This window comes from Bradyrhizobium sp. AZCC 2289 (genome assembly GCF_036924615.1).
Classification (GTDB): domain Bacteria; phylum Pseudomonadota; class Alphaproteobacteria; order Rhizobiales; family Xanthobacteraceae; genus Bradyrhizobium.
Genome location: NZ_JAZHRY010000001.1, coordinates 395,489 through 508,087, shown reverse-complemented (window position 1 = coordinate 508,087; position 112,599 = coordinate 395,489). Strand labels below are relative to the sequence as shown.

At 60.6% G+C, this 112,599-nt stretch carries 111 protein-coding genes and 11 pseudogenes (2 of these 122 only partly in view); 79 read left to right on the top strand and 43 right to left on the bottom strand.

Annotated features, from left to right (window positions below; all coding sequences use genetic code 11):
• The 3 genes from V1289_RS02680 to V1289_RS02670 all read right to left on the bottom strand — a co-directional run.
• Positions 1-80: the 5' end (the start) of a hypothetical protein gene (locus V1289_RS02680; protein ID WP_334395514.1), read on the bottom strand. 190 nt of this gene lie to the left of the window's left edge; 80 of the gene's 270 nt are visible here — the first part of the coding sequence; it begins with the start codon at positions 78-80; its stop codon lies off the left edge, out of view.
• A 240-nt stretch (positions 81-320) separates the two neighbouring features.
• Positions 321-608, bottom strand: coding sequence for a hypothetical protein (locus V1289_RS02675; protein ID WP_334395513.1), 288 nt, complete (start codon positions 606-608; stop codon positions 321-323).
• Positions 609-675: 67 nt separating this feature from the next.
• A complete protein-coding gene (locus V1289_RS02670; RefSeq protein ID WP_334395512.1) occupies positions 676-1,338 on the bottom strand; it encodes a glutathione S-transferase family protein in 663 nt (220 codons plus the stop codon).
• Between the two features lie 169 nt (positions 1,339-1,507).
• Between V1289_RS02670 and V1289_RS02665 the strand changes: the two genes are divergently transcribed.
• Entirely contained in the window at positions 1,508-1,636 is a 129-nt protein-coding gene (locus V1289_RS02665; RefSeq protein ID WP_334395511.1) for a hypothetical protein, read from the top strand.
• Positions 1,637-1,726: 90 nt separating this feature from the next.
• Here V1289_RS02665 and V1289_RS02660 read toward each other — a convergent pair whose 3' ends face one another.
• Both V1289_RS02660 and V1289_RS02655 read right to left on the bottom strand, forming a co-directional pair.
• On the bottom strand, positions 1,727-2,230 hold the full coding sequence (locus V1289_RS02660) for a YkgB family protein (protein WP_334395510.1): 504 nt from the start codon (positions 2,228-2,230) through the stop codon (positions 1,727-1,729).
• A gap of 43 nt (positions 2,231-2,273) precedes the next feature.
• Positions 2,274-2,810, bottom strand: a complete 537-nt coding sequence (locus V1289_RS02655; RefSeq protein WP_334395509.1) for a carboxymuconolactone decarboxylase family protein — start codon at positions 2,808-2,810, stop codon at positions 2,274-2,276.
• A 132-nt stretch (positions 2,811-2,942) separates the two neighbouring features.
• Between V1289_RS02655 and V1289_RS02650 the strand changes: the two genes are divergently transcribed.
• Positions 2,943-3,962 carry an AraC family transcriptional regulator gene (locus V1289_RS02650; protein ID WP_334395508.1) on the top strand — a complete coding sequence of 340 codons (1,020 nt, stop codon included), beginning with the start codon at positions 2,943-2,945 and terminating at the stop codon, positions 3,960-3,962.
• A 268-nt stretch (positions 3,963-4,230) separates the two neighbouring features.
• Here the strand turns inward: V1289_RS02650 and V1289_RS02645 are convergent, their stop codons facing one another.
• Positions 4,231-5,133, bottom strand: coding sequence for a LysR substrate-binding domain-containing protein (locus V1289_RS02645; RefSeq protein WP_334395507.1), 903 nt, complete (start codon positions 5,131-5,133; stop codon positions 4,231-4,233).
• 139 nt (positions 5,134-5,272) lie between these two features.
• Between V1289_RS02645 and V1289_RS02640 the strand changes: the two genes are divergently transcribed.
• Genes V1289_RS02640 through V1289_RS02610 form a run of 7 tightly spaced genes read left to right on the top strand, consistent with a single transcriptional unit; the run spans position 5,273 to position 14,947 of the window.
• Positions 5,273-6,190 carry a haloalkane dehalogenase gene (locus tag V1289_RS02640; RefSeq protein ID WP_334395506.1) on the top strand — a complete coding sequence of 306 codons (918 nt, stop codon included), beginning with the start codon at positions 5,273-5,275 and terminating at the stop codon, positions 6,188-6,190.
• Positions 6,187-9,147, top strand: coding sequence for an FAD-binding and (Fe-S)-binding domain-containing protein (locus V1289_RS02635; protein ID WP_334395505.1), 2,961 nt, complete (start codon positions 6,187-6,189; stop codon positions 9,145-9,147). Before V1289_RS02640 ends, V1289_RS02635 begins: the two co-directional genes overlap by 4 nt.
• Positions 9,148-9,165: 18 nt before the next feature.
• Entirely contained in the window at positions 9,166-10,101 is a 936-nt protein-coding gene (locus V1289_RS02630) for a dihydrodipicolinate synthase family protein (protein ID WP_334395504.1), read from the top strand.
• 39 nt (positions 10,102-10,140) lie between these two features.
• Entirely contained in the window at positions 10,141-11,376 is a 1,236-nt protein-coding gene (locus V1289_RS02625; protein WP_334395503.1) for an MFS transporter, read from the top strand.
• A gap of 12 nt (positions 11,377-11,388) precedes the next feature.
• Positions 11,389-12,630 carry an FAD binding domain-containing protein gene (locus V1289_RS02620; RefSeq protein WP_334395502.1) on the top strand — a complete coding sequence of 414 codons (1,242 nt, stop codon included), beginning with the start codon at positions 11,389-11,391 and terminating at the stop codon, positions 12,628-12,630.
• A 17-nt stretch (positions 12,631-12,647) separates the two neighbouring features.
• Positions 12,648-13,907 carry an LVIVD repeat-containing protein gene (locus V1289_RS02615; protein WP_334395501.1) on the top strand — a complete coding sequence of 420 codons (1,260 nt, stop codon included), beginning with the start codon at positions 12,648-12,650 and terminating at the stop codon, positions 13,905-13,907.
• Positions 13,904-14,947 carry a Gfo/Idh/MocA family protein gene (locus tag V1289_RS02610; protein ID WP_334395500.1) on the top strand — a complete coding sequence of 348 codons (1,044 nt, stop codon included), beginning with the start codon at positions 13,904-13,906 and terminating at the stop codon, positions 14,945-14,947. The genes V1289_RS02615 and V1289_RS02610 overlap by 4 nt, the downstream gene beginning before the upstream one ends.
• Positions 14,948-15,163: 216 nt before the next feature.
• Here V1289_RS02610 and V1289_RS02605 read toward each other — a convergent pair whose 3' ends face one another.
• The 5 genes from V1289_RS02605 to V1289_RS02585 form a co-directional block, all read right to left on the bottom strand.
• Positions 15,164-16,264 (bottom strand): alkene reductase, encoded by a 1,101-nt coding sequence (locus V1289_RS02605; protein WP_334395499.1) that lies wholly within the window; start codon positions 16,262-16,264, stop codon positions 15,164-15,166.
• A 79-nt stretch (positions 16,265-16,343) separates the two neighbouring features.
• Entirely contained in the window at positions 16,344-17,018 is a 675-nt protein-coding gene (locus V1289_RS02600) for a peroxiredoxin-like family protein (protein ID WP_334407238.1), read from the bottom strand.
• 146 nt (positions 17,019-17,164) lie between these two features.
• Positions 17,165-17,482 carry a hypothetical protein gene (locus tag V1289_RS02595; protein ID WP_334395498.1) on the bottom strand — a complete coding sequence of 106 codons (318 nt, stop codon included), beginning with the start codon at positions 17,480-17,482 and terminating at the stop codon, positions 17,165-17,167.
• Between the two features lie 164 nt (positions 17,483-17,646).
• A complete protein-coding gene (locus tag V1289_RS02590) occupies positions 17,647-18,201 on the bottom strand; it encodes a substrate binding domain-containing protein (RefSeq protein WP_334395497.1) in 555 nt (184 codons plus the stop codon).
• Positions 18,159-18,527, bottom strand: a complete 369-nt coding sequence (locus V1289_RS02585; protein ID WP_334395496.1) for a LysR family transcriptional regulator — start codon at positions 18,525-18,527, stop codon at positions 18,159-18,161. The genes V1289_RS02590 and V1289_RS02585 overlap by 43 nt, the downstream gene beginning before the upstream one ends.
• Before the next feature lie 103 nt (positions 18,528-18,630).
• On the opposite strand from V1289_RS02585, the gene V1289_RS02580 reads away from it, so the two are divergent.
• Entirely contained in the window at positions 18,631-18,864 is a 234-nt protein-coding gene (locus V1289_RS02580) for a hypothetical protein (RefSeq protein WP_334395495.1), read from the top strand.
• A gap of 337 nt (positions 18,865-19,201) precedes the next feature.
• On the top strand, positions 19,202-20,170 hold the full coding sequence (locus tag V1289_RS02570; protein WP_442895938.1) for an ABC transporter substrate binding protein: 969 nt from the start codon (positions 19,202-19,204) through the stop codon (positions 20,168-20,170).
• Positions 20,171-20,482: 312 nt separating this feature from the next.
• Here the strand turns inward: V1289_RS02570 and V1289_RS02565 are convergent.
• Both V1289_RS02565 and V1289_RS02560 read right to left on the bottom strand, forming a co-directional pair.
• Positions 20,483-21,931: pseudogene (locus tag V1289_RS02565) on the bottom strand (short-chain fatty acid transporter).
• Positions 21,932-22,704: 773 nt separating this feature from the next.
• Positions 22,705-22,998: a GYD domain-containing protein gene (locus V1289_RS02560; protein WP_168213098.1), complete on the bottom strand. Its 294-nt coding sequence runs from the start codon at positions 22,996-22,998 to the stop codon at positions 22,705-22,707.
• 831 nt (positions 22,999-23,829) lie between these two features.
• Here V1289_RS02560 and V1289_RS02555 point away from each other — a divergent pair.
• Complete coding sequence (locus V1289_RS02555) at positions 23,830-24,648, top strand: integrase core domain-containing protein (protein WP_334395494.1); 819 nt, start codon at positions 23,830-23,832, stop codon at positions 24,646-24,648.
• A 274-nt stretch (positions 24,649-24,922) separates the two neighbouring features.
• Here V1289_RS02555 and V1289_RS49475 read toward each other — a convergent pair whose 3' ends face one another.
• Both V1289_RS49475 and V1289_RS02540 read right to left on the bottom strand, forming a co-directional pair.
• Positions 24,923-25,153, bottom strand: a complete 231-nt coding sequence (locus tag V1289_RS49475) for a hypothetical protein (protein WP_442896162.1) — start codon at positions 25,151-25,153, stop codon at positions 24,923-24,925.
• A 261-nt stretch (positions 25,154-25,414) separates the two neighbouring features.
• Positions 25,415-25,660 (bottom strand): hypothetical protein, encoded by a 246-nt coding sequence (locus tag V1289_RS02540; RefSeq protein ID WP_334395492.1) that lies wholly within the window; start codon positions 25,658-25,660, stop codon positions 25,415-25,417.
• Between the two features lie 774 nt (positions 25,661-26,434).
• Between V1289_RS02540 and V1289_RS02535 the strand changes: the two genes are divergently transcribed.
• Both V1289_RS02535 and V1289_RS02530 read left to right on the top strand, forming a co-directional pair.
• On the top strand, positions 26,435-26,968 hold the full coding sequence (locus V1289_RS02535) for a hypothetical protein (protein WP_334407235.1): 534 nt from the start codon (positions 26,435-26,437) through the stop codon (positions 26,966-26,968).
• A gap of 388 nt (positions 26,969-27,356) precedes the next feature.
• Positions 27,357-28,442, top strand: a complete 1,086-nt coding sequence (locus tag V1289_RS02530) for a patatin-like phospholipase family protein (RefSeq protein ID WP_334395491.1) — start codon at positions 27,357-27,359, stop codon at positions 28,440-28,442.
• A gap of 1,167 nt (positions 28,443-29,609) precedes the next feature.
• On the opposite strand, the gene V1289_RS02525 is transcribed toward V1289_RS02530, so the two are convergent.
• Complete coding sequence (locus V1289_RS02525; RefSeq protein ID WP_334395490.1) at positions 29,610-31,340, bottom strand: adenylate/guanylate cyclase domain-containing protein; 1,731 nt, start codon at positions 31,338-31,340, stop codon at positions 29,610-29,612.
• Positions 31,341-31,365: 25 nt separating this feature from the next.
• On the opposite strand from V1289_RS02525, the gene V1289_RS02520 reads away from it, so the two are divergent.
• Entirely contained in the window at positions 31,366-31,506 is a 141-nt protein-coding gene (locus V1289_RS02520; protein ID WP_334395489.1) for a hypothetical protein, read from the top strand.
• 31 nt (positions 31,507-31,537) lie between these two features.
• On the opposite strand, the pseudogene V1289_RS02515 reads toward V1289_RS02520, so the two are convergent.
• A pseudogene (locus V1289_RS02515) lies at positions 31,538-31,780 on the bottom strand (hypothetical protein); the annotation flags it as partial.
• Between the two features lie 70 nt (positions 31,781-31,850).
• On the opposite strand from V1289_RS02515, the pseudogene tnpB reads away from it, so the two are divergent.
• The 4 genes and pseudogenes from tnpB to V1289_RS02495 form a co-directional block, all read left to right on the top strand.
• Positions 31,851-32,015: pseudogene (gene tnpB / locus V1289_RS02510) on the top strand (IS66 family insertion sequence element accessory protein TnpB); the annotation flags it as partial.
• On the top strand, positions 31,990-32,196 hold the full coding sequence (locus V1289_RS02505) for a zinc-binding dehydrogenase (RefSeq protein ID WP_334395488.1): 207 nt from the start codon (positions 31,990-31,992) through the stop codon (positions 32,194-32,196). The pseudogene tnpB and the gene V1289_RS02505, both read left to right, overlap by 26 nt.
• A 241-nt stretch (positions 32,197-32,437) precedes the next feature.
• A complete protein-coding gene (locus V1289_RS02500; RefSeq protein ID WP_334395487.1) occupies positions 32,438-32,896 on the top strand; it encodes a nuclear transport factor 2 family protein in 459 nt (152 codons plus the stop codon).
• 14 nt (positions 32,897-32,910) lie between these two features.
• A complete protein-coding gene (locus V1289_RS02495) occupies positions 32,911-33,912 on the top strand; it encodes an NADP-dependent oxidoreductase (protein WP_334395486.1) in 1,002 nt (333 codons plus the stop codon).
• A gap of 44 nt (positions 33,913-33,956) precedes the next feature.
• Here V1289_RS02495 and V1289_RS02490 read toward each other — a convergent pair whose 3' ends face one another.
• Entirely contained in the window at positions 33,957-34,718 is a 762-nt protein-coding gene (locus tag V1289_RS02490; RefSeq protein WP_334395485.1) for a GntR family transcriptional regulator, read from the bottom strand.
• A 131-nt stretch (positions 34,719-34,849) separates the two neighbouring features.
• On the opposite strand from V1289_RS02490, the gene V1289_RS02485 reads away from it, so the two are divergent.
• From V1289_RS02485 to V1289_RS02465, 5 genes are all read left to right on the top strand, one after another.
• Positions 34,850-35,728, top strand: coding sequence for a fumarylacetoacetate hydrolase family protein (locus tag V1289_RS02485; protein ID WP_334395484.1), 879 nt, complete (start codon positions 34,850-34,852; stop codon positions 35,726-35,728).
• Positions 35,729-35,933: 205 nt separating this feature from the next.
• Positions 35,934-37,556, top strand: a complete 1,623-nt coding sequence (locus V1289_RS02480; protein WP_334395483.1) for an FAD-dependent monooxygenase — start codon at positions 35,934-35,936, stop codon at positions 37,554-37,556.
• Positions 37,553-38,755 carry an FAD-dependent monooxygenase gene (locus V1289_RS02475; protein ID WP_442896161.1) on the top strand — a complete coding sequence of 401 codons (1,203 nt, stop codon included), beginning with the start codon at positions 37,553-37,555 and terminating at the stop codon, positions 38,753-38,755. Before V1289_RS02480 ends, V1289_RS02475 begins: the two co-directional genes overlap by 4 nt.
• Complete coding sequence (locus tag V1289_RS02470; RefSeq protein ID WP_334395481.1) at positions 38,752-39,627, top strand: VOC family protein; 876 nt, start codon at positions 38,752-38,754, stop codon at positions 39,625-39,627. The genes V1289_RS02475 and V1289_RS02470 overlap by 4 nt, the downstream gene beginning before the upstream one ends.
• 45 nt (positions 39,628-39,672) lie before the next feature.
• The gene (locus V1289_RS02465; protein ID WP_442895937.1) at positions 39,673-40,920 is read left to right on the top strand and encodes an ABC transporter substrate-binding protein; all 1,248 of its coding nucleotides are present in this window, start codon (positions 39,673-39,675) and stop codon (positions 40,918-40,920) included.
• Between the two features lie 475 nt (positions 40,921-41,395).
• Here V1289_RS02465 and V1289_RS02460 read toward each other — a convergent pair whose 3' ends face one another.
• The gene (locus tag V1289_RS02460; RefSeq protein WP_334395479.1) at positions 41,396-41,641 is read right to left on the bottom strand and encodes a tripartite tricarboxylate transporter substrate-binding protein; all 246 of its coding nucleotides are present in this window, start codon (positions 41,639-41,641) and stop codon (positions 41,396-41,398) included.
• A gap of 142 nt (positions 41,642-41,783) precedes the next feature.
• Positions 41,784-42,809, bottom strand: a complete 1,026-nt coding sequence (locus V1289_RS02455) for a GlxA family transcriptional regulator (RefSeq protein WP_334407232.1) — start codon at positions 42,807-42,809, stop codon at positions 41,784-41,786.
• A 117-nt stretch (positions 42,810-42,926) separates the two neighbouring features.
• Here V1289_RS02455 and V1289_RS02450 point away from each other — a divergent pair, with 117 nt between their 5' ends.
• On the top strand, positions 42,927-44,645 hold the full coding sequence (locus V1289_RS02450; protein WP_334395478.1) for a GMC family oxidoreductase: 1,719 nt from the start codon (positions 42,927-42,929) through the stop codon (positions 44,643-44,645).
• Between the two features lie 124 nt (positions 44,646-44,769).
• A complete protein-coding gene (locus tag V1289_RS02445; RefSeq protein ID WP_334395477.1) occupies positions 44,770-46,182 on the top strand; it encodes an aldehyde dehydrogenase family protein in 1,413 nt (470 codons plus the stop codon).
• Here V1289_RS02445 and V1289_RS49470 read toward each other — a convergent pair.
• Positions 46,143-46,712, bottom strand: coding sequence for a glutathione S-transferase N-terminal domain-containing protein (locus tag V1289_RS49470; protein WP_442895936.1), 570 nt, complete (start codon positions 46,710-46,712; stop codon positions 46,143-46,145). The genes V1289_RS02445 and V1289_RS49470 overlap by 40 nt on opposite strands.
• On the opposite strand from V1289_RS49470, the gene V1289_RS02440 reads away from it, so the two are divergent.
• The 13 genes and pseudogenes from V1289_RS02440 to V1289_RS02385 all read left to right on the top strand — a co-directional run bounded on the left by V1289_RS02440 (position 46,608) and on the right by V1289_RS02385 (position 58,388).
• The gene (locus V1289_RS02440) at positions 46,608-47,564 is read left to right on the top strand and encodes a LysR substrate-binding domain-containing protein (RefSeq protein WP_334395476.1); all 957 of its coding nucleotides are present in this window, start codon (positions 46,608-46,610) and stop codon (positions 47,562-47,564) included. The genes V1289_RS49470 and V1289_RS02440 overlap by 105 nt on opposite strands.
• A 137-nt stretch (positions 47,565-47,701) precedes the next feature.
• Positions 47,702-48,868: a VOC family protein gene (locus V1289_RS02435; RefSeq protein WP_334395475.1), complete on the top strand. Its 1,167-nt coding sequence runs from the start codon at positions 47,702-47,704 to the stop codon at positions 48,866-48,868.
• 13 nt (positions 48,869-48,881) lie between these two features.
• Positions 48,882-50,036 carry an iron-containing alcohol dehydrogenase gene (locus V1289_RS02430; RefSeq protein ID WP_334395474.1) on the top strand — a complete coding sequence of 385 codons (1,155 nt, stop codon included), beginning with the start codon at positions 48,882-48,884 and terminating at the stop codon, positions 50,034-50,036.
• 6 nt (positions 50,037-50,042) lie between these two features.
• Complete coding sequence (locus V1289_RS02425; protein WP_334395473.1) at positions 50,043-50,495, top strand: hypothetical protein; 453 nt, start codon at positions 50,043-50,045, stop codon at positions 50,493-50,495.
• Entirely contained in the window at positions 50,455-51,303 is an 849-nt protein-coding gene (locus V1289_RS02420; RefSeq protein ID WP_334395472.1) for a tryptophan 2,3-dioxygenase, read from the top strand. The genes V1289_RS02425 and V1289_RS02420 overlap by 41 nt, the downstream gene beginning before the upstream one ends.
• Before the next feature lie 161 nt (positions 51,304-51,464).
• Entirely contained in the window at positions 51,465-52,715 is a 1,251-nt protein-coding gene (locus V1289_RS02415; RefSeq protein ID WP_334395471.1) for an alpha/beta fold hydrolase, read from the top strand.
• A gap of 114 nt (positions 52,716-52,829) precedes the next feature.
• Positions 52,830-53,105, top strand: a pseudogene (locus tag V1289_RS49465) (tryptophan 2,3-dioxygenase family protein); the annotation flags it as partial.
• A gap of 231 nt (positions 53,106-53,336) precedes the next feature.
• Positions 53,337-53,954: an FMN-dependent NADH-azoreductase gene (locus tag V1289_RS49460; RefSeq protein ID WP_442896160.1), complete on the top strand. Its 618-nt coding sequence runs from the start codon at positions 53,337-53,339 to the stop codon at positions 53,952-53,954.
• Positions 53,955-54,239: 285 nt separating this feature from the next.
• Complete coding sequence (locus V1289_RS02405; RefSeq protein WP_334407230.1) at positions 54,240-54,644, top strand: cupin domain-containing protein; 405 nt, start codon at positions 54,240-54,242, stop codon at positions 54,642-54,644.
• A gap of 12 nt (positions 54,645-54,656) precedes the next feature.
• Positions 54,657-55,124, top strand: coding sequence for a carboxymuconolactone decarboxylase family protein (locus V1289_RS02400; protein WP_334395469.1), 468 nt, complete (start codon positions 54,657-54,659; stop codon positions 55,122-55,124).
• A gap of 390 nt (positions 55,125-55,514) precedes the next feature.
• Positions 55,515-56,186 carry a hydrolase gene (locus V1289_RS02395; RefSeq protein ID WP_334395468.1) on the top strand — a complete coding sequence of 224 codons (672 nt, stop codon included), beginning with the start codon at positions 55,515-55,517 and terminating at the stop codon, positions 56,184-56,186.
• Positions 56,187-56,738: 552 nt separating this feature from the next.
• On the top strand, positions 56,739-57,611 hold the full coding sequence (locus V1289_RS02390) for an alpha/beta hydrolase (protein ID WP_334395467.1): 873 nt from the start codon (positions 56,739-56,741) through the stop codon (positions 57,609-57,611).
• Between the two features lie 321 nt (positions 57,612-57,932).
• Positions 57,933-58,388, top strand: coding sequence for a hypothetical protein (locus tag V1289_RS02385; RefSeq protein WP_334395466.1), 456 nt, complete (start codon positions 57,933-57,935; stop codon positions 58,386-58,388).
• A gap of 19 nt (positions 58,389-58,407) precedes the next feature.
• Here the strand turns inward: V1289_RS02385 and V1289_RS02380 are convergent, their stop codons facing one another.
• Positions 58,408-59,622 carry an FAD-dependent monooxygenase gene (locus V1289_RS02380; protein WP_334395465.1) on the bottom strand — a complete coding sequence of 405 codons (1,215 nt, stop codon included), beginning with the start codon at positions 59,620-59,622 and terminating at the stop codon, positions 58,408-58,410.
• Between the two features lie 7 nt (positions 59,623-59,629).
• On the bottom strand, positions 59,630-59,875 hold the full coding sequence (locus tag V1289_RS02375) for a zinc-finger domain-containing protein (protein ID WP_074275340.1): 246 nt from the start codon (positions 59,873-59,875) through the stop codon (positions 59,630-59,632).
• A gap of 235 nt (positions 59,876-60,110) precedes the next feature.
• Between V1289_RS02375 and V1289_RS02370 the strand changes: the two genes are divergently transcribed.
• Positions 60,111-61,262, top strand: coding sequence for a hypothetical protein (locus tag V1289_RS02370; RefSeq protein ID WP_334395464.1), 1,152 nt, complete (start codon positions 60,111-60,113; stop codon positions 61,260-61,262).
• Positions 61,263-61,320: 58 nt separating this feature from the next.
• Entirely contained in the window at positions 61,321-62,073 is a 753-nt protein-coding gene (locus V1289_RS02365; RefSeq protein ID WP_309177787.1) for an alpha/beta fold hydrolase, read from the top strand.
• Here the strand turns inward: V1289_RS02365 and V1289_RS02360 are convergent.
• A complete protein-coding gene (locus V1289_RS02360) occupies positions 62,059-63,426 on the bottom strand; it encodes a hypothetical protein (protein WP_334407228.1) in 1,368 nt (455 codons plus the stop codon). The two genes, V1289_RS02365 and V1289_RS02360, sit on opposite strands and share 15 nt — an antisense overlap.
• Positions 63,427-63,649: 223 nt before the next feature.
• Between V1289_RS02360 and cysE the strand changes: the two genes are divergently transcribed.
• Together cysE and V1289_RS02350 are read left to right on the top strand one after the other, a co-directional pair.
• Entirely contained in the window at positions 63,650-64,477 is an 828-nt protein-coding gene (cysE, locus tag V1289_RS02355) for a serine O-acetyltransferase (protein WP_309177786.1), read from the top strand.
• 128 nt (positions 64,478-64,605) lie between these two features.
• Complete coding sequence (locus V1289_RS02350; RefSeq protein WP_334395463.1) at positions 64,606-64,824, top strand: DUF3126 family protein; 219 nt, start codon at positions 64,606-64,608, stop codon at positions 64,822-64,824.
• An 18-nt stretch (positions 64,825-64,842) separates the two neighbouring features.
• On the opposite strand, the gene V1289_RS02345 is transcribed toward V1289_RS02350, so the two are convergent.
• Positions 64,843-65,556: a hypothetical protein gene (locus tag V1289_RS02345; protein WP_334395462.1), complete on the bottom strand. Its 714-nt coding sequence runs from the start codon at positions 65,554-65,556 to the stop codon at positions 64,843-64,845.
• 218 nt (positions 65,557-65,774) lie between these two features.
• On the opposite strand from V1289_RS02345, the gene V1289_RS02340 reads away from it, so the two are divergent.
• On the top strand, positions 65,775-66,104 hold the full coding sequence (locus V1289_RS02340) for a DUF6949 family protein (RefSeq protein WP_074275345.1): 330 nt from the start codon (positions 65,775-65,777) through the stop codon (positions 66,102-66,104).
• A 106-nt stretch (positions 66,105-66,210) separates the two neighbouring features.
• Entirely contained in the window at positions 66,211-66,741 is a 531-nt protein-coding gene (locus V1289_RS02335) for a gamma carbonic anhydrase family protein (RefSeq protein ID WP_334395461.1), read from the top strand.
• A gap of 57 nt (positions 66,742-66,798) precedes the next feature.
• On the opposite strand, the gene V1289_RS02330 is transcribed toward V1289_RS02335, so the two are convergent.
• Entirely contained in the window at positions 66,799-67,029 is a 231-nt protein-coding gene (locus V1289_RS02330) for a hypothetical protein (RefSeq protein ID WP_334395460.1), read from the bottom strand.
• Between the two features lie 115 nt (positions 67,030-67,144).
• Between V1289_RS02330 and V1289_RS02325 the strand changes: the two genes are divergently transcribed.
• From V1289_RS02325 to V1289_RS02315, 3 genes are all read left to right on the top strand, one after another.
• Positions 67,145-67,564, top strand: coding sequence for a hypothetical protein (locus V1289_RS02325; RefSeq protein ID WP_334395459.1), 420 nt, complete (start codon positions 67,145-67,147; stop codon positions 67,562-67,564).
• A gap of 144 nt (positions 67,565-67,708) precedes the next feature.
• Positions 67,709-68,218, top strand: coding sequence for a hypothetical protein (locus V1289_RS02320; protein ID WP_334395458.1), 510 nt, complete (start codon positions 67,709-67,711; stop codon positions 68,216-68,218).
• 109 nt (positions 68,219-68,327) lie between these two features.
• Positions 68,328-68,477, top strand: coding sequence for a hypothetical protein (locus V1289_RS02315; RefSeq protein ID WP_171985529.1), 150 nt, complete (start codon positions 68,328-68,330; stop codon positions 68,475-68,477).
• A gap of 74 nt (positions 68,478-68,551) precedes the next feature.
• On the opposite strand, the gene V1289_RS02310 is transcribed toward V1289_RS02315, so the two are convergent.
• The 4 genes from V1289_RS02310 to V1289_RS02295 all read right to left on the bottom strand — a co-directional run bounded on the left by V1289_RS02310 (position 68,552) and on the right by V1289_RS02295 (position 72,551).
• Positions 68,552-69,439, bottom strand: a complete 888-nt coding sequence (locus V1289_RS02310; RefSeq protein WP_334395457.1) for a dienelactone hydrolase family protein — start codon at positions 69,437-69,439, stop codon at positions 68,552-68,554.
• Positions 69,440-69,853: 414 nt separating this feature from the next.
• Positions 69,854-70,357 carry a hypothetical protein gene (locus V1289_RS02305; protein WP_334395456.1) on the bottom strand — a complete coding sequence of 168 codons (504 nt, stop codon included), beginning with the start codon at positions 70,355-70,357 and terminating at the stop codon, positions 69,854-69,856.
• A gap of 1,010 nt (positions 70,358-71,367) precedes the next feature.
• Positions 71,368-71,649 (bottom strand): hypothetical protein, encoded by a 282-nt coding sequence (locus tag V1289_RS02300; protein ID WP_334395455.1) that lies wholly within the window; start codon positions 71,647-71,649, stop codon positions 71,368-71,370.
• Between the two features lie 305 nt (positions 71,650-71,954).
• Positions 71,955-72,551, bottom strand: a complete 597-nt coding sequence (locus tag V1289_RS02295; protein ID WP_334395454.1) for a hypothetical protein — start codon at positions 72,549-72,551, stop codon at positions 71,955-71,957.
• Positions 72,552-73,507: 956 nt separating this feature from the next.
• Between V1289_RS02295 and V1289_RS02290 the strand changes: the two are divergent.
• From V1289_RS02290 to V1289_RS02265, 6 genes and pseudogenes are all read left to right on the top strand, one after another.
• Positions 73,508-73,867, top strand: a pseudogene (locus V1289_RS02290) (DUF4347 domain-containing protein); the annotation flags it as partial.
• Positions 73,868-76,238: 2,371 nt separating this feature from the next.
• Entirely contained in the window at positions 76,239-80,216 is a 3,978-nt protein-coding gene (locus V1289_RS02285) for a beta strand repeat-containing protein (protein WP_334395453.1), read from the top strand.
• Positions 80,104-80,706, top strand: a complete 603-nt coding sequence (locus V1289_RS02280) for a M10 family metallopeptidase C-terminal domain-containing protein (RefSeq protein WP_334395452.1) — start codon at positions 80,104-80,106, stop codon at positions 80,704-80,706. The genes V1289_RS02285 and V1289_RS02280 overlap by 113 nt, the downstream gene beginning before the upstream one ends.
• Positions 80,700-81,098 (top strand): annotated as a pseudogene (locus tag V1289_RS02275) (cupin domain-containing protein); the annotation flags it as partial. The gene V1289_RS02280 and the pseudogene V1289_RS02275, both read left to right, overlap by 7 nt.
• A complete protein-coding gene (locus V1289_RS02270) occupies positions 81,095-81,442 on the top strand; it encodes a DUF3147 family protein (protein WP_334395451.1) in 348 nt (115 codons plus the stop codon). The pseudogene V1289_RS02275 and the gene V1289_RS02270, both read left to right, overlap by 4 nt.
• Entirely contained in the window at positions 81,439-81,927 is a 489-nt protein-coding gene (locus tag V1289_RS02265) for a DUF3147 family protein (protein ID WP_334395450.1), read from the top strand. The genes V1289_RS02270 and V1289_RS02265 overlap by 4 nt, the downstream gene beginning before the upstream one ends.
• Before the next feature lie 14 nt (positions 81,928-81,941).
• On the opposite strand, the gene V1289_RS02260 is transcribed toward V1289_RS02265, so the two are convergent.
• A complete protein-coding gene (locus V1289_RS02260; RefSeq protein ID WP_334395449.1) occupies positions 81,942-82,457 on the bottom strand; it encodes a YciE/YciF ferroxidase family protein in 516 nt (171 codons plus the stop codon).
• Between the two features lie 90 nt (positions 82,458-82,547).
• Here V1289_RS02260 and V1289_RS02255 point away from each other — a divergent pair, with 90 nt between their 5' ends.
• The 6 genes and pseudogenes from V1289_RS02255 (at position 82,548) to V1289_RS02225 (ending at position 86,352) form a co-directional block, all read left to right on the top strand.
• Positions 82,548-82,739 carry a hypothetical protein gene (locus V1289_RS02255; RefSeq protein WP_334395448.1) on the top strand — a complete coding sequence of 64 codons (192 nt, stop codon included), beginning with the start codon at positions 82,548-82,550 and terminating at the stop codon, positions 82,737-82,739.
• Positions 82,740-82,815: 76 nt separating this feature from the next.
• Positions 82,816-83,080: pseudogene (locus V1289_RS02250) on the top strand (ROK family protein); the annotation flags it as partial.
• Positions 83,081-83,640: 560 nt separating this feature from the next.
• Positions 83,641-83,985, top strand: a complete 345-nt coding sequence (locus V1289_RS02240; RefSeq protein ID WP_334395447.1) for a DUF1236 domain-containing protein — start codon at positions 83,641-83,643, stop codon at positions 83,983-83,985.
• A 253-nt stretch (positions 83,986-84,238) separates the two neighbouring features.
• A complete protein-coding gene (locus V1289_RS02235) occupies positions 84,239-84,706 on the top strand; it encodes a carbohydrate porin (protein ID WP_334407226.1) in 468 nt (155 codons plus the stop codon).
• Positions 84,707-85,020: 314 nt separating this feature from the next.
• Entirely contained in the window at positions 85,021-85,206 is a 186-nt protein-coding gene (locus V1289_RS02230; RefSeq protein ID WP_334395446.1) for a hypothetical protein, read from the top strand.
• Positions 85,207-85,221: 15 nt separating this feature from the next.
• On the top strand, positions 85,222-86,352 hold the full coding sequence (locus V1289_RS02225; protein ID WP_334395445.1) for a glycosyltransferase family 4 protein: 1,131 nt from the start codon (positions 85,222-85,224) through the stop codon (positions 86,350-86,352).
• Between the two features lie 1,149 nt (positions 86,353-87,501).
• Here V1289_RS02225 and V1289_RS02220 read toward each other — a convergent pair.
• Positions 87,502-87,940: pseudogene (locus V1289_RS02220) on the bottom strand (DNA polymerase/3'-5' exonuclease PolX); the annotation flags it as partial.
• Positions 87,941-88,309: 369 nt separating this feature from the next.
• Here V1289_RS02220 and V1289_RS02215 point away from each other — a divergent pair.
• The 11 genes from V1289_RS02215 to V1289_RS02165 all read left to right on the top strand — a co-directional run bounded on the left by V1289_RS02215 (position 88,310) and on the right by V1289_RS02165 (position 96,456).
• A complete protein-coding gene (locus V1289_RS02215; protein ID WP_334407208.1) occupies positions 88,310-89,431 on the top strand; it encodes an IS630 family transposase in 1,122 nt (373 codons plus the stop codon).
• A gap of 42 nt (positions 89,432-89,473) precedes the next feature.
• Positions 89,474-89,866: a PRC-barrel domain-containing protein gene (locus V1289_RS02210; protein ID WP_334395444.1), complete on the top strand. Its 393-nt coding sequence runs from the start codon at positions 89,474-89,476 to the stop codon at positions 89,864-89,866.
• A gap of 108 nt (positions 89,867-89,974) precedes the next feature.
• Complete coding sequence (locus V1289_RS02205) at positions 89,975-90,478, top strand: MOSC domain-containing protein (RefSeq protein ID WP_334407224.1); 504 nt, start codon at positions 89,975-89,977, stop codon at positions 90,476-90,478.
• A gap of 477 nt (positions 90,479-90,955) precedes the next feature.
• Entirely contained in the window at positions 90,956-91,129 is a 174-nt protein-coding gene (locus V1289_RS02200; RefSeq protein ID WP_334395443.1) for a DUF3606 domain-containing protein, read from the top strand.
• Positions 91,130-91,395: 266 nt separating this feature from the next.
• Positions 91,396-91,569: a hypothetical protein gene (locus V1289_RS02195; RefSeq protein WP_334395442.1), complete on the top strand. Its 174-nt coding sequence runs from the start codon at positions 91,396-91,398 to the stop codon at positions 91,567-91,569.
• Positions 91,570-91,736: 167 nt separating this feature from the next.
• The gene (locus tag V1289_RS02190) at positions 91,737-93,632 is read left to right on the top strand and encodes a YhjD/YihY/BrkB family envelope integrity protein (protein ID WP_334395441.1); all 1,896 of its coding nucleotides are present in this window, start codon (positions 91,737-91,739) and stop codon (positions 93,630-93,632) included.
• Positions 93,629-94,171: a hypothetical protein gene (locus V1289_RS02185; protein ID WP_334395440.1), complete on the top strand. Its 543-nt coding sequence runs from the start codon at positions 93,629-93,631 to the stop codon at positions 94,169-94,171. The genes V1289_RS02190 and V1289_RS02185 overlap by 4 nt, the downstream gene beginning before the upstream one ends.
• The gene (locus V1289_RS02180) at positions 94,168-94,563 is read left to right on the top strand and encodes a phage holin family protein (protein WP_334395439.1); all 396 of its coding nucleotides are present in this window, start codon (positions 94,168-94,170) and stop codon (positions 94,561-94,563) included. The genes V1289_RS02185 and V1289_RS02180 overlap by 4 nt, the downstream gene beginning before the upstream one ends.
• Complete coding sequence (locus V1289_RS02175) at positions 94,560-95,285, top strand: hypothetical protein (protein ID WP_334395438.1); 726 nt, start codon at positions 94,560-94,562, stop codon at positions 95,283-95,285. Before V1289_RS02180 ends, V1289_RS02175 begins: the two co-directional genes overlap by 4 nt.
• A 98-nt stretch (positions 95,286-95,383) precedes the next feature.
• Positions 95,384-95,875 carry a YciE/YciF ferroxidase family protein gene (locus tag V1289_RS02170; protein ID WP_334395437.1) on the top strand — a complete coding sequence of 164 codons (492 nt, stop codon included), beginning with the start codon at positions 95,384-95,386 and terminating at the stop codon, positions 95,873-95,875.
• 362 nt (positions 95,876-96,237) lie between these two features.
• The gene (locus V1289_RS02165; protein ID WP_334395436.1) at positions 96,238-96,456 is read left to right on the top strand and encodes a hypothetical protein; all 219 of its coding nucleotides are present in this window, start codon (positions 96,238-96,240) and stop codon (positions 96,454-96,456) included.
• A 143-nt stretch (positions 96,457-96,599) separates the two neighbouring features.
• Here V1289_RS02165 and V1289_RS02160 read toward each other — a convergent pair whose 3' ends face one another.
• Positions 96,600-97,487, bottom strand: coding sequence for a transglutaminase-like domain-containing protein (locus V1289_RS02160; protein WP_334395435.1), 888 nt, complete (start codon positions 97,485-97,487; stop codon positions 96,600-96,602).
• A gap of 193 nt (positions 97,488-97,680) precedes the next feature.
• Between V1289_RS02160 and V1289_RS02155 the strand changes: the two genes are divergently transcribed.
• A complete protein-coding gene (locus V1289_RS02155) occupies positions 97,681-98,559 on the top strand; it encodes a transglutaminase family protein (RefSeq protein WP_334395434.1) in 879 nt (292 codons plus the stop codon).
• Between the two features lie 72 nt (positions 98,560-98,631).
• Here the strand turns inward: V1289_RS02155 and V1289_RS02150 are convergent.
• The 3 genes and pseudogenes from V1289_RS02150 to V1289_RS02140 form a co-directional block, all read right to left on the bottom strand.
• A pseudogene (locus V1289_RS02150) lies at positions 98,632-99,151 on the bottom strand (helix-hairpin-helix domain-containing protein); the annotation flags it as partial.
• 29 nt (positions 99,152-99,180) lie between these two features.
• On the bottom strand, positions 99,181-99,699 hold the full coding sequence (locus tag V1289_RS02145; protein ID WP_334395433.1) for an inorganic diphosphatase: 519 nt from the start codon (positions 99,697-99,699) through the stop codon (positions 99,181-99,183).
• Positions 99,700-100,043: 344 nt separating this feature from the next.
• Positions 100,044-100,409: a response regulator transcription factor gene (locus V1289_RS02140; protein ID WP_334395432.1), complete on the bottom strand. Its 366-nt coding sequence runs from the start codon at positions 100,407-100,409 to the stop codon at positions 100,044-100,046.
• A 103-nt stretch (positions 100,410-100,512) separates the two neighbouring features.
• Between V1289_RS02140 and V1289_RS02135 the strand changes: the two are divergent.
• A pseudogene (locus tag V1289_RS02135) lies at positions 100,513-100,741 on the top strand (cell envelope biogenesis protein TolA); the annotation flags it as partial.
• A gap of 376 nt (positions 100,742-101,117) precedes the next feature.
• Here V1289_RS02135 and V1289_RS02125 read toward each other — a convergent pair.
• The 3 genes and pseudogenes from V1289_RS02125 to V1289_RS02115 all read right to left on the bottom strand — a co-directional run.
• Positions 101,118-101,312: pseudogene (locus tag V1289_RS02125) on the bottom strand (IS5/IS1182 family transposase); the annotation flags it as partial.
• A gap of 773 nt (positions 101,313-102,085) precedes the next feature.
• Positions 102,086-102,415 (bottom strand): hypothetical protein, encoded by a 330-nt coding sequence (locus V1289_RS02120; RefSeq protein ID WP_334395431.1) that lies wholly within the window; start codon positions 102,413-102,415, stop codon positions 102,086-102,088.
• A 1,268-nt stretch (positions 102,416-103,683) separates the two neighbouring features.
• The gene (locus tag V1289_RS02115; RefSeq protein ID WP_334395430.1) at positions 103,684-103,899 is read right to left on the bottom strand and encodes a hypothetical protein; all 216 of its coding nucleotides are present in this window, start codon (positions 103,897-103,899) and stop codon (positions 103,684-103,686) included.
• Between the two features lie 337 nt (positions 103,900-104,236).
• On the opposite strand from V1289_RS02115, the gene V1289_RS02110 reads away from it, so the two are divergent.
• Positions 104,237-104,440, top strand: a complete 204-nt coding sequence (locus tag V1289_RS02110) for a cold-shock protein (protein WP_074278311.1) — start codon at positions 104,237-104,239, stop codon at positions 104,438-104,440.
• 762 nt (positions 104,441-105,202) lie between these two features.
• Here the strand turns inward: V1289_RS02110 and V1289_RS02105 are convergent.
• From V1289_RS02105 to V1289_RS02095, 3 genes are all read right to left on the bottom strand, one after another.
• Entirely contained in the window at positions 105,203-105,388 is a 186-nt protein-coding gene (locus V1289_RS02105; RefSeq protein WP_309177048.1) for a hypothetical protein, read from the bottom strand.
• Positions 105,389-106,399: 1,011 nt separating this feature from the next.
• Positions 106,400-106,954 (bottom strand): metallophosphoesterase, encoded by a 555-nt coding sequence (locus V1289_RS02100; protein ID WP_334395429.1) that lies wholly within the window; start codon positions 106,952-106,954, stop codon positions 106,400-106,402.
• Between the two features lie 258 nt (positions 106,955-107,212).
• Positions 107,213-107,836, bottom strand: coding sequence for a transglutaminase-like cysteine peptidase (locus V1289_RS02095; protein WP_334395428.1), 624 nt, complete (start codon positions 107,834-107,836; stop codon positions 107,213-107,215).
• A 140-nt stretch (positions 107,837-107,976) separates the two neighbouring features.
• On the opposite strand from V1289_RS02095, the gene V1289_RS02090 reads away from it, so the two are divergent.
• Positions 107,977-108,180, top strand: a complete 204-nt coding sequence (locus tag V1289_RS02090) for a hypothetical protein (RefSeq protein WP_334395427.1) — start codon at positions 107,977-107,979, stop codon at positions 108,178-108,180.
• Positions 108,181-108,274: 94 nt separating this feature from the next.
• Positions 108,275-108,907, top strand: coding sequence for a hypothetical protein (locus V1289_RS02085; RefSeq protein ID WP_334395426.1), 633 nt, complete (start codon positions 108,275-108,277; stop codon positions 108,905-108,907).
• A 111-nt stretch (positions 108,908-109,018) separates the two neighbouring features.
• On the opposite strand, the gene V1289_RS02080 is transcribed toward V1289_RS02085, so the two are convergent.
• Positions 109,019-109,633 (bottom strand): PilZ domain-containing protein, encoded by a 615-nt coding sequence (locus tag V1289_RS02080; protein WP_334395425.1) that lies wholly within the window; start codon positions 109,631-109,633, stop codon positions 109,019-109,021.
• Positions 109,634-109,919: 286 nt separating this feature from the next.
• Between V1289_RS02080 and V1289_RS02075 the strand changes: the two genes are divergently transcribed.
• The 3 genes from V1289_RS02075 to poxB all read left to right on the top strand — a co-directional run.
• The gene (locus V1289_RS02075; protein WP_334395424.1) at positions 109,920-110,900 is read left to right on the top strand and encodes an MBL fold metallo-hydrolase; all 981 of its coding nucleotides are present in this window, start codon (positions 109,920-109,922) and stop codon (positions 110,898-110,900) included.
• Positions 110,901-110,936: 36 nt separating this feature from the next.
• The gene (locus V1289_RS02070; RefSeq protein ID WP_334395423.1) at positions 110,937-111,710 is read left to right on the top strand and encodes an enoyl-CoA hydratase-related protein; all 774 of its coding nucleotides are present in this window, start codon (positions 110,937-110,939) and stop codon (positions 111,708-111,710) included.
• A gap of 168 nt (positions 111,711-111,878) precedes the next feature.
• Positions 111,879-112,599: the 5' portion of a ubiquinone-dependent pyruvate dehydrogenase gene (gene poxB, locus V1289_RS02065; RefSeq protein WP_334395422.1), read on the top strand. Its footprint extends 1,016 nt past the window's final position; 721 of the gene's 1,737 nt are visible here — the first part of the coding sequence; its start codon is at positions 111,879-111,881; its stop codon lies beyond the right edge, outside the window.

Genomic DNA, 112,599 nt, shown 5'->3' with positions numbered 1-112,599 from the left:
GCGCGAGCCTCCTGCAGCACGGAGATCGCCCAACCGCGCAGCGTGCGGATCGCCGGCCGCCGTTCCTTCGTCATCAGCATCGAGATGGCTCCTGCCCGGACGAATTCCTCCGGACCGTCGTTCGTTCCGGCTGCTAACACAGGACAGGGAATCACAATTGTGGGAGCTACCGCTTCCGCTGTCCGCTGCGGCCTTGCCGCCGAAGTGTGCGGGCGGGAAGCTCAACGCTGGTGGTCAAGAACGTGACGAGCGCGTCGGGAAAGGTTCCCATACCGGTCCGTTCAGCGCCGCGATCATCGGGACGTCGATGTCCAGCACATTCATGAGGATCTCGCGGCCTTCGCGGAAGATTTTTTGTCGTAGCCGTGAGGCGTGAAGAAATCGAAGCCTTCCGGATCGATCGCGTCGCTGAAAGCATCGCCGCTTCCCGTCAGTATCACGACGCTGTTGTCATAGTCTTCGCCGATCTGGTGAAACATGTCCGTGAACTGCTCGTGGGTATGGCCGTTGAAGACCAGCTTTCCTCCGTTGGTGTGGAAGGCCACTTCCAGGATCCCATCGGCGGATCGGGTCATCTTCGCATTCTTGTAGTTTTCGAAGGTAGCCATGATCGTCTCCGTGTCAGAATAGATGCTGCGATCTGGGCGGATCAAGCTGTTCAGAATTGAATGGCAGTCAAAGCTGGACCGCCGGCTCGGGCTGCGGTGCAGGTAGCAACGCCGTTACGCGCTCGATGGCCCGAATGACCGCGGGCCGAGCGGCGACGAGATCAAACCAGCGCTTCACGTTCGGGTAGTTTGTAAGGTCGATGGAGGCAAATTCACGGCGCCACAACCAACCGAAGTGGGCGATGTCGGCGATTGTGTATTCGTTTCCGGCCGTGTACTTCCGGCTCGCGAGAACCCCGTCCAGCACGGTCATGACGCGGGCGGATTCGGCCTTGAAGCGCTCAAGAGCCAGCGGAATTTGCTCCGGAGCCTGCTTCTGGAAGTAGCCGGCCTGTCCGAACGCCGGACCGATGCCGGTCACATGGAAGAAAATCTGCTCGAACACGCGCATTCGCTCTTCGCCATTGTAAGGCAGAAGGCGGCCGGACTTTTCGGCCAGATAGATGAGAATGGCTGCGGACTCCGAGAGTACGAATTGGCGTCCGCTTGGGCCGTCGGGGTCTACCAGGAGGGGAACCTTGCCGTTGGGATTGAGCTTGCGGAAGGCCAACTCCTTCTGTTCGCCCTTCCGGAGGTTCACCGGTTTGAGATTGTATTCAAGCCCGAGCTCTTCGAGAGCGATGGGGACGCGAACGCTGTTGGGTGTCGAAAACGCATAGACGTCGATCATGGCAGTACCCTCGGTTTGAGTTGAGTGTCTTCGGCTTCGACATTTGAAAGCGTCGAGTTTGGCTAGAAGCGACATCGGCGGTCCTCCTTTGGCTTTGCATGGAAGTCCGGCGTTGCGCCTGCTCGCGCGGGGTCGAAATTACGCGAAGAACCTAGAGGAGACCGCTCTGGTGGCTACCGAGCTTGATCGACTAGGTTTTATTCCGTTCGGGAATGATGATTTGGCCGCGCTGCTTCAGCAGGTTATGCAGATGGTCGCTTCACGTTTGATCAGCGCTAATCTGGGTGCTCGGGTGTGAAGGTCGAAATTCTGAAAGCTCACACAAGCTGATTCGCCGGCAAGCTTTGCGCTTCCCGGCGAGTCGCCGAGTTGTGTGCAGATCCGTGACCTACCGGACAAGGCGAACCAGGTCCTGCCTCAGGAGATAGAGCGAGACGGCGAGCAGAACGACGTCCTTCATCAAGAAGGGGACGTTGCCGGTCATAGCAGGGAAGCCTCCGGCGGCGACGTCCCAGCCTTCCGGCATGAACGGAATGATGGTGACCGTCGCGATGAAGGTCCCGGTCGAGCCGAGGGCACCGAGAACGCCGAGCCGCTTGTCCCAGAAGCCTGCGAGCAGCAGCGACCCGAAGGTCCACTCCGAGACGCCCAGGAAATAGCTGGCGCCGGCGTGGCCGAACACCGGATACAGCCACCAGATCAGCGGCCCGTTGTCGATGAACGGGACCAGTCTTTCGAACTCGTACGGAAACCACTTCTGGTAGCCGAAGAAGAAGAACATGATCACCATCGCGGTCCGGACGACGTGGTAGTCGAGATCCTCCGCGAGCAGGCCGGACCGGTGCAGCGCGCGGACAAGCGGGTTTTGCGTGATATTTGAGAGCGTGGTCATGGTCGTGATCCTTTCATTCAAGATCTGACGAGGCGCGGCGGCTTCACGCGACTGCGGGAAAGTCGATCTCGGTGTCGTTGATGCGGTTGAAGACGTTGGTGAAGACGGTGGTCGCGAAGGCCAGGCTGATCTCCACCAGCTGGGCGTCGCTGTAGCCCGCCAGCTTGATCGCGGCGAAATCCTCGTCGCTGACGGTGCCGCTGGACTGCGCGAGCTTGCGGACGAAGCCGACCAGCGCGTCACGCCTGGCGTCGCCGCTGGGCCGCCCCTCGCGGATCTGCTTGAGTTCTTCCGGCTTCACGCCGGCGAGCCTGGCCAGATGGTTGTGGGCGGCGACGCAGTAGTCGCAGCCACCGGCGGCGCTGATGACGAGCTTGATGACCTCCTGATCGCGGTTGGTCAGGGTTCCGGCGGCGAGTGTGGCGTCGGCGAACAGGACCGACTTGAGGGCGCCGGGGCCATGGGCGGCGATGGCCGCGAAGGTGTTCGGGACGCTGCCGATGGCCTTCTTGATCTGGGCATAAACCTGGCCCGAGGGACCGGTGTCGGATTCGAGGTTGGGAACTGAAAGACGAGACATGGTGGCACTCCTTCGTTGGGGTTGGTGAACGATTGCGGAGTGACAGTATGGTCGCGCCTTGATACTTTGAATGTCGTGTTGTCTCGATTATATGCTCCATCGTCTCGTTTGGATTGCTTTCTGGAGGTCACCATGGATTGGCTAAGCCGGCTGTTCGAAATGATGCCGGTGCGTGGGCGGCTCGACCTGCGCTGCAACTACGGCACCCCCTGGCGCATCGACCAGGGTCCGGGCGAGGCGAACGAAATCCCGTATCACGCCGTGCTCGCCGGCTCCGCGACGCTGGAGGATCCGGCGGGAGGCCGATCGCTGCAGCTGAGGGCCGGCGACATTCTTCTGCTTCCCGGCAACCCACGGCACGTCATGCACGACGGCAGCGGAGCGTCGCCCCTGCCGGCCCGCAACCGTGCGTCCCTCAACTTCACGATCAGCGAGAATCTCGGTTCGGACGAACGGCTCGATCTGTTGTGCGGACATTTTGCCATCGCGCCTCCGCACGACCGGCTGCTGCGCAGCTATCTGCCGCCGCGCCTCGTCGTGCATGCCGACACTCACACTGGACAGAAGGAAACCGTCGCGCAACTCGCTGGCCTCGTCTCCCTGATGCGCCGTGAGTCCGCAGACGATCATCTCGGCGGCCGCGCGATGCTGAACGCGCTGTCGACGGCGATGTTCGCGCTTGTGCTGCGGCTCGCAAGTGAGACCGACGACGCGCCACGCGGCATCCTTGCCTTGGCTGGTCATCCACGCCTCGCACCGGCAGTGGCCGCTCTCTTCAACGAACCTGCGCGCGCATGGTCGCTGCCCGAGCTTGCGCGCCTGTGCAACATGTCGCGGGCAACGCTTGCGCGCCAATTCCAGGAGAAGCTCGGGCGCTCGGCCAGCGATCTCCTGACCGACATCCGGATGACGCTCGCCGCGAACGAACTGAAAAAATCTTCTCTTTCCACCGGCGCCGTGGCGGAGGCGGTCGGGTATCAATCGGAAGCGGCGTTCCAACGCGCCTTCAAGGGCCACATGGGCGTCACTCCGGCGCAGTGGCGCAAGATGCAGCAGCCGTCCGGCCAGGACATCTTCGCAACGCCGACCGCGCCTCTTAGTACGAAGCATTCGGAGACAGCAGAGGCGGACCCTGCTGCCAAGTTCATCTGACCTTGCTCGATATCGGATTGATCGAAAGGCTCGGTCGGATTCAAGAAAACGGATTGCAAGTTGCAGATCGACCGAGTGCCGAACCGCGGCACCGACGATAGTCCATTTGTGACCGCGCAAAAGCGATCAGATTCACCCGACCGCAAAAAACGGCAGGGCTGTCGCGTGGCGCAATAAGACATATTCCGTTTTGGAATGGGCGCTGCTGAGCCTTTTGAGCTAACCTCTGGCCAGAAGGTTCGGCGAAAATGGATTCCGCTCCAGGATTTCAGGCAAGAACTTCGGTCCTTGCTTCCATGAGCCAAGACCTGAACGCAGAAATATGCGGCAGGTCCGCCTTCAGAGGAGGAACGAAGAGGTAATAGCCAAGGCCGGTTTGCAAGGGTGAGGCGATGGCGAGCTTCAAGGAACCGTCGCGCAATTCGTCTTCCACGAGACAACTCGGGACGAGTCCAACGCCAAGTCCGGCCGCCACAGCTTGAACCAGATGCGAGGTGAGCTCGAACTGCGGGCCAAGTCGCATCGCCGCATCCGGAAGTTCGTGCTTATGAAACCACTGTCGCCAGACCAACGGCCGGCCCGTCACAACGAGCAGCAGATGGCGCGCAAGGTCCGCCGGCGTGACGATCGGCTTGGATTCCGCGAGGGCCGGGCTGATGACCGGAAGAAGCTCTTCGCCCATCAAGAGATGAGATGTCAGCCCGTGCCAGTGTCCATCTCCGACGCCGATTACAGCGTCCATTCCGGCGAGCTCGAGATCGAAATGCCCGATCCGCGAATGGATGTGCACCAGAATGTCGGGATACTGTCGATAGAAATCCTTCAGGCGGGGCATAAGCCATTTGCTCGCGAACGTCGGCAGCGCGGCGAGATGCAGCGATCCTCGTCCCTCGCGGAATGCCATGACCTGCAACGATGCGCTGCGAATGCGCTGCAGTGCTCCGGAGAGTTCGCGCTGATATTTCGCGCCGACTTCCGTAAGCGTGATCTGCCGGCCTTCGCGGCGGAAGAGCGTGACTTCCAGCAGAGCTTCGAGCGCGGCCACCTGCCTGCTTATCGCGCTTTGAGTGAGCGCCAATTCATCCGCGGCGCGCGTGAAGCTGAGATGCCGGGCAGCCGCTTCGAAGGCCACCAGCAACGACATTGAAGGAGTGAGGCGGCGTGGATGCATTCATAAAGCTCATGCTCAGCCTGAAAACTTTGCGTTTGAGTCCGCAGCGAGTCAAGCCGACGTTGCGCCACACGCCGCTCCGTTGGTTTGAGAACGATGGAAACAAGGAACCGCGGTCACGATTTCAGGGAGGAGTGTGATGCTTGGCCAAGGCAGTGCAGTGCAGCATCGAGCGATAAGCCCCGCATTCCCATACGGAATGAAGCGACTGTCCGTGCTCGATGCCGAGATGGCCTACGTCGATGTCGGGCAGGGCGCTCCGATCGTGTTCCTTCACGGCAATCCTACCTCGTCCTACATGTGGCGGAACGTTATCCCATATGCAGTGCCGTTCGGACGCGTGCTCGCGCCGGATCTGATCGGCTTCGGCCAATCCGGCAAATCGCCGCGGAGCGCGTATCGTTTCTTCGACCATGTCGCCTATCTCGACGCCTGGTTCGAGAAGCTGGCCTTGACCAGGAACATCGTGCTCGTCGTGCAGGATTGGGGTGCCGCGCTCGGGTTCAATCGAACCTGTCGTTATCCCGATAGTATTTCCGGCACCGTCTACATGGAGGCGATGGTCCGCCCTCGCCGATGGACCGACATGCCTCCCGAGCGGCAGCAGACCTTCCGGCGTTTGCGTGGCCCCGAGGGAGAGAACCTTGTGCTGCGCGACAACTTCTTCGTCGAGAAGATGCTGTTCGAATACGGCGTCATCCGAAAATTGAGCGATGAGGAGAAGGCGGTCTATGCGGCTCCGTTCGATACGCCGGAATCGAGATTGCCGACGCTGGTGTTTCCTCGCGACATTCCCTTCGACGGAGAACCGGCCGACATGAGCGCGGCGGTCGAGCGCTACAGCGCCTGGATGGGATCGAGCACGCACCTTCCCAAGCTCTTCATCGACGCCTTGCAGGGCCACGGCACGGCCGGAGCGGCCCGTGAGCATTGTCTCGAGTGGCCGAACCAGACGGTGGTCAGGGTCGAAGCCAAGCATTACGTGCCGGAAGATTGTCCACACGAGATCGGCGAAGCGCTCGTCGAATTCCTGAGACGGGTTCGGGGCGGCGCATGAGCAAGAACTGGCGACCACTTCAGGTAGCGCTGCGGAACGCGCTCGGTTCGGCGGTTCGCTTCGATGCCGCGCACAAGTCCGTGTACGCGTCGGACGCCTCCAACTACCGGCAAGTGCCAATCGGCGTCGTCGTGCCGCGATCCTTGGATGAGTTCGCGAAGGGCGTCGCCATCTGTCACGAAAATCGGGTGCCGTTACTGGCTCGTGGCGCCGGCACGTCGATGAGCGGCCAGACCGTTAACGATGCCGTGGTTTTCGACCTGTCGGTGTCCTGCAACCGCATCGTCGAAATCAATCCCACGTCGAAGACAGCGCTCGTCGAGCCCGGCGTCGTCTGCGACTCGCTGCGCTCGGCGGCCGAGCGCCACGGTCTCACCTTTGCTCCTGATCCCTCCACCCACAGCCGCTGCACGCTCGGCGGAATGATCGGCAACAACTCGTGCGGCGCCCACTCGGTGATGGCCGGCAAGACGCTCGAGAACGTCCGCGCCCTCGAGGTCATGACCTATGATGGTGAACGGTTCTGGGTCGGACCCACTACCGAAGAGGAAATCGAAGCGATCATCCTCGCCGGAGGGCGCAAAGGGCAGATCTATCGCGATCTAAGGGATCTGCGGGATCGCTATGCGGACCGGATACGGAAGCGCTTCCCTTCGATCAAGCGGCGCGTGTCCGGCTTCAACCTGGATCAGCTTCTTCCGGAGAACGGGTTCAATCTGGCGCGTGCGCTCGTTGGGACCGAGGGCACGTGCGCCCTCGTCCTCAGGGCATCCGTCGATCTCGTCACCAGCCCTCAATACAGAGTTCTGCTCGTTCTCGGCTTCGACGACATCTACGTCGCCGCGGACGCCGTCCCGGATTACGAGCGCTTCCGTCCGATCGCCATCGAAGGTCTCGATCGGATGATCATCCGAGGCCTGCAGGCGCGCGATCTCGCGCAAGCCGAAATCGACCTGTTGCCGGCCGGCGATGCCTGGGTAGTTCTCGAATTCGGCGCCGACTCGGAAAGCCAGGCGATCGAACAGGCCGAGAGGGCGGCGGCATTTTTCCGTGCCAGGCCGTTCGGTCCGCGACCGAGCACGAAGATCGTGCCGGATCGGATCATGCAGAAACGGATCTGGTCGATCCGCGAAAACGGCGCTTCTGCCACGCAACTGTCCATCGATCCCGAAATACCCGATCCGCAGGTGGGATGGGAGGACGCCGCGGTCGATCCGCATCGATTGGGAGACTACCTTCGCGCCTTCGACGCGCTCGTGAAAAGATATGGGTACCGGACCTCCTTGTTCGGCCATTTCGGCGACGGCTGCGTTCACGCCCGCATCACGTTCGATCTCCGGTCGAAACCAGGGGTCGACAAATTCAGGAACTTCGTCCGTGAGGCCGCGGAGCTCGTCGTTGCGTTCGGCGGATCGCTGTCGGGCGAACACGGTGACGGTCAAGCGAAAGGCGAATTCCTTCCGATCATGTTCGGCGACGAACTGGTGGAAGCGATGCGCCGGTTCAAGCGGATTTGGAATCCAGACGGCCTTCTGAACCCCGGCAAGGTGGTCGACGCATATCGAGTCGACGAGAACCTGCGTGCCGGCCCGGACTACAAGGTCGTACCGATCACGACGCACATGACGTTCCGGAGCCGGGAAGGCGACGGCTTTCAGCGCGCGGTCGAGCGCTGCGTCGGCATGGGGAAGTGCCGTGCAGCGAAAGGCGGCATCATGTGCCCGAGTTTTCGGGCCACCGGCGAAGAGCGCTACTCGACGCGCGGCCGGGCCAGGCTCCTGTGGGAGATGCTGCAGGGCGACGTGGTGCGGGACGGTTGGAAGAGTGAGGCCGTCAAGGAAGCGCTGGACACGTGCCTGAGCTGCAAAGGTTGTCGCAGCGACTGCCCGACGCACACCGACATGGCGTCGTACAAGGCGGAGTTTCTGTCCCGCTACTACGAGCATAGATCGCGCCCCCGTCAGGCCTGGTCCATGGGACGCATCGGCGATTGGGCTCCGCTCGCCGCGGCCATGCCTCGTCTCACGAACTTCATGACGAACGCGCCGGTACTCGCGTCCTTCTCCAAATGGGTTGCAGGCGTCGCGCCCGATCGGGATCTTCCGAAATTCGCCGCCACCGGCTTTCGCCGCGCTTTCGAAGCGGATCAGACGGCCGCTTCTCGCGGTAAGCCGCCGGTGCTGCTGTGGCTGGACACATTCTGCGACAACTTCCAGCCGGAGGTCGCCGAGGCCGCCGTGGCGGTCCTTCGGGATGCGGGCTTCGAGCCGGTTCTTCCGAAGCGGCGCATATGTTGCGGGCGCCCGTTGTACGATTTCGGCTATCTGGATCTCGCTAAGGGCAGGCTACAGGAGATCATCGAGGTCCTCTCGCCGGTGCTGGAAGCGGAGCGGGAGCGTCCTGTCGGCATCGTAGGTCTCGAGCCCGGATGTCTATCCGTGTTCAAGGACGAGTTGCCCAAGTTGTTTCCGGACGATCCCCGGGCCCAACGGATATCGCGCAGCGTCTTCCTGTTGGGGGACTTTCTCCTCGCGCACGGCTACGAGCCGCCGCGGCTGGACATCGATGTGCTCGTTCACACGCACTGTCACCAGAAATCGCTGTTCGGCAATCGGGGCGACACCGCAATGCTCGAAAGGGCCGGTGCACGCGCGACATGGCTCGACGGCGGCTGCTGCGGAATGGCCGGCTCCTTCGGATTCAATCCGAACCACGCCCGGCTCTCCCGCGACGTCACCGAATTGGTTCTCGCACCTGAGGTCCGCAAGCAGCCGCCTGGCACGGTGATCCTAACGAACGGGTTCAGTTGCCGAGAGCAGGTCAAGCACATGACCGGGCGGACCGCCATGCACTTGGCTCAGGTTCTCGCCATGGGGCTTCCGCGGAGAGTTGACGCGATCGAACGTCCGCAGCAGGGCGAAAGCGCCTCGCCAAGTACCATCGAAAACGTCGTCTGAACGAAGCAGGAGGAACGCGTGTCGAGACGAAGGAATCGGATAGGCGGCGCTCTCGCGCCGGTGCTCACTCCGTTCGATGAGGATCGCGAGCCCGACTTTCCGGCGTTTCTCGCTCATTGTCGATGGCTGCTCGACAACGGCGCCGGACTCGCGATCTTCGGCACGAATTCCGAAGCCGCCTCGCTTAGCACCGACGAACGGATCGCCCTGACCGACGGTCTAATCGAGGCCGGCATCCCGTCAGACAGACTGATGCCGGGAACGGGTGCCTGCTCCGTCAAGGATGCCGTCCGTCTGACGCGACATGCTGTCCAGAACGGCGCGGCAGGCGTCCTGATGCTGCCGCCGTTCTACTTCAAGAACGTTTCCGAGGAGGGCGTCTTTTCCTACTACGCGGAAGTGATCGACGCCGTCGCCGAGCCGAACCTGGCGATCTATCTCTACCACATCCCGCAAGTGACCCAGGTGCCGATAACGCTGTCGCTGATCGAGCGGCTCCTCAAGCGCTATCCACGCGCGATCGCGGGTGCCAAGGATTCCTCCGGAGACTGGGCGAATTCCAAGGCGATGATCGAGAACTTCGCCAAGGAAGGCTTCGACGTCTTTCCCGCCAGCGAGGTCCTCCTTTCGGACTCGTTAGCGATCGGCGGCGCCGGTTGCATCAGCGCGACGGTGAACATCAATCCGGCCACGATCAGCGCCCTGTTCGCCACTCTTGACGGTGGTCGACCGGCCCACGAGACGCCAGCGCTGCAGGCGAGGGTCGATGAAGTGCGAAGGATCTTCCAGTCGTTCGAATTGATCCCGGCCATGAAGAGCGCTTTGGCCCACTTCACCGGCCGAGAAGCCTGGAAGATCGTGCGACCGCCGCTCACGCCGCTAAGTCAGTCGGTCCAGTCCGACCTGCTGAAGAAGCTGGCATCGCTGAACTTCGAGATGTCGGTCGAGCAATAAGAATTCGAAACATAAAAAATCCGGAGGAACGAAACGATGATGACGAACGAAGCAGTGTCTCCAACGATGGTGGAGTCTGATGCGAGGCCGTCCAGCACGCGACAGGCGGTCGGGCTGGTTCTGCTCCTGGGTCTCTCGTACATGTTCAACGCCATGGACCGCCAGGTCTTTCCAGCGCTGCTCGGCAGCATCCGTGCGGATTATGGCCTCACTCTCCCGGAAGCGGGCTTCGTGAGCACCGTCTTCACGGTCAATGTGGCGATCTTCGCGGCCTTGAGCGGCTGGTTCATGGCCAGGTTCGGACGCCGAAATGTCCTGGTGGGCGGTCTCGTCTGCTACTCGCTGTTCACTTTGCTGACGCCATTAGCGACCGGGTTCGTCAGCTTGACGGTTCTGCGGGCGCTTACGGGTGTCGGGGAGGCGCTGCAGGTAGGAGCCGTCTTCGCCTGCATGGGAGCCTATTTCGGCGCGCGGCGCGGAGCAGCCATGGGTGCGATGCAGACGTTCTTCGGGTTGGGCGCGTTCCTGGGCCCGGTCCTCGGCACGCGGCTGGAGAACTGGGCCAATTCCTGGTCGGCGTCGTTCTACGCGTACGGGGTAGCCGGGATCGTAATGGCCGTCGTCGCCGCGGTGGTCATTCCATTGGAGTTCACCGACGCCGGCCCGACTCCGTCGCTCGCACGGAACGCCGAGATGCCGACCGCGTCGATCTGGACACGCAATCTCATTCTGAGTGCTGTGTCCTTCGGGTTCGTCGGGTTCTCGTTCTTCTCCTATTCGGCGCTGTACGCGAATTACGCCCACACGGTGCTCGGTTTCTCGGTAGTGGATGCCGGAGCGGCGCTCGGCATGTACGGCATCGGGGCGATGCTCGGCGTCTTCGGCGGCTGGTTGGGCGACAAGATCAGCAACAGGAGCATCATCGGCGCCTTGATGCTGATGGCGACCGCCGGCTACGTCCTGTTTGACGGTGTGCCGCAATTCAGACTCCACCTGCTGCTGTCGTTGGTCTTCGGCCTGACGATGAGCGGGTTCTTGTTCACGCGATTCATGTCGGTCGTACAGCGTAGCGTGGATCCGAGCCAGATCGGCTATGCGGGGGCCGTCGCTCTCGCGGCCTTCTACCTGCCGGGACCATTCGCCGGCTGGCTCTTCGGCAAGCTCGTGGAAACCGCCGGATGGTCGACCGCTTCCCTTTTGGTGGTGGTTGGACCGCCGTTGCTTGGGGTCGTTCTGATGAGCCTGTACGATTTTTCCAAGATGCGGAAAGACTAAAGGAGCTTCGCGATGACAAGGACGAACGGTTCATCAATTCCGCGCCGCGCGATCGTGATCGGTGGCTCCATGTCGGGTCTCTTCGCAGCGTCACTTCTGCGGAAGGCCGGATGGCAGGCCGACGTATACGAGCGCAGCGACGTCGAACTTCGGGGGCGCGGTGCCGGGATTGTCACCCATCCCGATCTCATACAGTCGCTTGAGCGAAGCGGCGCCCAATTGAAGGACTTGGGCGTCACGGTCTACGAGCGCGTCGCGTTGGATTCGCAGGGCAGCGTGATCGAGCGGCTACCCTACGAGCAGATCGTTACCTCGTGGGATAAACTGCATCAGATCATGCGCGCCACGATCCCACAGGGCACGCACCATCTCGGTTACAACTTGAAGACCATTGAACAAGACGCCGATTCCGTTACGGCGATCTTCGAGAACGGCAAACGCGTGACCGGCGACCTACTGGTCGGCGCCGACGGGTTTCGTTCGGTCGTGCGCAACATGTTCGTTCCGGAGATCCAACCGATCTACGCAGGTTACGTGGTCTGGCGCGGTCTTGCCGACGAGCGTGTCATTCCGAAGCAAGCGCACGAGGCGGTCTTCGACAAGTTCGCGTTCTTCCTGCCGCCCCACAATAAGAACATCGGCTACCCGATCGCCGGACCGGACAACGATCTACGGCCAGGTCACCGCCGGTGGAATTGGGTCTGGTATCGGGCCGTCTCCAAACCCGACCTGGACGACATGCTGGTGGACGAGGAGGGCGTCTACCATGCCGTTTCCATTCCGCCGCCGAAAGTCCGAGCCCATGTCATCGCGCGTCTGAAGGAGGACGCGCGCCATTTCCTGCCGCCGCCGATGCGCGATATCCTTTTCTGCGTCTCCAAACCCTTCTTCACGCCGATCTACGATCTGCTGGTCGATAAAATGGTATACGGTCGCGTCGCGCTGATCGGCGACGCTGCCGCGGTGGCTCGGCCTCACGTGGGTATGGGTATCGCCAAGGCCGGCACGGACGCCGAGGTTCTCGCGGATTCGCTCGCGAGTCATCCGGACCTGCTCGAGGGCCTTTCTCGTTTCGAACGCGAGCGTCTACCAATCGCCGGGAAGGCTGTGGCCCAAGGTCGCCTTCTGGGAGAATACATGCTCGATCACGCCTCGCCCGAGACCGGGGTGAACGATGCGCATCGGCGTGAATTCCATAGCATTCCGGGCATTCTCAAGCACACCGCGTCGTCCGCATTTCTTCGTTCAGCCTAGGAGCTTCGGTACGTCACATGGGAATTCAAGATCTTCCGGTCCCCGATTTGTCGCGCAACATGCGGCTGATCGGACATACCGATCAAGGCGGCCGTCCGGACGGCGTCCAGCTCATGGTTCACCGTGGTTTCGCGTACATCGGCCACATGTTCTCGAAGGGGTTCAGCGTCGTCGACGTGAAGGACCCTGCGCGGCCGAAACCGGTGCAGTACGTTCCCGCCGCTCAGAACACCTGGAACATCCACCTGCAGACGCACGACGACCTGCTCCTCGTCATCAACGCCAAGGACATGTTCGCTGCTCCCGAGTTTCAGGACGAGAAGGCCTACTACAAGGGCGAACTCGGAAGGAAAGTCGGTACGGCCGACGTCGGAAAGCGTGTGCGCGATTGGCGGGCGGGTCTCGCCGTCTACGACATCTCGCGTGGCGAAGCGCCACGCGAGATCGGCTTCATGCCGATAGAAGGCGGCGGCATTCATCGGCTATGGTACACCGGCGGGCGGTGGGCTTACGCCTCGGCTCTGATCGACGGGTTCACGGACTACATCTTCATCACCATCGACATGAGCGATCCCACCCGGCCGGAGGAGGCGGGGCGGTATTGGCTGCCGGGAATGAACGCCGCCGCTGGCGAAGCCGCGGTGGCGGATCCTTCGCGTCGGCAGGGCTTGCATCACCCCATCGTCCACGGAGACACCGCCTATCTCGCCTGGCGCGATGCCGGGATGGTCATTCTGGACGTCAAGGATCGCGCCCAACCAAAACTCGTCGCCCACAAGAATTGGTCGCCGCCGTTCGGCGGCGGAACGCATAACTGTCTGCCTTTGCCCGACCGCGATTTGCTCGTGGTGCTCGATGAGGCCGTGCTGGATCACCAGGAGGATGGCGAGAAGCTAATATGGCTGTTCGACGTCCGCGAGCCGTCCAACCCAGTGAGCATTTCGACCTTCAAGTCGCCTTCGGACGCGGATTATAGGGCGAAGCCCGGGCATTTTGGTCCGCACAATCTGCATGAGAACCGACCCGGCAGTTTCGTCAGCTCGGAACTCGTCTTCACGACGTACCAAAACGCGGGTGTTCGGGTCTTCGATATCCGCGATCGCTACGCGCCTCGCGAAGTCGGCGCGTTGGTCCCGCCGGCACCGGCCAAACTGGTCGATAGCCGTCCGGGCCGACCGAAAGTCATCCAGTCGGCGGATGTTTTCGTCGATGCGTCGGGGATAGTCTACAGTACCGACTACAATGGCGGGCTCTGCGTGATGGAGTTTCAGGGATGAGTTCGTCGAAAACGCGAACTCGTCCGATAAACGCGGCCATCGTCGGGCTGGGATGGTGGGGCCAGCACATTCTGCGGCAGATGATCGGCTCCGATATCGTTCGCATCGTGTATGCGGTCGGAAGCCGCGCGGAGCATCGGGCGCACGCCGACAAATTCGATGTGGCCTTTACCACGGACTTCGCGCGCGTCCTCGGGGACGTTTCGATCGATTTCGTGATCCTTGCGACGCCCCATGCCCAACACGGCCTACAGATCGAGGCCGTGGCCCGCGCGGGCAAGCACGTCTTCTGCGAAAAACCTGTCGGACTTTCCGTGGAGGAAGTTTCGAAGTCGCTCGAGGCATGCCGCGTGGCCGATGTTCGCTTAGGCATCGGGCATGAACGCCGGTTCGAGCCGGCGGTGGAAGCTCTGCGCAGATTGCTGGTCGACGGATTCCTCGGGACCGTCATGCACGTCGAAGCTTCTTTCAATCACGACAAGCTGCAGGGTATCGCCGGTGACAATTGGCGGGTGAGCGCTCAGAGCGAAATACCGCTCGCGATGACGGCGACGGGCATCCACTTGACGGACCTGTTTCTGGATCTGGTCGGACCGATCGAGACGGTGACTGCATTTCCGGCGACACGCATGTCGAACACGGGCTACGCGGACACGCTATCAGTCCATTTCGGCTTTGCCTCCAAGGCGACTGGCTACCTGAACACCGTGCTCGCCACCCCCTTCTACTCCCGGCTGGCAATTTTCGGCAGCGACGCGTGGGCGGAAGTCCGCGACTCCTCGCATCCGGACGAAGCCGGTGCGAGCACGCTGACGGTACAATCCCGGACGGGGTCGCCATCGGTCGCTAAACTGGCCAGCAGGGATTCGGTGCGCGCCAATCTGGAACGGTTCGCGCTTTCGATCGAAGGCAAAGCATCCTATCCGTTCACGGAAGAGCAGATCCTGGAAAACATAGCGGTTATGAGCGCCGTATCGCGATCTATCGCGGCCGGACGAAGCGTGTCGATAGCCGAGGTACTGTCTCGGTCGCCGATCTAGTGCTTGGAATTGCATTCACACCGTTCCGCAGATCGTCCTCTGTCGAACGCGCCGCTGGGCGCGTGCGGAAACGCGGCGACTAGGCGTTTAAGGCGTAATCGCCGGCGAGCGGAAAGCTCGCCGGCGACGCATCGCTATCGGCACAGTGCCACGCTCAGGCGTGGTAGGGGTGGCCATCCAACCGCACGGGCGGAGAGATGTAGGACGCGCTACCGCTTAGGCGGCAGCCGCCTCGGCGGTCGCGTAGTCCGTATAGCCGCGCTCGTCGCCGCCGTAGAAGGTCGACCGGTCATAGCGGGTGAGCGGCAGGCCCTGCCGCATCCGCTTCGGCAGATCAGGGTTCGAGATGAAGTGGCGACCGAAGGCGACAAGGTCGGCGTCGCCGAACGTGACGATGGCTTCTGCGGAAGCCGGGGTGAAGCCGCCAGCCGCGATCAAAGTCCGCGAGAACTTCGGCCGCAGATGCTGCGCGGCGATCGGCGACCTGCCATGCGAGACTTCCTCGGTGCCCATGATGCGCGGTTCGACAACGTGGAGATAGGCGATGCCTAGGCGGTCGAGCTGCGTCGTCAAATAGCCGAACGTCGCCGCCGGGTCGCTGTCCGCCATGGATCCGTAGGTGCCGCTCGGCGCGATGCGTACGCCGACGCGATCGGCTCCCCAGACGGAGATCGCGGCCTGCGTCACCTCCAGCAGGAAGCGGGCGCGGTTTTCGATCGGGCCGCCGTATTCGTCGGTCCTCTTGTTCGTTCCGTCTTGCAGGAACTGGTCGGGCAGGTAACCGTTCGCGCCATGGATTTCGACGCCATCGAAGCCCGACCGCAGCGCCCGCTCGGCGCCCGAGCGAAACTCTTCGATGATGCCGGGGATCTCGTGCAGTTCGAGGGCGCGCGGCATCGAGAACGGGACTTCGCCGCGCTTGGAGTACGCGTAGCCCTCGGCCGCGATGGCGGAGGGCGCGACCGGCGCGTCCCCGTTCGGCTGCAAGTCGACATGCGACTGCCGGCCGACGTGCCACAATTGCTGGAAGATGCGGCCGCCCTTGGCGTGGACCGCGTTAGTGACGCGCTGCCATCCTGCGATCTGGGTGTCGGAGTAGATGCCTGGCGCACCGGCATAACCGTTGCCGCGGGTCGAGACCGGCGTCGCTTCGGAGATGATCAGGCCGGCTTTGGATGTGCGCTGTGTGTAGTATTCGACCATCAGGTCGCTCGGAATGTCGCCCGGATCCGAGCGCATCCGCGTCAGCGGCGCCATCACGACGCGATGGGACAACGTGTAGGGACCGACCTGGGTCGGCGTGAACAGCTTGGACATTGGAATGTTCCTTTCGGGTGCTCGAGTGGAAGGACAGCGGCCGATGGTCATTGCGCCCCACCGGCCGCCTCATGCGCCGTCACACCTTGACGGCGGCCGCCCGCTGGAGGACCGGGATCATGTCTTCTGGCTCGGGCCGGCGGGTGTAGTCGGGGTTCACTTCGGAATAGAGGATCGCGCCATCCTGTCCGATGACGTAACGGGCCGGCATCGGCAGCGTCCAACTCGGGTCGTCGTTGAACGTCGGCAGATCGTTCTTGAGCTGCTTGTAGAGTTCGACCAGATAGTCGGGCAGGTCGAAGCGCAGGCCGAACGCGGCGCCGACCTTTCCCTTCACGTCCGACAGGATCGGGAACGAGAGCTTGTTCTGGCGCACCGACTTGCGGCTGTTGGGGGCGGTCTGCGGCGAGATCGCGACCAGCGAAGCGCCGTACCTGTCGAACTCCGGCTTGGCAGCTTCGAGCGCCTGCAGCTCCATGTTACAGTACGGGCACCAGACGCCCCGGTAGAAGCTGAGCACCACAGGGCCGCGCTTCAGAAGGTCGGCCGAGTTGATGACGTTACCTTCCGGATCCTTCAGCGAGAAGGACGGGGCGACATCGCCTGCCTTCTTAGCGTGCCGCGCGGCCCCCGACTCGATCAGTTCGGCGGTGGCGCGGTGCATCGTCTCGATGACCGAGCGAGGAACACTGTAGGGCGGCTTTCCGGCTTCGAAATCGGATTTGAAAGCGTCGAGCTTGGCCTGAAGCGACATGACGGTTCTCCTTTGGCGTCTGCGGACGGCGGCGCCGCCCATTTCGTTGAACTCACGCGCAGAAACCTAAAGGAGACCGCCTGACGAGGTAGCGGGCACGTCCGACTAGAGGTTATTCCGCCCGGGAATGATCGCGGCGCAGCGGGTCAGCATCCCCTGCAGATGGTCAGCTTGCGGTCCAGTTCCTGGTCCAACTGCTGTTGCTGGTGCTCCCATGCCGAGACGGCTTCGTGCTGGGGGACGTCTGCCTGGTGCGGTTGCCGATGGCCGACCGGAGCAAGCCAGGGCGAGCGCGAGGTCAACACGATCGGCGCACGATCTGTGGCGGCGCTGATCGACAGATCGGGGAAAACGGCGATGCTATCTTGCCGATAGGTAGCGTTTGCCGGTGAAAGCAGGGCGGCAAGGACAGCGACGGCGGTGGCTGCGCTAAGTGAGCGCTTCAGGATCGAGGTGCGGGACATGGCGACACTCCTTTGTAGGAGGCTCGGGATGAGCAGCTCCGTTGCGTGTCACCGTACTCATCCAGCCCAAACGCTGAATGCCGGCCAGGATCGAAGGCATGCTCGTTCGTCTCATGAGCTGCGCGAGACGCGCCCCCTGCCGCAAGATCTATCGGCGTTCTCGTTTATGCGTTGAACGACCGGTCGAAGAAGTCAACGAAAGCTCGCGCCTTCGCAGTCGCCGCGCGACCGGTCGGAAGCACCGCCCATAGGTCGAGTGGCGGGAGACTCCAGTCAGACAGGACCGCTCGGACGGCGCCCGATCGCCGTTCGGGGCTGAACATCCACTCCGACGCGATGGTCAGTCCTGCATGGGCGAGCACCGCGGCTCTCACACCTTCCGCAGCGGTCACCCGCAATCTGCTTTGAACGCTAACGGCCAGTTCCGTACTTTCGCGCCTGAACGACCACACGCTGCCTTCTCCCTGCAGATAGACGACGGCTTGGTGCTTGCTCAGTTCACTCGGCGTCGACGGCGTGCCCGCCCGATCGAAATAGGCAGGCGTGCCCAACACGAGCCGCTTGCACCTTGCGACGCGGCGAGCGGTCAGTGTCGAATCCATCATCTTCCCCATCCGGAGAGCCACGTCGATGCCCTCCTGGACGAGCTCGATTTGACGGTCGTCCAGGATCGCCTCTAGCTCCAGTTCCGGATGCTGCGCCATGAACTGCGGCAACATCGGAATGAGATGGATCCGTGCAAACGTGACGGCGGCGCAACGCGCAATCGTCCTTTGAGGCCTGCTCCCGCTCCGCGCGCGGCGAGCTCGGCCTCGGCCGCTTCTTCAAGCGCCCGCCTGGCGCGCTCGAGATAGCCAAGTCCGGCCTCGGTGGGTGTTAGTCCCCGCGTCGAGCGCGTCAGCAGTTTGACGCCGAGATATTCCTCCAGTTGCGCGACCGATTTCGAGACCGCTGGTTGTCCTACTCGAAGCTGTCGGGCCGCTCCGGAAAAGGAGCCAGTCTCGACGACCCGTACGAATGTCTCCATCGAAGCCAGCCGATCCATCCTATTCTCCGCAGGAATGAGCGATATCGCTCCGCCCTATCTGCCATGCCGGGCGGGATTTGGCCATCTTTGTACGCGTCCGAACCCGCCGAGGAGAGATGCGATGTACACCCACGAAGACCAGATCACGATGCCGGTCCGAATCGCCACAGCCAACTCCCGTGGAGTGGCCCGCGCGAAAGCCATCGCGCTCGAAGCTGCCCAGGCCTTGTCCGGATCGGCCAGGGACGCACTACTGGCTTACGCGATGACGGGCAGCGCCGTGGCAAGCATCTTGGTCGTCGCCGCGCCCCATTTTGAGGTGCTACTGCGGTGCATTTTCCATGGACGTGGATAGCGGGGCGTCATCGGTTCGCGGTGGCCGCCACGATTGACAGGACCTAGCCATTGCATCGAATTAAGTTTGGCAAGCGCGTCCCGGAAGGCCAAAGGAGACTTAGAATGCAGCGACCTGACCAGTACACGGCTTACCCGCGCGGCGTGCCCAGCGGATTGCCGGGGCAGATTGTTCTCGTACTTCGTCGTCCGTGAAGAATTCCCAAGTCGTTGATTTAGAATCTGGAAACGGCAGGCTGAGGCAATCGAGTTTGCCGGGAATGGGGTGTGCGGAAGGGGATTCCTTGCAAATTTGATTTGTGATTCACTCGCCTTTGAGTGTTTTGGCGGGGGACCAGATGCGGCCACCGGAACGGCGTGAGACGGGTGAGCAGGATCTGTTCCGCTCTCGGCTCGATCAGATCATCGACCTGAAGCATCCGCTGGTGGCGCTGGGGCGCACGGTGGATTGGGGATTCCTGGAACGGGAGTTTGGGGCGGTCTACTCGGATGATCCGGGCCGCCCACCACTGCCGACGCGATTGATGGCGGGGCTGGCGATCCTCAAGCACACCTACGACCTGTCCGACGAGGTTTTGTGCGAGCGCTGGGTCGAGAACCCCTATTATCAGTTCTTCTGCGGCGAGGAGTTCTTCCAGCATCGGCTGGTGTTCGATCGCTCGTCGCTGATCCTTGGCTATACGGCAGATCCGGTTGGTAGTGGACTTGTTGAGAGCCTAGCCCGCCCCGGTGGCAATATCACAGGCCTTGCCACCTATTTGCCTGAGCTCGCATCGAAGCAATTTGAGCTGCTGACAGCCGTGGTGCCCAATTTGTCGCGCGTAGGCATTCTTATGAACCCCAACAACCTCGCTTATGTGGGCATGCTTAAGACCACCCGCGCGGTTGCTGCCGGATCTGGCATCAAATTAGACCTCATGGAGGCCCGCAGCATTGAGGAGACGACACATGCCTTCGAGAAGCTCGACGAGCAGGTCGAGGCCGTGATGATTGTTCCAGACCCGGTATACGATCCACCGCGAACGTTGGTGGCGGATCTGGCATTGAAGCGTCGGTTGCCGTCGATACACCCCTACGCCGAGTACACGGCGCTCGGCGGGCTTATGAGCTATGGCGACAGCCTCGGCAAATTTTATAGGCGAGCGGCGTACTTTGTGGACAAGATCTTCAAGGGAGTCCAGCCGCGCGATCTTCCCGTTGAGCAACCCACGACGTTCCAGTTTGTTATCAATCTGAAGACCGCGAAAACGCTTGGTCTCGACGTGCCAACTACACTGCTCGCCCGGGCTGACGAGGTGATCGAATGAACCGTCGCCAGTTCCGAAATTGTGCACGTTTGAGACATCCTGTGATGTCAGCCCCGCGGTCGCTATTGGAGGGAAAGCAGACATTAGCAAACGTTGATCACAAGCATCGCACCATGACCACCCCGAGCAGGACGCGGCGGCCTGTTAAAAGGTGAAGCTTGTCACCGTTACAAGGGTCTCGGTGCGACAAATCCAAGTTTCGCGGGAAGGAGGCGTTCTACCCCTGCACCTCAACGTCTTCGTGCCTGCTTAACTGATCGCAATCCCGCCGACCAACCATCTGCAATCCCGAGACCGTTTGGCCGGGCCTTCTCATGGTATCACCGGCGGATGATATTCGAGCGTGTATGCCAGCGCCCACAACAGGAACAGCACGACCGGCAGATGCACCAGCAATTGCAGGAAAGTGAAGCCCACGACGTCGCGAGCGCGCAAGCCCAAGACGCCGAGCAGCGGCAGCATCCAGAACGGATTGATGAGATTGGGCAACGCTTCCGCGGCGTTGTACACCTGCACAGCCCAGCCGAGATGCACTTTGAGATCGTTGGCCGCCTGCATCACGTAGGGCGCTTCGAGCAACCACTTTCCGCCACCTGAAGGGATGAAGAAACCCAGGATTGCCGAATAGATCCCGATCACCAGCGGAAAGAGATGCTGGGTCGACATGCTACGAAGGCATGGGTGATCTGATCGGAAACAGTCACCCCTGCGCTGTTTTTCGCTTGGGTCAGGATAGCGGCGATCGCGCCATAGAATGGGAACTGGATCAGCACGCCGGAGGTCGCCGGTACCGCCTTGACTACCGCCGTCAGAAATCGCTTCGGCCGCCAATGCAGTAGCAGCCCGACCATGATGAACATGAAATTGTAGGTATTGAGGTTGGAAATCGCGATCATCCAATCTTGGCGGGAAAATTCGTTGACCACCCAACCAATCGCGAGCAGTGCGAGCAGGACGGTAAGAATGGGGGAATGCTCGAGCCATTCCCCTGGTTGCTTGGGCGGCGTCGCTTTGATCGAGTCTTCGTGTGAGGCTTCGATCCCCATGGCTTCAGCGGTTACGGCGTTGTTGGGTCCCGGGGCCGACCAGACCGCGATGATGACCGAAACCACAAGAAGCACCACCGTAATCACGACCGATTGCCACAGAAAGATCGTCTCGGAGAATGGAATGACGCGGGTGATGGGTAACAGGCTCTTGGGCAGGCTCGCAGCATTTGCTTGTAGCTGCGCTGCTGACGAAGACAGCCCCATTGCCCAAGTCGCACCAAGCCCCAAGTATGCCGCCGCCGCTGCGGCCCGGTAATCCATCCGCAATTCGCGGCGCGCCGCAAGCGCAAGCACCAACAGTCCGCCAAGGATCAGGCTGAGACCCCAGTTGAGCAAGGAGGCTATTATGCTGACAGCGGCGACGAGCCCCACTGCGCCAGTGCCGGTTTTGGGCAAATCAGCGAGCCAGCCGATGAGCCGCTGCGCTGGCGCGGAAGTGGCGACGACATACCCGCCTATGGCCACGAAGGCCATCTGCAGTGAAGGTGATCAAGCTCCAAAAGCCATTGCCAAATGCCACACTGACAGCAACTGGCGAAGCCCCGTTGATCAGTGCCGCAATCGCGACCACCACTACGGCGATGGCGACGAAAATAAAGGCATCGGGAAACCGACGCTCCGCCCACGCCGTGAAGCCGATTGCGGTCCGGACCAGTACACCTTCTTGCTGTGTTGGGCCGCCGGAAGACGCTGCTGTACTTGTCGTTGTCATCGTCAATCCTCCCAAGGTTTCTAATCAAAACGATGCGGCCCTCGACCCTTCCGTGCGGCGGGACGCCTTGCCGTCATAGCCGCATTTCCGGAACTTGATTTGCTACCACCAGTTTCGCCTCGGTCCCGGCGATCACCCGCCGACGGTCATGCCGGGCCCTCGTTCCAAAAAGGTACGACGCCGTCCGGGAATGCGCCGGACAGACGCCCGCCGACATCGGTCAGCAACGGATGCTTCATGCCCTGTTCGCGAATCGGTCACACGCCGATCAATCCATTTCCGGGTAACCGTCGACGATTGCGTCGCTGCTCATTATTTCCCTCTGCGAGAACTGGCTGCATACGGAAGCCTTGCGTATTTCCGGCCGATGCGTTGATTTAAAGTGTAGAAATCTTCAAAGCCAGCGTGCGAGGAGGGCGTTCTACCTTTGCACCTTGCTATCCAAGGACGCGACGGAGTGACGCCATGGACGACGTGGCATTCATCGTGCAAGTGCCGGCACCAATGACCGCTATGAGAGGCAACACGGAAAACATATGCTCGTACTGAGTTCTTCTCAGATTGCCCCATTTGAGACGTCGCTTCGTGGCGGAATACATTTCGCTATTTCGCCCTTCGAACTACCGACAGAAGAAATTATACAGTGACAGTGCCTCTTGTTGCAGGCGCTCGGCGACAGTGCCTCATTGACGGCCGATCGCCGAGCGTCGAAATCCCAGGCGCCGCCAACCAGGTGGACCGCCCGCAGGCGGCGCGTCAGAAATCCGAAGCCGCTACGGAAGCTCGGACATGAGCTTGGTCCATTCGGGCTCGGTCCAAGCTCGGGAGGTGCGGGTGCGCACGTTTCCCAGCGAACCGGTTGCAAGCGCGAATTTGGTGACATGGTCCCCGAGAGGTGCTTCGGCGATGACAAGGAGATCATGCTCGCCAGAGGTGAGATAAATTTCCTTGATCTCGACCCCGACTTTCTTGGCGAGTTCTCTCGCCGCTTGACTGCGCTTGGGAGCGTCCCTGACCGCGCGAATTCCCTGGTCGGTCCAGTTGATCGTCAATATGAATGTCGGCATGTCTTCCTCCATAGGTTACACAAGCCCATTGCTTGCCGCTCGCGCGGTAGGCCAACCTGCTCTATGTTGAAGTTGCGAGAGCGCCACAAAGGTAGGCGCTGCGTTCAGACTGCGAGCCTGCCGACGGCCTGATCGCTGCCCATTCCAGCAAGCGGCGACGTCGGCTCGTCCCGTCTTAAAGGGCAGCTCATCACACATTACGCGATGTCACGCGCCTGAGAAAGGGGCTCCCGCGTTCCTATCCCGAGTGGACATCACGGAAAGCGGCGAGGTTCTAAATCTAAGTGAACTCGTGCGCGAGCCTTTGCCGCCGGCATAGACTGGCTTGAGATCTGCACCGCGAACAGATAGCGGATGTTTCGTAAGAAGAAGGTCTCGTGACATGGCGCTCACGCGAGCTACGACTATGACCGGATGGTGGTTCGGAAGTGGCATGCGCGATCAGCTCCCCTGCCATGGACGACCTGGATGGATCGACTGGAAGGCATCCATCACCACATTGCCGGTGCGTACCTTTTGCGGTATAAGAGAGGTCTTGGAGTGGGGACAACCGCCGTCTGTCGAACGGTGAGCAAGTCACTCGCCTCGTCGGAAACTCAATCCGGCTAGCAAGTGAAGTCGAATCGGGCGATGCTCTTGGTTGATGAGAGATGTTTGCAGGCTGATTTGCTTGGTGCTGATCGGATTGTTCCGGTCGCGAGCGTCGCTGCAAGCAGAGATCTTGACGCTTCGTCATCAACTCAACTTGCTGCGACGTAAATCGCCGCAGCGACTAACCTTCCCAGCATCGACCGTCTGGTATTTGCCGGGTTGTATCGGCTGGCACCTGGCGTGCTGGACGCTTTGAAGATCGTCAGGCCGGAGACCGTGATCCGCTGGCGTCGTGCTGGCTTCCGAGCGTATTGGCGCTGGAAATCAAAACCGCGCAGTGGCCGTCCGCTGGAAATCCGTCAGCTCATTCGCGAGATCAGTCTCGCCAACCCATTGTGGGGCGCACCACGGATTCATGGCGAGCTTCTCAAGCTCGGCATCGATGTCGGACAAACCACCGTTGCAAAGTATATGGCGAGGGGAAGGCGACCGCCGTCCCAAGGGTGGAAGACATTCCTTCATAATCACGCCGACGGCATCGCGTCGATGGACCTATTCGTGGTTCCGACAATCTCATTCCGACTGCTCTACGGGCTGCTGCTACTGCATCACGATCGCCGCCAAATCCTGTGGCTGGGAGTGACTGCGCATCCAACGGCTGAATGGATTTCGCACCAACTCACCGAGGCCTATGGTTGGAAAGTAGCGCCGCGATACATCATTCGTGACCGCGACGCCGTCTACGGTGACGTCTTCATCCGCCGCCTTCGGGCGATGAGCATTCGGGATCGGCCAACCGCGCCGCGATCGCCGTGGCAGAACGGATATTGTGAAGGGGCGATCGGTTCGATCCGGCGGGAATGTCGTGACCACGTTGTCGTGTTCGGCGAGCGGCATCGCCGCCATCTGCTGCGATCTTACGCGACCTACTATAACGAGGCTCGCACGCACCTTTCGGTCAACAAGGACGCGCCGTCGCCGCGAACAGTACATGCCGTTGGTCGCATTTTGCCTACGCCATTTCTCGGCGGACTCCATCATCTGTATGTACGTGTTTGAATCCCGACAGGCACAGTGAGCAGGTGGCGGCCAATGTCGATACCGGGGCCACCCTTGTCACCAAGGCCACTTGAGCTCCGTCCGTTCGCAAGAACTCCTCAAACCGAAAGTCGAGTGACCGGGCGGGCGTACGGCTCAATTGGACGACGCGCCCTAGCTAGGACTGATCGGGCCAGCGATGCCGTCAGATGATCGAACCGGTGTCCGGCACGCACTGCCTTCACCGTCATATAACGGCGGTTGTCGGCATTGATAGGCACCTCGAGCGGCATGCTTAGCCCGATTGTTGGAGCAGCACGGTCCGCGTGCTGTTCAGCATCCGGTGCATGCGTGCAACGATGCCGTAATCGCGCTCATCGTCATTGAAGCCGAGTGTGGTGTTAGCGTCGAAGGTATCGAGGTCCTCGTCCTGCAACTGATATGTCCGCATCTTGTTGGCGAGACCAAGCCCGCGGCCTTCCCGAGTCAGATAGAGAATGAAGCCGACGCCGAGGTCTTCGAGCAGCGCCAGAGCGAGCCGAAGCTGTTCCCCGCGGTCGCAGCGCCGTGAACCTAACAGTCGCCAGTCAGGCAGGCGGAATGCAGCCGCACGGGAACGGCATTGGTGTTCTCAGGCGTCTCGACGATGATGGCGACCGGGCGTTATCCCTCGATGAATGTGCGGTATGAACCAGCCGAGCGGGTATTGCACAATGAGAAGGGCCACAATCATCCAGTGAAATACTTTCGCAGTGGTTCCATAATGGGCTGTTTGGCCATGGCATGCCTAAATTCGTCTACTTGGCCTGGGATTTGACTCGGCCGAACCTCGAACGCAATCTTCCAACGGTCGCAACTCGCTGATTTGATGGATTTGTTCCTCGGTGTGAGCGATCTTCATCCATGCTTTAGCCATGGCCATTAACGCGTGGCGATATTCTGGCACAATTGTATTTTGTAAAAGTGCATTGCATTCGTCAACGCGACGCTTGCATTCTGCGACGGTGCCGTCCGGCGTGGACGAAGTTGTCATAAAAGCCTCCCTTGTCAGCTTATATTATTGACAATTCCGCAGCGTTTGCTGCCATTGCGATACTAAACATAGTCGCCACAGGTACAATTTCCCCGATTGTATTTCTACTTCCTGCTCCGGAGGGAGCGAAAGAGTTTCGACGCGCGCTGGTGATGCATAAGCGCGCTCCCTCTCGTCGAGGGATTCGAGTTCAGATGACAATATTCCCGGGTACGTGAATTTATTTTCTTTAACCGCGACCGTCGCCAATAAAGCGCTGTGTGTACCGGAGACTCCATCCGGGTTCATGGATAGAATCGGCAAAGTTAGCGCGATGACTGCACTGATCTGTTTTCGGAGCTGAGCGGCAGGCTTGCGATCAAGGAATGGGTCGCATTCACGCCGTTCGGCTGAACTGGCTTACCGGTCCCGTCGCGGCTGATCCGAACATCCGGTTCCAATGCTCCAGAGGCCGTCCGATGATTCCAGGTGGCTCGGGAATATAAGTACCCGAATGTGAGTCTTCCCAGTAGGTGATCCGCACCTTCCGCATCGGGTCGGTCGAGAAAAATGATTACACCCAAACCGATGCGTCTGGAGAAGCGATCTCCGAGATCTCTACATCTTTCCTATGAAATCGGACGCGCTCCGCTCTCAAATCTATACGGCCCAAATGGGGATGTAACGTTAACCGCTCGTTTGCGCCCGCATGAAATGCACGGATATGGAAGAAGAAAGAACAGTACAATGTCTGCCTTTGTCGAAATATCTGACGAACTGATCGGCGCCGTTGAGATGTCGAAAAGTGATGACAGGGACGTCGCAGTACATGCCCTCGGCATCGTGCGCAACGGCGTGATCACTGGCGAAGGTCCCACAACGAGGGGCCGCATTCATTGTTTCCGTGCGCTCGATGCTCGAGACGCCGCCTGGTGCGCGCGTACCCTGACCGCGACGGCTGTGGCCGATGAGCCCGTGAGCCGTGCCGAAGCCGAAGCGCTGTTCGAGATCAATGCCGCCGCCACGGAGCGCAGTGACAATGGACAGTTCGACGATCTGTTCGCCAAGGCCATCGTGCATCACGCGGCCTCTGCGTCGGGCTTGCCGGTGCCGTCGCGCACCATTGCGCTTTCGCCCGACACCGCCATTGAAAGCTGGGCGCCGACCCGTGCCGTTGGCCTCGATATCGAAGTGCTGGAATGGATCGTCGGCCAGATTCGCGGCAAGCTCCGCCGCAATCCCACCGTGACGAAGCTGGTCGTAGCCATTATCGGCGCGGCCACACTGCCGCTGGCGCAGCTTCCGAACTGGTTCGACATGGGCATGTAACAGCTGTACATGCGCCGGGCAAAATTGTCTTTGCAACCCTGTTGCAACTCATTTGTAATTTGGAGCACTTAACTCGGAAACTGTCCGGCTTGTGTGCCTCCCAGTTACTTGCGCATCATCGGACCCCAAACGGGGCCCCACCTGAGGGCAGTCGTGAGCCGCACCGACGGCACTGCGGAGCGGCGAAATCGCACCCCTGGGCACTATGGACAGAGGTCCCCCGTCGCGCTCGGGAACGCATGTGCCGCGCTGACAGAAATCCCGGAGTCATCCGGGGCGTGGGTAGCGGGTCGATGAGCGAACAGAATCGTAAGCCCATTCAGTGTGGCCCGTGAATAGACTCACGCGCCGTCCGGTCTACTGTCCAGGAACGAAAGGGAGAGTTTGCATGGAGATCGGCATCAATAAGAAAGAGCACAAGCACAAAGGTCAGCTGGGTGGCAGGGCCGACAACTCAGGTAATTTGAAGCGGATCAACTTGGCGCTCCAAGGTGGGGGGTCTCACGGCGCTTTCGCTTGGGGAGTGCTAGATCGTCTCCTCGAGGACGATTGTATCGACTTCGATGGTATCAGCGCCACGAGTGTCGGCGCGGTGAACGCCACCGTGCTGGCCTACGGGCTGGCAGTCGGCGGTCGCGCGCGCGCCCGGCATGCGCTGGCGGACATTTGGCGCCGCGTTGCCAATCTTGCTTTGCTCAGCCCTCTACAGTCAACCCCGTTAGACCGGTCGACGGGCAACCAATCGCTCGAAACATCGCCGGCCGTCGTCCTCTTCGATATCATGACTCGGTTGTTTTCGCCCTACCAGCTCAACCCCTTCAACATCCATCCTCTGCGTTCGATCCTTTGCGATACGGTGGACTTTGAAGCGATACGCAGCGCGCACTGTCCGATCAAGCTTTTCCTCTCAGCAACTAACGTGCGAACTGGAAAGATCCGCGTTTTCGAGAACGACGAGATCGGACCTGATGCTGTTCTGGCCTCGGCTTGCCTACCGTTTTTGTTCCAGGCGATCGAAATCGACGGTGAGCACTATTGGGATGGTGGGTATATGGGCAACCCTGCAATCTTCCCACTCATCTATAACTGTGACAGCCGAGACGTGGTGATCGTCCATATAAATCCGATCGAGCGACCAGATGTGCCCAAAACTCCAAGTGAGATCCTGAATCGCATCAACGAGATCAGTTTCAACTCATCGCTCATGCGCGAGATGCGTTCGGTCTGTTTTGTGACCAAGCTGATCGAGGAGCAGAAGATTCTGGACAAGACCATAAAGCGCATGCTGATTCACAGCATCGAGGCAGACGATGTGATGCAAGCGATGAGCGTGGGGAGTAAGTTGAACGCCGACTGGGACCTGGTCAACAAGCTTATGAAAGTCGGCCGTGAGCGGGCAGGTGCTTGGATTGCTGGTAACTTCGATCGGTTGGGTAAGCAGTCGACAACCGACATCCATGAGAAATATCTATGAGCGACCTTGTTGTGCGGACATCTTCGAAGACGTAGTCCGTTGAGGTGAGTTTCCCCCCAATGTAATGAGGACGGACTTCGCGCGGCCGAGTTGCAGCATCATCACCGCACGCGAACGGTCCGCCGCGCTTGATGAAATCCTGATCGCAGAACCGTGATCCTGCATTCCAAAACAACCTGCGAGCTCGAGAATATCTGGCCTAGAAGTTGAGTCTTACTATCAGAGAACCCGCGCACATGGTGTGTTTCACATTAGGAGACGCCACATGAAATTCGTTTTGGTGAAAGGCAGAACACCTCGCACGCAATCGTTCTGTGCGCTGTGCTGTGAGTCAATTGGGGAGAGCTACCTACGAGATGTCGCGACGCAGCTCGCCTACTGCAGCCACGAGTGCTACGTCCATCACTGCAAAGGTCCCGTCCCTGCACTCCAATATCATGCGATGGCATCATGATAACCCGCGAGGCTTCAAAATATCTCCCGCAAATGGGTCTCAGCCCCAAGCGAGGCTGCAGCGACGGAACTGCGAATCAACGGGCTGTCCCTTACTGCGTTTCCGCGTGGGACTACTTTCGAAAGCTCAACGGTTGAATCCCTTCGACAACATGGAGAACCATGATGAAGGAGTTCACACTCTTAGGTGCAGCTGCAATGCTGTCTATATCGCTTGGAGCCTCGGTAATGGCACATCAAGTGATCTCGGAACCGGGATACTGTGCGTAGTTGTATCCCAACGCGAATTGTCAGAATGAGGGACCAAACAATCCATATACGGGCGACTATCAGCACAGAACTTTGCAGAGCAATGCATATGCTTCGAACGGCGTCTGCGCGCAGGGCGCTACATTCTACCGGGGCCGTGATGACCGCAAGTATACATTCAACTAACAGATTTGAATTGCCAGCCCAAAAAATCCGAGAGTATTGCGGTGGAGCGGTTCCTGCGGGTTGCTGCGAGTGATAAATTGCAACGAGCCGATGGTCGCCAACCCAGAATCCGGCAATCGTAAACAGCAGCACGCACGGCAGCCTTGCTCGATAGAGTTTTTGCGCAAAACAGTCGCGATCGCAAACGAACAGTTTGCAGGGACGGCCGGTGTTCCGATTCCGAAAGCGCAGACCATTTCTTGGAATGATTTAGTCCCGAGAATGCCTGCGGCGAATTTACTAGGCGACGATGGCGAGTCTCGGTGAGGACAACATCCTAGCATTTGCAACAAGGCGGACAACCATGGGCTCGGCGCGTCCGCGGATCGAGAGTTCTTGCTCCGGCAACAAGTTGATCGGTAGACCCGCTGTCTTATAAACCTCCTCTGACAGAATGACCTCGCATTCGAGGCCCTTCGTCATGTCCTGCAGACGCGCAGCCACGTTGACGGCGTCTCCAAGTGCGGTGAACACCTGGTGATCGCGATAACCGATGTCGCCGATGATCACTTCGCCGCCATGGATGCCGATCCCGAAACGGATCGGCTTGAGCAAGTCATGGCTTAGAAATTGATTTAACTCATCGATATTCGTAGCAATCAGCGCTGCTGCCTGAAGGGCCTGCCGGCAGGCGGTTTGCGGGTTGGTGTTGAGCCCGAATAGGGCCAATTCCGCATCCCCGACAAATTGGTTCGGTTGACCGCCGCATTCGATCACCGCCTGGGAGACTGCGCTTAGGAACCGGTTGACAATGAATACGGTATCGAACGGCAATCGCTGCTCCGCAAGTGTGGTTGATCCGCGCATGTCCACGAACATACTGACAAGATAACGTTCCTGACCAATGCGGACAGAACCTGCTTTCCGGAGAGAAGCCGTTGTGACATCGGGCCTAAAAATCTGGAAGAAAGACAGATCAGTGTTCGGACGCAATTGGCAGGCGAGGCGAATTGCCGGATCGCCACCGGCGCCCACACGGTCGAGCACGAAGGCTTCTCGCCTTGACGGCGCCGGCAGCGAACTGCAATCGCCTATCACACGAATTCGACAGGTAGAGCACCGAGCGCGACCGCCACAAACACTGGCGTGCGGCACGTTATTGCGCAGGCTGGCTTCGAGCACGCTCAGGCCTTTCGGCACACGAACCGTCCTGCCGTTGCCGTACGACAGACTGATCATGCCACCGCGCCGCTCATTCAACGTGCGCACGCCACGTGCGATCAAAACAAATCCGATCAGGCCGATATATCCAATCAGAAAATATTCGATGATGCTGTCGATGATGTCCTGCTCCGCAGCGGTCCCGACTTGACGTCGGGAGAGATTGTCCGCCTTCCATTGCGGAGTGCCGCTGTCATGCACGACCCTTCGTCCGCCTTGATAGAGGCCGAGCATGGCAAGCGTCGGAATGAGTACCGCTGCGGCCAGCAGAAACGGCGCCGCCGTTTTGAAGAACGCCTTCATGCGGAGCCAGAAATACAATCCAATGCAGCCGTGAACCCGAGATACGATCAGAACAATGAACATCAGCCACATCTTGTATGGCCATATAATCCAGTACGAGTAAAACACCTGCGGGTAGAGTTTTTGATGTTGAAACAGTACGTCGTCAATCCGCACACCGGCAAGGTGGGTGATGATGAGGGCAGGGATACTTAAACCTAGTACAAGTTGTATCGGCTCGATCGCTTTCCAGCGAAATTGACGGCGCTGGTAAAGCGCCCAGATCCCGAGGCCGGCATGGGCAGATGCCGCGGCATAGAACACCATCGCGATCGGCAAACTTTTCCAGAAGGCGGTGTGATATCTGACACCCGTGGCAAGGGCATCCAGCGAAATATTGCCGAGCGCATGGTTGATGAAATGGCTTAGCAAGTAGGCGAACAGAACCAGCCCACAAGCCAGACGGATCTGCCGGACGCCGACGCTGCGGATATATTTGTCAAACGACGCGCGATTGAGGTCAGTCATGTGCATAATCGGCGGAAAACGGAGGATGCCAATCATCATCAATCAGGAGACCGGACCAGCAATCGTTTTATTCCTGCAAACGCGGCTTGGTCCGGAGAAGCTGTTCGATGCGATGCGGGCGGCCGGATTGCGGATCAAGCTCGAGCCGGACCCGCTGCAGCTGTGACTTGTCCGCCACGCAACGAAGAATTGCGTTTGTGCTGATCTATCTTGCGAAATCGAGCAACTCTGAAGTTGGTGGCCTTCGTCCGAATCCAGCTTTGATCGTGTTTCACGTCTTGATCAAAAGCCAATTCGGTCCCCGGAAGTAGGCAAACCGCCACGTTCGGTTCCCCTTGCGCCGCAAAGCCGCGGGTCCCTCCTGAAAATGACGTTGGAATAAGCATCTCGCCAACCTTTGCGGGACGAGACGAGACAGCGTGGAGACTATAGTCACACATCAGATTTGCTCCTCTTTCGAGATAGCGCACCCGCACCCGCGGCGGTGCTGCGGGCGCTGAAGGCCGGCGCGTGATTGGCCCGTCTGGCGCGGTGCGCGTGATGGTTGCGACGCGACCGGTCGACTTCCGCAAGGGGGCCGAGGGTCTGTCGGTGCTGGTCCGCGAAATCATGGCGGCCGATCCGTTCTCGGGCACGATTTACGTGTTCCGTGCAAAACGCGCGGACCGTCTTCGAATATTCCGAGCAGAACCGGCACGAAGCGCTTGAGCAACTCGGGCAATGGATCCGGCAGGGTCGACTTCGCATCATCCAGGAGCACAGGCACGGCTTCGATCAGCTGCGCCAGGCGTTCATCGATCTGCTGGCGGGCCGGAGCTCCGGCAGCCAGGTCGTTTGGATCGACGGCCTGAATTGATGCACGGCAAGCGCGCGGGAGTTTCGATGTCTACAATTCGCCTTCTATCGGCCTAACCGATGAGTTCTATCGATATATGCCGGCTGGCAACCTTTATGCAATCGTACCATCTACATCGTACCATCTACACGGTGTTCTTTGGCGCGGCCCGAAGGCAGCCAGTCTCGCTTCGTCATGCAGGACTACGATCGGTGGGCAAATCGCCCTCAGCCACCTTCTTAAGCCGGCAAAAGGAAACGCCATGAACCCGACCACGACCCCGGAAGAGGCGGCAGATCGCCTCGCCATCAGAGAACTGATCGACGCCTATGCCCATTACGCCGATCGGCGCGACGCAAACGGACAGATGGCTCTCTTCACTGAGGACACGGCCTTTCACGTTTTCATGGACAGTCGCTCGTCCGAGCCGACCTATCTCCTCCACGGCCGCAGCGCGCTTGCTCCTGTATTCGCTGATTTGAACCAATATCAGGCGACGACGCACTTTAACGGCCAGAGCACCATCCGGCTCGATAGTGATAGAGCGACCGGTGAAAGTTACTGCATTGCTCATCACGTGACCTTGGACGGCGACAAGCGCACGCTGATGATAGCGTCGATCCGTTACCTGGATAAGTTCGTGAAGCAGGACGGCGCTTGGCTCTTCGCCGAGCGCAGGCTCATGGTCGACTGGACTGAAACGCGCAGCTCGGCTCCCTAGGAAAGACGGCACCAATGAAAAATCGGCAAGTATGGTTGTGTTCACGCCCCAACGGAATTCCACAGGCGACGGACTTTGCGCTTCGCGAGGCGGAGGTGCCGAGGATTTCGGACGGCGAGTTCCTTGTTCGCAACATCTTCCTATCGGCAGATCCGGCAATGCGCGGATGGATTGCCGATAAGAGCACCTATTGGCCGAGGATAGAAGTTGGCGACACCATGCGCGCGTTCTCGGTCGGAGAGGTAATTGAATCGCGAAACCTTGATTATGCAGTTGGCGACAAGGTCATGGGCATATTCGGCTGGCAGGACTATGCCGCAGTCAAACCGCAGCAGGTCATGCGGAAGGTCCTTGAAGATGACCTTCCCCTTTCGCTCTCGTTGGGCGTGCTTGGACTGAACGGTTTGACGGCATATTTTGGTCTCCTGGACGTCTGCCGACCGAAGGCAGGAGACACTGTCGTGGTCTCGACGGCCGCCGGCGGGGTTGGCTCCGCGGTGGGGCAGATTGCGAAGATCAAGGGTTGTCATGCGATCGGGTTCGCCGGAGGGCAGGAGAAGGTGCGACAGTGCGTTGAAGAATTCGGCTATGATTCTGCCGTCGACTACAAGTCGACTGCGGATCTGGAAAAGGCGCTCGTCCGCCTTTGCCCCAATGGGGTGGACGCATTTTTCGATAATACGTCCGGCCCTATTCACGATGCCGTTCTTCGGCAGATCAATGTGGGAGCGCGGATTGCTATCTGCGGGACCGCCTCATATGCGAGCTGGGATCCCTGGAACGAGGGACCGCGGCCGGAGCGGCATCTCCTCGTAAAGCGCGCAATCATGCAGGGCTTCCTCACCACCGACTTTGCTCCACGGTATGAAGAGGCCGTTGCGGCGCTCGCCGGTTGGGTTCGCGAGGGAAAGCTCAAGTATCGTGAGGACATGCAAGAAGGTATCGAGGCCGCTCCCGCATCGATTGCGATGCTCTACGCCGGGGAGAACCACGGGAAGTTGGTCATCAAATTGTAGCGGCTCCAACGCTGATCGATCGGTTGCGACCCGGCCGTACATCCTCAGGCGGATGATGCACCGCGCATGCGCTTCCGAGGCAGGCTTTCAGGCGCGTGAGCCTCGCTTGGTTTTACCTTTGCGGATTTCTCAGCCGGCTCGCGCCCGGACGATACAGCGTCGAGCATGATTTTTGCGGTCATTTGCAAGTGCTCGTTCATCAGCGCGACCGCGCGTTCGCCGTCTCGCGACAAAGCGGCATCCGCAATTTCGCGATGTTCCTTGTCAAGGTCCCTGTCCACTTTCGACAACGGGCCGGAAAACCAGCGATAGCGTTCGGAGTGATTGAAAAGGATCGTTCGCAAATGAAGGAGCCAGGGACTGCCGCATCCCGCGGCGAGGACTTCATGAAAAATCTCGTGAGCCTTCGCATATTCGTCGCTGTAGCGTCGCGTAGCCTTGTCTGCCCACACCGGCGTGTGTGTCAGGCGATGCAGGGCGGCGACGACTTGGGATTGCCACTCGACTCCACCTTTCTCGATCGCGCCTCGAAGGCACAGTGATTCAATGCTGCATCGGACGTCGGTGAGATCGCGAAGGGCATCGATGGACAATGGCGCCACACGGAAACCTCGCTGAGGTTCGCTGACGACAAACCCCTCCGATGCGAGGCGCGAGAGGGCCTCGCGCACGGCGCTCGATCCGACCGCAAAACGACGGCACAGGTCGTCGATCTTCAGCTTCTCTCCGGGCGCGAAGTGGCACGCGAGCAGCTGGGACCGAAGCTCCGCATAGGCTCCGTGGGTCAGACTTGTCGGCGATTCCATGGTCCTCATAGCCATAACAGACGGGGTGACTGGCGTCAGCCATAATATGCACACTTCAAAAATAATGCACGATCTATTGTAATATGCATTTTATTGCGATATAGGGATAGGACACATCGAGGAAAACGCCCATGCGCTTCATCGCTTATGAGAGAAACGGAACACGTGGCCTCGCGGTGGCCGATCAAGCCGGTCGACATTGGGGGCTTGATGACGGCGCGACGCATGGCCGGCTTGAAAGCGCGCTTGCCGGTGGAAAGGACGGGCTGAAGGATCTCGCGGCAGCTCTTCTCAAAGGGGAGCCGATCGATCCGGAAGCGGTGACGTTCCTTCCCCCGCTGTCCTCACCCGGCAAGATCATCTGTGTGGGATTGAACTACGCGGACCACACGGCCGAAAGCAGCATCCAGCAGCCTGACTACCCCACGCTTTTTGGCCGGTTCTCGTCGAGCCTCGTCGGGCACGGTGCGCCGATCGTGCGACCGAATGTCTCGGAAGCGCTCGACTACGAAGGGGAGCTTGTCGCAGTCATCGGGCGCGGCGGCCGCCATATCCCCCAGTCCACGGCTCTGAACCATGTCGCCGGATATTCGATTTTCAATGATGGTACGGTCCGGGACTATCAGTTCCGTACGCCGCAATGGACCATGGGCAAGAATTTCGACGGCACCGGAGCGTTCGGGCCGGCATTTGTAACTGCCGACGAACTTCCGTCCGGCGCCAGCGGCCTGAAACTCGAGACGAGATTGAACGGAACGGTGATGCAGAAGGCGTCAACCTCCGACCTCATCTTCGATGTCGCAACGTTGGTCGCTCTGATCAGCGTGGGCATCACGTTGTTCCCGGGAGACATTATCGTGACCGGCACGCCGTCCGGCGTCGGCGCTGCACGCAAGCCGCCTCTCTACATGAAGCCCGGCGACGTGTGTGAGATCCAGATCGAAGGATTGGGTGTTCTTCGCAATCCGATTGCGCAGGAGGGCGAAGATGCAGTCCGTGCGGCGGCCTGAACCCCCGTCGACGTCGTTACCCGTAGGCTCGGGCGGATATCGTGCCGGCTGTCCAGGAGAACGAAATCATGGCCGAAGTCACATCGGCGAGCGATTTCGCGCAATGCTTGGTTTTCAAGGAGCCGAGCAGGCCAGGTTCTGATCGGCGTCATTCGAAGGCGGCAGCACGACATAGAGCGTTCGCCGGTCGTATTGGGAGGCAAGAATGAAATCGGTTCCGGTTCTGATTGCAGGGGGCGGTCCCGTCGGGATGACGCTTGCGAACGTCCTGGCCCATTTCGGAATCCGCTCCATGCTGGTCGAGAAAAATGCGACGACGACCCGTCACCCGAAGATGGACATCACCAACAGCCGCAGCATGGAGCTTTTCCGTCGGTTCGGCCTGTCAGAGGCATTGCGAAATGTTGCGGTGCGGGAAGATCATCCTTTCGACGTTTCCTGGATCACAAGTCTCGCCGGATATGAGCTGCATCGCTTTCGATACATGGCACCGAGCGAGTTTCGAAAACAAATCCGCATCAAGAACGACGGCACCCAACCGCTCGAGTCCCCGATGCGCGTCTCACAGGTCGAGATCGAGCCCGTTCTGAAGAAATCCATCGATGCTCGTCCGGAAGTCGAGGTGAGGTTCGGCGTCGCCTTCGAAAGTTTCGAGGAGAAGGATGATCGTATCGTCGCGGTCCTGCGGGAGCAGGGGAGTAGCGCCCAAGAGCAGGTAAGCTGTCAGTATCTAATCGGCTGCGACGGCGGTACCAGCCGCGTTCGGGCAGGGCTGGGCATCCAGCTGGAGGGACAGACGCGCGTCGGCGAACTCTACATGATCCACTTTCGATCGACCGAGCGAGATCTGCTGCAGCGCTGGGGCGTTGCCTGGCACTATCAATCGCCGATTGGAACGATGATCGCTCAGAACGACGATGATATCTGGACCGTTCACGTGCCTGTGGTTCCCGGCCAGGACGCGACCAAGCTCGATCCACGCGCTCTCGTCGAGGCTTATGCCGGCCGGCCATTCCCCTTTGACATTCTGGTCGCGAATGCGTGGACGCCGCACCTCCTGGTCGCCGAAACCTATGGCAAGGGACGCGCCCTGCTCGCAGGCGACTCCGCGCATCAGTTCATCCCGACAGGCGGCTATGGGATGAATTCCGGGGTCGGCGATGCCGTTGACCTCGGTTGGAAACTGGCGGCGACGCTCCAGGGCTTCGGCGGGCCCGGCCTCCTCGCGTCGTATGAAATCGAGCGGCGTCCCGTAGCGGCACGAAATCGCGACGCATCCGGGCGCCACATGCAGGTGCGAATGCAGATTGCTGAAGCCTATGGAGGCCTGTTGGAAGGCGATAGCAGCGAAAATCCCGTGCGCCGGGCGGAAGTCGGTGCAAAGATCGCCAAGCTTGGCAACGGAGAGAACGAATGGTTCGGGATCGAACACGGCTTTATCTACGAAGGATCACCGATCGTCGCGGACGGGCCGGTAGCTGCCTTTCCGTTTGATCCGGCTGTCTACAAGCCGACGACCACGCCTGGCGCCCGCTTGCCCAGCGCGTTCCTGAAAGACGGTACGGCGCTCTACGATCGACTGGGTACACATTTCACGCTGATCGATTTCCGCGGGGGCGATCTGTCGCCCTTTGTCGACGCTGCGGCGCGACGACAGATACCGCTGTCGGTCTTGCAACTCGACGAACCCGATCTGAAGGGTGTTTACGGACAGGACATGCTGCTCGTGCGGCCCGACCATCACATTGCGTGGCGCGGAACGGGCAGCAAGACGCCAAACGCCGACACGATCCTCGCGACGGCTCTCGGCTGGGGGGCGGAACGGTGAAGCCGCTTCATGCCCTGGTGATCGGCGCTGGTATCGGCGGCACGGCGGCTGCCATCGCGTTGCGTCGGGCTGGCCTCGACGTTTCCTTGTTCGAGCAGACGATGGCGCAACGCGAGGTTGGCGCCGGCATTCAGATCAGCCCCAACGCCTCCCGGCTGCTGGGCCGCTATGGGCTTGCCGACGCCATGGCGCGGGCCGCCGTTCGCCCTTCCGCGATCGTCTTTCGTCGCTGGGAGGACGGCCTTGTCCTGGGGCGCGAAGAACTGGGTGACTCGATCGAGAACCGTTATGGGGCGCCCTACTACCATTTCCACAGAGCTGACCTCGTCGCCCTTCTGGCGGACGCGTTCGGTCGCAAGGAGATCAAGCTTGGACGACGTCTGGTCGATGTCGAGCAAGGCGAAAGAGGCGTGACCGCCCACTTTGAGGATGGCACGTCCGAGCGCGGCGATCTCCTCATCGGGGCCGACGGAATCCACTCCCAAGTTCGCGAGCGCCTGTTCGGCGAGGAAAAGCCGCGGTTCTCGGGGCAGATCGCGTACAGGGGGCTCGCGCCCGCCGAACGCGTCGCGCATCTCGGCCTTCCGCTCGATGTCACGAACTGGGTGGGGCCGGGCGGACACTTTGTCCACTACTTCGTTTCCTCAGGTAGATTCCTGAACTTTGTGGCGGTCAGCGAAGAGGCGACCTGGACGCGGGAACAATGGTCCGACCGCGGTTCGATCTTCGATGCCGCAAAGAACTACGAGGGGTGGCATCCGCAAATTGCGACGATTCTCACGGCGGTCGATGAGACGTTCAAATGGGCGTTGTTCGATCGTAATCCACTTCCGGAATGGACGCAGGGGCGTGTCGCGCTGCTGGGGGACGCGTGCCATCCCATGCTGCCTTTCATGGCGCAGGGGGCAGCGCAGGCCATCGAGGACGGCACAGCGCTGGCGGCCTGCCTAAAACACGTAGCCTTCGACATTCCGTCGGCGTTTCGAGCTTACGTCACATTGCGCAAGCCGCGCGCGACCGAGGTGCAGGAAAGATCCCGCGCCCTTTCCACGAGCTTCCACCTGCAGGATGGACCACAACAGCTCGAGAGGGATCACGTCTTCGCCACGCGAGGTGTGCGCGGCAGCCCTGAGGCAATGAACAGACTTTATGGCTACGACGCAGAAGCCGTCGCGGCGACGCTGGAGGAAAAACTATGACCCGCGCTTTCCAAATCGCCTATGTCGATCTCGATACGCCTGCTGCGGAACAGGAGGTCGCATATTACGACCGCGTGCTCGGAGCAACTCCTGCCGAGCGTGGATCCGACGGCCGCACGTATTTCAGCCTCGGTCTGGATCACCACAACATCACCATCAAGTCGGCGCCCCATAAGCGCCTCACGGCACTCGGCCTGAGGATCGACCAAGAAACGGCCGACGACACCGTGAGGTCGCTCCGCGGTCTCGGTCTGTCTGCCGAAAAGAAAACCGACGCCCGGCCGGGCGTTCCCGTCCTGGTGGAGGTCGTCGTTGCGGGGCACACACTCCACTTGTTGCCGGAGATGGCCATGCCTGGCCCTGGCTTTCGTACCTCGGGGGTCGTTCCAACGCGTCTTGGACACGTCGCCCTGATGGCCCCGGAGGCCGAGAAACTCGTGGAATTCTGTTCGGCCATCGGGTTTCGCACGACCGATTGGTTCGAGGGGATAGCGACGTTCCTGACCTGCAACCACGATCACCACGTTCTGAATATCATCGCGGCGCCAGAAGCCAGGCTTCACCATCTCGCCTTCGAGCTGCGCAGTCGCGCCGCGCATCACGATGCGGCGGATTTTCTTGCGACGGAAGGCCATCCAATCCTCTGGGGCCCGTCACGGCACACCGCGGGCCACAACCTCGCTTCCTACCACTACGACCCAAGCCGTTTTCTGATCGAGCTCTACACCGACATGGATGTGATCGTTCCGGAGCTCAATATCTTTGAGCCGCGACCCTGGCATGAGGCGTTTCCCCAACGTCCTCGCGTGTGGACGCTTGAGCAGCTGACGACGTGGGGAACTCGTTTCGACTTCGACTTGAAGTCAGCTTAACGACCTGGTCGACTGTCGATCGAATATCAAATTACGAGGAGAGAGATGTCCCGGCACGCGCGCGCAGCGAGGTTCGCTTGTTTTGATATCGGGCTGACGATTTTTATCGGATTGGCCTTTACAGCGCCTAGCACGGCCCAAGTGGAGAAGCGGTATGATCCCGGCGCATCCGATGCGATCATCAAGATTGGCAATACTGCTCCCTACAGCGGGCCGCTCTCCTCGAATAGCGTTGTCGCCAGAACGGAAGGCGCCTACTTCAAGATGATCAACGAACAGGGTGGCGTTAACGGACGCAAGATCGAGTTCATTTCTTACGATGATGCGTATAGTCCTCCCAAGACGGTGGAGCAGACGCGCAAGTTGATCGAAAGCGACGAGGTTCTGCTTCTCTTCAATCAACTCGGCACGCCGACCACCATGTCGGTTATCAAATATGTCAACGCCAAAAAGGTGCCGCAGCTGTTCATCGCGGCCGGAGGAACCATCTTCGGCGATCACAAGACCTATCCCTGGTCGATGGGCTTCCAGCCAAGCTACCAGAGCGAAACAAGCATCTACGGCAGGTACCTGCGCGAGAACTATCCCAGTGGAAAGATTGCCGTTCTCTCGTCCAATGACGACTTCGGACGTGACAATATCAAGGGCTTGAAGGACGGTCTCGGCGATGCGGTCGGCAATATTGTCGCCGAAGTCACGTATGAGACGAGCGCGCCGACGATCGATTCCGAACTTGTGAAGCTGAAATTCTCGGGCGCAAGCATCTTCGTCAATTTCGCCTCGGCGAAATTTGCGGCGCAAGCCATTAAGAAAGCGGCGGAGATCGGCTGGAAGCCCGTGCATATCCTGCATGGAAACTCGCAATCGATCAGCGCCGTCCTAAAACCCGCCGGCCTCGAAAACGCAAGGGACATCATCACAGCGAGTTACAGCAAGGATCCTGCCGATGCGGCCTGGAAAGATGACCCCGGTTTGAAGAGATTCTCCGATTTCATGGCCAAATACATGCCGGGAGAAGACAAAAACAATTTCTATGTGGTCTATGGATACAATGCCGCCCAGGCGCTGGTCGAAGTACTCAGGCGGTGCAAGGATGACCTTACACGCGCTAACATCATGAGGCAGGCCGAGGCGTTGAACCAAGTTCATCTCGACATGCTGCTTCCGGACGTTACGTTGAGCACATCGCCAGCCGACCACTACCCGATCGAACAGATGCAATTGCAGAAGTTCGATGGCCAGAACTGGGTAAGGTTTGGCTCTGTCATTGAAGGGACGCTGAGCGAGAAATGATGGCTCTAGTTAGCTCAAACTAGCCCATGATGGATTGGAGCGAGAGTTTAATCCTTTCAAATAGTTAGAAGGCGGCGTGTACACGATGTGTGCACCGGGAGATCAAAGAAAATCTAGCAACAACCAAAGTCAGCAGGTTGAAGTGAACGCGGTGCAGCGTCCGCGGCAGGCCGATGTTTCGGAAGGTAGTGATCTCGCCAAGGGTTGGGTATTTGCGCCGATCGATTTGAGCGGTCTAAGCGAGAGATGCAAAGCGTTCGGCAACAGGAACGGGATCGTCGAAGGAACTGTAGCGCAACATCGGCGACTCTAACGCATACTGTGCAGCGGGACGGGCGCCATTGTCCAGTTATTTCGTTTGCGTATCACCCGACTGAGAGTCCTCCGCTGCAGCCAGCCACGGCTTGACGCGTAGCGCGCGAACCGGATGCCGAAATCCCGCAATGTTCGGCAGTTCGCACCGCTTTGGTCGCGATCACATTGGTTCAATTCCGATCTTTCCGATGATCGCGGCCCATTTGGCACTTTCCGATGCCATGAAATCTCTGAGTTCTTCCGGGTCGAGGACAAGCGGTTCGGCGCCTTGCTCGACGAAGAGGGTGCGCACCTTGGGATCATTCACCGCTTCCGCCATCGCGGCATAAAGCTTGTCAATTACGGCCTTGTTTGTGTTGGCCGGCGCGAGTAGGGCAAGCCAGGCACCCGGGAGGCCGAACTGCACGGCCTGATGGCGAAGGCCGAGACCGGCGTCGCCGGGCCGGTCGTCTCCGAACTCGCCTGCTGAAGTTCGCCGTTCAGGCGTAGTTCCGATGAGTGGGCAGGCGTTTTCGTTGACCAGGCGTCGTTCAACGGTCAACTACGCCTCAAGCCTCCTTACGTGCGCTCGCCGTAGCCGCTATTGAGCGGGTTGAGAACCGGCGCCGATAGTCGCGTGGCGATATCGCCAAGTGGCGTTGGAACGTGGTGCGCATCCGTTCTTCATCGGCAAAACCGCAGCTGCGGGCGATGCGGTCGACGCCGTGCTCGGTTTCTTCCAGCAGGCGCCGGGCGGCTTCCAGCCGGAACACTTCGATTGCTTTGGCCGGAGTGCGGCCGGTCTTTGCCTTGTAGCTTCGAGCGAAGTTTCGCGAACTCATGCCCACGTGTTCGGCGAGCAGATCGACATTCAGCCGTTCGTCGCTGAGATTCTTCGAGATCCAGATATGAAGGTTCTCGAAAGCCGTCGAAGTCAAAGTCTGGGATTGCAGGAGCTCGCTGAACTGCGACTGACCGCCCGGCCGCTTCATGTAGATCACCAGCTCGCGGGCGACCTGCATGGCGATATCGCGACCGCAATCCGCCTGGACAAGAGCCAGGGAGAGGTCGATGCCGGCGCTGACCCCCGCCGACGTCCAGATCGGACCGTCCTGAACGAAAATCGCGTCGGGTTCGACGGTCAGGCTCTCGTAGCGCTGATGTAGCAACTCGCATGAGGCCCAATGGGTTACAGCGCGACGGCCGTCAAGCAGACCGGCCTCGGCCAACAGGAAGGCTCCGCCACAGACCGAAGCGGTTCGCCGCGCCTTGGACGCATGGGCTACCAGCCAGCGCACCAAGCGACCATCGGCAAGTGTAGGCTCCATGTCCAGCGCGCCTGGAACCACGATGGTGTCGATCTCCACACTTTCGAACTGCGATATCGGCGCCGTCTCGATCGTCACCCCCTCGGCCGTCAGGATCGGTCCACCGTCGAGGCTGACGGTGTGACGGGCATAGCCGTGCCGGCCCTGCTGCTCCATGAACTTCGACGCTGACCAGAACACCGTGAGCGGACCGGTGAGGTCGAGCAGCCCCATCCCTTCGAAGGCTACGAAAAGCGCACAGCGGGCGAGCGGATCGTTGTTGGTCATCATTGGCTGAAATCTAGGGGTATATGTCATTTCAGACAAGTTATTCCACGCCTAACGTCGGCTTGTCAATCACACGGGCCGGGCGGTAGCCGCGACCCTGCCGCCAGGAGGAAGACCATGTTTGATACCTCTTCTGCTTCGAAGGGCGTGAAGATCGCGCTGTTGGAAGGGCAATTGCTCGCTGGCGAGATCGATCGCGAGACGTTCGTCGGTCGGGCCGCAGGCCTGGGCCTCCCCGCCGCCGCCGTCGGTGACGCTGCCGAGAAGTTCGAGGCCATAGCCGCCAACCAAGCAACTCGCCGCGCCAATCTGCGATCAACCTACGACTACATCGTGATTGGATCCGGCGCTTCCGGTTCAGTTGTCGCGCGGCGCTTGGCAGAGAACCGCGATGCGCAGGTTCTGCTGCTCGAGGCCGGCGGCGATGATCTGAAGCCCGGCATCCTGATTACCGAGACCTGGTTTTTCAACCAAGGCGGCGAGTTCGATTGGAATTTCGGCGCGGAGCGCAGCCCAGGCGTGAACAATCGCTCGATCGTTCAGGCCATGGGCAAGGCCCTCGGCGGTGGCACCAGCATCAACGCTATGGTCTGGGCCCGCGGTCACAAGAACGATTTCGATTTTTGGGCCGAGCAGGTTGGCAACGATGCCTGGGACTATCGGCATATCCTCGACATCTACAGGCGAATCGAGGACTGGCGTGGCGCCCCCGACCCTGAACGACGCGGTAGCGGCGGCGAGGTCTTCGTGCAGCCCGCTCCCAATCCTGGTTCGATCGCGCCGGCTTTCCTCAAGGCCGCCGAGTCGCTCGGCATCCCCACCTTCGCGGACCAGAACGGCGTGATGCAGGAAGGTCCGGGCGGCGCGGCGATCACCAACGTTCGCATCCGCGATGGCCGTAGGCTGAACGTTCCGTCGAGCTACCTGTACCCGGTAATGGACCAGCCCAATCTGACCGTGCTGACCGGTGCTTATGTCAATCGCCTTACCCTGGAAGGCAGCACCATCACTGGCGTGGAATTCGAGTGGCAAGGCAAGATCCGTGCGATCAAGACCTCAAGCGAAGTCGTGCTGTCGGCGGGCGCCATCCAGACCCCGAAGCTGCTGATGCTGTCGGGCATCGGCGACCGCGCCCAGCTCGATCGTTTCGGTATCTCCACTGCTTCCCATCTGCCCGGCGTTGGCCAGAACCTCCAGGATCACCCGATCATCGGCGGCGGTCTCTGGGAGGCGCCGGGACCGATCCCCGTCCGCAACAATGGAGCAGAGGCCAATCTCTTTACCAGGAGCCGTCCGGAACTCGACACACCCGACCTGCATATTTGGCACGTCGAGGCTCCTTACTTGTCCGAGGTAACGGGACGCCATGCCGTCGAGAACGTGTGGTCGATCAGCCCCGCGCTGGTTCGTCCGGAAAGTCGCGGCTTTCTGCGGCTGAAGTCGGCTGATCCGCATGAGGCGCCCGAGATTCACGCCAACATGCTGAGCGATCCGCGCGACCTCGCCGCCCTGCGCCGGGGCATGGAGATCGTCCGCGACCTCGGCAACTCCGAGGCGATGAAGCCCTTCGTCAAACGCGAGATCCTGCCCGGCCCCTTGGCCGGCGAGGCGCTCGACAACCTGATCCGGGACGGGGCGATGTCGATGCATCACCCGACCTGCACCGCCAAGATGGGTCGGGACGATCTCTCCGTCGTGGACGCCGAACTGAGGGTCTACGGGGTGAAAAATCTCCGCGTCGCCGATGGTTCGATCATGCCGAGCGTCACCACGGGCAACACCCAAGCGCCCTGCGTGATCATAGGCGAGCGCATGGCCGATATCCTCAAGGCTTGAGCACAGCGCGAAGCGTCGTCGCTGCGGCGGCGCTTCGAACTTCTTCAGAACGACGAAATCCGTGAAGGCAGGCGCGCCGGGAATGGTTCCAGGCGGTCCCTGCCGCAAATTGGAGGATAGACAGATGAGCGACTACAAGCTTTTGATCGATGGGAAGTTGGTGTCCGGCGCGATGGCGCTGAATGTGATCAACCCGGCGACCGAGGAACTGGTTGCCGTGGCGCCCAGGGCAGACCGCGCGCAACTCGAACAGGCCGTCGCCGCGGCCAAAGCCGCCTTTCCGCGGTGGTCGCAGACGCCCGTGCGGAACCGCGGCGCGCTGCTGGACAGGCTGGCTGATGCGGTTGAAGTCCGTCAGGCCGAGTTTGCGGAAATCCTGACGGCGGAAAATGGCAAGCCGATCGCGCAGGCTGTGTTGGAAATGGCGGCCGTCGTAGCCGCGATGCGCTATTATGCGGGTCTCGACCTGGCGCCTCGGATCCTGAAGGAGGATGCGTCCCAGAAGATCATCGAACAACCCATGCCGCTCGGCGTGGTCGGAGCGATATCGGCGTGGAACGTGCCGATGATCCTTCTGGCCGCGAAGATCGCGCCGGCGCTGCTTGCCGGCAACACCGTTGTCGCCAAGCCGGCGGCGACGACCCCGCTGGCGGCGCTTAAACTGGGCGAGCTGTGCGCTGATATTCTGCCGCCTGGGGTGATCAACATCATTGTCGACGCCAACGATCTTGGGGACGTGCTCACCCGCCATCCGGACGTCGCCAAAGTCGCATTCACGGGCTCGACTGCGACCGGCCGGAAAGTCATGGAAAGTGCGGCCCCCACGCTGAAGCGCCTCACGCTGGAGCTCGGCGGCAACGACGCCGCCATTGTGCTTGACGATGTCAATCCAAAGGAAATAGCGCCCAAGCTGTTCGCCGGCGCGACCTTCAATTCCGGCCAGGGCTGCGTCGTGATCAAGCGCCTCTACGTTCATGATTCACAATATGACGAATTCTGCGAGGAACTCGGGCGGCTGGCCCGCGAGGCCGTCGTCGATGACGGCGCCAAGCCTGGAGTCCAGATCGGGCCGCTGCAGAATAAGGCGCATTTCGAGAGGGTGAAGGGCTTCCTGAAGGATGCCAAACAGGACGGCGTTATCGTTGCGGGCGGCAATGTTCTGCAGCGCAAGGGCTATTTCGTCGAACCGACGATTGTTCGCGACATCGGCGACGATACGCGATTGGTCAGGGAGGAGCAGTTCGGCCCAATCCTGCCGGTGCTGCGCTATGCCAAGGTCGAAGACGCCATCGCGCGCGCGAACGATACGGAGTTCGGGCTCGGCGGCAGCGTCTGGTCGAAGAATCTCGAGCGGGCCTTCGCCGTGGCCTCGCAAATCAATTCGGGCACGGTCTGGATCAACAGGCATCTCAACCTGCAGCCCGACATTCCCTTCAGGGGCGACAAGCAGTCCGGCATCGGAACCGAACTGGGCCACGCTGGCCTGGAGGAATATACTCAGCCCAGGATCATCAATATGGCCAAGCAGCAGGCCTGATGCGTATCCCGCCGTCTTCGCGACGGCGGGGCAAGCTGAGCCCGGCCCGCGCCGCCGTCTTGAGCGTCAAGGGGTCCGCGGACCTCCGGCAATTCATTCGCTGTCTCCTCTGGCGGCCGCAGCGCCGCCAGAGGACGGGCCTCGGTGCCTTCCGCCAGATATGTGAGTATCGCGCCGGACTCGACGGTTGTGCGACCGTCGTCGATCATCAGCGCCGGGATTCTCGAGAACCGGCTAATCTTGCGGAAGTCTGGCCGGTGAGTGTCGCCTCTAGCCAAATCCAAGATTGCGCCGGCTCTGGCTGTTGAAGCAAAAAGCACAAGCGTCCATAATATCTTATAGCGCAAGGTAGTTAGAGGTGCAGTTGAGGATAGGATCAGCCTTGGGCTTCCGCCGGCTTCAAGCCTCGTCGCCACCGTGGCATCATGCTCGACCTTAAAGACGTCTTTTATTTCGTGCAGGTGGTCGATCGGGGCGGCTTCACTTCCGCGAGCAAGTCCCTTGGACTTCCAAAATCCACGTTGAGCCATCGCGTTAGAGAGCTTGAGGGCGCTTTAGGCGTGACCTTGCTGAACAGGACATCACGACGCTTCGGCATGACCGAGGTCGGCACGCAGTTCTATCACTACGCTCAGACATTGCTGCAGACGGCCGAAGTTGCCGAAGAAGCCGTCCGCCAGCGAGCGACTGAGCCCAGCGGTGTAATCAGAATGACAACCGCAGTCGAGATAGCGCAGTTCGCTCTCAAAGACTTGATCCCGGTATTTTTAAAGCAGCACCCCAAAGTCCAGATCGTCGAGATCACCACGGATACTTTGGTCGACATCGTTGCGGAGGGCTTCGACCTCGCGTTGCGGGGACATACTACGCCCCTCCAAAACTCGTCCCTCGTACAACGGTCGATCGCGCGTGCGCCATGGTACCTGTTTGCCGGTCCAGGATATCTGGATGCCAAAGGCGCCCCTGCGACTCCGGAAGAGTTAGCGCAGCATGACACTCTGTCGATAGCCAGAAGCGGCGCCTCGAACTTGATTTTGACGGGGCCGAATGCAAGGAGATGCATCGTCCAGACGACACCTCGGTTTCAAAGCAACAATATGGTTGCACTGAAGGAATCAGCATGCGCCGACCTGGGCATCGTCGCGTTGCCCGGTTACATTTGCCGAGATGAGATAGCCACCGGAAGGCTGAAGCAAATACTGCCTCGTTGGATCGCCGCAGATGCCAGAATCTCGGCCCTTATCCCCTACAAGCGCGGGCTCCTTCCTGCGGTGCGATCGTTGGTCGATTTTCTCGCGCGGGAAATACCACGCATCACCGCGTTCGACCCGGCCCGGGCCGAAGAACCGCCAACGAAGCCGCCGAGCAAACGGGCGCGTTAGTTCGGATTTCGGAACGCGTTCGTCCAATTAGTTGGACGCTGCGTCCCTGGGCAGGCATCTTCCTGTCCGTTCATGGCACTGCAATCTTTGCGGCGGGAAGAGACGCTTGGGCGGCTCGCAAACCGCGAAGGTTTAAAATGAACAAGATGGTCATTGGCGGAGTCAACAATCAGGTCTTCGTAGCCAGCAATCTCGGTCGCATCGAGCACTTTTACTCGGTGCTGCTCGGTCTTCCTCTCGTGAAAAGGACCGTGCATCATCTCGATCCGCGTCTGCCGGTCATCACTTTCGGATTTCAAGCGTTCGAGGACGAGCCGAAGCGGAGACACACCATCAGCTATGTCGAATGGAATCCTATATTCTACATGATGCCGGAAGCCGGCTTCGTCGATCCGCGAGCCACGTCCGCCGGCGTCGCATCTCCGCGGGTCGGCGATCCGAAAGGGCGCTGGGGAGCTGGAACGAACCATCATCTTGCCCTCCATGTTCCGACAAGGAACGGCCTTCTGAAATGGAAACGACGTCTCACGGATCTCGGGGTGCACGTCACGGGACCGTATAATCGTCAGTATTTTCACGCCGTATATTTCCGTGATCCCGACGGGGCGATCATCGAGATCGCGACGACCGAACCAGGGTTCGGGCACGACGAAGCGGTTCTCGGTTCGGGCTTCCGCCCGCAGCCGAAGGAAAATCTGATCGGGGGACGTGACGAGGTTCTTACGGCAGCCGAAACCTGGCCTCAACCCGTGCCGACGGTCACGGAAGATTTCGCGCTACGGGGCTTCCACCACATTACCTCGATTTCGTCCAACGCCGAGCGGACGGAGAACTTCTTCGTGGAGAAGGTCGGACTCCGCTTGATCAAGAAGACCGACTATCTGGACGAAAAGGGCGGCTCACACTACTATTACGCCTGCGACGATGAGGTTTCCCCTGGCTCAGTCCTGACATTCTTTGGCCTGCCGGGCTACTCGCCCGGGCGCCTTGGGACTGGTCTGTCCCATCATTTCTCGCTCGAGGTGGAAAACGACGCTGCGCTTGTTCACGAACACGGGCGCCTGAAGCGCACCGGCGTCAGGGTCTCCGACGTTCAAGATGCGCTGTATAGCAAGCTCTTCTATTTCAACGATCCTGACGGTCACATCTGCGCCATCTCGACGCCGACGCAGCTTACGATCGATGAGCCGGCCAGTGAACTCGGGCGCAAGCTGTGTTTGCCTCCTGCGATCGAGGAACAGCGCATCGAAATCGAACGCAACATAGCTCTGCGTCCCGCGCCGACTCCGATACTGCGCGCTTGAGGGAGCGCGTGTCGTGCTAAAGCCGATCCTGTCACCGCAGTCACGACATGGGTCCTCGCAGCGAGACGGACTTCTGAAATGTCTGCCGCAAGACATGGTGCGCTGGGGCCAAGGCATAGTTCCCCAGGCGCTGCAGGAACTGCCACAACATGGAGTCGAGCGCCCGATTGTATTTACGATCGAGCGTCTTTTCTCCTCGACAAATCAATTGGTCCTGCCGCACCTTCAAGAGGTGTCCGGCGTCTTTACGGACTTACCGCCCCACGCGCCGGATACTGCGATCGAAGCAGCACTCGCTCGATGCATCCGAACGGGAGCCCGCTCGATCATCGCCTATGGTGGCGGCTCCGTTCTAGACGCTGCGAAGGCGGTCTCCCACTTCCATTACATCCGTCAAGGAAGTCATCTACCAATTGTCGCTCTTCCGACTACGCTATCCGGCTCCGAGTTTTCACACTACTTCGGTGTCACCGAGACGTCCGGAGCGCGGCCGTTCAAGAGGAGCCGCGCTGAGCGAGCAACCGTTCCGCGGGTCGTTCTGCTGGATCCCAATCTGCTTTTGAATACTCCGCGATCTCTCCTGCTCTCGTCGGCGATCAAGGGGATGGATCACGCGGTCGAGGGTATGCGCGAGGTTGATATCGACCATCCTCACGCGATAATGGCCACGTCCGGCGCGCGCAGATTTTTTGACGTGCTGGCCAAATGGCCGGATGAGTTGGAGACGGACACAGCGATCGAAGAAGGAAAAGTCAGTCTTGAAGACCTCCTTCAACTCCAACTCGCAGCCTGGCAATGTTACTTCTACCCAGCGTCGGTCATCTACGGACTGAGCCATCGAATCGGTCACGTGCTCGGCGGGACCTTCGGTTTTCCCCATAGCATGACTTCTTGCATCACGCTTGCGCCGGTAATTCGTTCCTGCGCATCACGCTACGGCGAAAAGCTTCGCGTATTCGATGCACAGGGTGGATTAGTCCTGGCCGACAGGATCGAAGCCCTGGTTTCGAACTTGGCCTTACCGACGCGGCTGAGGTCCTTCGAAATTGGTCTTTCAACCCTCCCGGAAATCGCCGCCCTCTTGCGTGAGAACTACCCGAACGAAGTCGAAGATCTTGGCGAGGGGGCGGATCGAAAGCTTGACGACCTCTTGAGAAGCATTTGGTAGGCGAGGATGAATTCTTGGTCCGTCGCCGAGATGCTGGCCAGTCTTCGGTCTGGTCGCGCAACCTCTCGGCAGTTGGTGGAAATTGCTGTTGATCGGGCCAGGCAGTGCGCGACCGACCTCAATGCTTTCGCCGCAATTTCGGACACGGCGACGGCCTCGGCCGCGGCAAGCGACCGAAAATACAGGGAAGGGACCGCGAGGAAGCTGGAGGGTGTCCGCCACGCGCTCATGGCCTACATGGCTCCGTTCAATTTGACTGGCAATCCCGTTGCTACAGTTCCTATGCGTCGCAGGGATGGCCTCTTGCCCGCTGGCCTGCAGATCGTCGGTCATCGAGGACACGACAACGAAGTCATCGAGGCCGCGATCGAGGTCGAAAGGCGCAACGCAGAATCAAACAATCTCAAGGAGGACAAAGATGAACGAGACGGAACAAAATACAAACCAGACCCCGTATAGCGCATGGTTGCAGACCGAAATTCTACACACGCTTCAGCAAACAGTGAGCGACCATCCCGGCGAGTATGCCTTCCTGATCAACGTTCAGGTCCAAGAACTCTATTGGGCGCTGATAGTAAAGGAAATGCAGGCAGCTCAGGCCTGTCTTCGCGAGGACAATCTGGCGGAGGCTCACGAAGCCTTGCTCAGAGTGGTGGACCACCACGAACCCCTGAACGCGACTTGGCGGTCTCTATCTTGGATCACCCCGTCGGACTTGATGCCGATTTTGGCGGCGGTCGGAGCTAGACACGGTCGAGACACGGCTCTTCAGGGATGGACCTATCGGCACATGGTCTACCTGTTCGGCATCAAGCAAGAACAGCACCTGGAGCATTTCGAGCCGCAACCACATCGATTCGAACAGCTTCAGAAGGCCCTGAACGAGCCCAGCCTGTACGACGATGTGCTCGCGTTCTTATCAAGGAGAGGGTTTAAAATTCCTGCGGAGGTGCTTAGGCGCGACCCGTCCAAAACTTATGCTCCCGACCCGGAGGTCGAAAAGGTGTGGGCCGCGGCCTACGAAACCGACCCGCCGGTCAAAATGCTCGGCGAGACCATGGCCGACATCGCCGAGGAATTTACAACCTGGAAGTACCGTCATCTCATGGCGACACGTCGCACAATCGGAAATAGATCGGCGTATTTCGGTACCCCGGCTGTGTCTTGGCTTCTGCCGACGCTGGAAGAGATTCCCTTTCCTGAACTCTTTTCGGCCCGCACCTTCATCGGCGACCAACCGCCAGTTTGTCCTCACATGAAATCATAGGCGTACCGGCAGAGCGAACGAAGCAGGTTGTTGATCATCGTTCAGAGAACGTGAACGATGCGTACCGGAAGAGCCAACTTCTGCGGAGGCAGGTGCAAATTAAATTTGGGGGATCAGCCGCGGCACGGTGCCGGGACTCCGAAGAGCTAATAGGAGCAGCCATGAAGACCCTTCCAGTCGTCGAGGTCAGCCCACTACTCGAGTTGTCCGTTTCGCGTAACCTCACGTCTCGATTCGTCGAGCAGTGGAAGAAAGGAAATCCCCACGGAGTCGTTGTCGTTCGCGACCTTTTCAAGTCTCACATTCCGTTTGTAGACCTTCATTGGATTGGAAGGGCCTTCACTCCACGGGAGCAGCACTCTTCGGCCAATCGCTCGCCATTCAAACGGGCTGAATTCGGATCTCCGATCCGCATGGCGGTTTCCGCACTCTTTATCGCGGCTGGCATCGCTACGGCCCCTCCAGTCTTTGCAGGTACAGAACGCGGATCACAGAACAGGGCAGATACTTCGGATGCAGCGCTGGCCGCCTCACTTCCCGGTGATTTCAGGAACGGCTATGCCGAAGTGAACGGCACCCGCATCCACTATGTCGAGGGTGGCAAAGGCACGCCCGTGCTCCTGCTGCCGGGCTGGCCCCAGACTTGGTGGGAGTTCCATAAGATCATGCCGGAACTGGCGAGGCGCCACCGCGTGATCGCGGTTGATCTTCGCGGAATGGGAGGTTCTGCCAAACCGGGGTTGGGCTACGACAAGAAGAGCATGGCCAAGGATATTCACGAGCTGACCCAAGCGCTCGGGTACAAGCAGGTCAACATCGCCGGACACGATATCGGAGCAATGGTCGCCTACAGCTTCGCTGCTAACTATCCAGATGCGACGCTCAAAATCTGCCTGATCGACGTTGCGCACCCCGAAGAGAGTCTCTACACACTGTCGCTGCTCCCGCCACCCGGGCATGCGGTCCGCGGAACCGGGGAATCAACCCATCCGGTCTATCTCTGGTGGTTCGCTTTCAATCAACTGCCGGATCTTCCGCAACAACTGCTGGCTGGGAAGTCCAGGCTACTGATCGACTGGCTCTTCGATTCTCAACTGCGAAATCCCGCTGCGATCTCGGAGCGTGATCGTGCGATCTACGCCGCCGCGTACTCGCAGCCGGATGCGATCCGCGCTGGAAACGGCTGGTATCAGGCGTTTGGACAGGACATCATTGACGCCAAACACTACGGCCAGATAGCAACGCCAGTTCTAGCCTTGGCCGGTGAACGTAATTACCCTTATCTGCGCGAGCTTCTTCCGACACAGGCTTCAGACGTGCGTGTCGTAAAGGTCAACTCCAGTAGCCACTATGTCCCCGAGGACCAACCCGAGGCCGTTGTGCGAGAGCTTCTCGGATTCTTTAAGTCATAGGGCTTAGTGTGAGCTGCCAATCAAGTGAGAAGACCCCGCCTGATGGGGTCTTCTCCCAATCATTCACAAATTCCAGACGGAAAAAAAACAAACCAGACCCCGTATAGCGCATAGTTGCAGACCGAAATTCTACACACGCTTCAGCAAACAGTGAGCGACCATCCCGGCGAGTATGCCTTCCTGATCAACGTTCAGGTCCAAGAACTCTATTGGGCGCTGATAGTAAAGGAAATGCAGGCAGCTCAGGCCTGTCTTCGCGAGGACAATCTGGCGGAGGCTCACGAAGCCTTGCTCAGAGTGGTGGACCACCACGAACCCCTGAACGCGACTTGGCGGTCTCTATCTTGGATCACCCCGTCGGACTTGATGCCGATTTTGGCGGCGGTCGGAGCTAGACACGGTCGAGACACGGCTCTTCAGGGATGGACCTATCGGCACATGTCCTCACGTGAAATCATAGGCCTACCGGCAGAGCAAACGAAGCAGGTTGTTGATCATCGTTCGGAGAATGTGAACGATGCGTACCGGAAGAGCCAACTTCTACGGAGGCAGGTGCACTCTAATGTGGGGCTGTCAGTCACGGCACGATGCTGGGACTCCGAAGAGCTATTAGGAGCAGCCATGAAGACCCTTCTAGTCGTCGAGGTTAGCCCACGACTCGAGTTGTCCGTTTCGCGTAATCTCACGACTCGATTCGTCGAACAGTGGAAGAAAGGAAATCCCCACGGAGTCGTTGTCGTTCGCGACCTTTTCAAGTCTCACATTCCGTTTGTAGACCTTCATTGGATTGGAGGGGCGTTCACTCCACGGGAGCAGCACTCGCCGGAAAGTGCGGCTGCAATCAAAGTGTCAGACGATCTTGTGGCCGAAATAAAATCGGCGGACCACATTCTGATCGGAACGCCTATGTACAACTTCTCGATACCAGCCATTCTGAAGGCATACATCGATCAAATCGTGCGTTCGGGTGTGACTGTCTCAACCGCTTACGAAGGTATGCTCAAGGGCAAGAAAGCGACCGTCATTCTTTCGACGGGTGGCGACTTTTCACCAGGGGCCCCGTTCGCTTCGACCAACATGGCCAGCAACTACTTACGCCAAGTGTTGGGCTTCATCGGCATCTCCGACGTGAATATTATTCTTGCTGTTCGGACTTTGGCCGTGGACCAAGGGCATCAGCCTCTCCGGGACTATGTGACGGAGCTTGACGGCGAGATACTATCGGCAGCTGCGGCCTGATGCCGGCAATCTAGGTGCTTTCTGGCTTCGCGCTAAGGAGCAAGGGGATTAACCGTAGTTATCTTCATTGAACGCGACCGCCTGGGCGCAAGCACTTAAGAGGAGCTAACATGTTGAACAACTTCACGAGCCATTTCTCAGCCGACGATGCGGCGTTGGTGCTGATCGATTTCAGCCGCAGATGTTCATGGGTGTCGAGAGCCACGACCGCAACGCGGTCAAGAACAACCTTCAGATCATCGCGAAGAGCGCGAAGCTTTTTAATGTAAAGGCGACACGGTGAAGATGAAAATCAATCCATTGATGGTCGCGACCGCCCTCGTGTTCGCGACGCCCGCGGTAGCTGATGATATTCATGAAACCGTCGCAACGAACCTTGCGCATGCCATTCCCAATCTTCCCGGGAAATCGTTGGTTGCCGTCGAGGTGAATTATCCGCCGGGCGGCTCTTCGCGTCCACATCATCATGCGAAGTCAGCGTTCATCTATGCCTACGTCGTATCGGGCACGATTGAAAGTCAGGTCGAGGGTGAGCCGGCGCGTACTTACCGGGCTGGCGAGAGCTTCTTCGAGACCCCGGGCGCGCATCATGTCTTGGGAAGAAATGTAAGCGCCACCGAGCCAGCCAAGTTGCTTGCCGTGTTTGTTGTCGACACGGCAGATAAAGAACTCACCACCCCTGATCGATAAGGAGACCCTTTCATGAGCGTACGTATCGACTACACAAAAGTTGCGCCTGCAGGCGTGAAGGCCCTCGGTGGAGTATATGGCTATATCCTGCAGTCTGGCCTCTCTGACGTGCTTGTCGAGCTTGTTTATCTTCGCATATCCCAGATCAACGGCTGCGCCTATTGCCTGGATCAGCATACCCGCGTCCTTCAGAAGAAGGGTGTGAAAGTCGAGAAGCTGGCGCTGGTGCAAGTCTGGCGTGAGGCGGAAGTTCTGTTCGATGAGCGCGAGCGGGCCGCGCTCGCATGGGCTGAGACTGTTACACGCGTGGCGGAGACCGCAATACCGGAAGTGGATTATCAATCCGCACGTACCGTATTTAGCGAGAAGGACTTGGTCGATCTGACGATCGCTATTGGGCTTATGAATACGTACAACCGAATGGCCATCGGCTTTCGGAATCAACCTCAGGCCGTGCTTGCGCATTCGGCAGAACGCTGAGCAGGCCTGCTTGTCACCGGGCGCTTAGCATTCGTCCGGTGGCTGTTTCTCTGTGCGGCGTTCTTGGAGTCGGTGCCGGCACGCGCGTACGGAGTGCTTCAATGATATCGCAAACTCGATCTGCCGCGGTGGTGCCCGGTCGTCGAGTACGGTTTCGAGCTCACCCTGAGCAAAAAAGACTCGATGCGGTTGGAATGGGTCTGCCGGTCAGATCGAGCAATCTCTTGCCCTCAAAAGCCACGAAAAGCGCGCAGCGGGCGAGGAGATCTGCGGCGGGAACGGTTGGCAGTATTTCAGGGGTATATGACATTGCAGACAAAAAATCTCACACCTAGGGTCACCTTGTCAACAACGAGGACCGGCGGCAGTCGCAGTCCAGAGGAGCTAAGCATGTCGAACAACTTCACGAGCCATTTCTCAGCCGACGATGCGGCGCTGGTGCTGATCGATTTTCAGCCCCTCCAGATGTTCATGGGTGTCGAGAGCCACGACCGCAACGCGATCAAGAACAACCTTCAGATCATCGCCAAGAGCGCGAAGCTTTTTAACGTACCGACGGTTCTGTCGACGGTCACGGCGGAGACTTTCGCGGGTCCGTTCGTTCCGGAGGTCACCGAAGGGGTTTTTCCGGGTCACGAGGTCGTCGATCGCACGTCCATCAACGCCTGGCTCACTCCCAAATTTGTGAAGGCCGTCGAAGCAACGGGTCGCAAGCGCCTCGTCATCGCCGGCCTCTGGACGGGCGCCTGTGCCGCGTTCAACGTGATCGAGGGCCTCCGGCGCGGCTATGAAGTGTTCTTTGTCGCGGACGCCTGCGGCGATACCAGCATTCAGGTCCATGAACGTGCCGTCGACCGCATGATCCAGGCCGGCGCCGTGCCAACCACCGCACAGCATTTCGTCTACGAACTGCAGCAGGATTGGAGCCGTCAGGAAACGTATCAGGGCGTGATCGACATCATGAAGGCGCACACAGCATTCGGCACTCAGATCTTCTTCTCCAAGTGGGCGCTGGGTGGGCACGATAGCGCCTCGAAGGCGGCCCAGCTCACTGCCGCATAGAAATTGCGGTCCGGCGCGACCGCAGCGTCTGAGTCGTGGGAGCGCCGGTCCTATTGATATCGAGCTTCGATGCCCACCGGTTTCCGCAATCCGGGAAGGCCTTTGTGTCGGCGATCTCACTCTGCATGGAACGACGAAGCCGGTCGTTCTGCACGCAGTATTCCACGGGGCAGGGGGTCAATCCGCTCAGCAAGCACTATACGATGGGCTTCGATGCGTCCGCGAAGATTAAGCCGACCGAGTTCGGCGTTAGCACATAAGTGCCTCTCTTCAGCGACGACGTCGACATCATCATTAGCGCGGCATTCGAGCGTCAGAGTTAGCAGCTTTGGCGGGCGTCGGGCGCAAGAGAGCCAGCTCCACGCCGGTGACGATTTTGCTTCATTGGCGCATTGCGGCCGGACCTGGCGGGCTCATCGCGCCCGGACTGGCCATGACTCAGTTCCAGCTTGATCCGACGCGGCAGCTCGAACTCAACCTGGCTCACATCTCCGGCTCCAGCCTTGTGGGCGGGCATCCGGGTCTACCTGCTCATCGTCTATTGGAGGAATTATGATGCTCTACCGACAGTTCGCCACTCAGGAGGAAATCGACAGGGAATACGACGTTGAGAAGTCGGCGCCCGACTTTCAACGGTACGCCGAGTTCAACATCAATGAAAGCAAGAAGGCACGCGACGAACTTGAGTGCCTTCTCGACGTGCCATTCGGACCGACGGTCGAAGAGACGCTCGACATCTTTCCGGCTCAAGATCCCGACGCGCCTATTCTCGTTTTTATCCACGGCGGGTACTGGCGTTCGAACAGCAGTAAAGAATTCAGCTGGGTTGCGCGCGGACCGGTCGCGCTCGGCTTCACGGTGGTGATAATTAATTACGCACTTTGTCCGAAGGTCACGCTGCCCGAAATCACGCGTCAGACCCGGGCGGCGATCGCCTGGGTTCAGCGTTCGAGCAAAACGTTCAGCGGTAGTCGGCGCAGGATATACGTGGCCGGACATTCCGCTGGCGGCCACCAGGTTGCGATGCTGCTGAACACCCGATGGATGGAGGATTATGGGTTGCCACGCGACGTGATCCGGGGAGGTTTTGCAATCAGTGGGCTGTTTGATTTGCGGCCGCTTCGATTTTCTTGGCTGCAGCCCATGCTTCAGCTCACCGAAGACATCGTTCAAACTCAGAGCCCACTTCTTCGCCTGCCGGATCGCGTGCCACCCTTGTTTGTAAGTGTGGGTGGCGCTGAGAGTTCCGAGCTTCGACGACAGTCGGCGGACTATCTGCACGCCTGGAAGGCCGCGGGACTCAGGGGCTGGTCATTTGAACAGCCTGAAGCGAATCACTTTATGGCAATCGCGGGCTTTATTGATAAGGAGAGCAAACTCTGCGCGAGCCTTAGGCGATTAGTGGAAACGTGCGAAGCGGGATAGCGACGGCGCCAAGGTCGCAGCAGCAGCGTGTCGACTGCAAGGGCCATCTGAGGCCCCCAGAAATGTTTTCCAAATCTCGCTTCGTTCCGGCAGGTTGATGCCGAAAGCGAGATCGCGTTTTCCAACAAAGATGAGACCTTTCAGGAGTCGCAAGGCATTTTAAGTCCCTTGCGTCTATCCGTTCCGCCACGTCCGCTTTGGTCGGGAGATCAGAATACTTAGCGCGTTACCGGCGAAGGGGAAGTGCGATAAGCAAAGCCTCAATGCGGACACCTGGGGCTGCTTTAGGCAATCTCAACGTTGTCCGGATATGAAGGTCCGATGTTCTCTCGCTTGTCCCATTGCCAGCCCGTTTCGCGCGCCATTGTGGCGCTGGCGCTATTTACGCTCGGCATCGCCCTGTCCGGCTGCGCGCAGATCGGCGACACCATGTCGCCGGCCTTCGCCGATCCCGCCAAATACGATCTCTATGAATGCAAGCAATTGGAGGCGGAGCGTAAAGGTCTCGCTGCGCGCGCGGCCGAATTGCAGGGTCTGATGGCGAAGGCCGAGACCGGCGTCGCCGGGCCGGTGGTGGCCGAGATGGCCTACCGCAATGACCTTATTTCGGTGCGCGCCCAGTCCAAACTCGCCGATGAAGCCTGGCGGCGCAACAAGTGCCATGAAACGCCGCCCGCGGCGCCTGCGCCCGCCGCCGCGACGGCGACGCCTCCCGCGCGCTCTCCGGGGCCGGGCGTCAAGGGCGGTCCGTCGCGTGCCGGCAGCGCGGTGTATTGAGCGTGGCCCGCGCGTTTGCTCACGCCCGCCAGTCGTAGATCCAGTCCTGACGCGCCAGCATGCGTTGTGGGCCCATCGCCTTGATCGCGAGGTCGCGGGCGAACGCCAACGGTCCGGTCAGGTGATAGATGCGCCCCTGCCGTCGTGCGGCGCGCTGGACCTGAAACACCCGCGCGCGCCGCAGCCGGCCATAGCGCTTCAGGGCCCCCGGGATCGCAGCGATATTTTCGCCGGCGCCCTCGCTCAGGACACCCTCGCTCAGAACCTGGGCGAGCACCGCGGCATCCTCGATCGCCATTCCCGCGCCCTGCGCGGCAAACGGCAGCATCGCATGCGCGGCGTCGCCGAGCAGTGCGATCGCGCCGTCGCTCCATTCGCCATGGTCCGGCACCGTGAACAGCGCCCATCGCCGCCATTCGTCGACCGCGCCGACCAGCATCCGTGCGGTCGCGGGCCATTGCGACGAGAACGCGTTCTTGATTTCGTTGGCGTCGCCCGCAGCACTCCAGCCCGGCCTGTTCCAGATCCCCGGCACCACGGCGACGACGTTGATCTGCCGCGCGCCGGAGATCGGATAGGCGACGAGATGGGCGTTAGGCCCCATCCAGAGCTGCACGCGCGCCGAGGTATATTCGCGCGGTAACGCCGTGGCATCGAGCGTTCCGCGCCAGGCGATCAGGCCGGAGAATTGCGGCTGCACCTCCGGGAACAGATGATTGCGTACCGCAGACCAGATGCCGTCGGCGCCGATCAGCGCCACTGCCAGTTCCTGCTGCCGCGCATTGCCGCTGCGCTGGACCACTGTCAGGCCCTTGGCATGGCTGGTCACGTCCTCGAACTGGCAGCCGAGCCGCAGATCGATGTCGGGATTGTCGTTGACCTCGGCCAGCAGCGCCGCCTGCAGGTCGGCGCGATGCACCACCCAGTAGGGCGCGCCGGCGCGAAATGAGGCGGCCTCGCCAAGCGGCAGGCGCGCGATCTCGCCGCCGGCGCGCGCGCTCATGATGTTGATTGCATCTGGCGTCACGGCGCGAGGGCCGAGCCGCGGCTTCAGGCCGAGTTCGACCAGAATACGGCTGGCGTTGGGTGAAAGTTGCAGGCCGGCGCCGGCTTCTTCCAGCCGCTCGGCCTTTTCCAGGATGACGACGCGAAAGCCCCGTGCCGCGAGCGTCAGCGACGCCGTCAGTCCCCCGATCCCGGCACCAGCGACGATGATGGTGCGCGTCGCAGCCACGGACCGGTCAGGCGACCCTGTCCTTGAGCACGCATTCAGGGGGGCGCGCTTCGCCGGCGGCGAGGTCGGCCGCAAAACGATAGAGCGTCGAGCAGTACGGGCAGATGATCTCGTTGTCGTTGCCGAGATCGAGGAAAACGTGCGGATGGTCGAACGGCGGATTGGCGCCCACGCACATGAATTCCTGCGAGCCGATCTCGATCACCGAGACGCCGGCATCGTTGTGGAAGTGCGGGACGACATGGTCGGACATTATTCTCACCTTGAATGGCAATGACGGACGGACGCAATCAACGCGATGCGGCAGCGCGAAATGCCGCGCACCATACTGGCGGGAACAGTTGATTCCTAGAGCCCCGACCGCTCATTTGCTCATGCAAATTCGACACAATCTTGTCGTCCCAGAGAAGCCCTTCTTTCGTCGGGGCCGTTGTGTCTAAAAAGCGGCATACTATTTTGAGGGCAGCGAAAACCTTGGGGTTTTTGGCATGAAACGGACGCGGCGGCTCGGTCTGGCTTTGACTGGTATGGCGGTGTGCGCGGCAGCGCTCGCGCTGCTGGCGCCGTATGCGCGCGACGCCTTTGCTATCCTGGCGGCACGGGACGAGCCCGCGCAACTCGCCGATATCAGGATCAATTCTGCTCTGCGAAATAACCCGGCGCTGGTCGAGCAAAACATCGAGGCGGCGCTGGCCGCTCGCGATGCCGATCTCGCCAACAGTTTTGTCGAGCTCGCGCGCGAGAAAAACCTTGCCCTCAGCGACGCGCTGACGACGCGGGTGAGCGATGCCGTTGCGGAGGAAAAATCGGCCTCGCACTTCGCCAAGGGCTTCGCTACGGGGCTGGTGACCGGCAATGCCGACGACGTCGCGAGCCTGTCGGGGACGGTTGCAGGCGATCTCTTCGTGTTCGGCGACATCAGGGATGTGGTGCGCGAAGGCAAGCACCTGGCGATGGGCGAGGATACCGACCGGCTGGTGCTGGGGCTTGCCACGGCTGGCCTTGCGGTCACGGCAGCGACGTATGTGTCGGTCGGCGGCGTGGCGCCGATACGTGCCGGCCTGACGATGGTCAAGGATGCCCGCAAGGTCGGGCGGCTGGGTGAGGGGTTGACGCAATGGGCCGGCCGTTCGGCGCGCGAAGTCGTCGATGCGCCCGTCCTGCAGCAGGCGGTCGCCACCGGCTCGGTGCTGCGGCCAGGCGAGACCGTCAGCGCGATCAAGGCGGCATTTCGCGCCGAGAAGGCCGGTGCGCTGGTTCGATTGGCCAAGGACGTCGGCCGCGTCGGTGAGGCGGCCGGTACGCGCGGCGCGCTGGATACGCTGCGGATCGCCGAAGGCCCGAAGGACGTCGCGCGCGCGGCACGACTGGCCGAATCCAGGGGCGGTCAGACCCGCGCGATCCTGAAACTGTTCGGCCGCGGCGCTCTTCTGCTGGCTGCCGGCGCGTTTAATCTCGCATCCTGGGTATTTGGCGCCCTGTTGGCGCTGTTCGGCTTGCTGTCGTCGATCAAGGCGACCACGGAACGGCTGACCCTGGCGTGGCTGCGGGCCAGGAAGGCTCGGCGGCTGCGAAAACAGCTCGCGGCGGCCGCCGGACCCCCGGAAGTCCCGCTGGCAAGCGCGCTCGCGCACGGCTAGGCTTGCGGTCATTATCGATCGTCAAGCCTTAAATCCCCAAAACAATATGGAAATGATGATGCCGAGTTTTCACAACGGCGCTGTCGAAATTGCCTATCTCGACGAAGGCGAGGGAGATCCGATCGTTCTGGTGCACGGCTTCGCCTCGACCAAGAACGTCAACTGGGTCTATCCCACCTGGGTTTCCGAGCTGAAGAAAAACGGCCGCCGCGTGATCGCGCTCGACAATCGCGGCCATGGCGATTCCGCCAAGCTCTACGATGCCGCGCAGTATGACATCGCTATTATGGCCGGCGACGTCATCGCGCTGATGGATCATTTGCAGATCGCGCGCGCCGACATCATGGGCTATTCGCTGGGATCGCGGATGACGGCCGTGCTCGCGCGCGAGCAGCCGCAGCGCCTGCGCTCGGCGATATTGGGCGGCATTGGGATCGGAATGATCGAGGGGGGCGGCCCCGGCGAGAACGTCGCGACCGCGCTGGAAGCGCCGTCGCTGGAGGACGTGACCGATCCGGTCGGACGGACTTTTCGCGCGTTTGCCGACCAGACCCGCTCCGACCGCCTGGCGCTCGCCGCCTGCCTGCGCGGCTCGCGGCGCCTGATGACGCGTGAGGAGGCGGCTGCCATCGCCGTACCGGTGCTGATCGCGGTCGGCAGCAAGGACGAGATCGCGGGCTCGGCCGAAGCGCTGGGCAATATCATTGCGGGCTCGCAGGTGCTCGACATTCCGAACCGCGATCACATGCGCGCCGTCGGCGACAAGGTCTACAAGGAAGGCGTTCTCGATTTTCTGTCACGAAGAGCGTAGGTCATCCGGCTCGGTCTCGCCTTCGGAATATCTGACGGCGGCGATCAGCAGCACGAATGTCGCGACCCAGACGATGCGCGCGCCATAGCGGTCGTGCGGTCCGGAGATCACGCCGCAGACGAAGGCGTTGCCAAGCAAGGCAAGCGATACGGTCCCGGCGAGCAGCGTGAGATCGTCGAGCCGGCCGCGCCGCAAGCCGGCCGCGAACAGCATCGCGACCAGCACCATCGACGCAAGGGCGACGGGGACGTGAATGCGGTTGATGGCGGTGAAGTCGAGGCGCCATTGTTGCTGGCGCGCGGCGCGCATCGGCTTCACCTGCGACGGGATATAACGCTCGATGATACCGTAGGTGTGGCCGATCCAGGCATTGGTGCCTTCGCCGGTGGCGACCTGCGTGAGTTGCTGCGCGGTGGCGGCAAGCGCGGCCTCGGCTTGCCGGGCCGGATATTCAGCGAGTGAACGCAGCACGATGAATCCCATCTCGTCGTTCAAGCCCTTGAAGCGGCCGAGCGTGTTGAACATGCTGTTGCCCCACAGAAACTGGTCGGCGGTAGCCGGCAGCTGGTCGCGATAGGGGCAGAGCTTCAGCTTTTGCTGTTGGCAATGATCCCTCAGATATTGCGTAACGATGCCGTCCTGCAGCATCCGTCCGAACGCGACGCCATACCCTCCGGGCGTCCAGGCCAATTGTCCCGACAACGCAAAATTCGCCGACAGCAGCATGGCCGCCCCGGCGACGATGGTGAGGCTGCCCTGCGCCAGTCCGGACACAGGAACCCGTCCGCGCAGGAACGGGCGCACCGTCCACCCAACGCAGCATAATCCGAGCAGCACCGCCAGCGTTGCGCTGTGCGTCGCCGCGGCGAAGGCCGTGAAGGCAAACAGCAAGATTTTTTCGACGGTTGAAGTCCTCTCTCCTTGCAGGACCAGGATGAACAGCGACAGCACCGACAGGCCGGCAAAGATGTCGGTCAGCAGCATGCTCGCGAGAAACGGCAGGGCCGTTGTCAGGATCAGCGCCAGGCTCATTGCCAGCAGCCGTAACGGCTGGGCCATGCCCAGCACGCGCAGCGTCAGCTGCACGATCCACAGCGTCGCCAGCGCCTGAATCCCGAGATTGATCCAGAAGCTCGAATCTTCGCCGAAATGCAGGTAGAGGCCGAACACCGTGGATCGGCTCGGCACCAAATAGCCCTCATACCAGCGCGCCAGATAGCCGCCGGTATCCCACTGGAGCAGCGGATAGCCGTTCCACAGGGCAGGCGCGAGCAACAAAAGGGGGACCGCGACGGCGGCGATCCAGACCGACCGCGAGTCGGCGAACCGCGCCCGTAAAATCTGCGTGTCGATGACGTTTCCCCGTTTTGGGGGACCATGCCCGGAATGGTGGCGCGGTCGAAATCCGTCAATAGTTGCAGCGGACCCGGCTTGATTTCCCGAAAATCCCGACCACTTGGATAGAACGTCTCCAGGGCGGGCCGTTCGGATGGGGTTACTTTGCCGGCGCCTGCCTGGGACAGTCGTTCGCCCGCCGTGCTATAATGCGTAAACCAAACAATCGCGAGAGCAACCCATGGCAGTGCATCAGGTCAATCCACAGGGTGCGAAACTGGCGGCGCTCGATCCGATCTGGGATCGTGTGCGAGGCGAGGCGGAAGACATCGTCCGCCGCGAGCCCGAGCTTGCCTCCTTCATCTATTCGACCGTGCTGCATCACGATCGCCTTGAAGATTCCGTGATCCATCGGATTGCCGAGCGGCTCGACCACTCGGCGCTCTCGGGCGATCTGATCCGCCAGGCCTATGACGAGGCGCTGCGCGACGAACCCGATCTCGGCAACGCGTTCCGCGCCGACCTGGTAGCGGTCTATGACCGCGATCCCGCGACCACGCGGTTCATTGATCCCTTGCTCTACTTCAAGGGGTTTCACGCGCTTCAGACCCATCGGCTGGCGCACTGGCTCTATAGAAAGGGCCGCAAGGATTTCGCCTATTATTTGCAGAGCCAATCGTCGGCGGCATTCCAGACCGACATCAATCCGGCGGCCAAAATCGGCCGCGGTATTTTCCTCGACCACGCCACCGGTTTCGTCTGCGGCGAGACCGCCGTGATCGATGACGACGTCTCGATCCTGCATGGCGTTACGCTGGGCGGCACCGGCAAGGAGAACGAGGATCGCCATCCCAAAATTCGCCACGGCGTGCTGATCGGGGCGGGCGCGAAAATTCTCGGCAATATCGAGATCGGTCACTGCGCGCGCATTGCCGCCGGTTCCGTGGTGGTCAAGCCCGTGCCCCACAACGTCACCGTGGCCGGTGTTCCCGCCAAGATCGTCGGCGAGGCCGGCTGCGCCGAGCCGTCACGCACCATGGATCAGATGCTCAACGCGATCGGGCTTTGATTTTGCTCGCTTTCTGACCTCGGGCATTTGGCGCAATTCTGATCCGGTCAGGGCCGAAAAGGCTCTGGCGGTTCGCGGCGTACCGTCCTAAAACTCCCCGGAAAACCTCGACCCGATTGGAGACTGCCGTGGACGTTCAGGAAGTCAGGAAGCTCGACGCCTATCTCAAGCGCGTGTTCGGCAATCCCAGGATTCGCGTGGTGCCGCGGCCCAAAAAGGATGACTCGGCCGAGGTTTATATCGGCGAGGAGTTCATCGGCGTGCTGTTCGTCGATGACGAAGACGACGATCGCTCATTCCAGTTTCAGATGGCGATCCTCGAGGAAGATCTGGTCGATCAGGGGTGAGGTGCGGCGAAACTGCCGCTACCCCTTCGGCCCGTGCAACTGCACCGTCAGACGGTCCATTGCACCTGCGACGTCGCGCCATTGTCCAAGCCAGCTGCGTGGAAAGCGGAACGTCAGGTCGGCGCCGTCGACACGGCGCTCGCTCAGGCACATTCCAGGCGTTGCGCCATCGCGCGTGCAGCGCGCGCTGAGGCTTGGCGCGTTCGCTGAGAACAGGTCTTCGTTGCTGTAGGGCGAACCGTCGCGAAACGCGCGCATCGACAATCCGTCATCGATCGGTGTCGAGTCCTGCTCCAGATAGCGCGGATAAATGGTGCGGACGCGGGTGTCGGGCGCCAGCGTGTCGTGATGCGCCGATAGCGACAGGAATATCCGGTCGATCGGCTGCGGCTTTTCCTCGACCGTGTCGGCGCTGACGTGTTTCGGCGCCTCGGGCGGCTCGAGCGAAGGGAACATGAAGCTGAGATCGACGCGCTCCTGCGGACCGGAGTGGCGCTGGATTTTCATGCGCACTGCAGTCGTCGGCACATTGAACAACGTTGCGCCGATGCTGACCGGCAATCGTGCCGGTCCGCTCGAAGGATCGCTTCCCCAGGTCGGCCACAACAGAAAGGCGACCAGGGCGATCGCGCCTATGGTGATCGTACCCGCGACCATGATCAGGATCATGTGACCGCGCGGGTCCTTGCGCGTGTCGCGGGCGATGTGCTGGGCCGTCGAAAGCAAGGTCATGAACGAGGCATCGTAGGGTTCGAAGCTAACGCCGAATCAGTGCTCGAATATGCCATGCGCCAGCCGATTTCCGCATGATTTCACCGAAGTCAAGGCGACACGAGCCGCGCAAACGCGGCCGCGGCGGCCCCTTGTTAACCTTTCCTTAAGGATGCTGTGGCGGCAGGCTGCCAATTTTGCGAAAGCAGGGCGCGGTTTGTCGAGTAGTGGAAGTGTCCATGTCCCCCGATGCGTTGAATTCCCTGTTCTCCCTTTGCATCGGCTTCGCGCTGGCTGGCGCCCTTGCCAGCGGCTACCAGGCCATGGCCGAGCGTCCCGCGGGTTTCGGGCTGCTGCAGCAGGGCGTGGCGCCGAAGACGTTTGCCGCCGTCCCCTTCCTGGTCTTTGCCGCGCCCTTCATCATCATGCGCAACACGCTGCGCGGCGCCAAGATCGAACGCCGCCGCTTTGAATTCGTGATGATGGCGACCGTCATTGCCGGGTTCTGGAGCCTGATGTCCGGTACGTTCTTCCTGATGACGTTGCGCGCCGCCGGGGTGCTGGCCTAGCACCTGACCGGTTCTGGTCTGGCTTTTTTGGACGCGTTTTCTTCACGCGAACCGGTATCCACTTCGCTCGAAAACGCTATAAGGTCTCCGCGAACAGGAGAACTCGATGGCGGTTTACGAACTGGATGGGCAGGCGCCCGATCTTCCCGCGGACGGAAATTACTTTATCGCCGACACTGCAACCGTGATCGGCAAGGTGCGCCTCAAGAACTCGGCCAGCGTCTGGTTCGGCGCGGTGTTGCGCGGCGACAATGAGTGGATCGAGATCGGCGAAGGGTCCAACGTGCAGGACAATTCGACCTGCCACACCGATCGTGGCTTTCCGCTCACGATCGGAACGAACTGCACGGTCGGTCACAACGTCATCCTGCACGGTTGCACGCTCGAAGACGGCGCGCTGGTCGGGATGGGTTCGATCGTCATGAACGGCGCGAAGATCGGCCGCGGCAGCATCGTCGGCGCGGGTTCCCTCATCACCGAGGGCAAGGAATATCCCGAGTATTCGCTGATCATCGGTTCGCCGGCGAACGTGATCCGCACGCTTTCGCCCGAACAGGTGACGGCGATGGGAAGCGCTGCGAAATTCTACGCCCTCAACGGGCCGCGATTCAAAAACGGCATGAAGAAGATCGGCTGAAGACGGAGCCGCGGTCTTCCCCGGACAAGCCGGTCACCAATGAATTGGAGCCGGCCGTCACGATTTGGCTTTTCGCACCGGACCTGATCGCGCCTTGCTTTTTGCCGGCGCCCGGTCGATCGCGGCGCTTTTGCGAAGCGCATCCTTGAGATCGACGGGGATGCCGTGCTTTTTCAGCACGTCTGCGAACGCCTCATCCGCCAATTCCTGAATCGTCGCCATCCGGTCGCGTCCAAGCTGGGTCAGCTTGTCGAAGGTGTCGTCGTCGAAGGCGATCAATTTGCGCAAGCGTCATCGACTCCTGCATTTCAGCAGACACTCATCCAATGATTGCCGATCGAAATTGTTCCGGAAAGGAACAACGACCTTACGGCGCGGTTGTGACCAGAAAAGGAGATTTGCGATGAAAAGAGCGTCCGTGACGGCCGCGATTAGCGTGATCGCAATTCTGGTATCGACTGTCATTTCGTCTGCGCAAAGCACGGGCGGAGCCAGCGGTGGAAGCGCAGGTGGCGCTGCCAGCGGGTCTTCGGCCGGCGCGGGAAGCACCGTCGGTTCGCCCAGCGCCGGCTCGGTCGGCGTCGGGACTGCGGGCGTTGGCGGTATGCCGTCCGGCGCGGGCAACTCGACACAGCTTTCAACGCCACCGGCGCCTGGCACCAACAGCGCCGGAACGGCTCAGTCTTCGGGCTCGGGGGGCTCGGGCGTAAATACTGAGCCCGGCATGACCACAGGATCCGGGTCGCAGAATATCGATGCCGCGATTGCGGGGGAAAACAAGACCATCGATCGCAAGCTGAAAAGCATTTGTCGCGGCTGCTGATGTGACTGTCAGCCGGTCGCGGAGAAGTGAGCAGAATGATCAAGCGGTCTGCGAGAACCGGTCCTAGATTTGATCCCGGATCTGCAGGGATCCGACGCCGAAGGCGTCAAGCGTTTGAACGCGAGTGAGCACGGAGGATGGGTGATGTTACGCAAAACGATGATCGCGTTGTTCGCGGTCGCTTCAATTGCCGTGCTGGCGCCGGATGCAGCGTCGGCCCGCGGCGGCTTTGGCGGAGGCGGTGGCTTCCACGGCGGTGGCGGTTTCCACGGTGGCGGGTTTGGCGGGGGCTTCCGCGGCGGCGGAATTGGGATGGGCGGCGGTGGTTTCCGCGCCGCGGCCATTAGCGGCGGCGGCTTCCGTTCGGCCGCGATCGGCGCCGGCGCATTTCGCAGCGGCAGCTTCGCCGTCAACGGTTTCCGCGGCGGCTTCCACCCCGGATTCCGGCACCGCGGATTTCCGCTTGCCGCCGCAGCCATCGGCTTCGGCCTGGGTTACGGAGCCTACGGCTACTACGACGATGACTACGGCTATCCGTACTACGCCAATTATGGCTACGACGACTATTACGGCGACGGCGGCTGCTACCTCGCCCAGCAGCAGGTGCTGACCCCCTATGGCTGGCGTGTCCGGCAGGTTCAGGTTTGCAACTAATCCCGCTTGCCCCAATATCGGGATGAATCCCGCGGCCCCGGTGTTTTAATCGCCGAGGCCGCGATTCGTCTGCTGGTACGCCGCTTGCATCGCATCAGGAATGTTGAACATGCTCACAACCCCGGCTTTGACCTTGGTGTTCCTGGGTGTCGTTGTCAGTCTTGGAACGGCTTTTGTCTGGATGCTTTGGGAAATCGAGCCGCGGATCGCCAAGCTGCATCGCAATAGCGATCGCTTCTCCAGCGATCATTTCGGCTAGCTCGTCCGGGGCCGATAGCGCGCAGCATTCTCGCTGCGCGCTATCGGCGTTCGGCGCCAGGCGGCGAACGCCAGCTAACTCAACACTCCGTATTTCTTGAACCAGGCCTGCATCTGGCTCCAGGCATCGTCGGCCGCTTCCTTGCGATAGCTGGCGCGATAGTCGGCGTGGAAACCGTGCGGCGCGCCCGGATAGATCTTGAACTCGGCGGTTTTCTTGTTGTCGGCCAGTGCGGCCTTTAATGCTTCCACCTGCGCCACCGGAATCCCGGTATCGGCTTCGCCGTACAGGCCAATCACCGGCGCCTTCATCTCCGGCGCAAGCTGCAGCGGGCTCTTTGGCCAAAGCGGGTTGGGCGGATCGACCGGCGGACCATAGAACGAGGCGCCCGCCTTGAGCGCGCCGCTATGGGCCGCATACTCCCACACCGTCCGTCCGCCGCGGCAGAACCCGATGATGCCGAGCCGGGAGGTATCGCCACCCTGCCACTTGGCCCAGGCCACCGTGCTGTCGAGATCGGACAATAATTCCGCGTCCGGCTTCGAATTCACGATCGGCATCAGCTGCGGGATGTCCGTGATCTTGGTGAGATCGGTACCTTTGCGGAAGTAATAATCCGGCGCGACCGCGAACGCGCCGAGCTTGGCCAGGCGCCGGGTCACGTCCTTGATGTATTCGTGCAGGCCGAAGATTTCCATCGCCACCAGTACGACGGGTGGATTGCTGACGCCGGCCGGCCGCGCGAAATAGCCGGGCATTTCGCCGTCAGCGACTTTGATCCTGGTGTCGCCGGCGGTGAGGCCATTGGTGTCGGTCTTGATCACGTCGGCGCGCACCGGTCCGGCGGCAAGGGTGTATCCGGCCGTCACGGCGGCCGACGCGGTCATGAACCCGCGGCGGGAAAACGGCGCGATTTTTGTCAGCCCGATGATGTCTGAAGTCAGCAGGGGTTCGGCACTCATTGAAAGTTCCTCCTCTTTGGGAGGCGCATTCAGCAAACAATTGAAGCCAAACGCAAATCACCTGCTTGCGAGGATTTCACTTTAAGTGCGGTCTCAAGATTGCAGGGGCACAAAAAACAAGGCCGTCGACGTAGTATACCGTCAACGACCTTGCCAGCCCCGGATATTGAAATCGGCTCACGCCATCCGGTGAACTGCAGCATGACCGCGAATCTCACGGGCATATGTGAACCAGTTCACAAACGGCGAAGAAAATTCACGGCGGGGCTCGGAAGCAGGGCTTCGCGACGACGAATGCGCGTCGTCGGCCCAAGGCCGCGGTCGCCATGGAAAACGCCTATGGCCGTGGACCGGCTGCCCCGACTGGCATCTGGCGTCGGGCGGGCCTTCCCCCGAAAACGGCGCCAGCGGTTGTCAGCCGTTCGATTTGCCGCGCTTGCGGTGCGTACTCGCGTGGGGTTTTGCCCTGGCCGAGCGCTTGCGGGTGGGTTCAGCCGTAGGCTCGGTGGCCTGCGCGCTCGCGAACGATTGCCGCAGCCCCTCGATCGCTTCGGTCAGACTTCCGACCTGTTCGGAAAGCTTCCTGGTATCGGTCTGCTGCGAGGCGAGGAGGCGACGCACGGTCTGCAACTGGTCCTGGACCACTTGCAGCTGGTCGATCGATTCCTGCTGGGTGGCCTCGAGGCCCTTGGTCTTTTCGACCAGTTGCTCGGACGCTTGGGCGGTGCGAGCCTGCAATTGGCGGATCGCCACCACGCGATCCGTTTCGGGCGCATTGCCGGTATAGGCGCGCCAGAGCGCGATAGAGCCGATCCCCAGCACAACGAATATCAGGGCGACGGCGCCGATCGCGATGGGTTGCACGCCGATACGCGTGATGGAGCCAATATTGGAATTCCGGGGGGCGAGTTCGATCATGAGACTCCAAGCCGGACATAATTTGAAAGTTCCCAATTACCACAACCTCAACGTGGCTAAAACCGGGGATTTGCCGGATTGGTGCAGGATTCCAGCTAGAACGTCCAAAAACCGGGATTTTGGGCGCAAAACGGCTTTTGACGGCCTGCGCGCACGTTCGCTTCGCGCCGGATGTTCCGTAGTAACCGCTGGGCTGCGAGCCCGGATAAGCGCCGCGCGACTGTCGCTCCGAGCCCGGCGTTTGGCGCTTTCGGTTCCGCGCGGGGTTTTGCGTCACGTGTCAGGTCCCCAAAAAAGTTGCGGCCAGCCTTTGGGGAAGGAAGGTTCGCCCATTGATAATATTTAAGAATTTCACTCATTGCTCGCTCTTGCCCGTTTGTTCCCCAACTCCGGAAGGCTATCCACACTGCCCCATTCATCACGCGGAACGACGTGCGAGTAGCGTGCGACGCTGCGGACATCCTTCCAGTTTTTGGTACCGGCGAGCCCCTGAACGTCGCCCATGTGTGGCGGAAGGTGTGGAACCCGACGAAGTCGAGTCGGAACTTCGGCTTCTTCCATCCGGTGGGGCGGCGCTTCGAGCACGGCAGGCGGCAGACGGCCATCGTGGCGCGGAGCAGGAGGTGCTTGAAGCGACCACCCTCCTTGAACTTAAAGAGCGGTTCGCGTCCGGGGTTGGCTTTAATTTAAGTTGTGTCTTCAGCCGGTCGGCGAGATCCTGGCGCAGCCGGAGCATGCGCGGATCACCGAGCCCTCGTGGCCCGCGCACTTCGACCGTCTGTTCTCGTCGAGTCCGCGGCACGAATAGCCTAACGAAACGGATCAGGGGCGAAAGCCGCCTGTGGAATCTTTTCAGCCTTCAGCGTTTCGTCGATTCTTTCGGCATTGAGGGCGTTTAACAGATTACGACAGCGCGCTCACGATCATTGCTGGCACACCGATCCTCTAAGCTACTGCCTTCTCACGAAGATCTCGTTTGGGTTCGTTCTGCCGAATTTTCGAACTTACCTTTATCGCGGGCGGACCTCCTTCTCAACGATGTTTTTTCTCAGTTTTGAATCCGAGCGCTGCGAGTAGCGTTCCAGCGCCGCGAGGCGTCGCACCGCCGTATGCAGCGCATCGAGATCCTGGGATCTCGACAAAATATCAACCTCGTTGAGAGCCTTGACGTGTTCAACCTCGATTTGGCGGAGACGCTGACACATCGCCTCAACAGACGAGTCACCAGTGGTTGCATCGCCGTCGGTGCTAGCAATGGTGGCCGCGGCCAGGCCATGGCGAAGCGCGTTCATCCGCGAACGCGCTTTGCCTTCCTGACTGCGTGGGCCACGACTTTTCGCGCCATTGCGCCTGTTCGCCGCGATCTGCCGTTGCGATGCCCTCTATGCTGGCGCGGAATTGTGCTGGGTATCGAGGAACAGGAGCGGAATGGTTTCTGCGAGAGTCCGGTTGTGGGAACAATCGGGTAATGTGGAAAAAATCGACTTGCGTGCTGCGGATCTAGCTGGCCTTCGGGAAATCGGCAGTTATCAGGCGCACGATTGTCTCGGTGGTCACCGGCGCAGGTCGTTGTTCGCCGAGGTATCCTCGCAGCGTTTCAAAACCTCAATAAAATCGTAGACCGGCCCGCCTTCCACGTAGACCACCTTGCCTGGCGCATGACCGGCTCGCGGCGCCGGCGAACCGGCTGCCCGCTCCTGCGAAAGATGTCGCCCAATCGGTCTGCAAGAATTCGATTAGCGCGATTGGGCTTCCGTCCGGCCTTCCGCGTTTTCTGAAGGGAAACGATGGCGGCGCCTTCTGCTTTCGCGATATTCACGTCGGTCGGTTGTTCGACTTCTGCTGGAAAAGCCGCAACCTGGTCTCCCCATACGTCTCGCCAATGCGTTCCTGGGGGCTCGCCGCTGCGCTGATAGTCGCACGCAATTGCCCACTCGACAGGCGCCGGAAGCTCGCGAGTGAAGAACAGGCCGGGGTTTTTCGAAACTGTCAGAAGGGTAGCAGCGAGTACACCGGCTGGCATGGCGGCCGACGCCGCGACCGTCAGCGCGCTGGCTATCTGACGTAGTTCCGTTTCTTCATCTGCCGTCGGGATCGCGTCTGAATTCTCTTCCGGCGGCGGAAGGTCGTGTTCGGTGGAGAATCCGAGAGCTGTCAAGATGGACAACCGATCCTGGCACAGTCCCAGATACATCTGATCGAACGCTGCTCCCCACGGAGAGTCAGGTCCAGCCGGGCCAGCTCCCGACCCGCCCCCCGTAGGATTGCGGGAAATAGTCGGCGTGTGGCTGGCGCGCCGGAGTTAATGGTTAAGCGGAAGTATATTAGCGCGGCATCTGGACATTGACGCAAATTTACGACAAGTTGCACGCAAGTTAGGTTAAGGAATAGTTTACCGCTTCGAACTCCGGTCATCACTCCGGGGACGGCGCGGGTCGAGATTCAAAAAGGGACGTCAAAAACTTACAAAAAAATTATTTGCAGCGTGGGCGGTGGTGCGGGACCGAACACGAAGCGGGCAGGGTTACGGTGGTCGAAGTCTTTTCACGGTGGACCGTAGAATACATTAGCGACAAGTGGCTTTCTTGGTCTCACGGCCGCGCGAAATTTTTTAGACGGGCGTCGCGTTTCGTGTGAACTGATTTTCGAGTGCGGTCACGCCTGCTCTGCGTCAGCAGAGTAGAGGAGTGAGCATTGGGTTGCGTTTCATTTACCGCGAGGTCGGAGCCAGCGGTCGATTGGTCCGAGATTGAATCGCGCCTCCAGGAAATTTCGACTGGCGCTCCATCACCGGATCTTCCGATCGAGCCGTCGGCAACTCTTGCAAACGATCCGTCGGCGTCCGTCGACCCACCCGAGATCGCTCCCGGCGATCCCCTCGACATGCTGTCCTTGCTGACAGCCATTCCATCCGACCGGTCCTGAATTTTTCCCATCAATCCGATTGCAAGGAAGCGTTATGGCCAAGCATCAAGTTATCGCATCAATCACCAAAAGCATTTTCGACACCGACGCGCCTGCCGCCGCCCCCTCATTTCCCGTGGAGATTTCTTCCATGACCGTCCCCCCCAAGCGCGAGATCGCCTTCATCGACCGCGGCGTAGATGACCTCGAAACCCTGCTCAAGGCCTCCGCCCCGATGTCGAACCGATCCTGCTCTCCAATGATGAACCAGCACCGCGACAGATGGCGCGAGCGGTTCAGGGCAGGGAAGGGCAGTTCGACGCTATTCACGTCATTGCACATGGACGACCTGGTGAAGTGGCGTTCGGGGCTGGGGTACTGTCGGTCGAAAATATAGATCAATACGCGGAGGATTTAATATCGATCGGTCGCGCGATCAGCGACGACGGCGATCTGCGGCTGTGGAGCTGCCAGACCGGGCAGGGCGCGCGCGGTTCAGCCTTCGTTGCGGCACTGTCGCGTACGACGGGTGTGGATGTTGCAGCTGCGACGGATCTTGTCGGCGCGACTGTTCTCGGCGGCCATTGGGCGTTAGCGACGGAGTACAGTTCGATCAGTACTTGTCCGCCGCTCACTGCGGACGGCATTGCGAGCTACGCCGGGGTGATGAACACCATCACCTTTGACCTTGGCGTGACAACTTTCAATTACACGGTCGGGACGCCGACTGTAATCGCCCCAAGCGCGACTTTCACTGACCAGGGCGGAAACAAGTTTGCCGGATCCACTTTGGTCGTCTCACTTCCGGCAGGTCCGCCTGCCGATACTTTGGATTCGCTCGGAATCTCCAATGTAGGCGGGATTACCACGGATGGGTCGGGGAACGTTCTCTACAACAGCACGATCATTGGCACGGTTGCCGGTGGAACGGGGGGTACCCCTCTAACGATCACTTTGAACGATAACCAAACGAGTGGTCCGAGTAACACTTGGCCCTCAATACAAGCGTTGATAGACGCGATAAATTTTACCGGCTCAGTCAACTCCCCCACCACGGAGACTAACTTCGGCATTACGTTCACATTTACTCAGCAGGGTAATAACAACGGCTCTGCGACCGCCTCTGCAAGCGCTGTCGAACATGAAGGTCCTGTTCTGGGCGGGACCTTCGCTCAGACAGTGAGCGAAGGCGGCTCAGTCACGCTGGGTACGACTGACGCGGTGTCGGACAGCGACGACGCGCTGGGCAATGTGACGATCACCGGTCTGCCGACCGATTTGAGCCAGGCCAGTTTTAGCGGTGGCACCTACACGGCTGCGAGCGGGACCTGGAGCGGCACGGCGGCGCAGTTCAACGCGCTTCATTTCACCGCGGGTGAAACGACCGGCACATTCAATCTGTCGATCGCGGCGACAACGACGGGCGCCGAAGCCGCAACCACGACCCATGCCTATGTGCTGACCGTGAACCCGGTTCCGGAGGGTCCTGTTCTGGGCGGGACCTTCGCTCAGACAGTGAGCGAAGGCGGCTCAGTCACGCTGGGTACGACCGACGCGGTGTCGGACAACGACGACGCGCTGGGCAATGTGACGATCACCGGTCTGCCGACCGATTTGAGCCAGGCCAGTTTTAGCGGTGGCACCTACACGGCTGCGAGCGGGACCTGGAGCGGCACGGCGGCGCAGTTCAACGCGCTTCATTTCACCGCGGGTGAAACGACCGGCACATTCAATCTGTCGATCGCGGCGACAACGACCGGCGCCGAAGCCGCAACCACGACCCATGCCTATGTGCTGACCGTGAACCCGGTTCCGGAGGGTCCTGTTCTGGGCGGGACCTTCGCTCAGACAGTGAGCGAAGGCGGCTCAGTCACGCTGGGTACGACTGACGCGGTGTCGGACAACGACGACGCGCTGGGCAATGTGACGATCACCGGTCTGCCGACCGATTTGAGTCAAGCCAGTTTTAGCGGTGGCACCTACACGGCTGCGAGCGGGACCTGGAGCGGCACGGCGGCGCAGTTCAACGCGCTTCATTTCACCGCGGGTGAAACGACCGGCACATTCAATCTGTCGATCGCGGCGACAACGACGGGCGCCGAAGCCGCAACCACGACCCATGCCTATGTGCTGACCGTGAACCCGGTTCCGGAGGGTCCTGTTCTGGGCGGGACCTTCGCTCAGACAGTGAGCGAAGGCGGCTCAGTCACGCTGGGTACGACCGACGCGGTGTCGGACAACGACGACGCGCTGGGCAATGTGACGATCACCGGTCTGCCGACCGATTTGAGCCAGGCCAGTTTTAGCGGTGGCACCTACACGGCTGCGAGCGGGACCTGGAGCGGCACGGCGGCGCAGTTCAACGCGCTTCATTTCACCGCGGGTGAAACGACCGGCACATTCAATCTGTCGATCGCGGCGACAACGACCGGCGCCGAAGCCGCAACCACCACTCATAACTATGCGCTAACCGTCAACGCCGGTGCAGAGCCGCCGACGCTGGACGTTGACCTCGGCACTCCAAACAGTCAGTCGACGGTAACGCTATCGGGCTCCGAGAATTCTTCGATCTCAATTCCAATTAGCGCGGCGGGAGACAACGACGACGTTCTATCGATTGCGGTTTCTGGTGTCCCAGTTGGCGCAATTCTGAGCGATGGTCACGGTAATTCCTTTACCGGTGACGGCGTCAGCTCGGTCAACATCACCGGTTGGACACTTTCCGGTCTGACTATTGCGCCGAAGTTAGAATTTGAAGGCACCTTTCAACTTTCAGTGACAGCCGCCAATACTACATTGGGGGAACAAGCCCAGACCGTCGGCACGATCAACGTGACCGTCAATCCGGTCGCGGATGTGCCGGTGGTCACCGCCTCGGCGGCGACCATCAACGAGGACGGCAGCAGCGCGCTGACGATCGGGCTGAACCAACGCCGGCGACCTGTTCGAGAACGGCGACGATTCCGTCGCGCTGACCGTGACGCTGTCGAATGGCGCCACGCTGCACGGCACCGGTGTCACCGACCAGGGCGGCGGCGTCTTCACCCTGACCGCGACCTCCGCGGCCAATCTCAGCGGCCTGACCATCACGCCGGCGAGCGAGTTCGAGGGCACCGTGCACGTCGGAGTTTCGGCCGTCGCCCATGACGACGCGGCCGTCTCGGCGCCAGGCAGCGCCTCGACCACGCTCACCGTCAACCCGGTCGCCGATCTGCCGGTGGTCACCGCCTCGGCGGCGACCATCAACGAGGGCGGCAGCAGCGCGCTGACGATCGGGCTGACCAACGCCGGCGACCTGTTCGTGAACGGCGACGATTCCGTCGCGCTGACCGTGACGCTGTCGAATGGCGCCACGCTGCACGGCACGGGTGTCACCGACCAGGGCGGCGGCGTCTTCACCCTGACCGCGCATTCCGCGGCCGACCTCAACGGCCTGACCATCACGCCGGCCTCCGAGTTCGAGGGCAATGTGTCGGTCGGAGTTTCGGCGATCGCCCATGACGGCAGCGCCGTTTCGGCGGCAGGCTCGACCTCAACCAACCTGACGGTCAGTCCGTTTGCGGATCAGCCCGACGTTTCGGCCTCGGCGACCACCATCAACGAGGACGGCAGCAGCGCGCTGACGATCACGCTTAACAACGCCGCCGACCTGTTCGAGAACGGCGACGATTCCGTCACCGTGCAGGTGACGCTGTCGGATGGCGCCACGCTCAACGGCAGCGGCGTCAGCAGCCTCGGTGGCGGCGTGTTCCAGCTGACCGCCCACAACGGCAGCTACGCGACCGACCTGGCCGGCCTGACCATCACGCCGGCCCACGAGTTCGAAGGCACCGTGACGGTCGGGGTTTCCGCCACCGCCCATGACGGTGCGGCCGACTCCACGATCGGCTCGACCTCGACCAACCTGACGGTCAACCCGGTCGCGGATCAGCCCGACGTTTCGGCCTCGGCGACCACCATCAACGAGGACGGCAGCAGCGCGCTGACGATCACGCTCGCCAACGCCAGCGGTCTGTTCGAGAACATCGACGACTCCGTCACCGTGCAGGTGACGCTGTCGGATGGCGCCACGCTCAACGGCACCGGCGTCACCAACACGGGTCCCGGAACCTTCACGCTGACCGCGCATTCCGCGGCCGACCTCAACGGCCTCACCATCACGCCGGCCCACGAGTTCGAGGGCACCGTGACGGTCGGGGTTTCCGCCGTCGCCCATGACGGCGCGGTCGACTCCACGATCGGCTCGACCTCGACCAACCTGACGGTCAGCCCGGTTGCGGATCAGCCCGACGTTTCGGCCTCGGCGACCACCATCAACGAGGACGGCAGCAGCGCGCTGACGATCACGCTCAACAACGCCAGCGGTCTGTTCGAGAACATCGACGACTCCGTCACCGTGCAGGTGACGCTGTCGGATGGCGCCACGCTCAACGGCACCGGCGTCACCAACACGGGTCCCGGAACCTTCACGCTGACCGCGCATTCCGCGGCCGACCTCAACGGCCTCACCATCACGCCGGCCCACGAGTTCGAGGGCACCGTGACGGTCGGGGTTTCCGCCACCGCCCATGACGGCGCGGCTGTCTCGGCGGCAGGCTCGACCTCGACCACGCTGATCGTCAGCCCGGTTGCGGATGTACCGGTGGTCACCGCCTCGGCGGCGACCATCAACGAGGACGGCAGCAGCGCGCTGACGATCACGCTTAACAACGCCGCCGACCTGTTCGAGAACGGCGACGATTCCGTCACCGTGCAGGTGACGCTGTCGGATGGCGCCACGCTCAACGGCAGCGGCGTCAGCAGCCTCGGTGGCGGCGTGTTCCAGCTGACCGCCCACAACGGCAGCTACGCGACCGACCTGGCCGGCCTGACCATCACGCCGGCCCACGAGTTCGAAGGCACCGTGACGGTCGGGGTTTCCGCCACCGCCCATGACGGTGCGGCCGACTCCACGATCGGCTCGACCTCGACCAACCTGACGGTCAACCCGGTCGCGGATCAGCCCGACGTTTCGGCCTCGGCGACCACCATCAACGAGGACGGCAGCAGCGCGCTGACGATCACGCTCGCCAACGCCAGCGGTCTGTTCGAGAACATCGACGACTCCGTCACCGTGCAGGTGACGCTGTCGGATGGCGCCACGCTCAACGGCACCGGCGTCACCAACACGGGTCCCGGAACCTTCACGCTGACCGCGCATTCCGCGGCCGACCTCAACGGCCTCACCATCACGCCGGCCCACGAGTTCGAGGGCACCATGACGGTCGGGGTTTCCGCCGTCGCCCATGACGGCGCGGTCGACTCCACGATCGGCTCGACCTCGACCAACCTGACGGTCAGCCCGGTTGCGGATGTGCCGGAGGTGACCGCCTCGGCGACCACCGTCAACGAAGACACTTCGAGCACGCTGACCATCACGCTCGCCAACGCCGCCGACCTGTTCGAGAACGGCGACGATTCCGTCACCCTGACCGTGACGCTGTCGGATGGCGCCACGCTGCACGGCACCGGTGTCACCGACCAGGGCGGCGGCGTCTTCACCCTGACCGCGCATTCCGTCTCCGACCTCAGCGGCCTCACCATCACGCCGGCCCACGAGTTCGAGGGCACCGTGACGGTCGGGGTTTCCGCCACCGCCCATGACGGCGCGGCTGTCTCGGCGGCAGGCTCGACCTCGACCACGCTGATCGTCAACCCGGTTGCGGATGTACCGGTGGTCACCGCCTCGGCGGCGACCATCAACGAGGACGGCAGCAGCGCGCTGACGATCACGCTCGCCAACGCCGCCGACCTGTTCGAGAACGGCGACGATTCCGTGGTTGTAACGGTGACGCTGTCGAATGGCGCGACGCTGCACGGCACCGGCGTTACCGCCGTTGGCGGCGGCGTCTTCACCTTGTCCGCGACTTCCGCGGCCAATCTCGGCGGCCTGACCATCACCCCGGCGACCGAGTTCGAAGGCAATGTGTCGGTCGGAGTTTCGGCGGTCGCCCATGACGGCTCGGCTGTCTCGGCGGCAGGCTCGACCTCGACCACGCTGATCGTCAACCCGGTTGCGGATGTACCGGTGGTCACCGCCTCGGCGTCGACTATCAACGAGGACGGCACCAGCAATCTGACGATCGGGCTGACCAACGCCGCCAACCTGTTCGAGAATGTCGACGATTCCGTGGTTGTAACGGTGACGCTGTCGAATGGCGCGACGCTGCACGGCACCGGCGTGACCGCCGTTGGCGGCGGCGTCTTCACCTTGTCCGCGACTTCCGCGGCCAATCTCGGCGGCCTGACACCGGCGACCGAGTTCGAAGGCAATGTGTCGGTCGGAGTTTCGGCGGTCGCCCATGACGGCTCGGCTGTCTCGGCGGCAGGCTCGACCTCGACCACGTTGATCGTCAACCCGCTCCCTGAAGCGCCAACTCTCGACCTAAACAGCAGCCTGAGCGGCGATCAGCACACCGGCAGCGTTTCCGGCAATCAGAACACGGCAATCCCGATCTATATCCAGTCCGCGCCGTCGGAGGTCGATCCAGACGCAACATTCGTGATCAACATATCCGGGCTACCGGCTGGCACGACGCTCAACCACGGCGTTCACAACCTGGATGGCAGTTACACCCTGACACAAACTGATCTCACCGGTCTCACCCTCACAGAGACTGGGACCACCCAGCACTTTACGCTCACGGTCGATGCCCAGGTGACAGAAGGCAGCTTGCATGCCGATACGACCGGGACCATCGATGTGACTGTCAACACCAGTCCGGTCTCGGCGAACGGGGAAAGGTTCGTCATCTCGGAAGGCTCAACGTGGGATGATACGTTCACGAAAGACCTGCTTGCGAATGACTCTTCGCCGTCTGGCGGAATCCATCTCGGAGCTAATGCGTTGTTCAACAGCAGCGGCCAGGCCGCGAGTACAGCCATCAGTCCATTATGCCGATGGCACGCTCGCTAGCGGCTACACGGTGACGGAAGACGCCAGCGGTATCCTGCACCTTACGGTTGATAAAAATGTCGTTTCTGGCGGTAACGTCCAAGCCCCCGACGTGTTCTTCAACTACACGGTCACGGACAGTCTCGGGCATACCGCGGTGGCGACGGCCGACATCAAGGCTATCAACGTCACGCCGGGCAACAACGCCCTCGATCTCACGGGACTTTTCGTTAACCCCTACAATTTCTCGTACGTCGATGGCACGAAGGGTAGTGATACGTTCAAAGGCGGAGCCGGCAACGACACGTTCGTTGGCGGGGCTGGCGGCGACAGCTTCAGCGGGGGCACCGGCAACGATACTTTCAAGTACACCGCGATCACCGACTCGCAGCCGGGTTCCGGTAAATTCGACACCATCAGCGACTTTACGCATGGTTCGGACAAGATCGACTTCTCAGCCATCAGCGGGTTGAACAGCACTGTCCAGTCTGTAACGGTCAACAATCTGTGATCGAGGACCTGTTCGAAGCGAACGGATGGGGGGACAGTTGGCGCGACGGCATCTACGACTATGTGCACTACCATTCCAGGATCCATGAGGTGCTGGGCATTGCACGCGGCAAGGGGCGCGTCCGCTTCGGCGGCAGGAATGGTCGAATCTTCACGTTCAAGGCCGGCGACGTCGCCATCCTGCCGGCCGGCACAGGCCACCAATGTCTGTCTGCGGCCGACGACTTCCTCGTCATCGGCGCCTACCCGCCAGCCGGTACCTACGATGAGTGTACGACCGTGGAAGACCGTTCGCGCGCGCTCAAGACCATCCCGAAGGTGCCCCTGCCGCGGAAGGATCCGGTCTACGGAACCGGCGGGCCGCTATCGAAACTCTGGAAGAAAGCGAAATGACCGAGTACGTCGTCCGCTTCCTTGTCGGCGGCGTCGTGGTATCGGCGTTTGCGATGCTGGGAGACGTTTTGCGTCCGAAGAGCTTCGCTGGTCTGTTCGCAGCAGCGCCCTCAGTCGCACTCGCCACGCTCGGCATCGCCGTGTACCGGCATGGAGCCGATTACGCAGCCCTGCAAAGCCAGGCGATGGTTGCTGGAGCGGTTGCACTCGCCGTCTATAGCGTCGTCGTCTGCCATCTCCTTGTCCGGGCGCAGCTGCGAGCAACGCCAGCTACGTTGTTATCGCTTTTCGTCTGGCTGATTGTCGCCTTTGGCTTGCTGGCCCTCGTCGGAGGGCAGATATGACGCCGATCCGTTTTTCGCCGTCATCGCTGCGGGAAGGCCACTGGTACGAATACCTGATCCGCTTCGCGCTGGGCGGCGCCGCGACGGTCTTCACCGGCCTCATCAGTAGCCGCTATGGAGCGTCCATCGGTGGCCTCTTTCTCGCTCTTCCTGCCATCTTCTGTGCAAGCGCGACGCTGATCGAGAAACATGAAACCCGTCGCAAGCGCGAAGCGGGCGTTGCCGGCGAGCGCCGCGGGCAGAAGGCGGCCGCGCTCGATGCCGCCGGCGCCGCGCTTGGCGCACTTGGCATGTTGGCCTTCGCGTTTGCCTTTTCGTTGACGGTGGAAAGCAGCATCCCGGCTGCCTTTATCGGCGCGTCGCTTGCATGGTTGGTCGCTTCGGTGGCGGCCTCGTACGCGCGGCGCAAGGTGCGACCAGCGCGGAGGGCCCGGATCTCAACAAAAAGTAGCGGCTGCGCAATTTCGCGAAGCCGCCACGGTTGATGAAACCACCGGCATCAGGCTGCGGTCGAAGCCTTCGCGTTGACGCCCTTGCGCAGCGCCACCGTATTAAGCTTGGTATTCGCCGCCTTCTCCTCGTTCAGGTTAGTTGTGAGAAAACGCACGATCTCATCATGACCTAGCTCTTCAGCCCATGCGATCAGCGTCCCGTAACGGCACATTTCGTAGTGCTCGACAGCCTGCGCATTCGCGACGATAGCGGCGTCCAGCACCGCCTTGTCCTCGATCTCGCCAGCAGTTTCGTCGGCCTCCTTGATGATGCCATCGATCGCCGGACACTGCGTCCCGGTGGGCTGCTTGCCGAGCTTCTCGAAGACTTTCTGAAGCCGCTCGACCTGCTTGTTGGTCTCTTCGAGATGGCCTTTCAGCCCGGCGACGAGATCGCGGTTGGTCGCCTTTTCGATCATCGTGGGAAGCGATTTGATGATTTGCTGCTCGGCGTAGTAGATGTCCTGCAGACCATGGATCAGCAGGTCCTCCATCGATTTTATGTCCTTGGTGAAGATTCCCATATCCGACGTCTCCTTTCCAACAATAGGCAATGGAACGCCACTGGTCGACCGCAGTTCCTCTCCATGATCAGGACATTCGGGAGAATCGAGATGCATGGACAGGACCGCTTCGCCAGCTTGCTGGGACGGGCCGCTCTGGACGTATGGGACGACATGCCGCGCGACATACAGGTAGCCTTGTTCGAGACGGCGATGAGGGGACACGACATGGAGCGCGAGCAGTTTGCGCGCCTGCTGCACGACGGTCACCCTCGGACCCTCCACCCGGTGAGGCCAAGCTGAGCTCGCGGAGGAACCGGGTTCCATGACACGAGTTTATGCAGACCGCCCGTTTGCCGCGGCTTGTTCAAGGTTCAGAATGACCGACGAAACGATCACGACCACCGGCATCGCGGCTCACGGCGCCTCCCGCCTTCCTTCGGTGGAAGTCGACAGCTTCAATATCGAACTGAAGAACGAGGAAGGATTCCTGGGGGACCGCGCCAGCAAGGGCTTTCCGGGACATCCTCGAGAAGTGGCGGAAACCGCTGCGCAAATCTGGTGAAGATCCGTTCGGGGAGGAGCCGTCCGAAAAGATCGGCAAGAAGGTGGTCGACGCCATCCTGGTCGGCTCACTAACCGATCAGGAAACCCAAGGCCGCTTGATACAGCCCGTATTCATTGCCGATGTTGAATATCGGGATATCACCTTTGAGGGTTTGCACCGGGCATGTTCCTTCAAGGGCCTGTCGAAAGGAACGGGGCGCACCAAACGGCGTTTGCCCTGGATGATCGAGACGCTACCACGACTGGTCGAGAACTCCTTCCAGATTGCCTGGGATTACTTGGCGGCAACGGGCGAACTCGGGAATCCCGACAGGGCGGCTCGTCATCTGCTCGATACCATCGAAGTCATGGTTGGACAGGGCGAGAGACGTCGATTGCCGATTGCTTCTTGCCAACAAGGCTATCGCTTCCGACCAACGTTTTAGGACTGAACAGGAATTGTCCTTGGCCTCGTAAGGAACAGGGCACGCTTAAATGCGTTTTGCTTTCAGTTGGTGGGAGCGTATGAAGCTGAGCAGCGCGTGACTCCATCCTTGCCGTCGACATCGGAGGCACAAAGATCCGCCAACTGGTTGAGGAACGTCAAGGCGGTGAGATCGTTATTTTTGGCCGCACTTCTGCGGCCCAGGAGAAACCCATGAAGAAGCTGATATTACTTGCGACGGCGGCTAGTTTGGCTGCGACAACGGCTCTCGCTCAAACCAGCACTACCGTGACCACTACAGGGACAGCGAGTGGCACAGTTCAAATCGAGCCTGAGTATCGGACCAAAATCAAAACGTACGTCACCGAGCATAAGGTACATCCCGTTCAGACGAAGGAAAAGATTGTCGTAGGCGGCCGGGTGCCGACCGATGTCGAGCTTGAGGCTGTGCCTGCTGATTGGGGGCCATCCCTCACCAAGTATCGGTATGTTTATTCTGGCGACCGCGTCATACTGGTTGATCCCGGCACACGAACCGTGGTTCAGGAAGTGGATTGAACCGGCCAATCGGCTAATCAGCCTAGACCGGATCAGGCAGGGCCGCTCTGGGCGAGCGGCCCTCTCTCTCTCTCTCTCTCTCTCTCTCTCTCTCTCTCTCTCTCTCTCTCTCTCTCTCTCTCTCTCTCTCTCTCTCCGTGGTTTTACCGACGAGCGTTTCAGCGTGAACGGATTGTCACTCGCCGATCCGGCGGCTTCGATGCCGGCGCCGTTGTCCGGCGACTATGGGGTCTAGGCCGTCTTCGAACAGAAGATTTATCGGGTCGGCAGAGACGATGATCGCGGCATCGGGATTTTTGCGCGCATCTCCTACAGCCCTCCTGATCGCAATCTGATCGACCTTTACGGCGACGCCGGCGTCGAGTTCGTCGGGCTTGAGAACGGACGGCCGCACGACAAGTTCGGAATCGCTGGCGCCTTCGCACGGGTCTCCGGACGAGCGCGAGCCCTCGATACGGATTTCACGCAGCTCTATGGACCGTCCTGGCCGCTGCGCGGTTCCGAAGCTTTGCTGACGACGGTTTATCAATATGAGCTCCGTCCCGGCTGGACGCTGCAGCCCAATTTTCAATTCATCCGCCATCCGGGCGGGGGTGCGACGGATCCATTGGGCCGTGCTCCCGGCAAGCCATTGAAGGATGCGTCGGTCTTCGGGGTGCGGAGCGTGCTTAGTTCTGAGGTCGTCCCGTGTCCGGGTGCGATAGCCGTTCGACTTGTGTGACGTCCACGCCGTTCTCTTCCGATCCCGGATTCGCAGGAGGGCCAGGAAAGTTGCGCGAAGCATAATACCCGATTGTCGCAAACAGTTACGAGCCGGCAAGGACGACGGCCACCGCGCCGGCCAGTGATCCGGGGCCGGTGAGATACATCCGCGATTTCATCTTGGAAATTTTCCCTTCAACTGCATGCGTTACGGCGTAGCCCATAGGGCCGATTGGAGCCGGCCCCAGTCGACCATAGCTCAACGAGCGGACGGCTTTAATCCGCCACTTGCGCCCTCAAAGAGTCGCCGCAGCCCCCCAGGATGGGGGCGAGGTGATCAGGCCGTTGATGAACGTCCCTTCATCGGCGGGGATCGCTGGAGAAAAGAAACTTCAAGGGCACTTGCGACTTATTGCGTTGGGAAAAACTGGAAACGATCGCGTCTTCGAACGGGCAATGGGTTCGACGATCGAGGATTGGCTCGATCTCTCGATCAAATACGATCGTTCAGGAGCTTGATGAGTGGAAAGCCAAATGCGAATTGCCCAGATAGCGCCTCTGGCTGAAAGTGTGCCTCCCAGGCTCTACGGGGGCACCGAGCGCGTCGTCGCATGGCTGGTCGATGAACTCGTGAGCCGGGGCCACGAGGTGACGCTGTTTGCGAGCGGGGATTCGTGCACCAAAGCGCAGCTCAATGCCATTTGGCCTCGGGCCCTGCGCCTTGGCCGTCCACGCACGGATCCGGTGGCCATGCAGGCGGCGCTATTGGAAGAGATCGCACGGACGGTGTCCGAGTTCGATGTGGTTCACGCCCATATCGACTGGCTGCACCTGCCGCTGCTCAGTCGTCTCGGCGTCCCCTTTTTGACGACCTGTCACGGGCGGATGGATTTGCCGGGATTTCCCGACGTGGTCGGCCGCTTTCCTTCCGCTCCCTTCGTTTCGATATCGGACAATCAGCGCGTCCCGTTGCGGGAGGCGAACTGGATTGGAACGGTGTATCACGGGCTGCCGCCCGATCTGTTTAGATCTGCTTACGAAGCAGGCTCTTACCTCGCTTTCCTCGGCCGACTCACGGTTGAAAAGGGACCGGAAGCGGCCATTCGTATCGCCCATGCCGTCGAAATGCCGCTTCATATCGCGGCAAAGGTGCCTCGGGGCGAGCGGGGCTATTTCAAGGAACGGCTCGAGCCGCAGGTCGACGGAGAGAAAATCCAGCTGATTGGCGAGGTCAATGACAGGGCGAAGCAACTATTTCTTGCCGGCGCCTCGGCCCTGTTGTTTCCGATCGATTGGCCCGAACCGTTCGGCCTTGTCATGATCGAGGCGATGGCCTGCGGCACGCCCGTCATCGCATTTAGCTCCGGCTCCGTGCCGGAAGTGGTTGACGACGGAATAACGGGCTTTGTTGTTTCGAATGAAGCTGAAGCCATCGAGGCCATCGGACGCCTCGGCGAGCTCGATCGGCGCCGGGTGCGCGCGCAATTTGAAAAGAGATTCTCCGCGGGCCGGATGGCGGAGGATTATCTCCGCCACTACCAAGGGCTCTCTAATATCAAAAAGGAGAGGGTGGTTGTCGGTAAGGCGGAAACCGCCGCTTTCCGCCCTAGCTCAACGAGCGAAGACGGAATGCGTAATGCGCCACTCTGTCACGACATCGACTGATCAAGCCGTCTTGCGCGATGCAGCCCCGTGTTCGGTATCCCGCTCGGCTCGAGTTCGCCACGGGACGATGCCCGACGCTGGGCACTATGTATAGTTGCCCGGAGCCGAAGGTCATCGTCCGATCGCCTAGCTCGATGTCGAGCGTGCCATTGACGACGGAAGGAAGTCATCGGTGTCGTCGTGCTCGTGCCAGACGAATTCGCCTAGGGCGCGTTTATTTTTGCCGCCCTGGGGATTTAATTGCACGGAGGCCCGCGCAGGCGAAAGGTCAGGCGGCCGTCGTGCCACTTCTTCCCGGTCATAGGAACCAAACGGATTGAACCGAATTTGAATTGCGTTGAGTTTGTGGGACTGGAAAATGAATGCGACTTATCAGCTCGCAACTGCTTTGCTGACGCTCACACTGGCAGTCTCGATGTTCGTCACCGCGCAGTTGTACACGGCGCACCGGGTATCGAAGGATCCTGTACCCCGGGTCCAATTCTCGACCGTGAAGTCCTTGCATCGGTGAATCCTTTCAGTGAGCTATTTGCTCCGCTCGGCATTCGGCCCTCGGCTCTGAAGCCGGTTATTAAATATCTAATTCGTCTGCCATTTCTCACTCGCACGAAACCTTTTGGAAGAGACCGAGCTTGAAAAAGATGATGACAAAAGCAGAGGCAATGAGGGGTCGAGCAGACCGACGTCGTACCAAGGTCGGGGCCACTCTGACAGCTATTGTCATTGCACTTGTTGTTGCCGTTACCATCTACGTCTTGCGCGGACCGTCAGAGAGCATAATCGAGCCACCTTCCTCTCTCGGACAATCTGGAGCGCTGAAGTCGCCCGGTTGAAGCGCGCATCAACGTTGGCGGTCGCCGCGAGTTGCAGCGCAAATGGAGCTCAATGCGAGCTGGTCCTCCGGCAGAGCATCTAGCCTGACCTCGACCATGTACGGGCAATCGCTGTTGAGGCACCGGATCGAGCAGGTAGCGTAGCCCGCGGCGATCGATTCGGCCGGGCTGCTCAACGATCGCCCGGCCTTTTTGGGCGTTCGCACCGCGCCGTGCGACGTTCAGCTCCTGAGCTGCATGACAAAGGCAGAAAAGCATCGCCTATCAAAGCGACGCCTGCGCCGACAGGCACGATCGCGGCATGCTGGCGCAGCTATCAAGCGGCGCGAGCAAATCGACGGCGCCTGCGCTTTAGGTATTGCTGAATTTCCGCCAAATTCATCGCGTTTAGGACGCGGCTCGCCGGTACGCCCGCCTTCCGCGCCATCTCGACGCCCCAGTGCATGTGATCGAGTTCCGGAATCGAGTGGGCATCGGGATTGATGCTCATCATGCAGCCGAAACCGAGCGCGGCCTGATGCCAGCGCCAGTCCAGGTCGAGGCGCCACGGGTGTACGTTGATCTCTGCCGCGACGTCGTGCTTGGCGCATGCACGCAGCACCTTCTCGACATCGATCGCATAACCCGGCCGGCGCTGAAGCTGTCGTCCGGTCATGTGACCCAGGATCGTGGTGTACGGGTTAGAGAGGGCCCGAAGCAGGCGCTCGGTCTGCGGCGTTGGGCTTGAACCGGCTGTGGACGCTCGCCACGAGGAACTTCTGCACGAGTTTTCCGTTGCCAGCTAGTAGCTCTGCACAGTGATTTTGACAGGTTGCGTCTGGCAGTCAGGTTAGCTCCGGCAGGTGTTTTGGATCAACGAGGACCTCGATGCTGCGAGGTGTCCTTGGCTGCCGTCTGATGAGGCCGGCGCGTTCAAGCGTGAGCACCATCTGGTGAACCGAAGGCGGGCTGACGCGAAAGTATTCTTGCATGTCGGTTTCCGCCGGGGGTCTGCGGTGCAGACGCGTATAGAGGTGGATAAAGGCCAGGTACTGCCCCTGTTTGGGCGTGAAGGTTTTTGCCGAAGGACTCACGCCGGCCATCCGATTCAGTTGTTTGTGCGTGCCTCGAACGAGGAGGCACGCATGAATGTACGCTATCGGGTCGAACTGAGCCAAATCGAGCGCATCGAACTCAAGGCGCTGCTCAGCGGCGGCAAGCATGCGTCTCGCAAGCTCAAGCGAGCGCAGATTTTGCTGGCCGCCTATGCCGGGGCCAGCGACGAGGAGATCGCGAAGAGCGTCGGCGTGGGCGGCTCGACCGTGTACCGGACCAAGCGACGCTTCGTCGAAGGCAATCTGGAGCGGGCGCTGAGCGACGAGCCGCGTCCCGGGGCGGAGCGCAAACTCACGGGCAAGGAAGAAGCCTTGCTGGTGGCGACAGCCTGCGCCAGCCCTCCAGAAGGCCGTGCCCGCTGGACGCTCAAGCTGCTGGCAGGTGCGATGGTCAAGCTCACCGAACACAAGAGCCTGTCGCATGAGACGGTTCGGCGGCGCCTGGCCGAAAATGGCCTCAAGCCCTGGCGCAAGGACATGTGGTGCATTCCGCGGGTCGATGGCGAATACGTCGCACGCATGGAGGACGTGCTCGACCTCTACGCCGAGGCGTCCGACCCCAAGCGGCCGGTGGTGTGCTTCGACGAAAGCCCGGTGCAACTCATCGGCGAGGCCCGTCAGCCCATCCCGGCCGAGCCCGGCCGGCTCGAACGTTACGATTACGAGTATCGTCGCAATGGCACGGTCAATCTCTTCGTCCTCCTCGACGTGCATCGTCCCTGGCGCAAGGTCAAAGTCACCGAGCGGCGAGCGGCAGAAGACTACGCCCAATGCATGCGCGATCTCGTCGACATCCATTATCCCGATGCGGAGGCCATCCGGGTCGTTCAGGACAATTTATCGACCCACTCTGCCGGCGCCCTGTATCAGGCGTTTCCGCCCGCCGAAGCCCGGCGGGTTTTGCGACGGCTCGAGTTCCACTACACCCCCAAGCACGCAAGCTGGCTCAACATGGTTGAAATCGAGATCGGCGTCCTGCGGGGCCAGTGCCTGGATCGCAGGATCGACGATCCCAAGCGACTGCGCCGCGAAATCGCCGCCTGGGAACGCCAGCGAAATGCTGCTCGCTCACGCATCAAATGGATGTTCACAACAGACAAGGCCCGCACCAAAATGGGCCGCGCCTATCCCGCTACTTCCAAAGAGTCATAATCACTGTGCAGAGCCACTAGTAGGTTGAATTAGGAGATTTCGATGAAAAAACTCGCTGCGGGTTGTCTGTTGTCGGTGGCCATCGCCACCGGTAGTTATGCGGCTACGATGACCATGAAATCGGCTCCTCCGGAAAGCTGGACGGTGACGAACTACTACAAGCAGGCCGTTTACGATCCGAAGGAAGCCAAGATCGGCGACATCGACGATGTGCTTATCGACAAGTCCGGAAAAATCACCGGACTGGTTGTCGGAGTGGGCGGGTTTTTGGGAGCGGGGGAAAAAGACGTGATCGTGCCGTTCGCATCGGTCAAGACCGCTAAGAGAAATGACAAGTGGTGGCTCACGATCGACGAGACCAAAGACGATCTGAAGGCCGCGCGCGGCTTCAAATATGACCGGGCGAGCACGACCTGGGTACCGGAAAACAAATAACCCCAGGAAAGCCGCCAAGGAGAAACGCGCCACGTCCGGCGTGTTTCTATACGCCCGGCGGCCCGGTCGCTAAGCTGCGTTTCCGAGGGAGACTTTGCGGTGGTGGAGATGGCCGGCAGACCGGCGCAGACATCTGCCCAAATGGGACGGAGTGGCGTGGTGCGCTTCCTTCATATCGCGCCGCGCGGGTTTCTGCCGATGCGCGCGGTGTCGTCGGTCACGTTGATCGCTGGTAGAGGGATCGAGGGCGATCGCTACATGATCTCGGAGGGATTTTATTCGCACCGGCGTCTGGAGGACCAGCAGATCACACTGTTTGAGTTCGAGACGCTCGTCGCGCTCAAGCGCGATGCCAAGGTCGACCTTGGTCCGGAGGAGCATCGGCGCAACGTTACGGTCGAAGGCGTGCCGCTGAACCATCTGGTTGGCCGCCGCTTCTGGCTCGGCGAAACGCTGCTGGAAGCAACCCGGCTTACAGAGCCGTGCCGGCACCTTGAGAAGGTCACCGGCAAGGCGATCGCCAAACACCTGATCAACCGCGCCGGGCTCTACTGCAAAATCTTGGACGGTGGCATCGTCAGGGTAGGCGACACTGTGCGGAACGCGCCGTGAGCGCGGCAAACCACTGCCATCAGGCGCCGCGCTGAGCTGTACACCGCACCTTAGCACCCCTTTGCGCGGTTGTTGCCGACTTCCGCACTATGGTCGGCGAGCGACTGGTCTTTTTCGCTTTGTAAGCACCCCTTCGTCCCCTCTCCCCCCGGCCACTTGAACGCGTTCAAGAAGTTGAGGTTGATCGCATCTTTTAGCATCGACAGGGCGCTCCCAGTACTGCTGATGCCGGCTCTATCGCGACAAGGAACATAGATACCCGCCTCTCGTTGAAACTGCTCCGGGGACCGGATGGAGACCGAGTTATGATCCTAAAGGTTGATGGTGACCTTGACGTCAGAGCAGGAGCAAACCGCAAGGCGTCAGGCGTCCAGCTTTTGTCCTGTAGGGACGGTGATAAAAGGAGCTTGCGGTCAAAGGTCTCCACTCAGAACTGATAGGACGTCGCGCACGGGGCGCTCAAGGGAGAAACAATAGATGGACAACCTAACGAAGAAGGATCAGCCGGATCGCAGCAAGATCAACATGCACGAGGACTACGAGGTCAAGTATTGGACCAAGGAACTCGGCGTGACGCGAGAGCAGCTTCAGGAAGCAATCGACAAGGTCGGAAATTCAGCGTCGGCGGTTCGGAAAGAACTGACGACCTGACGGGGCGCTGGGCAGCCTTCTTTCAGCTAACTTGGTTTTGCGTCCAAGGTGCCGGTAGGCGAGTTGCACGTAGCTAGGCTTCTCGTCCATCCGGAACGGGCCGTTTCAGCGAGCGTTGCCCGATGAATGATGTGAGGGTTTCAGCACACTCAGCCGGCGCGGGATGGGAGGCGCCAAGGGAGTTCCTATCGGAGGTGCGCTGAATGCTCTCTGTCCCACGTATTTCTGACTGCGCCCGCATATGCGGGCAGAACTGCCTCCGTAAGATGACCCGGAACGATGACTACTACCGCCAGCAGGCAAAGGAAGCCGAGAAGCAGGCGCAACTTGCTCGGCACGATCTGGATCGCGAGGCGTGGCTCCGGATCGCGCGAGAGTGGAAGAGCCTCATGCGTGACCCGCCGCGGGGCGAGGGCGAAGACGCCAAGCCGAAGGACTAAAATCGCGGCGTCTGTCTTCCGGGGACACCGATCGACTCGCGGCGTTCCTTGGCGCCGGCCCGTCGCGGTAGCGACATCAAGCCCCACCAAACCAAAGAAACCTTAATGGGCTTCCGGCGGTTGCCGCGTGCTGTGCGCCTAGCTCACGGAAGGATGGAATGAGACACTTGTGGCGAATCTTGAAAGCGGCGGTCTCGGCCTTCCTGGCCAACGATGCTTTGAGCCGCGGCGCGGCTATCGCCTTCTATGCCGCGACCTCGCTCGCGCCAGTGCTTCTCATCGTCGTTGCGATCGCCGGCCTCGTCTTCGGCCAGGACGCCGCGCGGGCTGCGATCAGCGAGGAACTTGGCCACCTCCTGGGCCCCGCAGGTGGCGATTTCATCAAATCCATCCTTGAGCGGTCGAGCGACCCGGGCTCCGGGGCCCTCGCAACGATCCTTGGCGTGCTCGCTGTCCTGATCGCGGCCTCAGGCGTCTTCGGCGAGATGCACACGGCGCTGAACGCGACGTTCAAGGCCAAGCCAATCGACGAGCCGATTTTTTCCGTGATCCGGACCCGCGCCGCGAGCCTCGGGCTCGTCGCGGCGCTCGGCTTCATGCTGGTCGTGTCGTTGGCGGCGAGTGCCGGTCTATCCGCTCTGGGGCATATCTTTCAGGGTATATTCGCCGGCAAGATCCTCTTGGCGGTCCTCAACACAGTCGTGTCCCTGGCCATCTTCACGTTGCTGTTCACAGCGATCTACAAGGTCCTGCCGGACACGGCGATACCCTGGCGCGACCTGGTACTGGGCGCATTTGTCACAGCCGTGCTCTTCACCATCGGCAAGTCGCTTATCGGAATCTATCTCGGTCGAGCGGCACCGAGTTCGCCCTACGGCGCGGCCGGCGCCCTGATCGTCCTGATGTTCTGGACCTACTATTCCGCGCAGATCTTCCTGTTCGGCGCCGAACTGACCAAAGCCATCGCCGACGAGCGTGCGCCTCCACACCGCCAGACTCTCGGAGGAACGATTCAACAGAGCGTGAGTTCGTCTTCGAGCAACGATAAGGCGGTGACGGCCATGACGCGATCTGTTGAGGAATTGAGGCGAGAGTCCGAGCGCAGCCGCGCGCAGCTTGCGGCGACCGTCGATCGGCTGAGGGAGCGGATCACCGACACCGCAGAAGACCTCCGCTATAAGGTCTCGCCGGAAGGCATCAAGTCGGAGGTTTCCGAATTCGTGAGCCGCAAGACCCAGGGCTGGCTGGACATACTAAAGCAGCAAGCCATGGAAAACCCGATGCAAGCGGTCGCCGCGGGAACCGCCATCGCGGTACCCGCACTGCGGCTGGCACGGGGCTTTCCGCTACCGCTTTTGTTGATCGGCGCGGGCCTTGCCCTGACCTCGAAGACCGTGCGCACCCGCTCGGCAGAAGTGGCGGCTCCGGTGGTCGAAAGGGCCAAGGAAATGACTGGCGAAGCCGCCGAGAAGGTTCAATCCTTCAGCGAGGATACGCCGGATGCGGTGTCCGCGACAGGCCGCCGGGCCGCCGACCTCGCGAGCGAGGCCCAAGCCAGGGCCACCGGACTTGCCGGCGACCTAAAAGATCGGGCGGCCCAGACCGCCGACAAGGTGAGGGCGGGCATCGATGCCGCCTCTGAAGCCTCAAAAGACAGGATCGAACGGGCCCGTTCAACCGCACGTGACAAGGCCACCGCTGCGCCGGAAACCGTCCGCCAGGTGTTCCGCGACAATGCCGCACTGATTGGCGGCCTCGGGATTGCAATCGGTGCGATCATCGCGGCTTCCCTTCCCGACACCAAGGCGGAAGCTGCCGCGATCGGCAACGCGAGCGATACTGTGAAGCGCGCGGCGGGCGAAGCAGCCCAGTCTGGGCTCGAGACGGCCAAGGACGCGGTGCTATCAGTGGCGGATGCCGCCGCGAAGAACGTATCGGATGCGGATCTCGGCAGACATGCCAGCCGCATGACCGAGGATATGTCCGAAAGACTGAAGGAAGCAGCCGACGACATCGTGGCGGCGGCGTTCAATCCTTCTCGAACCGAAAAGAAACCGTCATGAGAGATTTTGACCTCCATACCCAGAAAGGGTCTTCGCAGAGCCAAGAGTCGATCTCCTCGCAAAATCTGAAGGACCAGGTGGCCGATGCCAGCGCAGAGGTAAGGCAGCGCGCGGGCGATGCGCTTAGGGCGTCAACCGACGTCGCGCGCGACAAGTTCAAGGAGGCGGCCGACGCCGCCAGGGATGTGGCCGAGGGAGCCGCGGATCACTTCCAGGACAAAGCCGAGGAGCAGCAGCGCTCGGGAGCGGATTTCGCAAGCCGCTTTGCCGGCAACATCCGGCAAGCCGCCCATGCTTTCGAGAGCGACGCGCCCTTTGCCGCGCGCGGCATCAATTCCGCCGCCGACTATGTGGAAGATGCCGCCGAGAAAGTCCGCAGTGGGACCTTCCGCGACCTTGTCGATGGCGCGTCCAACTTTGCAAAGCGGCAGCCCGCGGCGTTCCTGGGGCTCTCGGTGCTCGCCGGCTTTGCCGCCGTTCGTTTCATCAAGGCATCGGGTAATCCGAACTCATCCTCACAAGGCGAGGATGCATCATGAACACGCAATCCGATCTTCGGACGATCTCAACCCTCCTGGGCGATTCGCTTTCGAAATTCGCCAAGCTCTTCCAGAACGAGGTCGATCTTGCCAAGGCCGAGCTCGGCGAGAAGGTTCAGCACGTCGGTTGGGCGGTCGGCTTCTTCGCAGCGGGCGCTATCCTGATAATCCCGGCGCTCGTCATGGCCCTGTTTGCGCTGTCGGCGGCCTTGATCGCTGGCGGCTGGTCGCAGCCGATCTCCTACCTTGTCTCAGCGGTCGTTGCCGCGATACTGGCCGGCGTGCTGTTCGCGGTCGGCATGAACCGGCTGGACGCACGGAATCTGGCGCCCCGCGAAACGATGCGCCAGCTCGAAAAGGACAAAGATACCGTGAAGGAAATGGTCCGATGAGCTCCACCGAAACCGGCTTTTTGGAAAATCTCAGGGAGGCGGTTCGCGAAAACCCGCTTCCCGCCGCGCTTATCGGAGGAGGTGCGCTGTGGCTCTTGATGGGCAACGAGAGGCTGAAGACCACGCCAAGTTCGGTGAGTGCGGCAACTGCACCGCTCACCGATATCGGCGCCAATCTGCGGCCGAACGCGCCCAAATTCACGAACAGTCCGCCGACCGCTCCGGAAATGGACCACGGATCATCGCAGCACTTGGGCGACACGTTGCGCGACGGCAAGGGCGCGGCGTCGGATGCCGTGTCGAGTGCAGCAGATGCGATCAAGGACCGGTTCGATGAGGGCGTCGCCTATGCGCGGGAAAACTTCGGCAAGCTCGGCGGTGTGTTGCCCCGGAAGGAGACGATCGCGCAAGTCCAATCGGCTTTCTCGGATCTGCTCGAGAGACAACCGCTTCTACTCGGCGCAATAGGCTTGGCGGTTGGAGCCGCGGTTGCGGGTGCGTTCAGTGCGTCCGATCTCGAAAACGAATGGGTCGGCGAGCTCAGCGACAGCGTCAAAGAGGACCTGAACGACCGGGCCGGGGCGGTGTCCCGGAGCGTGCGCGAGGCTTCTGATACGCTCAAGGCCGAAGTCGAAGACATGGGCGCCGAAGCTCAGGAACGGTTGCAAGAGACCGCCCGTAGCGGAATGGATGCAGTCCGGGAAAGCCTGAAGGCGCGTTAAATCCGCTACGGTGGCTCGCCACTCCAATTAGCGCCGCCGAGCAAATCCGTGAAGGATCTGGAAGTTGTTTCTTCAACACCTAACCCAAGGAGAGTGCGATGGCAGAGAAGGACCTGAACGAATTGTTCTTGGATACGCTCAAGGACATCTACTATGCCGAAAAACAGATATTGAAGGCTCTGCCCAAGATGGCAAAGGCTGCCAATTCGGACGACCTCCGTGCTGCCTTCGAACAGCACCTCGACGAGACCGAGACGCATGTCGAGCGCCTGGAAAACATCTTTGAGCTATTGGGGAAGGCCGCGCGCGGCAAGAAGTGCGACGCGATTGAAGGTATCATCGATGAAGGCGAGGAGATCATGGAAAAGTATGCCGGCACGCCGGCGCTGGATGCCGGCCTGTTGGCGGCGGCGCAGGCGGTCGAACACTACGAAATCTCGCGGTATGGCACGCTGAAGGCATGGGCTCAGAAGCTGAACATGCCGGAGGCGATCAAGCTGCTCGATCAGACGCTGGCTGAAGAAAAGAAGACCGACGAAACACTCAGCAAGATCGCTGAAACAGTTGTCAACTACCGAGCGGCCGCATGAAGCAGCCGGCGCAGGATCGCCGGCTCAACGCGTCCGGTGCGGCCAATCGTCGGCACTCGAGCTGACGCAAACAACGACGCGCGCCGTAACTGCACAGGAACTGACGAGGCCGCCGCCTGCTATGCCTCGCAGTCGTCCGAAATCATCAAGGCGACGCACTGAGATGATCCAGAGAAAATGCCGCATCCTCGGCCGGCTCTTGATCTTGCTCAACACGTCGTCCGGCAACAGTCGTAGGAGTCGTCTATTAATCGGCCTGGGGTCCCGACGCCGATCGGCGAGCTAAGCTATTGATGTATTGAGCGGTGGAGGGGTGATTCTTGGATGCTTATTAACATCGGGAAAGGCCGGATGCTGGATTTATGGTGGTCGACGGTCTGACCGGCCTGAACCGCAAGCGTGTTATCGAATTTGCCGGATCGCACCGCATTCCATTCATGTACGAAGGTGACTTCATCGTTCGGGACGGCGGTCTCGTCTCTTACGGTCAAGATCTCGCCGAGGTCGGTGAACGACAGGCTTCGTTGCTCGACAAGATTCTGAATGGTGCGAGGCGAACTCCCTTTCGAGCGATCGAATAGGAAACGGAGATCGAATACGCAAATTCAGAAGCAATTGCTCAAGGCTGAAATGCGTAACGACCGGGACGCGATTGCAAAGGCGCCGTATGGCTGGGTTCGACAATCAAGTAATCAAGGATATCACGCCGCCGGCCGGATTGTCGTCAGGCGAATTGGAGCATGGCCGAAGGCTCGGGCTTAGACTGTTCCGGAATTAGGCTGGTCGCACGTGCAGCATCACTACCGTCATATAGCTCCTCGGTGACGACCGAGAAATTCGCGAGGTGCCCGGGACCAAACGTCGTCGAAATTGCGACGTCGGCCGCGTCGCGTCCGCGCGCGACGAGAATGCGGCCGATACGCGGATGATTGTGGCGAGCATCGAACGTGTACCATCTGCCGCCGAGAAACACTTCGAACCACGCGCTAAAGTCCATGGGAGCCGGATCACGTGGCACTCCGATATCGCCGAGATAGCCGGTACAATAGCGGGCGGGGATGTTCATGCAGCGGCACAGCGTAACCGCAAGGTGGGCAAAATCTCTACATACCCCGATCCGCTCTTCGTGGCCTTCCGCCGCCGTGCGGTCGCATCGCGCGTGATGATAGCCGAATTCGATTCGATCATGGACATAATCACAGACGGACTGAACACGCTGCGATCCGCCCTGAATGTTGCCGAACAGCGACCAGGCGAGATCGCTCAGTTTCTGGGTATCGCAGTAGCGGCTGCCGAGCAGATAGACTAAGGCCTCATTCGGGAGCCGATCGATCTCCCACTGGGCGACCTCGGGCGCGGAGACATCCGGCATTCCGCTGTCCGCGATGACGAAGCGGTTGCGAACTTTGAGAAGACCGCGCGGAGCCACAAGTCTGGTGCAGATATTCCCGAAGGCATCCAGGTAGTTGCGCGATTTGACCGGGGGCGACAGCTCGATGCGGTGTTCGGTCAGGAGGTCAGGCTGACGTGACGGGTGCACGCTCAGCATCAGCACGATCGGAACTTCCTGCGCGAAATTGAAAGCAATGTCGTAGCCGGCCTCGATCTTCACGTTTTCCTGCCTCCCGATTCGTTGACTAAGACAACAAACCTGTTGGCCGCGCTCCGGTTCCTATCGCTTCCCGGCAAACCTGCTAAAATTAAAGGCACCATCGCGAGGGCCTCGCCGGCACGACGACATGAATCGGAAACGCTTCGCATACAGCTGATCGGCGTTACATTCGCGGCAAGCACGTAGACATCCTATGATGGTATTCTCAGTCCACCACACCACGACCTATCGCTACAAGACTCCAGTCCGGCCGGGTCTGCACCAGCTCATGTTTCGTCCGCGCGACAGTTTTGACCAGAGACTGCTCGATTGCCATTTGGAGGTTGCACCGATGCCCGCCGAGGTCAGGTGGATCCACGATGCCTTCGGCAACTGCGTCACCCTGGTCGACTTCGCCGAAAGAACCACCCTGCTGCGGTTTGAGACATCCATTCGTCTCGACCATACGCCGGAGAATGCGCCCGACTTTCGTATCGAGGAATACGCGCGCAACCACCCCTTCTGCTACGAGGACGAAGAACTCCCGGACCTCGCACCCTATATCCGGCGCCAACACGCGGAAGATGCCGGTGTCGGGCAGTGGCTCGACAAGTTCGTTGTCGGAGGGACGAGCAGACCCACGGGACAACTCCTGATGACTCTCAATGAAGCGATCGCGGAGAGCTTCTCCTACAAGCGCCGCACGTCTCGCGGCATGCAAACCGCTTGCGAGACGATCGAGCGTCAGGAAGGCACCTGCAGGGACTTTGCGTTTCTCATGATGGAGGCGGCGCGCTCGTTGGGCTTCGCCGCGCGCTTTGTCACGGGTTATGTCTCCGTGCCCGATCGCGATAGTCCGGTCCGGCTGGGAGGAGGTTCAACGCACGCTTGGTGCCAGATCTATGTTCCCGGCTCAGGCTGGGTGGAGTTCGACCCCACCAACGGCATCGTCGGCAACCGCGACCTGATCCGTGTCGGTGTCGCGCGCACGTCAAGTCAGGCCGTTCCGCTGTCCGGCAGCTATTGGGGCGATCCAGACGATGAGCTTGGAATGGATGTGAGTGTGCAAGTGAAGATAGAGTCGTCGCTCTAGGAAGCCGGTGGCGCCACCCGGAGGCGTCCGTGTGGCAGTGCAGGATGCCGTGCAGGTCGTCGTCGGTGACGAGCTTCGGCAGCTATGCTGCAGCAGGGCGGCCGCCCGATGCATGTGAAGCCGACCTTCGCCGCCCTTGGCGATCGCAAGATTCTGCAGGATCTTGGTCTGCAACGCCGCGCCCAGGCCCTTTGCCTTCTTGATGCGGTCATCCTTCGCCGCGGCTTCCAGATCCGCAAACGAGGCGAGACCAAGGTCCTTGTACAGCCGCAGCACTTCTCTGGTCGCAGCCCCGGAACAGTCAGCATCTCCAGCACGCCGGCGGGGACTTCCTTGCGGAGCTTCTCCAGAATGGGATGAGTGCCTTACGATGCAGCTTGGTGATGATGTCCGCGATGGCCTCCCCGACGCGGGGGATTTCGATGAGCCGCTCGTCCTCGATCAGGCTATTGAGGGGTTCGGCGAGTGCCGTGAGGCTGTCGGCTGCCCGGGAGTAGGCCTTGGCTCGATACGGATTGCCGCCGCGCAGCGCGGTCCGTTGGGCATATTCCCGAAGCAACTTGACTACTTGCTGTGCGTCGGCCTTCGGCATCCTGTCCTTCCGGGGATCGTGTTTCAGATTTACTGCCGAGACAGCCGCTTGATGGCTTTTATGGCGCGCGCGGGACCACGCCACCCAAGGAATTCCAGCTTCTTGTCCTCGAGCGCGTTCGTGGTCCGGAAGAACTGTTCCAACTCCTCGCGTGCCCGGGACGGAAGGTGGCGGATATCCTGCAAATCGGTCTCAAGAGGGGAGCGGTCGGGAACCGCGAACACACGGTCGTTCCTCTCCTTCTTGCCCTTGGACTTCTGCTGGACCTCAAGGATCCCGACGGGTTTGCATCGAAGGACCACGCCGGGATAGGTCTTCGCATCGTGGATGACCAGAACGTCGAGTGGGTCGCCGTCTTCCGCCCTGGTCGACGGAATGAAGCCCCAGTCGTACGGATAGGTGAGGCCGGTCATCAAGGGCTTGGCAAGCGTGAACACGCGCAGCGCCGGATCGAAGTCCAACTTGCAGCTACTACCGCGCGGGGTCTCGATCACGGCGTGAATGTACTGTTCGTCAGCCCATGTCGGAATCGTCAATAGGTTCGTCATGCGCACTCGCGGTTCGCTGCGGACCTTTCCGCAGCCGCTATCCCTTGCCGGTCAGCCCGCCTTCTTCTCGCGGCGGACGCCTCTTGTTCGCCGGCGCCTTCTTCTGATCCATGAAATCTACCGGTGTTCTTGTCGCGCTTGGTCCAGGTGCTTTCGCTCATGGTCTTGCTGCGAAGTTGGGTGCGCTTCCGGACAGCGCCTCTCCGGGCATTGTCTCCAATCGGTTTGTTGGTAGCCATTCTTCCTCCGTCCAATTCTCTCGAACACCAACCGCGGCGGTCGGAGCGAGCTCCAGAAAGCGCGGACGTGCCCGCACACGCCGTCGGTAGAACCGCCCGACGATATCAATGCCGCGCGGCCCGACTTTTCCTTCTCATCCCTTTCACGGCCTTGACGAGATCCTCTGGATGATAGGGCTTCTGCAAGGACAGACTGCCCGCGACAGGCCGGGCCTGGACCGCTGAGAAACCGGTCACGTAAATCACCGGCAGTCCGGGATCATGCTCGCGACAGCGTTCGGCGACCTGCCACCCGTCGATCTTTCCGGGTAGCTGGATGTCGGTAACCAGCACGTCGGCGGCCTGCCGCCCGCACCATGCCAGGGCATCTTCGCCGTTCTTCGCGTGGATCACGTCGTAGCCTTCCTCCCGCAGCGCTTCGACGACCAATTCGCGGATAAGGGGGTCGTCCTCGACGACGAGTATGCGCACGGCGGCTCCTCAACATCCTGAATCTGATACGAATCGAACGGCCGAAACGTGGTGCGGTTCCTTCGCGTCGAACTTCCCAAGGTTCGACAGGTCCGTCGAGGGGATCGATGGCCAGAAACTTAAGACCTTCCAGACGTCCCTGGGCTTCTACGATCCGGCGATAGCGGCGCCATCGATGAAAGCGGCGTTGGAAGACTGGGGCGCGAAGAGTAATTTTTTCCACCAAGTGCCGCGAAGACTCCGTCGTCGCGGCGACGATGTCGAAGCCCGGCGTCGTCCTAACGCGACCTGTCGGATCAGACAGCCCCTTCAAGGAACATGCCGAGCTGCCTATGACTCGCCGATGACCATGCGCGCCACCCTGATGATGGTGGGGCGGCTCAGCACGGCCGCCGCTCTCGACAGAAGACGAGGCACAAGCTCGTCCATGGGACCATCGAAGGCTTCGGCCGCGCTTCGGACGGTCTCCATATTGGGGACCACCGCCGAGCGAACCACCGCGCGGAACAAAAATAGAGGTAGATCGAGCCTTTGACGACGCCGGCCTTGCGCGCGATGTCGTCGAGTTTGGCCACAGCGAAGCCGTGATTGGCAAAGATGCCCAAGGCCGCGGCCGTGATTTCGGCGGGCCCTGCATCCTTTCGCCTGCAACGCTTGCGAGGTTAGGTGATTTCGATCGGCGTGAACGACGAAAGCAGATCGAAATTGTGGCGCGATGCTCTTCTCCTCGACCAGCCAGTTCGGCATCGAAGCAGGCCCATAGGCAGTATCGGCCGCGAGTCGCTCCGGCTTGAGACCGAAGCGCTCTTTCCGGTCGATCATGGTCCTTGCTGCGCCGACCTCGGCCTGGCGAATGGCGCGGGATGCTTCGACGTCAACGATGACGCCGTACCTCACGTCGATAGTCGCTGCCATTTTTCTCGTCGCCGGTGATGGACCGAACCGGCGCGTAAGTGTTGAACCGAAAATGTCGCAAGGGCCTCCGCTCTCCACCAGAGCTGGGCCTGGCTTGTTAGGTGTGTCGCTCTCGCAACGTCACAATTGTTCCATTGGTCTTCGAACCGTTTTTGACTTCACAGGGTGGCGAGTCCGGTGTTTGATTATGGCGGACCCGGGGTAAGGGCTTTTATCTCGAAGACATTTTGAGGCGGGTCCAAGAGGCCGCTGTCCAGCGCCAGCGGTCTCTTCGTTTGCTTGGAGAGGCCGTCCGATGCCGACGCAAGTATGGGCTCTCGCCACGTCAATCGGCTGGACAGTCCTCGTGGCCGTGATCCTGCTCTATATGATCTTCGGCCCTAGCGAACCTGGCGGCCCCTAACCGAGAGATTGTAACGAGAAGGGTGCGAATGCCTAAACCTCGCGGATTGCGCAGCCGTGTCTGCGGGGCTGCCGGGCGGGTAGATCCGAGCACACGGGGCATGGCTTAGAGCGGGAAATTGGCGGTAACCAAAGCGATAATGGTCATCGCCAATAGCGCGGCGCCGAACCAAAGCCACTGCCGAGACGCCGTTTCGGGCTCTAGTTCGTTCATTTTCCTTTCGCCTTCAGCCATTCGCCTTGGTTGCCGTTAAAGCCGCGGGCCTGCAAAGCTAACTTCGCACGGAATCTCGCGATGTCTCGGAGTAGTTCGTCGCGGCCGGGCCCCTGTGGAAGTTTGCGGGCGGTGGCTTCTAGCTTCAGCGCGAGAACACCCGCGTTCCGGACGACCATCTTGGTTTGTCGCCCACCGGGCTCGCGCCAATCTCCCACCCCGCGCCTCCCCAGATCGCGTCAACGACGCCAAGCTCACCCGCAACATCACGGACAAAAAAGATGTTCGGGGTGGAATTGGTTTGCAGCGCGCCGCTGTTCCCATTGGGCTGCTGCCTCAACAGGCACCAGACATCGACGAGGCTGCTCTCGTGGCCTTGGCCCAATTTCGCCAAGATATCCCTGTCGCTTGAGGATGCGTTGAGGACGTAGGTTTGAAACGATGCGTCGCCTGTATCGTCCTCGACCTTGCCCATGAACCGGCGCACGAATGTCGCACCGAGCCATGAAATCTTGATGGCAGCGCTTGACGAGAAGTCTTCCTTGAAATGTTCCCGAGCGACGAATTTTTCGGTATGAGGGATTGCCGAGGTCGACGATGGATCGGATGGTTCCTCAGCTTTCGGGCGCAGGGAACATCCGATGTGGTCCATTGCAATTGCGGAACCCGGTTGGCCCGTTTTGGAATCATCTGCAGCGACGCTGAAGCCCGGTGCAGCCAGAAGAAAAACCAGCGAGAGGTTGAGGCTTAACCGGCGCATTTTGTTGTTTTCCCTGCGTTCGCTTTGTTCGCGAAGACAAGGTAAACCGCATCGTGCAGATGTAAATCAAAGAACGGGTTTCTGGTTAAGGATAAAAAGTAACGTCAATTGCAATCCAGATTTGAATCAAATGACGGTCGAACTTGGCTGTCGGAGGCGCGGCTGGTTGCGGGCGCGCGTCGGAGCCGAGCAAACCCATCAGCAAGCGCATCTATATTCGTATATCGCGAGTCGACAGCAGCATCGGCGGATTCTCGCGCGGCACCGAACCGGTCGGCAATGCCCGGCAACATCTCGCTTGCGCTCGCAATGGATCGCTCCAGCTCCAGCGAACGCGCCAAGACAGATTATTCGCATAAGCCGGAATTCGCCATATCCAGATGGTCTCGTAAACACTGTCTCCGAAGTGCTCGACATCGGGTTCTGCTGTCGGCCAGACAGCCGAGCAAAAGAGAGCGAACGTCAAGGTCATCGCAGCTGTGATAATCACTTTGCGCATCACGCGCCTACCTTTCCTGCCTGTCGCGGGCTTTTGATGTCCTGCGACTCCCATCGCGCCGACTTGCGATATGTCGAATGCGTTAGCTCCGGGGCGACATCGACAATAACCGCCGCTTACATGCGGCGCGGCGCCATTTGCACACCATGTGTCGTCTGAGTTCTCGAGTCTCGCACCTCGGGTCGCCGATCGACCCCATGATGCTTGAACAAAGTTCTTTTTCCGCAACGATCGAACGCAAGTAATGCAGCTGTCATAATCGCAATAATCACGTGTAGGCAATTCATCCTAACAACCATAGGTGAGTGCGAAACATAACTCTTTCGGGTTATCCAGCACCCAACCCGCAAAAACCCCGTAGAATTACGTCGCCTTACGATGATTGTCCCGTCCTGAAGCTGACGGTGTTCTCAGCAAAAGCTGCCAGCAACTTCTAAACAGCACAACGCCGCTCAGCCGAGTATGGTGGCTGGTCGGCGTTGTCTCAAATCGTTGTCGATTTAACCGTTACGACGGCAACGCCTTTTGCGATGGCGTCTCGAAATGTATCCTCGAGAGCGGGGTTGGCCTGCAACTCCTCGACGGCATTGAATTTGGAATCCCGTGCCCATTCGGCGCCGGGAAGGGGGACGGGTAGGTCCCATTCGTCGAGCACGTAGGCCACCCGATCGGTGCGCCTGCCGCGATTCAGCCATTCCAAGTATTTCCGGAGACGACGAACACCCTGGCCCTCGCGTTGAGAGCCCGCACCAGCGCTTGCGCGCTGTTTCCGGCCTATTGGATCACCTGCTGGATCTGAGCGAGATGGGTCTCACAAGACAGCTGGTAAATCAGGTTGATCAAAATCGCCCACATGACCGAATCCCCTTTGGTCTAATGGGGGAGAGGCTAGGCCGGGTTTGTTTCCGGCCGGCTTCGCGGTCTTGGAAAATGGTTTCGTGGCCTTATCAGCCCGCCGGCTCCCCCGGCGGGTTTTTCTTGCGGTGTGCCTCGCTATCAACCTAAATTACTGGACTTGCGACAACGGGAGAGCTGGCGTGGCGATAGGTACAGTGAAGTGGTTCAATCCAACCAAAGGGTATGGTTTTATTCAGCCGGACAGCGGCGGCAAGGACGTGTTCGTGCACATTTCCGCGGTGGAGAAAGCCGGCTTCAGTTCGCTGGCTGAGGGTGCAAAGGTCAGTTACGAAGAGAAGGAAAACCGGGGCAAGACGTCCGCGGAAAATTTGAGAATCGGCTAACGGACCAGGGCGCATCCGGCGCTGCTTGCCGTCGATGCCGACGCGGGGTTCCAACTGTCCAGCGGTGGACAGTTGGGATCGATCTGGCTTCACCAACGGTTGTTGGACTTGCGCCGATCTCGCGGGCAATCGCCCTATCCGCCTTGCGGGGGCCGGCGGCAATTGCCTCCGCCGCGCGCTGCGCTTTCGACACCAACGGCGCGCCGCAATTGCAGCTTGCATCCTCGCTCGCGAAGACTTTCAAGATGATCCTTGTCGCCAAACACTCCTCGCCGAGCCGGACCTGACGCAGAGGGCCCCGTGGTCGTTCGAATCGGGGGGCAACAAGGTGCAATCCTAATAAATTGTTAATCACGGATTGCTACGGATTGGCTCAATCGCGGATAGTCCCCAACCCCCCGCGAGAATACGGAGACCCGCCGACCTCAACCCCCGGCGGGTTTCTGCGTTGTGAGCCTGTGCCCATGCGCGCTTGCTCAAAGAGCGTAGTTATGGATGAAGTGCATGTTGGTGACAGCGGCACAGACTCGCCCATGCGTTGGCGCCGATCGATGAGGAAGCACAACCGGCAGCGGCTGGCGGGCCACGCTAGGGCGGCTGTGCCGGCAGTCCTTAAAAGATACGCCGCCGGGCTCGAAATGCTTTGTCCCGGCGGTGCCCTGTCTCAAACTGGGTCCCTGGCAAGTCCCAGCCATAATTGCAACAGCTATGCCACAGGGATGTGGAACACGACGGCGGGGCTTCGGTCCCGCGCCCAGCGCGTTACGGAGCCGCCGGGTGTTCTTCTGGCCAATTACCCGTTGAGTCACCTGATTGTCGGCAACGGGCACTATGTTCGGTCATCACTTTCACCGCCTCGTCTTCATCGGCGCAGAAAGCAATGCTTTGCCGATCGGCAAACACGAGCCACTGATGACGGCCAATTTCCTTGATGACGTATTCAGTCATTTCGGCGCCCGGCAGCGAGTAGGCTACATCTTATGCCCAGCAGCGTTGCAGGTTTATTAACCCCAACTCGCCACGATCACTGCGACCTTCTGGTGCTCACTGACGCGAATAGAAGCCGCCGCTGATCTCCAACCCAGCGGCGGCTTTTTCGTGCGGCTGCCCGGCCACGCGGACTCGCCCATGCGCAGGCGCCGATCGACCGGCACATGACAGCCCGCAGACCAAACCACGCCAGCGACCGTCTCAAGCCGGGTGGTGGGGCCGGGTGATCCGTTATCGGGTTATCGGGCCGTCGCGCGCTTCTGCCTTGGGGGCTCTGTTGGCTGAAGTGCAGGACTCGCGTCAATGGAGTTAAATTAACCCAAATCGGCGTGGCGGAGACATTGTCGGAATGCGCGGCGTGGCAGCCGTGCAGCCATTTCGATTTGGGGTTTCGCCCCCGCCAATCAGCGCTTCAAGGAATTTCGTGGGCATTGGCGACACTTTCATACGGTTCGCTCCACGCGGAGCGTCGGAAAACGCTGAAGGCATAGCTCCCCCTCCGTCGTCCTCCCCTCCCGAGGAGGGGACACGGTCTGGGACCACGATTTCCAATCGCTTTATCCGGGCAGCGCGTGACGTGCGCTCAAGCGGTCCTCCGAACAGGGGTCGGACCTGTCCGAACGGGGGATGAGTTGCCTCGGTTTATCGCGCGCCGATCGTGATACTGCGCGCAAGGCCGGAGGTCCTGACATGCGGCTTCATTGTCCGTTCGGCCAGGCGGAGAGCCTACGATATTGCCGGTGTCCTATGGTCAGAACCGACTTTCTGACTCGGGATTGAGCGACCGAGCGCGCTGCTGTCGTTTATCGGAACGGCAGGCGGAAGTGGCCTCGCCGGCGGTCGGGAAAAGGCAGGATCAAAACCCGTCCGCAATTCTCGCTGCCCGTTGATCGTGAGACTTTGATTGCAGCTGGATCCTTCGAGCAGCCGCAATCGCAGAGCCCACGGTCGACCGAACGCGGGGTTTGATCAGCGCGCGGGAGGCGCGCGCTGGCGCGCAGCAGCTGAGTTTGATTTCGCCATTCGGACGTTGAGTCGCTCCCGGCCCAGCCACGGTGCCTTAATCTCCTCGATGCCGGCCGGTGCGAAATTCCAGCAATCGACGCCGAGCTCGCAGCTTTGCGAGTCCCCGCGGAGGTTGTCGTGCCTATGGACGAGGTGGATGGTGCCGTGGTGCGCTCGGTTCCAGACCCGCACGGCAAAGTGACAGGCGTCCGGTAGGGCGATGTGCAGAAGGCTGTCTACCGTACTCGAGCGCTTCGAGAAGCCCGTCTTCCAGCGGTTCGAATGGTCGCGGTTGCCGAGGATCAGGCGCTTCACGCCATTGAGCCGGTCCAGATACGGGTCATGGTCGGCGAAGGCGAAGTCGCCGACGTGGTAGACCATGTCGCCAGGCTTTACGCGATCGTTCCAGTACCAGATCATCATCTCGTCCATCTCCTCGACGGAGGTGAACGGCCGTTGGGCGAGCTCGATGATCCGCTTATGACCGAAGTGGTGGTCGGAGGTGAACCAGATGTTCATGGGTGAACATCCGTAGAACAAATTCCCCAGATTTTCCCCGACTTGACACGTCGTGTTGCCGAGTCGTTCCGTCTCGAGGCGTCGCGAGACGTCGTTGAGGGGACCGCTAAAGCCCTTTGATTTATAAGGATTTCAGCGTTTTCAGGCCGAATCAAAAAGTTGCGGCCAGCCTTTGGGGGAAGGCTGGCCGCGCGCGAACCGGTCTGGGACGGGGAGGGGTGGGGATGTGACCGGGTCGCGGGTTCGTAATTCCTTGCGTTAGCGGGAGCTGGCGGTGGAGACCGCCGGACGGTTGTCACCGAGCGAGACCCACACGTTTGGATCGCTCTGCGACTGACGCTTGACGAAGCGGTAGCCGGTCTCGGTCCAGGCCACGACGCTTTCGTTCTGGTTGTCGAGGACAAACTCGCCCTTGTCGGTTTTCACGGTCAGCACCGCGTGGCCTTCGCCCTTCTTGTCGCGCACCACCGTGATCAGCAGCGCTTCGCGCGGCCAGCCGGCGTCGATCAGCATCTTGCGCTTCAGCAGCACGTAGTCCTCGCAGTCGCCGTAGCCATCCGTCGGCAACGACCATTTCTCGATCACGCCCCAATGATCCATGTCGGTGATCGGCTTGACGGTTTCGTTGACCCATTTGTTGACCCGCAGCAGATCCCGCCATGCCGTCTGCGACATCACGATGTCGCGCGGCTGTGATGCACCGCCGCGGCACTCGCCGGGATTCTCGGCGCAGAATTCGACCCAGCCGATCGGCGAACGTGTGGTCTCGCCAAGGCTGGCATAGAGTGCGTCGCCGGCTTTCGCCGAGACACTCATTGAAACACTCATTCCCAGCAGGACGGCGACGACCGCCAGTCCCTTCCCCTGTCCCCTGAACAACATTGTGGCCCCCGTTTCTTGTTGGGACCATGTTTCGCACAAAGGCTTTGCGCCGCCGCTAAGTAAGCCAAGTACATTTGACGTGAATACAAGTAAAAGATGCGGATAATTCGATCTATACTTGAATAAAACTCGACTAAAATTTGAAGCAACTGCAATTGATTCAAATTTTACCTATTAACGCGGAAAGCGCCGCTATGCTGCGCGTTGTCGCCGCAAACGTTCCCGCCATTAACCGCACGCGGTTGCGGTCGAATGCGTCAAAGCTGGCTGCGGAAAACGCGGACGCAGCCTCGCACGCCCGAAAATCGGCGGTCGCGGCGGCGCTGCGATTTACGGCGCGGTAACGCTGTCTCCGTTCATGCGAATTCGGGCTGACAACGGCGCGCTTGGCAAAGCCGAAAGGCCGTGCATGCATGCCGGAAAAACAGGGAGGTCTTCATGAAACGGCTCGTTTGGGTTTTGTCGACGCTGTTGTCCTTGCTGATCGGGGCCCAGGCGCAAGCCCAGCCGCAAGCCAGGATCAACCCGACCGATCCGCAGCCGACCTGCCCGATGTGCCCCGGCACCTACATCCCGGTCAGCGAACTCGAGGCCTATACGAAGAAGGCGCTCGCCGAGAAGCTGCTCGACCAGCAGGTGCGGGACATCGATATCGGCAAGGCCAATATCGGCATCGGCATGGTTCATCGCGGCAAGCTCGACAAGCCAAATCCCGATTCAGTCGCCGAACATGACCAGATCAGCGAGGTCTATCATGTGCTGTCGGGGGCTGCGACGCTGGTGCTGGGCCCCGATATCGTCAACCGGCAGCGGCGGCCGGCGACCATGCGCACCGTCATCGAATTCAACGGTCCGGGAAACAACGGATCCGAGGTTCGCGACGGCATCGCCTACAAGATCAAGGCCGGGGACGTCGTCGTCATTCCGGCCGGCACCGGTCACTGGTTCACCAGGATCGAGGATCACATCGACTATCTGATGGTGCGGATCGACCCGGACAAAGTCACGCCGCTGAAGAGCGAGGCGCAATCGCAGGACTATTTGTCGAAACCGGCCACGCGGGGCGAATGAACGGCATAGCGTTTTCCAGCGAAGTGGATCCCGGTTCGCATAGCAATCAAGTTTACGCAGATTACGTCGACTTATCTGCGGTAGAAAGCGCGTCAAAAACGAAAGCCAACTCTACTTGTTGGTAACCGCTTCCTCGATCGTGTCCGCGCTCTGCTCGTGGATGAATTCGAGCGCAAAACCTTCCTCGAGGTTTCGCACCACGCGCGACTGGACCTTGCCGAGCATCACCAGCGATTTCAGCGGCGGGCGGTTTTCCGCGGCAATCGCAGCACCCGACGCCGACAGGTCGATGATGCGGCAGGTCATCCGGCTGCCGTCTTCGAGCGTGAGCAGCGCGATCGGGTTGCGCGGCACGATACGGTCGTGGCGGCGGTCTTCCGGCAAATTGAGGATGTCGCGGTTGGCAAGCCAGGTGAGCTGGGCGGCCAGCTTGTCGCGCTTGCGCGCGGTGGAGACGACGGTCATGGCAAAACCGTTGTCGATGATGCGGGTGATCTTGCCCTCGACCCGGCCGATATGGTCGAGATAGGCGATCACGCGGTCGCCGACATTGCCGATGCCGGGCGCCAGCAGGGCGAGGCCCCCCGGCGACATGTTGATAATCTGGCAGGGAAATTCGCGCCGGTCCGGCAGCATGTAGCGGCCGAGCAGGTGGACCTTCACCCGCTGGAAGCGGCGTCGCTCCTGGGCTGCCGGAAGACTGGATTTTTTCTGCGCAAACGACATCTTCGCCACCCGACAGCCGGTCTTTCGGCGTCGTTTGACCCTACGGCCGACAGGGTTAATGAGAGGTTAGCGCGGGTTGCACCGGTTGCATCAAGTGTGGGCAGGAGGGGACAGAGGTCGCGCGCAAAATTGCCGCGCGAGGTGCGACTGCGGCCTCCGTGTCAACCGGAGTCGGCGCCGAAACCGCGCCGGCGTTGACATTGGCATCCCGGCTCAGTTCCCCTAAGTTTCGCGCGCGTCCAAACAGCTCGATCAACGAATGCTGGCGGGCCGGAGGAAATGTTCGATGCGGTTCAAGCTGGGCCTTGTGCTGTCGCTCGCCGCTTCAGTCTTCGCCGGTGAGGTCAGAGCTGGCGAGATGAGGGTGACCCTGCTCGGGACGGGCACGCCGACGCCGCGGCTTGGCAGTTTCAGTGCCTCCACGCTGGTTGAAGCAGGATCCGAGCGGCTGATCTTCGATCTCGGCCGCGGTTCGACCATTCGGCTGTTTCAGAAGAAGATTCCGCTTGGCTCGATCACGGCGCATTTCATCACGCATCTGCATTCGGACCATGTCGTGGGCCTGCCGGACATGTGGCTGACCGGCTGGTTAGGTACACCCTACGGCTCGCGCAAATCGCCGATGGTGATTTTTGGGCCGAAGGGGACGTTGGCGATGACGGAAAATCTCACCAAGGCGTTCTCCGAGGACATTCGCATCCGGATCGACGACGAGAATTATCCGCCTGAAGGCGTCGCGTTCGCTGCGAAGGATATCGAGCCTGGGCCCGTCTATGAGCGTAACGGCGTCAAGGTCAGCGCGATCGAGGTCAATCACGGCGAGAAGATCAAGCCGTCTTTTGGCTATGTCGTCGAGTACGACGGCAAGAAGCTCGTGTTGTCCGGCGACACCAAGCCCGATGCGCGGGTCGAGAAGGCGGCCGAAGGCGCCGATCTCCTGATCCACGAGGTCGCCGTGATCGACCCGGCTCTCTTGAAAGACTATCCGAACTACCGTGCCATCGAAGATCATCACACCTCGCCCGAAGCGGCCGGAAAAATCTTTGCCAGCGCGAAGCCGAAGCTCGCGGTGTATTCCCACATCGTGTTTGCCGCGGTGAAGCCGGTGCAGGATGTGCCGGAGGAGACGCTGATCGCGCGGACGCAGACCACCTACAAGGGGCCGCTGATCGTCGGCCGCGACCTGATGTCGTTCACGATCTCTGACAAGGTCGAAGCGTTCGCGCCGAATGGCGAGCCCTTGAAGCCGCTGACGGCGGGGCAGTGATCGCACCGGTCAATAACAAGAACAGGGAGAGACAAAATGCCGGGAGTTAAGCGGGAGCGTGACGATAGCGTCGGCGTGTTGACGCTGGATGAGCCCAGTAGCCTGAACGCGATGACCCCCGATCTGCTCGGCGATCTCGCTGCCGCCATCGGCGAGATGACCGGCGATCCCGAAATTCGCGCGCTGGTACTGACCGGCGCCGGCCGCGGCTTTTGCTCCGGCCAGAATCTCAAGGCCGCGGCCATCCTCGGCGGCGACATCGTCGCCGGCGTGATGCGCTATTACTGGCCGGCGTTTCAGGCGTTGCGGGAATGCCGGGTGCCGGTCGTGGTCGCCGTCAACGGCGTTGCCGCCGGCGGCGGCTTCAGCCTCGCGATGGCGGGCGACATGATCGTCGCGGCGCGTTCGGCGACTTTCATCCAGGTGTTCAGCCGCATCGCGCTAGTGCCCGATCTCGGTTCGACCTGGCTGTTGCCGCGCCTGGTGGGGCGGCAGCGCGCGCTCGAACTGATGCTGACGAACGAGCCGCTCTCGGCCGATCGCGCCAGGGAGTGGGGATTGGTGCGGGACGTGTTCGACGATGCCGCGCTGCTCGACGGCGCGCTCGCGCTGGCGCGCAGGCTCGCGAGCGGTCCGACGCGGGCGCTGGTGGCGACGCGGCACCTGATCGAAGCGAGTGAACATTCAGGCTATGCCGAACAGTTCCGTCGCGAAATCGAGACGCAGGCTGAAATACGCCGGACTGCGGATGCGCTCGAAGGCCGCAATGCCTTTCTCGAGAAACGTGCGGCGCGGTTCAGCGGACGCTGACGGCGCTCGATTTCGGATCTCCGCGCAACGTCGCGATCGTTCTTGCCGCACAAATCTGTGATCGGGCTACGGACTTGCGCGATTGTATCGCGCCGCACATCATGGACCGTCCTGGCCAATCGGATCAGTCGCGTTATCTCCGAGGCGCGGAAAAATGGATGGGCAATCATGCGGATCGAAAATGTCGCCGACCTCATCGCGGAAACGCTGGTCCAGGCGGGGGTCAAACGCGTCTTTGGCGTGGTCGGTGACAGTCTGAACGGTCTGACCGACGCGTTGCGCAAACGGAAAACGATCGACTGGATCCACGTCCGCCATGAAGAGGTGGCCGCCTTCGCAGCCGCCGGCGAAGCCCAGATCACGGGCCAACTCGCGGTATGTGCGGGTTCGTGCGGTCCGGGTAATCTTCACCTCATCAACGGATTGTTCGACGCTCACCGCAGCCGCACCCCGGTGCTGGCGATCGCCGCGCAGATTCCTTCCGGTGAAATCGGGGGCGGCTACTTCCAGGAGACCCATCCGCAGGAATTGTTTCGGGAATGCAGTCACTACTGCGAACTGGTCTCCGATACAGCGCAGCTCCCATACGTTCTGGAGAACGCTATTCGTGCCGCTGTCGGGCGGCGTGGCGTCGCGGTTCTCGTCATCCCCGGCGACGTCGCACTGCGGCCGGCGCCCAAGCGTGGCATTTCACCAAATGCCGGACTGCTGCCGGTCGCGCCCGTCGTTCGGCCTGCCGAACCGGAGTTGACCGCGTTGGCCGAACTCTTGAACAGTGCCAGGCGTATCACGCTGTTCTGCGGCCGCGGCTGTGCGGGCGCCCATGATCGCCTGATGCGGCTTGCCGAGACGCTCAAGAGCCCGATGGTGCATGCGCTTGGCGGCAAGG

Coding starts and splice junctions, on each gene's coding strand:
- V1289_RS02675 (WP_334395513.1), bottom strand. CDS start 608: ATGGCTACCTTCGAAAACTACAAGAATGCGAAGATGACCCGATCCGCC.
- V1289_RS02670 (WP_334395512.1), bottom strand. CDS start 1,338: ATGATCGACGTCTATGCGTTTTCGACACCCAACAGCGTTCGCGTCCCC.
- V1289_RS02660 (WP_334395510.1), bottom strand. CDS start 2,230: ATGACCACGCTCTCAAATATCACGCAAAACCCGCTTGTCCGCGCGCTG.
- V1289_RS02655 (WP_334395509.1), bottom strand. CDS start 2,810: ATGTCTCGTCTTTCAGTTCCCAACCTCGAATCCGACACCGGTCCCTCG.
- V1289_RS02650 (WP_334395508.1), top strand. CDS start 2,943: ATGGATTGGCTAAGCCGGCTGTTCGAAATGATGCCGGTGCGTGGGCGG.
- V1289_RS02645 (WP_334395507.1), bottom strand. CDS start 5,133: ATGCATCCACGCCGCCTCACTCCTTCAATGTCGTTGCTGGTGGCCTTC.
- V1289_RS02640 (WP_334395506.1), top strand. CDS start 5,273: ATGCTTGGCCAAGGCAGTGCAGTGCAGCATCGAGCGATAAGCCCCGCA.
- V1289_RS02635 (WP_334395505.1), top strand. CDS start 6,187: ATGAGCAAGAACTGGCGACCACTTCAGGTAGCGCTGCGGAACGCGCTC.
- V1289_RS02625 (WP_334395503.1), top strand. CDS start 10,141: ATGACGAACGAAGCAGTGTCTCCAACGATGGTGGAGTCTGATGCGAGG.
- V1289_RS02620 (WP_334395502.1), top strand. CDS start 11,389: ATGACAAGGACGAACGGTTCATCAATTCCGCGCCGCGCGATCGTGATC.
- V1289_RS02615 (WP_334395501.1), top strand. CDS start 12,648: ATGGGAATTCAAGATCTTCCGGTCCCCGATTTGTCGCGCAACATGCGG.
- V1289_RS02610 (WP_334395500.1), top strand. CDS start 13,904: ATGAGTTCGTCGAAAACGCGAACTCGTCCGATAAACGCGGCCATCGTC.
- V1289_RS02605 (WP_334395499.1), bottom strand. CDS start 16,264: ATGTCCAAGCTGTTCACGCCGACCCAGGTCGGTCCCTACACGTTGTCC.
- V1289_RS02600 (WP_334407238.1), bottom strand. CDS start 17,018: ATGTCGCTTCAGGCCAAGCTCGACGCTTTCAAATCCGATTTCGAAGCC.
- V1289_RS02595 (WP_334395498.1), bottom strand. CDS start 17,482: ATGTCCCGCACCTCGATCCTGAAGCGCTCACTTAGCGCAGCCACCGCC.
- V1289_RS02590 (WP_334395497.1), bottom strand. CDS start 18,201: ATGTTGCCGCAGTTCATGGCGCAGCATCCGGAACTGGAGCTAGAGGCG.
- V1289_RS02585 (WP_334395496.1), bottom strand. CDS start 18,527: ATGGATCGGCTGGCTTCGATGGAGACATTCGTACGGGTCGTCGAGACT.
- V1289_RS02580 (WP_334395495.1), top strand. CDS start 18,631: ATGTACACCCACGAAGACCAGATCACGATGCCGGTCCGAATCGCCACA.
- V1289_RS02570 (WP_442895938.1), top strand. CDS start 19,202: ATGCGGCCACCGGAACGGCGTGAGACGGGTGAGCAGGATCTGTTCCGC.
- V1289_RS02560 (WP_168213098.1), bottom strand. CDS start 22,998: ATGCCGACATTCATATTGACGATCAACTGGACCGACCAGGGAATTCGC.
- V1289_RS02540 (WP_334395492.1), bottom strand. CDS start 25,660: ATGACAACTTCGTCCACGCCGGACGGCACCGTCGCAGAATGCAAGCGT.
- V1289_RS02535 (WP_334407235.1), top strand. CDS start 26,435: ATGTCGAAAAGTGATGACAGGGACGTCGCAGTACATGCCCTCGGCATC.
- V1289_RS02530 (WP_334395491.1), top strand. CDS start 27,357: ATGGAGATCGGCATCAATAAGAAAGAGCACAAGCACAAAGGTCAGCTG.
- V1289_RS02525 (WP_334395490.1), bottom strand. CDS start 31,340: ATGACTGACCTCAATCGCGCGTCGTTTGACAAATATATCCGCAGCGTC.
- V1289_RS02520 (WP_334395489.1), top strand. CDS start 31,366: ATGCCAATCATCATCAATCAGGAGACCGGACCAGCAATCGTTTTATTC.
- V1289_RS02500 (WP_334395487.1), top strand. CDS start 32,438: ATGAACCCGACCACGACCCCGGAAGAGGCGGCAGATCGCCTCGCCATC.
- V1289_RS02495 (WP_334395486.1), top strand. CDS start 32,911: ATGAAAAATCGGCAAGTATGGTTGTGTTCACGCCCCAACGGAATTCCA.
- V1289_RS02490 (WP_334395485.1), bottom strand. CDS start 34,718: ATGGAATCGCCGACAAGTCTGACCCACGGAGCCTATGCGGAGCTTCGG.
- V1289_RS02485 (WP_334395484.1), top strand. CDS start 34,850: ATGCGCTTCATCGCTTATGAGAGAAACGGAACACGTGGCCTCGCGGTG.
- V1289_RS02480 (WP_334395483.1), top strand. CDS start 35,934: ATGAAATCGGTTCCGGTTCTGATTGCAGGGGGCGGTCCCGTCGGGATG.
- V1289_RS02470 (WP_334395481.1), top strand. CDS start 38,752: ATGACCCGCGCTTTCCAAATCGCCTATGTCGATCTCGATACGCCTGCT.
- V1289_RS02465 (WP_442895937.1), top strand. CDS start 39,673: ATGTCCCGGCACGCGCGCGCAGCGAGGTTCGCTTGTTTTGATATCGGG.
- V1289_RS02455 (WP_334407232.1), bottom strand. CDS start 42,809: ATGACCAACAACGATCCGCTCGCCCGCTGTGCGCTTTTCGTAGCCTTC.
- V1289_RS02450 (WP_334395478.1), top strand. CDS start 42,927: ATGTTTGATACCTCTTCTGCTTCGAAGGGCGTGAAGATCGCGCTGTTG.
- V1289_RS02445 (WP_334395477.1), top strand. CDS start 44,770: ATGAGCGACTACAAGCTTTTGATCGATGGGAAGTTGGTGTCCGGCGCG.
- V1289_RS02440 (WP_334395476.1), top strand. CDS start 46,608: ATGCTCGACCTTAAAGACGTCTTTTATTTCGTGCAGGTGGTCGATCGG.
- V1289_RS49470 (WP_442895936.1), bottom strand. CDS start 46,712: ATGGCTCAACGTGGATTTTGGAAGTCCAAGGGACTTGCTCGCGGAAGT.
- V1289_RS02435 (WP_334395475.1), top strand. CDS start 47,702: ATGAACAAGATGGTCATTGGCGGAGTCAACAATCAGGTCTTCGTAGCC.
- V1289_RS02425 (WP_334395473.1), top strand. CDS start 50,043: ATGAATTCTTGGTCCGTCGCCGAGATGCTGGCCAGTCTTCGGTCTGGT.
- V1289_RS02420 (WP_334395472.1), top strand. CDS start 50,455: ATGAACGAGACGGAACAAAATACAAACCAGACCCCGTATAGCGCATGG.
- V1289_RS02415 (WP_334395471.1), top strand. CDS start 51,465: ATGAAGACCCTTCCAGTCGTCGAGGTCAGCCCACTACTCGAGTTGTCC.
- V1289_RS49460 (WP_442896160.1), top strand. CDS start 53,337: ATGAAGACCCTTCTAGTCGTCGAGGTTAGCCCACGACTCGAGTTGTCC.
- V1289_RS02405 (WP_334407230.1), top strand. CDS start 54,240: ATGAAAATCAATCCATTGATGGTCGCGACCGCCCTCGTGTTCGCGACG.
- V1289_RS02400 (WP_334395469.1), top strand. CDS start 54,657: ATGAGCGTACGTATCGACTACACAAAAGTTGCGCCTGCAGGCGTGAAG.
- V1289_RS02395 (WP_334395468.1), top strand. CDS start 55,515: ATGTCGAACAACTTCACGAGCCATTTCTCAGCCGACGATGCGGCGCTG.
- V1289_RS02390 (WP_334395467.1), top strand. CDS start 56,739: ATGATGCTCTACCGACAGTTCGCCACTCAGGAGGAAATCGACAGGGAA.
- V1289_RS02385 (WP_334395466.1), top strand. CDS start 57,933: ATGTTCTCTCGCTTGTCCCATTGCCAGCCCGTTTCGCGCGCCATTGTG.
- V1289_RS02375 (WP_074275340.1), bottom strand. CDS start 59,875: ATGTCCGACCATGTCGTCCCGCACTTCCACAACGATGCCGGCGTCTCG.
- V1289_RS02370 (WP_334395464.1), top strand. CDS start 60,111: ATGAAACGGACGCGGCGGCTCGGTCTGGCTTTGACTGGTATGGCGGTG.
- V1289_RS02365 (WP_309177787.1), top strand. CDS start 61,321: ATGCCGAGTTTTCACAACGGCGCTGTCGAAATTGCCTATCTCGACGAA.
- cysE (WP_309177786.1), top strand. CDS start 63,650: ATGGCAGTGCATCAGGTCAATCCACAGGGTGCGAAACTGGCGGCGCTC.
- V1289_RS02345 (WP_334395462.1), bottom strand. CDS start 65,556: ATGACCTTGCTTTCGACGGCCCAGCACATCGCCCGCGACACGCGCAAG.
- V1289_RS02340 (WP_074275345.1), top strand. CDS start 65,775: ATGTCCCCCGATGCGTTGAATTCCCTGTTCTCCCTTTGCATCGGCTTC.
- V1289_RS02335 (WP_334395461.1), top strand. CDS start 66,211: ATGGCGGTTTACGAACTGGATGGGCAGGCGCCCGATCTTCCCGCGGAC.
- V1289_RS02325 (WP_334395459.1), top strand. CDS start 67,145: ATGAAAAGAGCGTCCGTGACGGCCGCGATTAGCGTGATCGCAATTCTG.
- V1289_RS02320 (WP_334395458.1), top strand. CDS start 67,709: ATGTTACGCAAAACGATGATCGCGTTGTTCGCGGTCGCTTCAATTGCC.
- V1289_RS02315 (WP_171985529.1), top strand. CDS start 68,328: ATGCTCACAACCCCGGCTTTGACCTTGGTGTTCCTGGGTGTCGTTGTC.
- V1289_RS02310 (WP_334395457.1), bottom strand. CDS start 69,439: ATGAGTGCCGAACCCCTGCTGACTTCAGACATCATCGGGCTGACAAAA.
- V1289_RS02305 (WP_334395456.1), bottom strand. CDS start 70,357: ATGATCGAACTCGCCCCCCGGAATTCCAATATTGGCTCCATCACGCGT.
- V1289_RS02300 (WP_334395455.1), bottom strand. CDS start 71,649: ATGAACGCGCTTCGCCATGGCCTGGCCGCGGCCACCATTGCTAGCACC.
- V1289_RS02295 (WP_334395454.1), bottom strand. CDS start 72,551: ATGTATCTGGGACTGTGCCAGGATCGGTTGTCCATCTTGACAGCTCTC.
- V1289_RS02280 (WP_334395452.1), top strand. CDS start 80,104: ATGACTCTTCGCCGTCTGGCGGAATCCATCTCGGAGCTAATGCGTTGT.
- V1289_RS02270 (WP_334395451.1), top strand. CDS start 81,095: ATGACCGAGTACGTCGTCCGCTTCCTTGTCGGCGGCGTCGTGGTATCG.
- V1289_RS02265 (WP_334395450.1), top strand. CDS start 81,439: ATGACGCCGATCCGTTTTTCGCCGTCATCGCTGCGGGAAGGCCACTGG.
- V1289_RS02260 (WP_334395449.1), bottom strand. CDS start 82,457: ATGGGAATCTTCACCAAGGACATAAAATCGATGGAGGACCTGCTGATC.
- V1289_RS02255 (WP_334395448.1), top strand. CDS start 82,548: ATGCATGGACAGGACCGCTTCGCCAGCTTGCTGGGACGGGCCGCTCTG.
- V1289_RS02240 (WP_334395447.1), top strand. CDS start 83,641: ATGAAGAAGCTGATATTACTTGCGACGGCGGCTAGTTTGGCTGCGACA.
- V1289_RS02225 (WP_334395445.1), top strand. CDS start 85,222: ATGCGAATTGCCCAGATAGCGCCTCTGGCTGAAAGTGTGCCTCCCAGG.
- V1289_RS02215 (WP_334407208.1), top strand. CDS start 88,310: ATGAATGTACGCTATCGGGTCGAACTGAGCCAAATCGAGCGCATCGAA.
- V1289_RS02210 (WP_334395444.1), top strand. CDS start 89,474: ATGAAAAAACTCGCTGCGGGTTGTCTGTTGTCGGTGGCCATCGCCACC.
- V1289_RS02205 (WP_334407224.1), top strand. CDS start 89,975: ATGGCCGGCAGACCGGCGCAGACATCTGCCCAAATGGGACGGAGTGGC.
- V1289_RS02200 (WP_334395443.1), top strand. CDS start 90,956: ATGGACAACCTAACGAAGAAGGATCAGCCGGATCGCAGCAAGATCAAC.
- V1289_RS02195 (WP_334395442.1), top strand. CDS start 91,396: ATGACCCGGAACGATGACTACTACCGCCAGCAGGCAAAGGAAGCCGAG.
- V1289_RS02185 (WP_334395440.1), top strand. CDS start 93,629: ATGAGAGATTTTGACCTCCATACCCAGAAAGGGTCTTCGCAGAGCCAA.
- V1289_RS02180 (WP_334395439.1), top strand. CDS start 94,168: ATGAACACGCAATCCGATCTTCGGACGATCTCAACCCTCCTGGGCGAT.
- V1289_RS02175 (WP_334395438.1), top strand. CDS start 94,560: ATGAGCTCCACCGAAACCGGCTTTTTGGAAAATCTCAGGGAGGCGGTT.
- V1289_RS02170 (WP_334395437.1), top strand. CDS start 95,384: ATGGCAGAGAAGGACCTGAACGAATTGTTCTTGGATACGCTCAAGGAC.
- V1289_RS02165 (WP_334395436.1), top strand. CDS start 96,238: ATGGTGGTCGACGGTCTGACCGGCCTGAACCGCAAGCGTGTTATCGAA.
- V1289_RS02155 (WP_334395434.1), top strand. CDS start 97,681: ATGATGGTATTCTCAGTCCACCACACCACGACCTATCGCTACAAGACT.
- V1289_RS02145 (WP_334395433.1), bottom strand. CDS start 99,699: ATGACGAACCTATTGACGATTCCGACATGGGCTGACGAACAGTACATT.
- V1289_RS02120 (WP_334395431.1), bottom strand. CDS start 102,415: ATGGGCAAGGTCGAGGACGATACAGGCGACGCATCGTTTCAAACCTAC.
- V1289_RS02105 (WP_309177048.1), bottom strand. CDS start 105,388: ATGACTGAATACGTCATCAAGGAAATTGGCCGTCATCAGTGGCTCGTG.
- V1289_RS02100 (WP_334395429.1), bottom strand. CDS start 106,954: ATGAACATCTGGTTCACCTCCGACCACCACTTCGGTCATAAGCGGATC.
- V1289_RS02095 (WP_334395428.1), bottom strand. CDS start 107,836: ATGTTGTTCAGGGGACAGGGGAAGGGACTGGCGGTCGTCGCCGTCCTG.
- V1289_RS02085 (WP_334395426.1), top strand. CDS start 108,275: ATGAAACGGCTCGTTTGGGTTTTGTCGACGCTGTTGTCCTTGCTGATC.
- V1289_RS02080 (WP_334395425.1), bottom strand. CDS start 109,633: ATGTCGTTTGCGCAGAAAAAATCCAGTCTTCCGGCAGCCCAGGAGCGA.
- V1289_RS02075 (WP_334395424.1), top strand. CDS start 109,920: ATGCGGTTCAAGCTGGGCCTTGTGCTGTCGCTCGCCGCTTCAGTCTTC.
- V1289_RS02070 (WP_334395423.1), top strand. CDS start 110,937: ATGCCGGGAGTTAAGCGGGAGCGTGACGATAGCGTCGGCGTGTTGACG.